General features: G+C 52.1%; 94 protein-coding genes and 2 rRNA genes (2 of these 96 cut by a window edge). 53 read left to right on the plus strand and 43 right to left on the minus strand.

What is annotated here, in order from left to right; translation table 11 throughout:
• The 3 genes in view from napA to DWB84_RS07320 are tightly spaced (at most 13 nt apart) and all read left to right on the plus strand, a layout consistent with a single transcriptional unit that may run on beyond the window.
• On the plus strand, positions 1 to 755 hold the end of the coding sequence (gene napA, locus DWB84_RS07310; protein ID WP_187409122.1) for a nitrate reductase catalytic subunit NapA. Its footprint begins 1750 nt before the window's first position; only the last 755 of its 2505 coding nucleotides appear in the window; the start codon falls outside the window, past its left edge; the stop codon is at positions 753 to 755.
• Between the two features lie 13 nt (positions 756 to 768).
• Complete coding sequence (locus tag DWB84_RS07315; RefSeq protein WP_187409123.1) at positions 769 to 1299, plus strand: nitrate reductase cytochrome c-type subunit; 531 nt, start codon at positions 769 to 771, stop codon at positions 1297 to 1299.
• Positions 1300 to 1302: 3 nt separating this feature from the next.
• Positions 1303 to 1950: a NapC/NirT family cytochrome c gene (locus tag DWB84_RS07320; RefSeq protein WP_187409124.1), complete on the plus strand. Its 648-nt coding sequence runs from the start codon at positions 1303 to 1305 to the stop codon at positions 1948 to 1950.
• A gap of 5 nt (positions 1951 to 1955) precedes the next feature.
• Here the strand turns inward: DWB84_RS07320 and DWB84_RS07325 are convergent, their stop codons facing one another.
• Positions 1956 to 2456, minus strand: a complete 501-nt coding sequence (locus DWB84_RS07325; RefSeq protein ID WP_187409125.1) for a hypothetical protein — start codon at positions 2454 to 2456, stop codon at positions 1956 to 1958.
• A gap of 220 nt (positions 2457 to 2676) precedes the next feature.
• Between DWB84_RS07325 and DWB84_RS07330 the strand changes: the two genes are divergently transcribed.
• The 3 genes from DWB84_RS07330 to DWB84_RS07340 all read left to right on the plus strand — a co-directional run bounded on the left by DWB84_RS07330 (position 2677) and on the right by DWB84_RS07340 (position 7781).
• Entirely contained in the window at positions 2677 to 4038 is a 1362-nt protein-coding gene (locus DWB84_RS07330) for an efflux RND transporter periplasmic adaptor subunit (protein WP_187409126.1), read from the plus strand.
• Positions 4038 to 5987: a MacB family efflux pump subunit gene (locus tag DWB84_RS07335; protein WP_187409127.1), complete on the plus strand. Its 1950-nt coding sequence runs from the start codon at positions 4038 to 4040 to the stop codon at positions 5985 to 5987. The genes DWB84_RS07330 and DWB84_RS07335 overlap by 1 nt, the downstream gene beginning before the upstream one ends.
• A 231-nt stretch (positions 5988 to 6218) precedes the next feature.
• On the plus strand, positions 6219 to 7781 hold the full coding sequence (locus tag DWB84_RS07340) for an efflux transporter outer membrane subunit (RefSeq protein ID WP_255428892.1): 1563 nt from the start codon (positions 6219 to 6221) through the stop codon (positions 7779 to 7781).
• A 76-nt stretch (positions 7782 to 7857) separates the two neighbouring features.
• On the opposite strand, the gene DWB84_RS07345 is transcribed toward DWB84_RS07340, so the two are convergent.
• The 6 genes from DWB84_RS07345 to DWB84_RS07370 all read right to left on the minus strand — a co-directional run bounded on the left by DWB84_RS07345 (position 7858) and on the right by DWB84_RS07370 (position 19004).
• Positions 7858 to 9057 (minus strand): hypothetical protein, encoded by a 1200-nt coding sequence (locus tag DWB84_RS07345; protein WP_187409609.1) that lies wholly within the window; start codon positions 9055 to 9057, stop codon positions 7858 to 7860.
• A gap of 197 nt (positions 9058 to 9254) precedes the next feature.
• On the minus strand, positions 9255 to 11513 hold the full coding sequence (locus DWB84_RS07350; RefSeq protein ID WP_187409610.1) for a hypothetical protein: 2259 nt from the start codon (positions 11511 to 11513) through the stop codon (positions 9255 to 9257).
• A gap of 548 nt (positions 11514 to 12061) precedes the next feature.
• Positions 12062 to 12526 (minus strand): hypothetical protein, encoded by a 465-nt coding sequence (locus DWB84_RS07355; protein WP_187409128.1) that lies wholly within the window; start codon positions 12524 to 12526, stop codon positions 12062 to 12064.
• 13 nt (positions 12527 to 12539) lie between these two features.
• A complete protein-coding gene (gene rnk, locus DWB84_RS07360; RefSeq protein ID WP_187409129.1) occupies positions 12540 to 12935 on the minus strand; it encodes a nucleoside diphosphate kinase regulator in 396 nt (131 codons plus the stop codon).
• Between the two features lie 426 nt (positions 12936 to 13361).
• Positions 13362 to 18341 carry a tetratricopeptide repeat protein gene (locus DWB84_RS07365; protein ID WP_187409130.1) on the minus strand — a complete coding sequence of 1660 codons (4980 nt, stop codon included), beginning with the start codon at positions 18339 to 18341 and terminating at the stop codon, positions 13362 to 13364.
• Between the two features lie 99 nt (positions 18342 to 18440).
• Complete coding sequence (locus DWB84_RS07370) at positions 18441 to 19004, minus strand: DJ-1 family glyoxalase III (protein ID WP_187409131.1); 564 nt, start codon at positions 19002 to 19004, stop codon at positions 18441 to 18443.
• Positions 19005 to 19108: 104 nt separating this feature from the next.
• Here DWB84_RS07370 and DWB84_RS07375 point away from each other — a divergent pair, with 104 nt between their 5' ends.
• From DWB84_RS07375 to DWB84_RS07415, 10 genes are all read left to right on the plus strand, one after another.
• On the plus strand, positions 19109 to 19708 hold the full coding sequence (locus DWB84_RS07375) for a glutathione peroxidase (protein ID WP_222868084.1): 600 nt from the start codon (positions 19109 to 19111) through the stop codon (positions 19706 to 19708).
• Between the two features lie 10 nt (positions 19709 to 19718).
• A complete protein-coding gene (locus DWB84_RS18985) occupies positions 19719 to 19853 on the plus strand; it encodes a hypothetical protein (RefSeq protein WP_255428893.1) in 135 nt (44 codons plus the stop codon).
• 42 nt (positions 19854 to 19895) lie between these two features.
• Complete coding sequence (locus DWB84_RS07380) at positions 19896 to 21338, plus strand: dihydrolipoyl dehydrogenase (RefSeq protein ID WP_187409132.1); 1443 nt, start codon at positions 19896 to 19898, stop codon at positions 21336 to 21338.
• Between the two features lie 4 nt (positions 21339 to 21342).
• Positions 21343 to 21687, plus strand: coding sequence for a hypothetical protein (locus tag DWB84_RS07385; protein ID WP_187409133.1), 345 nt, complete (start codon positions 21343 to 21345; stop codon positions 21685 to 21687).
• Positions 21688 to 21867: 180 nt separating this feature from the next.
• A complete protein-coding gene (locus DWB84_RS07390) occupies positions 21868 to 22314 on the plus strand; it encodes an SRPBCC family protein (protein WP_187409134.1) in 447 nt (148 codons plus the stop codon).
• 27 nt (positions 22315 to 22341) lie between these two features.
• Positions 22342 to 23289, plus strand: coding sequence for an ATP-binding cassette domain-containing protein (locus DWB84_RS07395; protein WP_187409135.1), 948 nt, complete (start codon positions 22342 to 22344; stop codon positions 23287 to 23289).
• Complete coding sequence (locus DWB84_RS07400) at positions 23286 to 24107, plus strand: ABC transporter permease (protein ID WP_187409136.1); 822 nt, start codon at positions 23286 to 23288, stop codon at positions 24105 to 24107. The genes DWB84_RS07395 and DWB84_RS07400 overlap by 4 nt, the downstream gene beginning before the upstream one ends.
• A gap of 224 nt (positions 24108 to 24331) precedes the next feature.
• A complete protein-coding gene (locus tag DWB84_RS07405) occupies positions 24332 to 25621 on the plus strand; it encodes a polysaccharide deacetylase family protein (protein WP_187409137.1) in 1290 nt (429 codons plus the stop codon).
• 161 nt (positions 25622 to 25782) lie between these two features.
• Complete coding sequence (locus DWB84_RS07410) at positions 25783 to 26877, plus strand: efflux RND transporter periplasmic adaptor subunit (RefSeq protein WP_187409138.1); 1095 nt, start codon at positions 25783 to 25785, stop codon at positions 26875 to 26877.
• Positions 26874 to 29960, plus strand: a complete 3087-nt coding sequence (locus DWB84_RS07415) for an efflux RND transporter permease subunit (RefSeq protein WP_187409139.1) — start codon at positions 26874 to 26876, stop codon at positions 29958 to 29960. Before DWB84_RS07410 ends, DWB84_RS07415 begins: the two co-directional genes overlap by 4 nt.
• 315 nt (positions 29961 to 30275) lie before the next feature.
• Here DWB84_RS07415 and DWB84_RS07420 read toward each other — a convergent pair whose 3' ends face one another.
• Positions 30276 to 30746 (minus strand): hypothetical protein, encoded by a 471-nt coding sequence (locus DWB84_RS07420; RefSeq protein ID WP_187409140.1) that lies wholly within the window; start codon positions 30744 to 30746, stop codon positions 30276 to 30278.
• Between DWB84_RS07420 and DWB84_RS07425 the strand changes: the two genes are divergently transcribed.
• The gene (locus tag DWB84_RS07425) at positions 30745 to 32532 is read left to right on the plus strand and encodes a hypothetical protein (protein ID WP_187409141.1); all 1788 of its coding nucleotides are present in this window, start codon (positions 30745 to 30747) and stop codon (positions 32530 to 32532) included. The genes DWB84_RS07420 and DWB84_RS07425 overlap by 2 nt on opposite strands.
• A gap of 127 nt (positions 32533 to 32659) precedes the next feature.
• Here the strand turns inward: DWB84_RS07425 and DWB84_RS07430 are convergent, their stop codons facing one another.
• Both DWB84_RS07430 and DWB84_RS07435 read right to left on the minus strand, forming a co-directional pair.
• A complete protein-coding gene (locus DWB84_RS07430; RefSeq protein ID WP_187409142.1) occupies positions 32660 to 33670 on the minus strand; it encodes a hypothetical protein in 1011 nt (336 codons plus the stop codon).
• Positions 33671 to 33766: 96 nt separating this feature from the next.
• Positions 33767 to 34990, minus strand: a complete 1224-nt coding sequence (locus DWB84_RS07435; protein ID WP_187409143.1) for a multidrug effflux MFS transporter — start codon at positions 34988 to 34990, stop codon at positions 33767 to 33769.
• A 61-nt stretch (positions 34991 to 35051) separates the two neighbouring features.
• On the opposite strand from DWB84_RS07435, the gene DWB84_RS18990 reads away from it, so the two are divergent.
• The gene (locus DWB84_RS18990; protein ID WP_255428894.1) at positions 35052 to 35174 is read left to right on the plus strand and encodes a hypothetical protein; all 123 of its coding nucleotides are present in this window, start codon (positions 35052 to 35054) and stop codon (positions 35172 to 35174) included.
• 29 nt (positions 35175 to 35203) lie between these two features.
• Here DWB84_RS18990 and DWB84_RS07440 read toward each other — a convergent pair whose 3' ends face one another.
• Both DWB84_RS07440 and DWB84_RS07445 read right to left on the minus strand, forming a co-directional pair.
• Positions 35204 to 35641 (minus strand): DoxX family protein, encoded by a 438-nt coding sequence (locus DWB84_RS07440; RefSeq protein WP_187409144.1) that lies wholly within the window; start codon positions 35639 to 35641, stop codon positions 35204 to 35206.
• 172 nt (positions 35642 to 35813) lie between these two features.
• Positions 35814 to 37073, minus strand: coding sequence for a DUF4382 domain-containing protein (locus DWB84_RS07445; protein WP_187409145.1), 1260 nt, complete (start codon positions 37071 to 37073; stop codon positions 35814 to 35816).
• Between the two features lie 266 nt (positions 37074 to 37339).
• Between DWB84_RS07445 and DWB84_RS07450 the strand changes: the two genes are divergently transcribed.
• Positions 37340 to 38179, plus strand: coding sequence for a DUF6502 family protein (locus DWB84_RS07450; RefSeq protein WP_187409146.1), 840 nt, complete (start codon positions 37340 to 37342; stop codon positions 38177 to 38179).
• Complete coding sequence (locus tag DWB84_RS07455) at positions 38179 to 39741, plus strand: DUF5666 domain-containing protein (protein ID WP_187409147.1); 1563 nt, start codon at positions 38179 to 38181, stop codon at positions 39739 to 39741. The genes DWB84_RS07450 and DWB84_RS07455 overlap by 1 nt, the downstream gene beginning before the upstream one ends.
• Positions 39742 to 39820: 79 nt before the next feature.
• Here the strand turns inward: DWB84_RS07455 and DWB84_RS07460 are convergent, their stop codons facing one another.
• Positions 39821 to 40726 carry an AraC family transcriptional regulator gene (locus DWB84_RS07460; protein ID WP_187409148.1) on the minus strand — a complete coding sequence of 302 codons (906 nt, stop codon included), beginning with the start codon at positions 40724 to 40726 and terminating at the stop codon, positions 39821 to 39823.
• A 187-nt stretch (positions 40727 to 40913) separates the two neighbouring features.
• Here DWB84_RS07460 and DWB84_RS07465 point away from each other — a divergent pair, with 187 nt between their 5' ends.
• Positions 40914 to 41678: an SDR family NAD(P)-dependent oxidoreductase gene (locus tag DWB84_RS07465; RefSeq protein WP_187409149.1), complete on the plus strand. Its 765-nt coding sequence runs from the start codon at positions 40914 to 40916 to the stop codon at positions 41676 to 41678.
• 83 nt (positions 41679 to 41761) lie between these two features.
• Here DWB84_RS07465 and DWB84_RS07470 read toward each other — a convergent pair whose 3' ends face one another.
• Complete coding sequence (locus DWB84_RS07470) at positions 41762 to 43660, minus strand: malectin (RefSeq protein WP_187409150.1); 1899 nt, start codon at positions 43658 to 43660, stop codon at positions 41762 to 41764.
• Positions 43661 to 44608: 948 nt separating this feature from the next.
• Here DWB84_RS07470 and DWB84_RS07475 point away from each other — a divergent pair.
• Positions 44609 to 46033: a tryptophan halogenase family protein gene (locus DWB84_RS07475; RefSeq protein ID WP_370589687.1), complete on the plus strand. Its 1425-nt coding sequence runs from the start codon at positions 44609 to 44611 to the stop codon at positions 46031 to 46033.
• Between the two features lie 54 nt (positions 46034 to 46087).
• Here the strand turns inward: DWB84_RS07475 and DWB84_RS07480 are convergent, their stop codons facing one another.
• Positions 46088 to 46837, minus strand: coding sequence for a hypothetical protein (locus DWB84_RS07480; protein WP_187409152.1), 750 nt, complete (start codon positions 46835 to 46837; stop codon positions 46088 to 46090).
• A gap of 712 nt (positions 46838 to 47549) precedes the next feature.
• Here DWB84_RS07480 and DWB84_RS07485 point away from each other — a divergent pair.
• The 4 genes from DWB84_RS07485 (at position 47550) to DWB84_RS07500 (ending at position 52376) form a co-directional block, all read left to right on the plus strand.
• On the plus strand, positions 47550 to 48755 hold the full coding sequence (locus tag DWB84_RS07485; RefSeq protein ID WP_187409153.1) for a glycosyltransferase family 4 protein: 1206 nt from the start codon (positions 47550 to 47552) through the stop codon (positions 48753 to 48755).
• 2 nt (positions 48756 to 48757) lie between these two features.
• Positions 48758 to 49936, plus strand: a complete 1179-nt coding sequence (locus DWB84_RS07490; RefSeq protein WP_187409154.1) for a glycosyltransferase family 2 protein — start codon at positions 48758 to 48760, stop codon at positions 49934 to 49936.
• A gap of 408 nt (positions 49937 to 50344) precedes the next feature.
• Complete coding sequence (locus tag DWB84_RS07495; protein ID WP_370589698.1) at positions 50345 to 50776, plus strand: AAC(3)-I family aminoglycoside N-acetyltransferase; 432 nt, start codon at positions 50345 to 50347, stop codon at positions 50774 to 50776.
• Positions 50777 to 51098: 322 nt separating this feature from the next.
• Entirely contained in the window at positions 51099 to 52376 is a 1278-nt protein-coding gene (locus DWB84_RS07500) for an O-acetylhomoserine aminocarboxypropyltransferase/cysteine synthase family protein (protein ID WP_187409156.1), read from the plus strand.
• 167 nt (positions 52377 to 52543) lie between these two features.
• On the opposite strand, the gene DWB84_RS07505 is transcribed toward DWB84_RS07500, so the two are convergent.
• The gene (locus tag DWB84_RS07505; protein WP_187409157.1) at positions 52544 to 53173 is read right to left on the minus strand and encodes a glutathione S-transferase family protein; all 630 of its coding nucleotides are present in this window, start codon (positions 53171 to 53173) and stop codon (positions 52544 to 52546) included.
• Positions 53174 to 53293: 120 nt separating this feature from the next.
• On the opposite strand from DWB84_RS07505, the gene DWB84_RS07510 reads away from it, so the two are divergent.
• Positions 53294 to 54256 (plus strand): YafY family protein, encoded by a 963-nt coding sequence (locus DWB84_RS07510; protein WP_187409158.1) that lies wholly within the window; start codon positions 53294 to 53296, stop codon positions 54254 to 54256.
• 41 nt (positions 54257 to 54297) lie between these two features.
• Positions 54298 to 54864 carry a hypothetical protein gene (locus DWB84_RS07515; RefSeq protein WP_187409159.1) on the plus strand — a complete coding sequence of 189 codons (567 nt, stop codon included), beginning with the start codon at positions 54298 to 54300 and terminating at the stop codon, positions 54862 to 54864.
• 20 nt (positions 54865 to 54884) lie between these two features.
• Here the strand turns inward: DWB84_RS07515 and DWB84_RS07520 are convergent, their stop codons facing one another.
• Entirely contained in the window at positions 54885 to 55538 is a 654-nt protein-coding gene (locus DWB84_RS07520; protein ID WP_187409160.1) for a hypothetical protein, read from the minus strand.
• Positions 55535 to 56083 (minus strand): hypothetical protein, encoded by a 549-nt coding sequence (locus tag DWB84_RS07525; protein ID WP_187409161.1) that lies wholly within the window; start codon positions 56081 to 56083, stop codon positions 55535 to 55537. The genes DWB84_RS07520 and DWB84_RS07525 overlap by 4 nt, the downstream gene beginning before the upstream one ends.
• Positions 56084 to 56406: 323 nt before the next feature.
• Between DWB84_RS07525 and DWB84_RS07530 the strand changes: the two genes are divergently transcribed.
• The gene (locus DWB84_RS07530; RefSeq protein ID WP_255428895.1) at positions 56407 to 57312 is read left to right on the plus strand and encodes a glycoside hydrolase family 16 protein; all 906 of its coding nucleotides are present in this window, start codon (positions 56407 to 56409) and stop codon (positions 57310 to 57312) included.
• A 187-nt stretch (positions 57313 to 57499) separates the two neighbouring features.
• Here the strand turns inward: DWB84_RS07530 and DWB84_RS07535 are convergent, their stop codons facing one another.
• The 5 genes from DWB84_RS07535 to manA form a co-directional block, all read right to left on the minus strand.
• Entirely contained in the window at positions 57500 to 57997 is a 498-nt protein-coding gene (locus DWB84_RS07535) for a hypothetical protein (protein ID WP_187409162.1), read from the minus strand.
• 653 nt (positions 57998 to 58650) lie between these two features.
• A complete protein-coding gene (locus DWB84_RS07540; RefSeq protein WP_187409163.1) occupies positions 58651 to 61026 on the minus strand; it encodes a beta-propeller domain-containing protein in 2376 nt (791 codons plus the stop codon).
• Between the two features lie 388 nt (positions 61027 to 61414).
• On the minus strand, positions 61415 to 61915 hold the full coding sequence (locus tag DWB84_RS07545) for a GNAT family N-acetyltransferase (RefSeq protein ID WP_187409164.1): 501 nt from the start codon (positions 61913 to 61915) through the stop codon (positions 61415 to 61417).
• 55 nt (positions 61916 to 61970) lie between these two features.
• Positions 61971 to 62450 (minus strand): N-acetyltransferase, encoded by a 480-nt coding sequence (locus DWB84_RS07550; RefSeq protein ID WP_187409165.1) that lies wholly within the window; start codon positions 62448 to 62450, stop codon positions 61971 to 61973.
• 27 nt (positions 62451 to 62477) lie between these two features.
• Positions 62478 to 63629 carry a mannose-6-phosphate isomerase, class I gene (gene manA, locus DWB84_RS07555; protein ID WP_187409166.1) on the minus strand — a complete coding sequence of 384 codons (1152 nt, stop codon included), beginning with the start codon at positions 63627 to 63629 and terminating at the stop codon, positions 62478 to 62480.
• Between the two features lie 211 nt (positions 63630 to 63840).
• Between manA and DWB84_RS07560 the strand changes: the two genes are divergently transcribed.
• The 5 genes from DWB84_RS07560 (at position 63841) to DWB84_RS07580 (ending at position 70465) form a co-directional block, all read left to right on the plus strand.
• Entirely contained in the window at positions 63841 to 64056 is a 216-nt protein-coding gene (locus DWB84_RS07560; protein ID WP_187409167.1) for a hypothetical protein, read from the plus strand.
• A 287-nt stretch (positions 64057 to 64343) separates the two neighbouring features.
• Positions 64344 to 66248 (plus strand): carbohydrate binding domain-containing protein, encoded by a 1905-nt coding sequence (locus tag DWB84_RS07565; RefSeq protein ID WP_187409168.1) that lies wholly within the window; start codon positions 64344 to 64346, stop codon positions 66246 to 66248.
• A 427-nt stretch (positions 66249 to 66675) separates the two neighbouring features.
• Positions 66676 to 66981 carry a hypothetical protein gene (locus DWB84_RS07570; RefSeq protein ID WP_187409169.1) on the plus strand — a complete coding sequence of 102 codons (306 nt, stop codon included), beginning with the start codon at positions 66676 to 66678 and terminating at the stop codon, positions 66979 to 66981.
• Entirely contained in the window at positions 66929 to 69076 is a 2148-nt protein-coding gene (locus DWB84_RS07575; RefSeq protein WP_187409170.1) for a DUF1592 domain-containing protein, read from the plus strand. The genes DWB84_RS07570 and DWB84_RS07575 overlap by 53 nt, the downstream gene beginning before the upstream one ends.
• A gap of 18 nt (positions 69077 to 69094) precedes the next feature.
• Entirely contained in the window at positions 69095 to 70465 is a 1371-nt protein-coding gene (locus DWB84_RS07580) for a DUF1552 domain-containing protein (RefSeq protein ID WP_187409171.1), read from the plus strand.
• A 64-nt stretch (positions 70466 to 70529) separates the two neighbouring features.
• Here DWB84_RS07580 and DWB84_RS07585 read toward each other — a convergent pair whose 3' ends face one another.
• The 12 genes from DWB84_RS07585 to DWB84_RS07640 all read right to left on the minus strand — a co-directional run bounded on the left by DWB84_RS07585 (position 70530) and on the right by DWB84_RS07640 (position 82904).
• On the minus strand, positions 70530 to 70877 hold the full coding sequence (locus DWB84_RS07585; RefSeq protein WP_187409172.1) for a nucleotide pyrophosphohydrolase: 348 nt from the start codon (positions 70875 to 70877) through the stop codon (positions 70530 to 70532).
• A 7-nt stretch (positions 70878 to 70884) separates the two neighbouring features.
• Positions 70885 to 71304 carry a hypothetical protein gene (locus tag DWB84_RS07590; protein WP_187409173.1) on the minus strand — a complete coding sequence of 140 codons (420 nt, stop codon included), beginning with the start codon at positions 71302 to 71304 and terminating at the stop codon, positions 70885 to 70887.
• Between the two features lie 7 nt (positions 71305 to 71311).
• Positions 71312 to 72613 carry a phosphoribosylamine--glycine ligase gene (purD, locus tag DWB84_RS07595; RefSeq protein WP_187409174.1) on the minus strand — a complete coding sequence of 434 codons (1302 nt, stop codon included), beginning with the start codon at positions 72611 to 72613 and terminating at the stop codon, positions 71312 to 71314.
• Between the two features lie 16 nt (positions 72614 to 72629).
• On the minus strand, positions 72630 to 74207 hold the full coding sequence (purH, locus tag DWB84_RS07600) for a bifunctional phosphoribosylaminoimidazolecarboxamide formyltransferase/IMP cyclohydrolase (RefSeq protein ID WP_187409175.1): 1578 nt from the start codon (positions 74205 to 74207) through the stop codon (positions 72630 to 72632).
• 226 nt (positions 74208 to 74433) lie between these two features.
• The gene (gene fis / locus DWB84_RS07605; RefSeq protein ID WP_187409176.1) at positions 74434 to 74742 is read right to left on the minus strand and encodes a DNA-binding transcriptional regulator Fis; all 309 of its coding nucleotides are present in this window, start codon (positions 74740 to 74742) and stop codon (positions 74434 to 74436) included.
• On the minus strand, positions 74739 to 75701 hold the full coding sequence (gene dusB, locus DWB84_RS07610; RefSeq protein ID WP_370589699.1) for a tRNA dihydrouridine synthase DusB: 963 nt from the start codon (positions 75699 to 75701) through the stop codon (positions 74739 to 74741). Before dusB ends, fis begins: the two co-directional genes overlap by 4 nt.
• Before the next feature lie 285 nt (positions 75702 to 75986).
• Positions 75987 to 77492 carry a DUF3426 domain-containing protein gene (locus tag DWB84_RS07615; RefSeq protein ID WP_187409178.1) on the minus strand — a complete coding sequence of 502 codons (1506 nt, stop codon included), beginning with the start codon at positions 77490 to 77492 and terminating at the stop codon, positions 75987 to 75989.
• 93 nt (positions 77493 to 77585) lie between these two features.
• The gene (gene prmA / locus DWB84_RS07620) at positions 77586 to 78452 is read right to left on the minus strand and encodes a 50S ribosomal protein L11 methyltransferase (protein ID WP_187409179.1); all 867 of its coding nucleotides are present in this window, start codon (positions 78450 to 78452) and stop codon (positions 77586 to 77588) included.
• A gap of 75 nt (positions 78453 to 78527) precedes the next feature.
• Positions 78528 to 79868, minus strand: a complete 1341-nt coding sequence (gene accC, locus DWB84_RS07625; protein WP_187409180.1) for an acetyl-CoA carboxylase biotin carboxylase subunit — start codon at positions 79866 to 79868, stop codon at positions 78528 to 78530.
• Between the two features lie 12 nt (positions 79869 to 79880).
• A complete protein-coding gene (gene accB / locus DWB84_RS07630) occupies positions 79881 to 80348 on the minus strand; it encodes an acetyl-CoA carboxylase biotin carboxyl carrier protein (RefSeq protein WP_187409181.1) in 468 nt (155 codons plus the stop codon).
• A gap of 30 nt (positions 80349 to 80378) precedes the next feature.
• Complete coding sequence (gene aroQ, locus DWB84_RS07635; protein ID WP_187409182.1) at positions 80379 to 80852, minus strand: type II 3-dehydroquinate dehydratase; 474 nt, start codon at positions 80850 to 80852, stop codon at positions 80379 to 80381.
• A 270-nt stretch (positions 80853 to 81122) separates the two neighbouring features.
• Positions 81123 to 82904 carry a protein-disulfide reductase DsbD gene (locus DWB84_RS07640; protein WP_187409183.1) on the minus strand — a complete coding sequence of 594 codons (1782 nt, stop codon included), beginning with the start codon at positions 82902 to 82904 and terminating at the stop codon, positions 81123 to 81125.
• A 246-nt stretch (positions 82905 to 83150) separates the two neighbouring features.
• Between DWB84_RS07640 and DWB84_RS07645 the strand changes: the two genes are divergently transcribed.
• The 3 genes from DWB84_RS07645 to DWB84_RS07655 are packed head-to-tail and all read left to right on the plus strand — an operon-like array spanning position 83151 to position 85456.
• Positions 83151 to 83900: an N-acetylglucosaminyltransferase gene (locus DWB84_RS07645; RefSeq protein ID WP_187409184.1), complete on the plus strand. Its 750-nt coding sequence runs from the start codon at positions 83151 to 83153 to the stop codon at positions 83898 to 83900.
• Positions 83901 to 83902: 2 nt separating this feature from the next.
• The gene (locus DWB84_RS07650; protein ID WP_187409185.1) at positions 83903 to 84346 is read left to right on the plus strand and encodes a copper chaperone PCu(A)C; all 444 of its coding nucleotides are present in this window, start codon (positions 83903 to 83905) and stop codon (positions 84344 to 84346) included.
• Between the two features lie 39 nt (positions 84347 to 84385).
• Positions 84386 to 85456, plus strand: coding sequence for a DUF2333 family protein (locus DWB84_RS07655; RefSeq protein WP_187409186.1), 1071 nt, complete (start codon positions 84386 to 84388; stop codon positions 85454 to 85456).
• A gap of 44 nt (positions 85457 to 85500) precedes the next feature.
• Here the strand turns inward: DWB84_RS07655 and DWB84_RS07660 are convergent, their stop codons facing one another.
• The gene (locus DWB84_RS07660) at positions 85501 to 86493 is read right to left on the minus strand and encodes an adenosine kinase (RefSeq protein WP_187409187.1); all 993 of its coding nucleotides are present in this window, start codon (positions 86491 to 86493) and stop codon (positions 85501 to 85503) included.
• Positions 86494 to 86713: 220 nt separating this feature from the next.
• Here DWB84_RS07660 and DWB84_RS07665 point away from each other — a divergent pair, with 220 nt between their 5' ends.
• From DWB84_RS07665 to DWB84_RS07680, 4 genes are all read left to right on the plus strand, one after another.
• Entirely contained in the window at positions 86714 to 89074 is a 2361-nt protein-coding gene (locus DWB84_RS07665; RefSeq protein WP_187409188.1) for a DUF1631 family protein, read from the plus strand.
• Positions 89061 to 89414, plus strand: coding sequence for a PilZ domain-containing protein (locus DWB84_RS07670; RefSeq protein ID WP_187409189.1), 354 nt, complete (start codon positions 89061 to 89063; stop codon positions 89412 to 89414). Before DWB84_RS07665 ends, DWB84_RS07670 begins: the two co-directional genes overlap by 14 nt.
• A gap of 170 nt (positions 89415 to 89584) precedes the next feature.
• Entirely contained in the window at positions 89585 to 90259 is a 675-nt protein-coding gene (locus DWB84_RS07675) for a glutathione S-transferase family protein (protein ID WP_187409190.1), read from the plus strand.
• Positions 90260 to 90268: 9 nt separating this feature from the next.
• Positions 90269 to 91246: a phospholipase A gene (locus tag DWB84_RS07680; protein ID WP_187409191.1), complete on the plus strand. Its 978-nt coding sequence runs from the start codon at positions 90269 to 90271 to the stop codon at positions 91244 to 91246.
• Positions 91247 to 91291: 45 nt separating this feature from the next.
• On the opposite strand, the gene hemL is transcribed toward DWB84_RS07680, so the two are convergent.
• From hemL to DWB84_RS07705, 5 genes are read right to left on the minus strand one after another with little or no spacing between them, the layout of a single operon-like run.
• On the minus strand, positions 91292 to 92563 hold the full coding sequence (gene hemL, locus DWB84_RS07685; protein WP_187409192.1) for a glutamate-1-semialdehyde 2,1-aminomutase: 1272 nt from the start codon (positions 92561 to 92563) through the stop codon (positions 91292 to 91294).
• Between the two features lie 3 nt (positions 92564 to 92566).
• Positions 92567 to 93244: a thiamine phosphate synthase gene (gene thiE / locus DWB84_RS07690; protein WP_187409193.1), complete on the minus strand. Its 678-nt coding sequence runs from the start codon at positions 93242 to 93244 to the stop codon at positions 92567 to 92569.
• Positions 93245 to 93264: 20 nt separating this feature from the next.
• Entirely contained in the window at positions 93265 to 94107 is an 843-nt protein-coding gene (locus DWB84_RS07695) for a bifunctional hydroxymethylpyrimidine kinase/phosphomethylpyrimidine kinase (RefSeq protein ID WP_187409194.1), read from the minus strand.
• Positions 94108 to 94130: 23 nt separating this feature from the next.
• Positions 94131 to 94562, minus strand: coding sequence for a CopD family protein (locus DWB84_RS07700; protein ID WP_187409195.1), 432 nt, complete (start codon positions 94560 to 94562; stop codon positions 94131 to 94133).
• 36 nt (positions 94563 to 94598) lie between these two features.
• Entirely contained in the window at positions 94599 to 96383 is a 1785-nt protein-coding gene (locus DWB84_RS07705; protein WP_187409196.1) for a chloride channel protein, read from the minus strand.
• Between the two features lie 148 nt (positions 96384 to 96531).
• On the opposite strand from DWB84_RS07705, the gene argC reads away from it, so the two are divergent.
• From argC to erpA, 4 genes are read left to right on the plus strand one after another with little or no spacing between them, the layout of a single operon-like run.
• On the plus strand, positions 96532 to 97569 hold the full coding sequence (argC, locus tag DWB84_RS07710) for an N-acetyl-gamma-glutamyl-phosphate reductase (protein WP_187409197.1): 1038 nt from the start codon (positions 96532 to 96534) through the stop codon (positions 97567 to 97569).
• Positions 97570 to 97616: 47 nt separating this feature from the next.
• Complete coding sequence (locus DWB84_RS07715) at positions 97617 to 98357, plus strand: DUF6776 family protein (RefSeq protein ID WP_187409198.1); 741 nt, start codon at positions 97617 to 97619, stop codon at positions 98355 to 98357.
• Between the two features lie 53 nt (positions 98358 to 98410).
• Entirely contained in the window at positions 98411 to 98776 is a 366-nt protein-coding gene (locus tag DWB84_RS07720; protein ID WP_187409199.1) for a polymer-forming cytoskeletal protein, read from the plus strand.
• Positions 98777 to 98829: 53 nt separating this feature from the next.
• On the plus strand, positions 98830 to 99183 hold the full coding sequence (gene erpA, locus DWB84_RS07725; RefSeq protein WP_187409200.1) for an iron-sulfur cluster insertion protein ErpA: 354 nt from the start codon (positions 98830 to 98832) through the stop codon (positions 99181 to 99183).
• A 14-nt stretch (positions 99184 to 99197) separates the two neighbouring features.
• Here erpA and DWB84_RS07730 read toward each other — a convergent pair whose 3' ends face one another.
• Positions 99198 to 100331 (minus strand): anhydro-N-acetylmuramic acid kinase, encoded by a 1134-nt coding sequence (locus tag DWB84_RS07730; protein WP_370589688.1) that lies wholly within the window; start codon positions 100329 to 100331, stop codon positions 99198 to 99200.
• A gap of 3 nt (positions 100332 to 100334) precedes the next feature.
• Positions 100335 to 101630, minus strand: a complete 1296-nt coding sequence (locus DWB84_RS07735; protein WP_370589689.1) for a peptidoglycan DD-metalloendopeptidase family protein — start codon at positions 101628 to 101630, stop codon at positions 100335 to 100337.
• Between the two features lie 268 nt (positions 101631 to 101898).
• On the opposite strand from DWB84_RS07735, the gene tyrS reads away from it, so the two are divergent.
• The 8 genes from tyrS to DWB84_RS07775 all read left to right on the plus strand — a co-directional run.
• A complete protein-coding gene (gene tyrS, locus DWB84_RS07740; RefSeq protein ID WP_187409203.1) occupies positions 101899 to 103212 on the plus strand; it encodes a tyrosine--tRNA ligase in 1314 nt (437 codons plus the stop codon).
• 295 nt (positions 103213 to 103507) lie between these two features.
• Complete coding sequence (locus DWB84_RS07745; protein WP_187409204.1) at positions 103508 to 106783, plus strand: TonB-dependent receptor; 3276 nt, start codon at positions 103508 to 103510, stop codon at positions 106781 to 106783.
• Positions 106784 to 106878: 95 nt separating this feature from the next.
• Complete coding sequence (locus DWB84_RS07750) at positions 106879 to 108429, plus strand: tryptophan halogenase family protein (protein WP_187409205.1); 1551 nt, start codon at positions 106879 to 106881, stop codon at positions 108427 to 108429.
• On the plus strand, positions 108426 to 109658 hold the full coding sequence (locus DWB84_RS07755) for a tryptophan 7-halogenase (protein ID WP_187409206.1): 1233 nt from the start codon (positions 108426 to 108428) through the stop codon (positions 109656 to 109658). Before DWB84_RS07750 ends, DWB84_RS07755 begins: the two co-directional genes overlap by 4 nt.
• A 10-nt stretch (positions 109659 to 109668) precedes the next feature.
• Positions 109669 to 111186 carry a tryptophan halogenase family protein gene (locus DWB84_RS07760; RefSeq protein ID WP_187409207.1) on the plus strand — a complete coding sequence of 506 codons (1518 nt, stop codon included), beginning with the start codon at positions 109669 to 109671 and terminating at the stop codon, positions 111184 to 111186.
• A 359-nt stretch (positions 111187 to 111545) separates the two neighbouring features.
• Positions 111546 to 113077: ribosomal RNA gene (locus tag DWB84_RS07765) — 16S ribosomal RNA — on the plus strand.
• 101 nt (positions 113078 to 113178) lie between these two features.
• On the plus strand, positions 113179 to 114099 hold the full coding sequence (locus DWB84_RS07770) for an aspartyl/asparaginyl beta-hydroxylase domain-containing protein (protein ID WP_187409208.1): 921 nt from the start codon (positions 113179 to 113181) through the stop codon (positions 114097 to 114099).
• Between the two features lie 497 nt (positions 114100 to 114596).
• Positions 114597 to 115343: ribosomal RNA gene (locus tag DWB84_RS07775) — 23S ribosomal RNA — on the plus strand; it runs 2132 nt beyond the window's last position.
• The 16S and 23S rRNA genes sit together here, the layout of an rRNA operon.

A 115343-nucleotide genomic window follows, 5' to 3' on the forward strand; every position in this document is an offset into this window, starting at 1 on the left:
AAAAAGCACCTGGCTATCGCGGTAAAACCCTGTATCAGGTGTTGTTCGCCAACGGTCAGGTGGATCAATTTCCTGTGTCGGATGTCGAGGCCAATTACCGCAACGATGAGGCGAAATCATTTGGTTTTTATTTACAAAAAGGATTGTTTGAAGAATATGCCAGCTTTGGTCGCGGCAAAGCGCACGATCTCGCGCCGTTCGACACTTATCATCGAGAGCGGGGTTTGCGTTGGCCGGTGGTGGATGGCAAAGAAACCCGCTGGCGTTTTCGCGAAGGTTATGACCCTTATGTGGAAAAAGGCAGTGGTGTGCAGTTTTATGGGTACCCGGATAAACGTGCACTGATTTTTGCCGTGCCTTATGAACCACCTGCGGAAGCGCCGGATGCGGAATATCCATTTTGGCTCAGCACCGGACGAGTGCTGGAGCACTGGCATACGGGTTCCATGACACAGCGTGTGCCGGAACTGAATGCCGCTGTATCGCAAGCGCTGATTTATATGAATTACGAAGACGCGCGCGAGCAAGGGTTTCGCCGCGGCAGTGAAGTTCGTGTAGTCAGTCGACGCGGTGAAATGATCGGCCGGGTGGAAACCCGCGGCCGGGTTAAACCACCGCGCGGGCTGGTTTACATTCCGTTCTTCGATGCCAATCGGCTGGTCAATAAATTGACCCTGGACGCGACGGATCCTATTTCATTGCAGACGGATTTCAAAAAATGTGCGGTCCGGCTTGAGCTGATCAAACTGGCGTAGGAGGCGAGCACTTATGAAACGAATCCTATTTTTGTTTTTATGGCTGCCTCTCGCTGCATTTGCTCAGGATAGTAGGGTTGGCGATAACGGAGTGCAGGATAACGGAGTACAAGATAGCGCAGCCCGCGAATTTCCCTTGGATGCCCCAGCGCTGGATGGCGTCAGACCCGGCGGCACTTTGAGCCGCGAATTTTCCCCGCCGCAAATTCCGCGGGAACTGGTGCAAGGCCGCCGTTCGCCGCGCAATTATCCCGAACAACCGCCCACCATTCCGCATTCCATTCGCGATTATCAGGTGGATAAAAATTTTAATCAGTGTTTGAGCTGTCACAGCCGAGGTCGCAGCCCGGAAACCGGCGCGCCTATGGTGAGTATTACGCATTTTCTGGACCGGGATAATCAAGCGCTCGCCGCAGTTTCACCACGCCGGTATTTTTGCCTGCAATGCCATGTGGAGCAGCATGATGTGCCGCGGGCAGTGGAAAACGATTTTCAGAGCATCGACACGGTTCTGCAAAAAAGTCTGGAAAGAAACGCGGAGTAAATTATGTGGCGAATGCTCGGCGAATATTGGCGCATCTTCAGACGGCCTTCGACTTATATCGGACTTGGCACCTTGAGCATGGGCGGATTTATCGCCGGCATTATTTTTTGGGGCGGGTTCAATACAGCGTTGGAATTCACCAATACAGAACAATTCTGCATTACCTGTCACGAGATGCATGACAACCCGTACCAGGAATTAAAGCCAACAATCCATTACACCAACCGCTCCGGTGTGCGCGCTGTTTGTTCCGATTGTCACGTGCCACACGACTGGACCTATAAAATTGCGCGCAAAATGGAAGCCTCAAAGGAAGTGTGGGGGTGGATCTTCGGCTCAATTAATACCCGCGATAAATTTGTAGCCAAACGCCGGCATCTGGCGGAACGGGAATGGCGGCGTTTGAAAGCAAACGATTCGCTGGAATGTCGCAATTGCCATAATTTCGAATATATGGATTTCACCTTGCAATCTCCCCGCGCGCGGGAAATGCATTCCACTTTATTGGCAAGCAGAGAAAAAACCTGCATCGACTGCCACAAAGGCATAGCCCACTATCTGCCGGATATGGGCGGTGTGCCCATGGGGCACGTGGAGTTTGAGGAGAGTGAGGATTTATTGGCCGTGGCAGCAGCCGTGGCCGGTAGTTGAGTTTATTAAGGAGACTTTGCCTGAGCTGCAAAATCAGCGCAGTTTTGCAGTAAGGTCTCGGAAATGGATTCTCGCTCAGGATGAAAATAGGTTTCAGAATAAACAATACATAATGTCTTATTTTCACGTTGTGCCTTATACGGCGTCAAAATCTTGCTATTTTTAAAATGTCCTTCGGTTTGGATGGATTGTAAGGCGGATTCGGCTGCTGGTGAATTTTCGTAGGTCAAAGCGATAAAGCCGATATGAAGTGGAGAATTCTCTTTATCCTTTAGAAATATCTTTACCTCTTCCCTTTTAATATCCGGATTGCCCGCCAGACTGAATTTTTCTTCCACCATCTTGCGATGATTAGCGCTATTTAACGGCGGGGCTACGACCTCAAAGCCGCTTGTATTGATATAGCGGCCTAAGTCCGTTGGGGAAGAATCGTCAGCAGAGCTGAGAGCGGTACAGGCAGTCAGTACAAAAATGCAGTTCAATCGCGCGGTTTTGATAAGAGTCATAGGTTATCCCTCACTCAGTCCGGGCTCGATGTCTATAGTCCCAGGTTGATTTTTGGCCATTTTCCCTCTCTGTTTACACAAATCCCTCTCTGTTTACACAAATCCATGGAACTTTACATTTCTTTTCTCACCCTGCGGGAATAAATATTTCCCCCCAGCCTCTATAATCTGCCCATTCCAAAAAATTTTTGTTGCCGTTCCGCTCTATTGAAGGTTTGTCATGAGATCAAGTTTCTCGAGTTTTTTTGCCCGCTATAAATGGCTGTTGTTGGCGCTGCTGGTGGTGGGGTTGATCGCAGTCTGGTTGTTCATGCGCGAGTCCGGCGGGCAGGCCCGCTTCTCCACAGCGACCGTCACACGCGGCACTATCGAAAACCTGGTAACGGCGACGGGCGTGCTGCAGCCGCGGGATTTCGTGGATGTGGGGGCGCAGGTATCCGGTCAGTTGAAGGTGCTGCATGTGGATGTGGGCAGCAAGGTTAATAAGGGCGATTTGCTCGCCGAGATAGATGCGACCGTTTATGCCGCCCGGGTGGAAGGAACCCGCGCGCAGTTGCGCAACCAGCAGGCGCAGCTCAAAGAGCGGGAAGCGCAGCTCAAGCTGGCCCGCATCAAATATCAACGCCAAGTGAATCTGCTCAAGGAAGACGCCACCACCGCGGAAGAGCTGCAATCTGCCGAAGCGCAATTGCAATCCGCTGAAGCGCAATTGGAATCCCTCAAAGCGCAATTGGGGCAAACCCAATCCAACTTGCAGGTGGAAGAAGCCAACCTGGAATATGCGCGCATTTACGCTCCTATGACCGGTACTGTTGTGTCCTTGACCTCACGCCAGGGCCAGACGCTGAATGCCAATCAGGTGGCGCCCACCGTGCTGCGTATCGCCGACCTCTCCACCATGACCGTCCAAGCGCAGGTTTCCGAGGCGGATATCAGCAAATTGCAGGTGGGCATGCAGGTTTACTTCACCACCTTTGGCGGCGGCGGTAAACGCTGGTACAGCACCCTGGATCGCGTCGAGCCTACGCCGACCGTTCTTAACAACGTGGTGCTCTATAACGCACTGTTCGATGTGCCCAACCCTGATGGCGTCTTGATGACTCAAATGACCACACAGGTGTTTTTTGTGGTGTCACAGGCGCGCAATGTTCTGCAGGTTCCAGTGGCGGCGCTTAATTTCCAGAAGGGCGGTGATGCCCCTGCCATAAAAGGTGAAGGCCCGGCTCCCAGAGCTGATAACACGGCTCCTGCAGGCGCCAACCCGGCGGCCGGTCCTGGCCCAGGACCAAGCGGTCCACGCCCGGAAGGTGCTGCTGAACGACGTCCACCAAACGGTGGTGGCGAGCGACGCCGGGAAACCTTGGATCCCAATACTCCGCGCAAAGCGACGGTCAGAGTGTTGGTTGGGCGTGACCAGATTGAAGAGCGCGAAGTCACCGTTGGTGTCAGCAACCGGGTGCGCGCGGAAGTATTGTCGGGCTTGAAGGAAGGCGAGCAGGTCATCCTCGGCGACGCCAGCAGCGCGCAAGCAGCTAACGCGAATCGACCCGGCTTCGGCGGCGGCATGAGGATGATGCGCTAATGTCATCTCCCACTGAACGCACGCCGTTGATCGAGTTGCATGGCATCACGCGGGTTTATCACAACGGGGAAGTGGCAACGCAGGTATTGCACGGTATCGATCTGAAGATCTACCCCGGCGAGTTTGTCGCCATCATGGGGGCTTCGGGTTCCGGTAAGTCCACCCTGATGAACATTATTGGCTGTCTGGATAGTCCGTCCGGCGGGCAATATCTGTTTGAAGGCCGGGATGTTGCCACCTTCGATCACGACGAACTGGCGCGCCTGCGCCGGGAATTTTTCGGCTTCGTCTTCCAGAGCTACAACCTGCTGCCGGGCATGAGCGCCGTGGCCAACGTGGAAATGCCGGCGACCTATTCCGACATGACCCACCAGGAGCGTCACGACCGCGCCGCGGGCCTGCTGGCGCGGCTCGGTTTGGGCGAGCGTCTGCATCACAAACCCAACCAGCTCTCCGGCGGTCAGCAGCAGCGGGTGTCCATTGCGCGCGCGCTGATGAACGGCGGCAAGATTATTCTCGCCGACGAACCTACAGGTGCACTCGACAGCCGCAGCGGCGTCGAGGTGATGAAACTGCTGAAGGATTTATCCGAGCAGGGTTACACCATTATTTTGATTACCCACGATGCGGAAGTGGCTGCACACGCAGATCGTTTGATCGAAGTTCGCGACGGGCGTGTAGTGGCGGATGCGGGGCCGAAATCCGAGCCTAAATCGCTGCAATCCATGGATAACGCTATCGCACACGGCGAGCCGTCATTAATTGATGAGATCGCCGCTGGTGGCAAAACTGCCATGCGCTCCCTGTTCGGCAATATTTTCCGCACGGTGTTAACGCTGCTCGGAATTGTGATCGGTGTAGCGTCGGTGATCACCATGTTGGCGATTGGCGATGGGGCTAAACAGGCGGTGGTGGAAAGCATCAGCGCCATGGGCAGTAATTTATTGTTGGTGCGCCCGGGCGGCCCCAATATGCGCGGTGGCCGCTGGGGCGTTTCGACTCTGGTGCCCGAGGACGTCAACGCTCTCAACGAATTGCCGAATTTAATTGCGGTGCCTGAATTAACCGGCAGTTACACCTTGCGCTACGACACGGAAGATCACAGCGCAGAAGTCAATGCGACTTCTTCCAATTTTATTTATGCGCGCCAGTGGGACGTGGCTCATGGAACCTTTTTTTCCGAAGAGGACGAGCGTACCTACGCGACTGTTGCGGTGCTCGGCAAAACCGTCGCCGATAAATTATTCAGTCGGCGGGATCCGCTCGGAGAGTATTTGATCATCAACAATATTTTGTTCCAGGTGATCGGCGTGATGAGCGAGCGCGGCGCATCGCCTATGGGGCAGGATCAGGACGATGTGGTGTTGGTGCCATTTACCACGGGGAGCTTGCGAATTTTTGGTCAGACATTTTTGCGCAATATCACGATTGCGGTTACTGATCCCGCGTTGATGGATGCAACTCAAGCCGCCGCACAGGAATTGTTGCTCGCGCGTCACGGCACGGAAGATTTTACGATCCGCAATATGGCATCGCTGATCGATACGGTTTCGCAAACGCAAAACACTATGACGATTTTGCTCGCATCAATTGCGGCAATTTCGCTACTGGTGGGTGGAATCGGTGTGATGAATATTATGTTGGTGAGTGTGACGGAGCGGACGCGGGAAATTGGTATTCGTATGGCGACGGGTGCGCGCCGGCGACATATTTTGCAGCAGTTTTTGATTGAGGCTCTGGTGGTGTCGGCGCTGGGCGGCATTATCGGGGTGGTTTTAGGTTTGTCGGCTACAGCATTGGTGGGTGTATTGGGTACGCCGGTTTCCTATTCGGTTATGCCAGTGGTATTGGCGTTTAGTTGTGCGTTTGCGACCGGATTGATTTTCGGATTTTTGCCAGCGCGCAAAGCAGCTGGATTGGATCCGGTGGCGGCATTGGCTTCGGAATGATTTTGGGCATGAGCTTCGTAACTGGGAGCGCACGAATCCGGAAGTCTTTTGGAAAACGCCGTAAACCCATCCCTGGGGGCTGCCCCGCGTCCGTCCGGGACGCGAGGCTTTCCAAAAGACTTCCGGCTCCGTGCTCGCTGCAAAATTTAAGATCACTACTTCTTTCCACAATAATGATTTGCTATTTCGGCATTCGCTCGCGCGAGCTTGTGTTCAAATGAGGTTTTAACGATGCAATTTTTATTTCTTTTGAATCTCGCTCGTAAATTGCAACGGCGGGTGCCGGCCGGTTTTCTGAAAGCCTCACACCTGCAGGGGGGTTACGCCGATTCCAGAAAGCCGCACGGTGCCCTGAGCACTCCGACGACCAAAACCTCGCACAATAAAAAATACGTTTTAACTCGCGGGTTGTTGGTTGCGTCGATAATGACGATGACTGCCTGTCATTCCATTCAAAGAGTGGAGCGGCCAGCATTCGATGTTCCCCAGGAAGTGCAAAACGCCGCTGCAGAAATTGTCCCAAGCGTAGAGATTGAAAAAGATTGGTGGGCGTCTTTTCAGTCGCCGCAATTAAATCAATTGATCGAATTAGCGCATCAGCAAAATCCTGATCTGCGCATTGCGGCTGAGCGTGTGCGGCAGGCGGAGTTGCAAATGCGTATTGCTGGCGCATCGCTTTTTCCCTCTTTTAATATCAGTGGCAGCACAGGCTCAGGACGCTCCCGTTTTGATGGAGGGGAGTGGCAAAAAAATGAATCCAGTCGTTTAGGTCTCGGCGCCAGTTACGAAGTGGATTTGTGGGGAAGGGTTTCTGCAGATATTAATGCAGCCAGAGCCAATTTTAATGCTAGCCAGTACGATCAGGTCGCGTCGGAATTAAGTATCAATGGTGCAGTTGCCAATGCGTGGTTTCAGTGGTTGGTGTTGCAGCAACGCATCGCTACCGCGCAGGAAAATCTGCGTATTGCCGAGCGCACTTCGCAAATTGTCGAGGCGCGGTATCGCAATGGTGTCGCTACCGCATCTGAAGTGTCGCGCCAGCGCACTAATTTGCTCAGTCAGCAGTCCTCTTTGATTCCGCTGCAACTGCAAGCGCGTCAGAGTCGCGCGGCACTGGCATTATTGGTGGGTGAATCGTCATTAAATTTTGTTCTGCATAATGAAAACGCAGAACAATTAATGAGCTTAAGTGTGCCGGAAATTTCCGCTGGTATTCCGGCGGATTTATTGACGCGACGCCCGGATCTGGCAAGTGCGGAAGCGCAATTACAAGCGTCCGATGCCAATGTCGCCGCTGCGCGTGCAGCCTTGTTGCCGAGTGTCCAGTTAACGGGTTCTGCCAGTCGCGGATCGCCATTTTTATTTTCGCTTGCGCAACCCACAGATACACTCAGTTGGAGTTTGAGTTTGGCGCAGACGCTATTTTCTGCTGGACGTATACGCAATCAGGTGGCATTGAGTGAATCTCAACGCGTGACCTTGGTTGAACGTTATCGCGCGAATATTTTGACTGCCGTGCAGGAAGTCAACGATGCACTCGACCGCCGCGCTGTCGCCGCAGAATTAGAACAGCGACAGATGGAAGTTCTGAAGGAAGCTGAACGCACTTTGCAATTGGTTGAAGCGCGTTACCGTGAAGGGCGGGACGATTTATTAAGTTTGCTTGATGCCCAACGCACTGTTTTCCAAGCCCGCGACCAACTCGCCCAACAGAGATTGGATCGATTGAGAGCTGCAGTGGATCTGTATTTGGCGCTTGGGGGTGGATGGAGTTTGAATGAATCCCTTGAATAAAGATTTACGAGTTTAAAGACAAAAAAATGCCGGCTGATTCTGCCGGCATTTTTATTTGCGGATTTCCTTTTTGTTATTACAAAGAACAGCGCGCCGGTTCCGCTTTGTACTGGCCACTTACCAATGAAGCCGTGCCGCCATCAACGACGTATACATCACCATTTTCATTAACCACGGTGATAGCCGCACGGTCACCACCGGCAGCGACGGCTTTGCCAACGTTTAAGGTGGTTGGGCCTGGATAGTATTGGGCGGAGCCATCTTTATTGATGAATACGCCTTTGCCGTACGCCATTTGAATAGCTTTGACATTCGGCGCGAAGTTGGCAGGAGTTACGCCCAGTTGATCCATATTGGCAGAGGGCAGGAAGCGGTTGTCGTAATAACTGAATTTACATTCGGCTCCACCGCTCTGTTTGATACCGCAAACGCCGTTTTGACCAGCAGCAATAAAGATCACAGGTTCAGAGAAGGGGAATTTCGATGGGGTGTTTTGTACGACGGTGCCCAAGCCGCCGCCGAAGTTGCCGCCATCGGACCAGCACCAGGCTTCACCTTGGCGGTTGAGTGCGCACACCAAGCCGTAACCAGCACTGAGCTGCATAACGTCGAAATCGGCGGGCAATGCAGGGCGGGTCAGATTGGTTTTGCCGCACAACACATCTTTTTTATTGCCGTTTTTCACCAGCACACACATGGGGTTTTTGCCGCCGGTGGAGGCAATCGCGCCGCTGTCGACAATCGGAGTGGAGGGAACATTGTTCATATTGCCGAAATAGGCTTTGCCGTCATCGGTCACTACTACCACGTTGTTGTCATCAACGGAGTTAATGTGAGTGACGTTGGTGATAGCTGTGCCGTTATTCCATTTCACCAGCGTTTGTGATTTCGGATTTCCGGATGGATTACACGCAGCCATGCCGCCTTGGACGCGATAACACGCACTCCAGCCACCATTGCCAATGGCTTCGTAATTCACCCCGCAGGGGAATTGATCGAAGTAGGAAGACAAAGAGCCGCCGCCAGAGCTGGACGATGAACTTGATGAGGACGAGCTGCTAGAAGAACTGCTGCTCGAACTTGAGCTGCTGGACGAAGATGAGCTGGAGGAGCTGGAAGAGCTGGAGCTGGACGACGAACTAGAAGATGAGGAGTTGGAACTGCTGGAAGAGCCAGTTCCGCCGCCACAGGCCGTCAGTATCAGCGCCAAAGATAAAGCAACGGTGCCGCTCAATTTGCTGGTGAGTTGATTGCGTTTGACCATGAGAGTACCCATTGGATGAATTGCCCGGGTGCAGACCCTTCGGGTTGTGGTTGTAATGTGTGCCGATGGTAGCAACCTTGTGGTCAAAAAGCGCTTAATGACAAATGAACTGTGAATTTGATCAATCTAAGGTTTGGCGCGGATCACGAAAGTTGGATTTGTTGCGGACAACGGCACCCGGAGGTGCCGTCGGATGGTGTTGGCGGAACTTAATTCGGGCAGCTCGACGTGCCTATACAGTCGCGGTCATTTTCCCGACCCCAGCCGACTTGCTGGTTTTGGCATATAGGGATCTGTGTTCCATACCAATTGCATTGTGCGGACGCGCCACCGGATGAGCTGCCGTTGACGATTCCATAAGGGCTGGGTTGATCACTGCAGGTGCTGGGCGCAACGCAATTCTGGCTGTTCTCCCAACTCCAACCGGAGGTGGCGACTTGGCAGAGAGGCGCAGGCGTTCCCCACCAGTTGCAGTACGCGCCGGACGTTGCGCCTGAGCTGGAAGAGCTGCTGGATGACGACGAGCTTGAACTGCTAGACGAACTGCTTGAGCTACTTGACGAGCTTGAGCCGCTCGAGGAAGAGGAGGATCCGGTGCTGACCGGAATAAAGTTCCAGGCTGAACTCCACCAGCTGATGACGCGATCATCTTCCGCCGCAGTGACCAGTTCCAAGTCGGTTTCGCTATTCTCCATGTGGATGGAGTGACCAGTGGCTTTATTGACCAGGTGGAATTCCTTATCGCGCCCATTCAAGTACCAGTCTGAGCGACCGTTGGTTTCCAGGGCTCCCAAATAAAGCGCGGGACCGGCGGGGTCTACAGACAGATATTGATCGGTTGAATCCGCTTTGCGCAGACGGAAGAAAAAATCTTCATTGGGCAGATCCACCCGTTCGACAGACCAGTGTAGAGATGCTGGCAATGTTGCACCACTGGGGCTGGTGCCGAGGTTTTGATCGAGATAACGACTGCTCCTGTATTTATTACGCAGCGCATAAACACCGTCGTCCAGCAATCGATGCAAGTTGCCAAAGCCGTCGCGGATGCTGTCAAACACGCCAGTGTGAGAGCAGTTCTGATTGCATTCGGAGGGAAACGCAGGCGGTGCACCTTGGTATAAGTTATTGGGTTCGGGAACCCGGCCTTGCATAAATTCCGCGTGGTAATGCGCCCAGCCGGATACCACTTGCGGCTTGCCTGCATCACGTCGCTCGTAGCCGTGCTGCTCGCCGCCATGAAGCCCATCTATACCATTCCAATGGAATAGCCTCTCTGCATTCCATTGCTCCACAACGTGTAGCAGCTCGTGAAAAGCCGCCTCGTGGGGCAACTCGCGCTCGCCGGTTTGCAGGCTGGTGTTGCGCGTCAATATCGGTGTGCCGGTGCTGTCGGCCACCGTTCTCTGCCTGGAATAAAAAGATTGCTGTACGAAGGTGTAGCCGTTCAGGGCGCCAGCGTAGGTGCCCAAGCCTTCGACGTGATAGAGCACCATCACCACATCGTATTGATCCTGCAGTCTGCGCAGATTTGCCTCGTGCACAAATCTCCCTGTGTCCACTGCCCAATCGACATGGCGGATTGCCGGTTCTGTTACCAACGGGTGCAGGCTGACATTCCAGCGGTGCAGCCCATAAGAAAACGGCCTGACGTAATCCCGATCTGTCGCGATCATCATGTTGTAGAAGCGCTCAATCAAGGATTCATCCAAAGCGAAGTTGCCGACAAATTGATTGTCCTTGTTGTACGCGATCGTATGTTTGACGGGGACTATGATGATGCTTAACTCATGCTGTATTGGCAGGGGAGAGGAGTTGGTCAGGTCTGTCACTGTGTCGCTGGTTAGCGAAATTGTCTGCTCAAAATAACGTCCGGAATAGGTAGAGTGTTCCAATTCGACGGCCACAACTGTGCCATTTTCTGGTTTGAACCCTGCAAAGTTCACCGGCTCCTCTGAAAACCCTCCAACCGCAATTCGATATTCACCCTGCGGCAATAAAAATGTTTTGTTGTCGGCGACGGTAAATCCGGTATAGGTGTTGTTGATATAAATGTAACCGGACTCGCCTTCATTCAATCCGTTATGAACAACTTGAATGCTGCGTTTCGGCAAAGCATTTTCAAGAGAGATGTTGTAAGTCTGGTCAAAAAACAAATCCCATTTGACGGTCTCGTCTTCGCCAGACCCTGCGTTGAATTGAACCTGAGAAATCTGCGCGTTACTGCCACAAGGAGAAAGATCCGTATGACAGCTGATAGAAAGCGGTGTATTTCCGTTTGCCGTTACCTGTATCGAAAATTCTGTTCTGTGAGCGGTGGGATTGAAGGCGCGTACGCGCAAAGCATTATTTCCCGCGCCAAACATATAGGAAATATCGAGCGTTTTTCCTTGGTCGGTAGATTTCAGCGGTAGAGGTGGATGGTCTCCGACGGACAGATAAATAGGATGTGCAATCTTATTGAGCGTCACGCTCACTTGACTCTGTGCGTGAGCGTTATAACCCGACAGCGTCAGCAGTAACCCCAAGATGAATAAAAAGGGTTGGTGTTGTGCGGGCTTTCCGCAGTTGGCGAGATAAAAAATGCCGCGTCTCCTGTTGTGGTGGAACACATCTGAGGGTTTCCGGTGCGCAAGAATAACTTCCTGATTTTTACAAATACAATCATTTTTGTTGGCAGGTTATATTTTTTTGTTTTTTGTTCACTAATGATGCATTCGTAACTTAAATTGCACTGAATTGGATTTTGCGGAGGAGTTGTTTCAGAAATTTTAAGGTGGAACAGTTTTATAACTGTTGATTCGGTGAAAATGGATTGCCCCATGATTGGGGGTGAAAAAAGGCGAAGCTGCGGGATTTATTTAAGAGAAGTGATGTGTTGAAAAGCGCTTATGATTGATTTTTGAAACCTATGCGGCGGGAATTGTTGCACCCGGATAATTAGGGTTGTAAGAGGTTTGGAATGATTGAATCAGCGTATTTTGCGTCCTTGCTATTTTGTCCTTGGTGGAATTGAAGGTTATCGACGTTTGCCTTTTCGCGAATTCGGTTTTTTTCCGGTTTTTTTCGCATTTACATAAGGTCGTGGCGCTTTGAAGTCGGCGTCAGGGGCTTTCGCGCTTGAGTTTGATGTGGGTGCGGGGGCCTGTGTGGGAGAGGCCGCAGGTTGAGGTGGGGCGTTATCGAGGACTGCTTGTGCAGCAGGAGCGTGAGACGCGGCGGGCTCGGGCGCCCGCGTAGTCTGAGCACGACAAATGCGTTGAGCTGGCTGAGGCGTCAGCGCACGCTGCAGCGCTTGGCAGAAATTGACGGCAACGTATTCTTCGAACTGATCCGCGGGATCAAAAACGCGGTCGTATTGTTCCGTCAGTGTGGCCAATTGGGCGAGCACCTGTTCAAGTGCATCTTCAGCGCGCGGATTTATCCCCGCTATGCTATCGCCCCGCATCAGCAGCTGATTCCAGAACACATTGTTGTGCGACATGCTTTTCTCCAGTTCAGGGTTGCTGAACGCTCAGAATCTCGATGTGTTTCTGCTTTCCGTTGGGCATAGGCCAGCGAATGCGGCCGCCTATACGCAGGCCTAATAGTGCTACGCCAACTGGTGACAGTATAGAAATTTTCTTTTCCGCCATATTGGCTTCGGCGGGAAATACCAAGGTCACAGTTGTATCCGTCTGGGCATCCAGATCGCGGAAAGTCACGGTGGAATACATGGAAACGGCGTCTTTGGGCAGTTCTTCTTCACCCACTATGTCCGCGCGTGACAGTTCTTCTTCTAGCGCTTCTGCAAGTTCCAACTCGCTGTCGCGCAGCAGGGGCATAAGGCGTTGGTAATCCTGTTTGCTGATGACGATGGAAACCGGCTCAGTATCTCGTTGGGCTAATGTCATAAATAAATCTCCAAAAATAGGAAAAGGTGCCAGTCGGCACCAGTCAATCGATTAAATACACAGTTGGAAAAGCGGACAGGCGGTTAGGAAGTGGTTCCTAACCGCCCATAGGAAGCAAGGCACAGCCGGAAGGGAGTTTCGGCGCGCCAGAATCAATAAATGTGTGAGAGTAGATGCTAATCATTCTCGAACCTTAGCACTTCGCGATCCCAGTTGCCAGTATGGCCCCCTGGGGTTTGTGATCACCGCAACCTTCTCTGAATGCGATGGACGGCAAAAATTCCCTGCAACTGCAAAGTTCTGCTCTGCTTGCAAAAAAGAAAAAGGGATTGCAGCAAATGCTTTCGTCGGGAATCGCGCCGGCCTACAACAAAAACGATTAACGGGTTATGGGCGGGTACAACAGTACCCGCGAGCAGACTGCTGTTAAAAATGATTCGCCAGCCGCCACAGCCAGAACCAGCGCCGGTAGAAGGGCATGGCTGGCAAGTGTGCGCGCAACTGTTTGCGGAAACGCTTTTGTGTGGCGCGCAGCACAGGTGAATCCTTGAGTTTTTGGAATACCACCTGACAATCGCGCAGCCGCGGCGAAAGTTGTGCAAACACCTGCACACAGTCGCCATTGCGCAACTCCGCCAAGGCTCGTGCAGCCAATAAGGGGTATTCGGTCAAAGGCGCCAAGTCGCGCTTGGACAGATGAGCGATAGTGCCGACATCTATGGGTTTTTTGGCCAGCATACAGTCCAGTACATGCCAGACCTGCAGATCCTCCCGGTACATGCCCTCGTTTTGCGCAAGCGCCCGGTCGACCAGCTGCGCCGCTTTCTCCCAGTTGTCGAAATGGCGGTTGCATAAAGAAGCAAAGTACAGCGCCCAGGGCTCCGCGTCCGGGCGGCCTTCCAGTTCCTTGAACAGCCATTTGGCTTCCTGGACGCGGCCGATGTTGTATTTCAGATACCCCACCAGTCCAAGATTAAAAGTGTCTTTGCGCCAATGTTTGCGCAAATGTTGTTGCAGACCGCGCGGAACATCTTTCTTTTGCGCGCTCAGGTGGCGCAGATAGGCTTCCAGGTAGCGCTGCTCAAAGTCTGTGTCGAACGACATGGTGCGCAGGGTGCGGACAAATTTTCTGGGCTTTAGGGTGTTCAGGCGGTGACGAGCCAGATAGAGCCCCGCTTGATCGGCCTGGGGAATCTGTTGCTCATAAAGCTCTTCCACGCTTTTGGCGGCATCCGCTTGCCAGCCGGCTTTATCCAGACTTTTCCACGCCGTTTCCAGCACATTGCCGCCTTTTGCGGTATCGCGCAGGATCTTGCCGAGTACGTCCAGGGCCAGGGTTTTGTCTCCCTGTCTCGCTGCCACTTGCAACCTGCGCAGGCCGACAAAGCTGTTATCGAGCTGGCGTTCCATCCTTTCCAAGGCGCTGTTTGCCGCCTCGTCATCGTCATTGGCCAGCGCGTGATCGATATAGGTCAGACCTATGTACTGGTCGGCGATGTTCAACTCGAACGCGTGCTTCAACAACTCGCCGATGCGCTTTTGGCTGCCGTCCACCGACTGCAGTTTTTCCGCGGCGAAACACAGAATTCCCGGGTCGTTGGGGTAGAGCCGGACGCAGTTTTCCACTGCCTGTTTTACCAGATCCGAGTCATTGGTCCTCTCACCCCAAATGGCCAGCAAGCGCCAGGCTTCATAGTGATTGCCGTTGATGCTGACCACTTTGCGCATCTGCTCGATGGCGCGGACATAGTTGTGCTGCTGCGCGTACAACCAGGCTTCCAGGGTTTGGATTTCCACCGGCGGGCTGCCATCCCAGCGCACTGGGCTTACCCAGGCAAAGGCATTGGCGAAATCGCCGTGCTGCGCGAGCACGGTTACAAGCTTTTCGCACAGGTCGATATGAAGTGGGCGACGCTCGAAATAGTCCCTAATAGCTGTGGTAATTTTCGCCGGATTAGGCTCGAGTTCGGCGTAGATTTGCAGCAGATCGACCCGGTTGGGGAATTGCTCCATCTGTTCCTTGAAACGGTCAAACACAGCGGCTTCCTGCCCGTCTTCCTTGCGCAGGCGGTGCAGAGTGGTCCAGGCCCAGTGATAGCCGGGATCGCGGCCGATCGCCAGCTCCAGCTGGGCAATCGCCTCGTCGCGCTCGCCAGTGCGCAGGTAGAGGTCAGCAAGGTAACCATAAGGCGTGGACGATAGAGGCGAGTGTTTAATGGCGTTCTTCTGCAGTTCAATCGCGCCAGCAAAATCGCCGCGCCGCTCCAGCAATTCGCACAGGCGATTGGATACGCGTACCCAGCCGGGGCTGAGTTCCAAGGTGTGATGCAAGGCAGCGATAGTGTCGTCGTCGCGATGAAGTGTGCGCAGGGTTTCGGCGCGTTCGAAGTGGATACGAGGCAGCAGGGGAAATTTCTCCACTGCTTTATCCAAGGTTGCCAGCGACTCCTCATTGGCGCCTTGGTCGCGCTGTGCAATTCCCAGGGCCACCCAGGATTGCCACAGGTCGGGGCGAGCGTCGACGGCAAAGTTCAGAAACTCCAGCAGCTTGTCCTGTTCTAGCCAGCGTGACGCCGCGGCGGCGAATTCCAGAATGCCGTCGCCGTAGCTGACCTGCGCCAGGAGTTCAGCGTGGATAAATTCGATATCGGCGCGCTGCTCCTGCGGGTCATGCGAGCTCGAGAGCAAACGGTTGAACGCGTAGCCGTAGTCGCAGGAGCGGCGGATGGCATTGCGAAATGCCTCGCGCGCTTCGCGCATCTGGCGATTGACCAGGAGGGCATCGCCCAGTGCGGCGTGGTTGGTGCAATCGGTTGAATCTATGGCGACGGCATCGCGCGCGGCGGCTATAGCTTCTTCTTTGCGATCCTGGCCCAACAGGGCGTAGGTCAAAGTGCGATAGCCCCAGGAGTCCTGGGGGTGCTGCGCGACGTATTCCCGTGCCACGGCTTCGTTGGCTTCCCGGTCACTTTCATCCAGCCATTGGTACTTCAAACGCAGCAGCATGGCGTTGCCAGGAAAACGCTCCAGTTGCCGGTCGACATGGGCAATGGCGAGGGGCAGGGCGCCATTTTCCGCATGGATACGCATGATGGCCTGATTGGCCTGACTGTTCAGCGGCTCGATTTGCAGCACCTGTTCATAGGCGGCCAGGGCTTCGTCTTTTTGTAATAAGTGCAGGGCAATTTCGGCGCGGATCTCATGCAGACGCACCGGTTTGCTTAAGTTCGCGGCGCGCTCCACCAATTCCTGAGCTTTTTGTGGACGGGCGGCATACAGCTGCTTTTGCGCGCAGAACAGCAAAAACTCACCGTCGTCAGGGCGTTCCTGCACGGCACGGTCTAGGACGGTGAGGGCTTCTTCGGTGCGGTCCAGGCTATCCAGCGCGTAGTACAAGGACGCAGCGGGTCCGCTGGACTGGCGACCAAACTTGTCGCGCCGCTGGCGCAGGAAGTTGAGGCCGGTTTCGGTTTCCTTCAGATAGCGGGCGGCGCGGAAGTAGCTGTCGGCATAAAAGTCGTAGGTATCTTCCAGACAGGTGGCAAAGCGGTAGAGCTGATAGGCCTCGCGATACTTGGATTGATCCCACAACATGCAGGCGTAGGCGAACAGGGTTTGGGTATGCGTTGGACGGCGGCGCAACAGCTGGCTGAGCAGACGCTCCACGCGCTCGCTCTGGCGCTGGTCGCGCCGAAGGCGATCCGCTAAGCGTGCCAGAATCAGAAAATGACAATCCGGCTGCGCCGCCAGGGATTCCAGATACGCCAGTGCCACGCTGCTCGACCCCAGCTCCAGCAGGCAATTGAGTTTGCTGAGTTGCAGGTTGATATCGTCCGGGAACAGCTGCAACAGCTGCTCGACGACCGCCAATAGGGCTTGATCATCCCGGTCGTAAAACGCCAGGGTGCGGCGGCATTCCAGCGCGAGGCGATGGCCTGGGGCGAGGGCTTCAGCTTGCAGCGCGGCTTGTTCCGCGAGATCGCGCCGATTGTCCTTGAGCGCCTTATTCATCGCATACAGTTGGTCGTAAAGCGCCGAGTTGGGCAGCTCGATTCCGTCCAGGCGCACACTTTCGAACTGTGGCAATAGCACCATGCAGCGCGGGCCGGTGGAGGCGTAATAGCGGTGGCTTTGTTCGATGAGCATTTCCTGCAGGCGCGGGAAGTAGGGGTCGCGCAGGAAATAGGTGCCCATGGCCAGATCGTAACCGACGATGATCTGCAGGTGGGCGCTGCCCGGTTCCACGGTGCCCAGCAGAACCGGAATATCCCGGTCGATCAGGGCGCGCAGCACCGGCAGGGTCAGGTCGAATTCCCGCGTCAGCCAGCCGTTTTCATCACCCCAGCGGCGTTCGTCAAAGGATTGGGTGCCGCCGTAGCAGATGGCTTCGATAATGGTTTCCTGGGGGACGGGGTTGCCCCAGTAGGTGGTAATAGCAGACATGCTTGCCGGTGCGCAGGTCATATTGCGCTGGCGCACGAAGGGCACATCCAGCACGCGGCGCTCACCTTCCTTGCGATTGCTGATCGACTGCGCCACCTGGTTATGGAAAAACTGTTTGGATTGCAGAAACGGCAGGGCTTTGTCGTATTCCTTCTGCGCGCAATAAAAATCCGCCCACATGGATTTCAGCTGGCTTTGCAAATCCCGGTCTTGCCAGGGCGGCAAGTCTTGCAGCTGTTGCAGGGTTTTTTCCGCCTCGGCGTAGCGCCGTTGCTCCATGTAAAAATCAAACAGCGCGCGGCCGATCCACCAGCTTTGCACCTGCGGCCAGACACCTTCGATCAGGGCGCTCGCGCCGGCGAGATCGTCGGCCAGTTGTAGTAAGCGCGCTTTGAACAGCAGGGCGGAGTGAAACTGCGGATGTTGCTCGATGACTTGGTCGATGGTGCCGCGAGCACCGGCATAGTCGTCCTGTGCCCGCTGGGTTTCTGCTTTGGCGAATTGGACCCAGCGGTCGCGCTCTTCTTCTGGAATGTTGGCGAGAATATCTTCCGCCGCGCCGAAATCGCGGTAGGCGTTGTAGACCTCAACTTTCTCCAGTTGCAGATACAGGCGCTCCTGGTCGTCCAGTTTGTCACTGGTTTCCAGTTGCTTGATCAAGCGCAGCGCTTGCAGCGGCCCTTTGCGGCGCAGGATCAGGGAGACGTAATAGGAGGCGAGGCGCGGTGTGTCCGGTTTGAGCCGCCACAGGCGGTAAATCAGACTGTCGCTGGCGCGTAACAGGCCCAAGTGACTCAAAATGCGGGAGGCGAGAATGCGCAGTTCCGGTAACACCCATTCGCTGGGATTGCCCAGTCTGGCAACGCCCAGGTCGTAGGCTTGGCGGTAGAGGCCAGCTTGATAAAGATCTTCTAGTTCGTTAGTGAGGGCGTCGAGACTGCTTTGATCGGCGGTTGTATCCATTGCTGCGCATACTCCAGAAATACAGCTTCCATTGGATGCGCCGAAGCGTGGCGCGCTGGTGGATTCATCCGCCAGATCGCCACAGTATAGACCGCCAAATCAGCCTTGGTAGACCATCCCTCGGGCCACCTCTGCCGCTCGTTCCTTACCGCACAGTACCTCCACCAGTAGCAGCGCAAACTCCATAGCGGTGCCCGGTCCCTGACTGGTGATTAATTTGCCGTCCTGCGCAACCCGCGCTTCGCTCACTTCCTCGATATATTCCGCGAGTTCTGCCTGGAAACTGGGATAGCAGGTGGCCTTGGCGGTGGGAATCAAATTGTGCCGACCCAAAACCACGGCCGGCGAAGCGCAAATGGCAGCGATCCAGCGATCGTTATGCAATTGATCGCGCAGCAGTCGCGCCAGCAATTCGGAATCGTGCAGGTGGACTGCACCAGGCATACCGCCGGGCAGGACGATCATGTCCCAAGTTTGGGATGCGCAGTTTTCCAGCAGTTCATCGGCCGTGAGGCGAACGCCTCGGGATGCTGTGACGTCCGTGCGTCCGGGCATCACCGATGCGACGCACACCTTAACCTTGGCGCGGCGCAAAACGTCGATGGCGATGACGGCTTCCATTTCTTCCGTGCCATCTGCGATGGGAATCAGAACATTGGCCATAAATATGCCTCTGAAAAGAAAAAGGGTGGCCAATTATCTTACGCCATGGACATCAGCTCCATCGCGTCTTGGCGAACAAACAAAAACGGCGGCGGGAGTTTCTTATGCATAACCAAAATCGCGAGGGTCAACGGGTTCCTAACGTTAGGTTTCGTGTATTGAAAGGGGACCGATGGACGCAAGTCACCTCGGACGAATTATTTAACGGCAAAACTGTTGTGTTATTCGCTTTGCCCGGTGCATTTACACCTACCTGCTCCTCCGCGCATTTGCCGCGCTACCGGGATCTGGCAGCGGAGTTTCGGCGCGCTGGTGTGGATTCGGTGATCTGCCTGTCGGTCAACGATCCCTATGTGATGGCTGTGTGGGCGACGGACCAGGGTGCGGACGATCTTCTGTTTATTCCCGACGGCAACGGCGAATTTACCGAAGGCATGGGTATGTTGGTGGATAGAGGTGAGCAGGGACTTGGCAAACGCTCTTGGCGTTATTCCATGCTGGTAAAAGATGGCGTTATCGAAAAAATGTTTATCGAGCGCGACGATCCTGACGATCCTTTTGAGGTCAGTGACGCCGACACCATGCTCGATTACATCAATCCAAAGGCAAAAAAACCGCGCCGCGTGACTTTGTTTACCAAACCGGGTTGCCCTCATTGCGCCCGCGCCAAAAAAGCTCTAAGTCAGGCAGGTTACCCCCATTGAAGAAATCGTTTTGGGCAAGTGCGGAGTGACCTATAGCTCACTGCAAGCGGTTACCGGACGCGGCACCACACCGCAAGTTTTTATCGATGGCCAACTGATTGGCTCCGCAGATCAGTTGCAGGAGTGGTTGGCCCAACGGGAGTAATCTCCGGTATCCTGCCTGCCTGTTCTTGCAGGGGAGGATTCCATGAAAACGCACAAAATCGATGTGGCTATTCTCGGCGCGGGCACGGCAGGACTTTCCGCATATCGCGCAGCGCTTGCGCAAACAGATAGCGTGTTAATTATCGACGGCGGGCCACTGGGAACCACCTGCGCCAGAGTGGGATGCATGCCAAGCAAATTGCTAATCGCCGCAGCGGAAGCGGCGCATCACAGTCGTCACAGTAAAATTTTTGGCGTCATCAATCCTGCAACACACATCGACGGCAAAGCGGTCATGGCGCGGGTGCAGCGCGAGCGCGATAGATTTGTCGGCTTTGTATTGGATTCCATCGACAAAATATCCGCTGGTCACAAAATCAGAGCTTACGGCGAATTTATCGACGATCACACCCTGCAACTGTCCAACGGCGATCGCGTTATCGCCAAAACCATCATTATAGCCACAGGTTCACGCCCTAAAACCCAGGCGCTGGTGCAGGCGGCGGGCAAGCGTTTATTGACCAGCGATACAATTTTTGAATTGCCTGACTTGCCCAAAAAATTGGCTGTGTTTGGTCCCGGCGTCGTCGGCCTGGAATTAGGGCAGGCATTCAGCCGTTTGGGGGTGGATGTCAAACTGTTTGGTGTCAGCGGCAATCTTGCTGGTTTACACGATCCGGATGTGCGCGAATACGCCTTAAAAACTCTTGCGGAAGAATTTTATATAGACGCAAAAGCGACTATCGAATGGCTGCGCGGCAACGATGATGGTGTAAGGATTCGTTTCGTCGATCGTTACGGCAAAACCGTGGAAGAAACCTTTGATTACGTTTTATCGGCAACAGGTCGTATGCCGAACGTTGAGCAATTGAATCTGCGCAATACCAGCGTGAAGTGCAATGACCAAGGTATTCCAGAATTTGATCCTTTCACTATGCAGTGCGGAAATTCCAATATTTTTATTGCCGGCGATGTCAACGCAGATCGACCTCTGCTGCACGAAGCCGCCGATGAAGGAAAAATCGCCGGTCACAACGCCGCCATTTATCCGGATTTGCGCGCTGGCTTGCGCCGTGCGCCTATTGCCGTGGTCTTCAGCGATCCGCAAATTGCCAGTGTTGGCTTGAATATCGCGCAAGTAAAACTGCGCTGTAACCAATGTTATGCCGTTGGCGAAGTCAGCTTTGAGGACCAAGGGCGCTCGCGTGTAATGGCGATGAATAAAGGATTGTTGAAAGTCTACGGCGAGCATGGCACAGGTTTATTTTTAGGTGCGGAAATGATCGGTCCACGCGCCGAACATATCGCTCATTTATTGAGTTGGGCCGTGCAGCAAAATATGACGGTGGCACATATGCTCGATATGCCGTTTTATCACCCCGTTGTCGAAGAAGGTGTGCGCACGGCCCTGCGGGATCTCAACGCTAAACTCAAAATCGGCCCGCAGGCGCCGAAAGATTGTATGGACACAGGACCAGGAGCTTAACAATATGTTCAAAAGAATTTCTGTTATTGGATTTTTGATATTGACAGCGGCGTGTTCGTCCAATCGCTCCGATTTTGACACGCTTTGCAAACAATTTACGCTGCTCGTCAATTCTGCAGAATACCCGAATTTAAGTTCAGAAGAGCGTGCAGAAAAATTGGATGCAATGCTTCTCGTTAATCTCAAAACGACCTCTAATGCCTATATAGCGTGGGATGCAATTCGCAATGCAACTCCCGTTGAACGCGCTGTTTTATATCATGAAGCAGCTCTGAGCACAGGAATCAACGCGTGGAATTGTCCTGCGATAATTGAACATGGGCATGAAGTGGGATCAGCGCACGATTAATCGCAGATTTTTGGAACGACAACGGAGTGTAATGATTTGTAACAGAGTCGTTCTCCGTAGTCCTAGGGGGTATATCCTGTGATCCCCGCTTACGCCGCGAAAATTTTTCGGGAGACTGTCGAATCCATAGAACAGCGATCGACTAAGGGATAAATTCAACGCAATTGAGAGGATATCGTCATGTCAAATACGGTTAAGTTACACCGCGTTTTTGTTTCCACTCCCGCTAAGATTTATCGCGCGTTCGTCGACCCCGCCGCGTTTACCCGCTGGTTGCCGCCCAGAGGTTTTATCGCCACCCTACACGAGCAGAATCCTGTGGTCGGCGGCGCCTGGCGCATGAGTTTCACCAATTTTTCGACGGGTAAAAGCGAATCATTTGGCGGCGTGTACAAAGAATTGGTGCCGGGCAAGCGGGTGAGTTATACCGCGACCTTTGACGATGCGGGTCTGCCGGGTGAAATGACAACGACGGTGGATATTCGCGAAGTATCCTGCGGAGTGGAAATCAACATTGTGCAGGATGGTATTCCAGACGTAATTCCGGTGGAGGCCTGCTATTTAGGGTGGCAAGAATCTCTGCAATTTCTGCAAGCCATAGTTGAACCTGAAATTCCGGATGAATAATCGATTTTGCCGAAAGCAAGGAAATTTATGAATTACGCAATTGAAACCAATGATTTGCGCAAAACTTTTGGTGATACCCATGCAGTGGATGGTATCAGCTTGAGCGTCGCCAAAGGCTCTGTGTTCGGTCTGTTGGGACCTAACGGCGCAGGCAAAACCACCACGGTGCGCCTGCTCGCCACCTTGCTGTCACCCAGCGGCGGCAGCGCCCGTGTATTGGGACATGACTTGGCGACGGAAGGCGCTGCCATTCGCAGCAAAGTGAGTTTGACCGGTCAGTTCGCTTCGGTCGATGAAGATCTGACCGGCTACGAAAATCTGATTCTGGTCTCGCGTCTATTGGGGCATAGCTGGCGCGACTCCAAACAAAGGGCAGGCGAATTACTTAACGCGTTTGATTTGGCAGAGGCGGCCGGGCGTCAAGTGCGCACCTATTCCGGCGGTATGCGCCGACGCCTCGATATTGCAGCCAGTTTGATTATCACACCGGAAATTTTGTTTCTGGATGAGCCGACCACCGGACTGGATCCGCGCAGTCGCAATCAGGTTTGGGATATGGTGCGCGATATAGCGGCGATCGGTACTACGGTGTTGTTGACCACGCAATATCTGGAAGAGGCTGATCAACTCGCCGATCGTTTAGCGGTGATTGATCACGGAAAATTAATTGCCGAAGGCACCAGTCGCGAATTAAAAGCGTCTGTTGGCAGCGGCACTTTAAAAATTCACCTGCAAGATCCATCGCAAAGACTTTCCGCGGAAGCTTTATTGCAATTGGTTGGCGCCAATCCTGCACAAGCCACTACGGAAGGATTGAGTATCCAAGTGCCCGATCCTGCAGAGGCGATGCGTATATTGCAAGCGTTGGAAAATGCGGGAATTGGTGTGGCGGAATTCTCTCTGGGATCGCCCAGTCTCGACGAAGTATTTTTTGCGCTTACAGGAAAATCACAAGAAAGCTCGGAGGCAATATGAACAGTCCGATCCAGAATCAACCAATAAATGGAATTTTGAGCCAGCACACCAAACCTAAACCATTAAATACGTTTTCCGCTGCAATGGCTTTGGGTTGGCGCGCGCTGTTAAAAATCAAGCATGTCCCTTTTCAGCTGTTTGATGTCACCGTATTTCCGCTGATGATGACTTTGATGTTCACCTATTTATTCGGCGGCGCATTGGCAGGTTCGCCGCAGGAATATATTCAATATTTGCTGCCGGGAATTTTGGTGCAGACGATTTTGTTTATTACGGTGTACACAGGTGTCGGTTTGAATACGGATATTAGTAAAGGTATTTATGACCGTTTCCGTTCCATGCCCATTTGGCCTTCTGCGCCGGTATTTGGCGCATTGTTGGGCGATGTGCTGCGTTATTCCATCGCAGCGATTATGGTGTTGGGGTTGGGTTTTATTCTCGGTTTTCGCCCGCAGGGAGGTTTGCTTGGCGTAATTTTAGCGGTTGTGCTGGTACAAATTTTTGCGTCGAGTCTGGCGTGGATTTGGATCATCGTTGGCATGTTGGTGAAATCGCCGGAATCGGTGATGACCACCAGCTTTTTATTTTTATTCCCGCTGACTTTTGCCAGTAATGTATTCGTCGACCCCGCGACTATGCCTGGATGGTTGCAAGCATTTGTCAGCGTCAATCCCGTTACTCAACTTGCCAATGCTTCTCGCGGCTTGATGCACGGCGCACCGGATATCAGCAGTATCGTGTGGGTATTGATTGCTACCGCAATCATTACAGCGATTTTTGCTCCGATTGCGTTACGTATGTATCACCGGGAGCGTTAATCAATCCTCTTTTTTTATTCCCCGCGCCGCTACATAAAAGGAATTTGCTGTAGCGGCCCACCTTATAGTCATAAATTCACGTCATTTTTTGCAATGATTTGCTCATTTCCCTGTACTAATTTGATCGAACGATAGGACTATGAAGCGCGCCACAGAAGTTTTTGCGGAACGAGGTATTTTCTGGACTGTTAGTCCGGATCAACAATAACAACATTGGTAATTATATGACAATTAACACCTCGGCCCGTTTGATCAGCGTGCTTGCAGCCGCATCACTGGTGCTCAGCGCGTGTGGTTCTCCATCTGGCGGTAGCTCCAGTTCTTCCAGTAGCTCTTCTAGCAGTTCAAGCTCAAGCAGTAGCTCCAGTTCGAGCAGCTCAAGTAGTAGTTCCTCGTCAAGCTCCAGCAGCTCATCTTCGAGCAGCTCCAGCTCTTCCAGCGGATCGCCAGTCAATCTGCCATTGGTAATTGCGATTGATTCAGGCGCAACCACTGGCGGTACCTACGAAGGAATCACCTTCCAAGCAGATAAATATTACGATGGCGGTTCAGTCAGCTCCACGCAGGATCCTATTGCGGGAACCACTGCAGATGCCATGTACCAGACCGAGCGTTATGGCACCTATAGTTACAAAATTCCTGTAACGACTGGCACCTTCACCATCAAGCTGTTTATGGCTGAGATCTTCAACACTGCAGCGGCAGCGCGTTCATTCCACGTGTCCGTTGAAGGTCAGAGAGTTCTGTCCAATGTGGATCTGTACACATTGGTGGGCCATGACGGTGCTTACGAATATGTAGTGGAAAACGTCCGCGTAACTGACGGTACCCTGGATATTGCCCTGCAGTCGGTTGTCGACAATGGCACTTTGTCAGGCTTGGCGATTTACTCTGCCGACGGCAAGTTGGATACCTCCAGACCAGAGCCTGAACCGTCCAACTGTAACGGTTATGTGGCCATCACCTATGACGACGGCCCGACTGGCAATACCAGCAACTGGGTCAACTCACTCAAGCAGAACGGTTTGACCCCGGTAACCTTCTTCGTGAACGGAGCCAATATCGGCAACAACGCTGCGGCCATCCGTCAAATGATGGAGGTGGGTGAGATCCAGAGCCACGCCTACGACCACGTAGATATGGGTAATTACAGCACCCAGCAAGTGACCGATCAGCTGAGCCGAAACAACCAGGCGATTCAAAACGCTGGTGCGCCTAAGCCGACTATCTTCCGTCCGCCATACGGCACGGTAACCAACAATGTTCGCTCTGCAGCAAGTGCCTTGGGTCTCTACACCATCACTTGGGATGTGGACTCGCAAGACTGGAACGGCGCGAGCGTTCAGAACATCGTTAATGCCGTTGCACGTATGCAGCCCGGTCAGGTGATTCTGATGCACCAGAATCAGAACAACTCTCTGCAAGCGATTCCGCAGATTGCGGCCAACCTGAAACAGCGCGGCCTGTGCCCCGGCAAGATCAGCCCGACCACAGGACGAGCAGTTGCTCCTTAAGGCCTTCTTATAAAGGCACACCCAAAACGGCAGGTTTAACCTGCCGTTTTTTTGACCCCCAGAGGGCGCACCTCGTTTTTTCTTTACATTTCCCCTGTTGTTGAAAATCCCGCTCCGTCGTAATGTTGCCCCCTTTGGTCAATCTCCCAAGGAACCGATTGATGTCTGCTTCTCAAAAGAAACTCTTGTCCTGGCCGCCATCTCCGCCGGTCATTGCTGTCGTTCTTTCATTGGTGTTGGTGATCTGGTTATTCGGAGGTGAAAAGCAGCGCGCGCGGGAAACGCCGCCTGGGGAGCAGGTAAAGACTGAGCAGCGTTTAGCCGAAGTGGAAGTGCACTGGTCGCAAGCCCAACCGGCAGAGCGCGAGCAGGTGGTGCAGGCGAGCATCACCGCGTGGCAGCTGGTAGATGTCAAAGCGCAGGTCGCCGGCCGGGTGGAGCAACTCCTCAAGCAGCAGGGTGATGTAGTCGCAGCGGGCGATGCCTTATTGCGTCTGTCCGATGAAGGGCGAACCCAGAAGTTGGCGCAGATGCGCGCGGATGTGCGTCTGCGGGAAAAGGAATTGGAAGGCGGTCGTACTCTGATTTCCGACAAGCTGATTTCTCAGACCGAGTTGGCCCGTTTGGAAAGTGAACTCGCCAGAGCCCAGGCAGAGCTCGCAGCCGCGGAGCTGGCGGTGGCCTACAACCAGCCCAAAGCGCCGTTTGGCGGTCGGGTGGATCGCCGTTATGTGGAAGTTGGTCAGTTGGTGCAGCCCGGCGAAGTTTTGATGACGGTGGTGGATGCCACCAAAGTCAAAGTGGCGGGTCAGGTTCCTCAATTGCAAATTGGTCAGATCCAGCCCGGCCAGAAGGCAACCGTCACTTTATTGGATGGGCGGGAAATGCATGGGGAGGTGCATTTCGTCAGCTTGGCTGCAGAGGCTGGGACGCGCAGTTTTTACGTTGAAGTCCACGCGCAGAATCCAGAGCTGTGGCGGGTAGCGGGCGCGAGTGCCACTTTGCGTATCCACCAGCCCGCGGTTAACGCTCATCGCGTTTCACCGGCGTTGCTCAGCCTCGGCGAAAGAGGCGAATTGGGAATCAACATAGTGAACGACGCCAACGTGGTGGAATTTCACCAGGTCCAGGTCATTGGTTTTGAAGGCGACGGCACGACCGTAACCGGATTGCCGGAGCGGGTGCGTCTGATCACACAGGGAGCGGGCTTTGTGCGCCCCGGAGACAAAGTGGAAACGCGTGAGGCCGCCGAATGAAAGCCATAATTGAAGCGGCCATCGACCGCGGCCGGGCGGTCACGACGCTGCTGATCTTTTTATTTATCGCCGGCCTGACCGCGTATAAGGTCATCCCGAAGGAGGCCAACCCGGACGTTGCCATTCCGATGATGTACGTCTCCATGACTCTGGACGGCATCAGCCCGGAGGACGCCGAACGCCTGCTGGTGCGTCCCATGGAGCACGAGCTGCGCTCACTCGAAGGTGTGAAAAAAATGACCGGCATTGCCAACGAGGGCCACGCCTCGGTGATGCTGGAATTCGATGCCGGATTTGACGCTGACAAGGCGCTGCAAGATGTGCGCGTCAAAGTGGACGATGCGCGCGCAAAGTTACCCAGTGAAGCCGATGAGCCTTCGGTGCACGAAATCAACGTAGCCCTGTTTCCGGTTTTGTCCGTCGGCCTGGCGGGCCCGGTTTCCGAAAACGAGCTGGTTTATATCGCCCGCCGCCTGCAGGAAAACATTGAAGGTATCGCCGAAGTGCTGGAAGTGGATATAGGCGGTGACCGCGAAGATCTGCTGGAAATTGTCGTGGACCCGCTCGCTCTGGAAACCTACGGCATCGATTATCTGCAACTGTTCAATCTCGTCTCCAACAACAACCGTCTGGTGGCAGCAGGTAGTTTGGATACCGGGGCAGGGCGCATGGCCATGAAGGTGCCGGGGGTGATCGAAAATCTCGACGACATCCTCAATATGCCTATCAAGGTCAGCGGCGATACCACCGTAGTGTTTCAGGACGTCGCCACCATCACCCGTAGCTTTAAAGATCCGGCCGGTTTTGCCCGTATCAACGGCAAGCCCGCGGTAGTGCTGGAAGTTAAAAAGCGCGCTGGTGCCAACATCATTACCACGATTGAAAAAACGCGTGCCGTTATCGAAGAGGCCAAGCAGTATTTCCCCGCAGGCATGGAGGTCCATTACATCATGGACCAGTCCACCGAAGTGGAAAATATGCTCTCGGACCTGTTGAACAACGTTCTGACCGCCGTGGCGCTGGTGATGATCATTATTGTTGCCAGCATGGGGATGCGCTCGGCGATTCTGGTCGGCATTACGATTCCCGGCTCATTTTTCGCCGGCATTTTAGTGATCTGGATGATCGGCTACACCATGAACATCATTGTGTTGTTCTCCCTGATTCTGGTTGCCGGTATGTTGGTGGACAGCGCTATTGTGATCACGGAAGCGGCCGACCGAAATCTGGCTGCAGGCTTACCGCCTAAACGTGCATGGGGAGAAGCTTCTTCCCGCATGGCATGGCCGGTGATTTCCTCCACCGCCACCACCCTCGCGGTGTTTGTGCCGCTATTATTTTGGCCGGGCATTGTCGGCCAATTTATGAAATATCTGCCGGCGACGGTCATTATTTGTTTGATTGCGTCCTTGTTTATGGCGCTGATTTTTTTGCCGGTGCTCGGATCGGTCACCCAGCGCAAAGCCGCGCCGCATGATGTGGAGCTGAGCGCGTTTGGCCGCTGGTATGCGGCGGTGTTGCAAAAATCCTTACGCCGCCCCGCCATTACATTTTGCATTGTGATAGCCGGAGTTATAGCCACCTATGTCGCTTACGCCCGCTTAAATCACGGCGTGGAATTTTTCCCTTCCATTGAACCGGAATCCGCGCAGGTATGGGTGCGTGCGCGCGGCGATTTATCCATTTATGAACGGGATAAATTATTGCAACGCGTTGAAAATCGCTTGCAGGGTTTACCGGAAGTAAAAGCGCTTTACGCCCGCTCTTTGGTCACGGCTGGCAATGAAATGCCGCCGGATGTTGTTGGCGTTTTGCAATTTCAATTTATCGATTGGCATGAGCGCCGCCCGGCGGTTTTGATTCTCGATGAAATGCGCGAGCTCACCAAAGATATTCCGGGTGTTTTATTGGAATTCCGCCAGCAGGAAAATGGCCCTTCCAGCGGCAAACCCATCGAATTGATTGTCACCAGTATGGACCCGGAAGATGCCGATCAAGCGGCGGATATTCTGATTGCGCAAATGCAGAAAATCGGCGGCTTTGTCGATATTGAAGACGACCGCAGTTTGCCGGGTGTGGAATGGCGAATCGAAGTTGATCGCGCGGAAGCGGCGCGTTTTGGCGCGGATGTTTTGACCGTCGGCAACGCAGTGCAAATGGTTAGTAACGGATTATTGCTGGCGAAATATCGCCCGCAGGACGCCAGTGACGAAGTGGATATCCGCGTACGTTTTCCGCAGAGCTGGCGCACCCTCGATCAGGTTGAGCGTTTGACGGTCAATACCGCACGCGGTCAGGTGCCGGTAACCAATTTCATTAAATTATCGCCAGCGCCCAAAACCAGCGTGATCAAACGTGTGGATGGCAATCGCGCGATTACCATCAAATCCGATCTCGCATCCGGCCAACAGGTTGCCGAGCGTTTGAAAGCTTTAATGGATAGCGCTCCAAAATTACCCGAAGGTGTGCAGATAAAAGCGGCGGGTGAAAGTGAAGATCAACAAGAAGCGGCGAATTTTCTGGTGAGCGCATTTATCACCGCGATTTTTTTAATGCTGATGATTTTGTTGTTCCAATTTAATAGTTGGTACGAAACGATGTTGATCATGTCGGCAATTGTGCTGTCGACGGCGGGCGTCTTGTTGGGATTATTAATTAACGGTCAGTCCTTCGGTATCGTAATGGTCGGTATGGGCATCATAGGTCTGGCGGGAATTGTGGTGAATAACAACATCATTTTGATCGACACCTACAACCAACTCCGCTCGCAACGCAATTCCGCGGTGGAAGCCGCATTCGAAACCGGCTGCCTGCGTCTGCGCCCGGTATTGCTCACCTCGATTACCACCGTTGTAGGTTTGATGCCCATGGTGCTGGCGGTGAATATCAATCTGCTCGAGCCCAGCCTCGGCTTTGGCGCACCCTCGACACAGTGGTGGACGCAATTATCCAGCGCCATCGCCGGTGGCTTGGCGATTGCGACAGTGCTTACCTTATTCTTTACGCCGTGCATGTTGGTGTTGGGAGAAAATGTGCGTGAACGGCTGAAGCGGCTTCGATCGAAAGAGCCTTTGGCTGATTAAATGCCCTCTCTGAACTAAAGGCGCTTTTTGAGCGCCTTTTTCTTTGCTCGCTCCCCTTATTAACTCTCCGAATATCCTTCCGATTGTAAGTCTGGTCGGGGTGGGAGTTTTATGCTGTGAATTTTTGGTATTTCTTCTAAAGCTTCCTATACTCATAAACGCAAACAGCGATACCGGCACTGGCGCCGGCCACGACTCGCCGAATCTTTGCCGTGCGGGATTTGGCACGTCAATTATTCGACGTTGATCTAGGTCCTGCATTCTGCCGCGGGTGGTGTCGTATGCTCTCAAAGAACATGGAGAATATTTGATGTTTCAAAAACTTATGGTGGCATTGTGCGTGAGTGCAATGTTGGCTGGTTGCAGCAGTTCAGATTCCGGTAGCCGGGAAGCGCCGGGTAAGGGTTCCAGTTCATCATCCAATTCGAGCAGTTCGTCTGGTTCAAATTCGTCATCCAGCTCCACCGGTGGCGGTGCTGTCTCCAGTAGCTCTTCTAGTGGTTCCAGTGGTTTAGTGGGCAGTTCCAGTTCTTCTTCGGGAGGCTCCAATAGCGCCAGCTCGTCTACCAGCTCCGCGTCGAGCGGCGTAGTGCCGGGCGACTCTTCCAGCAGCTCAAGCTCTTCTTCATCAAGTAGCAGTGCATCCTCAAGTTCCAGCTCTAGCTCAAGCGCATCGTCGACAAGTTCGAGTGGCGGTGAGTCGGGAATTGAAATCAGAGGTACAGTAACGGCACCGGCGGCCTCGGTAACACGATTTAAAGATTTCAGCTTGGTCCGGTTTGTCATGAAATTGTTTGTCGGTGATGTCACTGCGGCGATGACCGGTCTCGAACCCGTTGGAGGTGCAAAAGTAGAGCTAATTCGTCTTGATAGTGAAGGCAATCAAGACGGACCGGTGTTGGCATCTACGGTAACTTCCTCTACCGGACACTACACGCTTGTACTGCCAACGGGAGTAGATCTCGCCGGTAATTTAGTCGTGCGCATTACAGGTTCAGACGTTGGTGAGATGCGCGCACAAGTGGTGCAAGAGAAGGTGAATATCTCTCCTGTATCAGAATTTATTTTGCGTAAATTTATTGATGAAGGTACTGATCTTTTGATGCTGAAGCCGACGGCAGTGGTGAAATTGTCCGCTCATGTGGAAGAGTACGATCTAGCTGCCAGCGGCGATCTTTCTACGTTGTTTGAGCAGCTTGAGGCGTCCGTTGGAGAGTTTATTGAAAGTCAGATAGCGACGCTTGATATCCATGAGGTGGACTCGACCGTTCTCAATGGTGATTACCACAATATCTCTATGCAAATCGAAGTGCATGACTCCGATAACAATCCGTATGGAAGTTTCGGGGTTAAGATGGTGAATGTCGACCTTGCCTTCACTGGCGATCCAAATGGCTCAGTTGATATCGCTTATAAAAATAGACGGTCCGGTGAAGGCCTGCTAAGTGGTGGTAGCGATGATGCTTTTCTGAAATATACACTCAAAATTAGCAACGACACTGGATCGTTTCCTGCGCTTTTTTCCCATCCTAATGTTTTATTAATAGAGCGTGAATTTGAGGAAAATATTGAGGGCGAGTGGGGGTGGCGATGGCCTCCGGTAACTCATCGAGTACAAAAAGTTCGCGATCAAAATTTGTTCTTTCAGTTGCCTCAAGAAGCAGCTATACGCTATGCCACATTGGATACCAATGGCGATTCAATTAACGATGCTGTGAACCCTGACGCCCGTTCTGGTGATGAAATTGTTCGTGGTTTAGATGTCTTCTTTAAACGAGCAAAAAGTGGAATGGCGACGGAAGATTTGGATGGTGCTTTTGGTCGTGTCGCCATTAATATTTTGATGGAAAATGACGGCTATATAGAGATGGAAGTGAGTAATAACAAACTGGTTTTTGCTAACGGCATAATGAACTATGCACCAACCTATCGGAATCGCCTGAGTCGAGATATTAACGGGCGCCTTGAATATGATACGGAGCTTGGAATCAGCAGAGAGATGGAGATTGAGGTTATGGACGATGGTCAGCTTAAAATCGCGGGAAATCTTATCGATGGCTATCTCAACGAAGAGGCCAATTTTTCAGTCTTTGGTGAGGTTCTATCTGATGAGGCGTCAGGCCATGAGGAGGTGGAGCTTGGTCAAACGTACTTTATAAAATTACCGGAGAGTGCGCCGGATCTCACGAACAAGCGTTATCGTTTAATGTTTGTTACGACTGGTTTTGCCGGAACAGGTGTCAAGGTGAACAACTCTCGCTTTAATTCCTTTATAACCTGGAAAAACAATAAAGAGGGGGTGGCTGACTTGGAAATGAGTATCATCTCCAAAATAGAATTTTACTCCGACATAGTGCCCAGTACTCGTTCGGTTAAGTTGGACGCAAGAGCAGAAAGTGTGGAGGGAGATGCGACGCTTATCAGCATTGCCGATGCGGACGGAGAGCTTCGCCTGCGTGGCTATTGGAGTGAAACGGCCAGCTATGGAATCTTTACTGCTGGTTTTGTCCCGGAAGGACAAGAGTCGCCTGTTTCCTTAGGCTTGGCGTATTTAATTGAGGTTGAAAAATAACCTTGTTGACCAACAAAAATCAAAAACGCCCGCGCTTCGCGGGCGTTTCTTTTTCTGGGGGGAAGTTTCTTATAGCAAGCATGTCAAAAAAAACTAATTTTAAGAAAGCTCACCAAAAAATGATGAGCTATTTCTTCTCCACCTTCACCAAAATTCCCATGTGATCCGTATAAGCCGCAGCTTGCTTTGACGCAAACGACAATTGGGTGAAGTATTTCACTTTGATGGATTTAACGGTTGCGGAGTTGTAGACGGCGACGTCGAATTTTTTGGAGTTGACGGAGTTGGTGCCGGAGTGAAGAACGGGTTTTTTGGCCCATGTGTCGGTTGGCAGAATATGGCCGGAGGTGTGTCCGTCGAGGAAGGTTAGATCCAAACCTTTGCTGATAACGTCGGGGCTAAAACTTTCGCTGGACTGATTGGTGTCGCCCATAACGAGATCAATAACCCCTCCATGGGGAGCTTGCAGAACGGCATTTTTAATTTTTTTATAGAAGGTGATGGCTTGATCCCGTTTGGTTGCAAGGCTGTTCGGAACATGGACGAACACCACAATCACGCCTTTGCATTTTGCCGCGCACCAGCCTTCGCCTTCGGCAATAAATTTCACATGGCTGTCGGAGCCGGAGCTGTGCAGGCTGAAGCAGTTGCACGCTTTGGTGCGAATGGAGGATTTAACGCGCTTGCCGGCCGTTGCCGTAATGGAGCCCCAATCCGGATGGGTGGAATCCAATTCGCCAAAGACAATTAAATCGCACTGCGCATGCACGTCGCGATACGCCTGCTGATAAATCTGTAGCGCCTTGCCCTCCACCATGCTGAGGGTTCTGGATTTGGCTTCCTGAAAACCCTTATCCGTTTCATCATCCGCCGCATCGCGTTTGCGCTTTTTACTCGGTTTGTTTACATCCATGAAGGCCGCGTCTGCGACGGGCACCAATTGCGCAGGTCCCTGCAAAGCCACATGGGGTTCGATATCCGTATTGGCGGGATATTTCAGTGCGCCGCTCTTTTCTGGATAAAGTGCAGCCAAAGTTCTCTGCGCTTGGCGCAAATGCGCCTGAGATGTGCTGGCGGCCAAACCGTGTTCTGAGGCGGAGTTGGAGTTCAGCGACTGATATGCGATCACTGCAGTCATGGGATATTCCTCTTTTGTGTGCCCGGGCAGCATATAAGCCCGGAATTCCCCCGTCCACATGGACAGGGGGATATTGAGGAATAATCAATGAACCTGTTATGCGGCTTTAGGCGCAGAACAAGCGGAAGCGGGTTTTACCAGTAATGCGATGGTGAGTGCCAATAAACCCAGCAGCAGAAATCCACCCACCAGTGGCACCAGAGTTTGATTAAACAGCTGCCCGATCAAGGTTCCGGTGGAGATGGAAATCACCGACGAAATGGCGCCGATCAATGCGGAGGCGATGCCTGCGATATGGCCCATAGGTTCCATGGCGAGGGCGTTCAAATTACCGAACAGCAAACCAAAGCAAAAGAAAATCGTCGCGGCGTAGGTCAGGAATAGCCACAGCGGCACCGCAATAACAAATTGCGCCAGCAACAGCAGTGCCGAAGTCGAGCACAGACAGATGAGCGCGGTAATGCAAATGGAGCGAGGGCCGAAGCGGCGCACCAGGCGCGAATTGGACAGGGATGCCAGTCCGAGCGTAAAGGCTAGTGCGCCGAAATAAATCGCAAAGGCGTCGCCCACGGCGTAGATATTTTGAAAGATCTGCAAGCAGGAATTCAGATAACCAATCAAAGCGCCAAATACTAGGCCCGCGCAAATCATATAGCCCACAGTGGTGCGATTGGTGAGCACGGTGCGGGCGCCGTTTTTGATATTGGCGATGGAGAAGGGCACGCGGCGGGATGGCGGCAGGGTTTCCTTAAGGCGGAAAAGGCTCCACAACATAATGGAAAGACCGTAACAAAATAGCAGGCCAAAAATATATCGCCATGATCCCAGCATCAGCATAAATTGCCCGAGCGTGGGCGCTATAACCGGCACCATAATAAAAATCATCATCACCAGGGACATGATGCGAGCCATGGCATAGCCGCTGCAGCGATCGCGCACTATGGAAATGGTCGACACGTAGGGACCTGCGCCGGCAAAGCCTTGCACAAAGCGACCGATCAACATTTGCTCCAGACTGTTGGCAGTCCCGCAAATAACCGTGCCGATCAGGTACAACACAAAGCTCATGAGCAGCAGGCGTTTGCGCCCGAGCGCATCGGAGAGCGGACCACATAGCAATTGCCCAACCGCCTGCCCGCCAAACACGGCGCTGATAATAAGCTGCGCATGATTGGGATTGCTGATACTGAGATCCTGGCCTATGACCCCCAGGGCGGGCAGCATGGCGTCAATCGACAGTGCCACCACCGACATAATGGCGGCCATAAGCACAATAAATTCTTTACTGGGAAGGGAATCGGGTGGAGAAAGCTGACTCATAAAGGCGCCTAATAAACTGCAAGCAAAGACGATGTAGAGCGAATAGCTGGAGGACGCGGAAATGACCGGAAAGCTACAAGCGCTGATCTACAGCGATAACCCTTGTCGAACTGCAAAACATCAAATCGACAAAGGGCGGCCAGCCTATAAAACCGCCAAAAAGGATGCAACTGCTTTGTTATGAACGGCGTGAATTCCGGAAATATGAGTGGATTATTTTAGAAAAAATCTATCTACAGCAAATTTCCCTGCGCCGTGAGCAGCAAAATACAGCCCGCTAAAAACGAGGCATGCAGATGCAAACGAAGCGCGTATGCCACTTTGGGAGTCGACCATCACAATTGCCACTGCAAAATTGATGGCACAGATAATTCCGCCCCAGCGAATCAGTAATCCGAGAATAAACGACACGCCGACAAAAAATTGTGCCCATACCGAAAGGCGCGCCATAACCGGGGGATAGGGAAAACCAAAATGGCGAAGAAAATCCTCGAATTCCTTCATGTGAGCAGCGCTGGTGATATTGTCCAGTACGCCCCACACCAAAAAACTGCCGATCATAAGGCGAAGTAACAATAGTGTTGTGTTATCGAAACGGGCGAGTGGAGTTAGGAAAACGAGAGCAGTGCGGGAGGTATTGCGGCTGGCCATAGGATCCACCTTGGGGTTGTAGCGCGAGGGGATTTTATACCAGAGGTCGCAAGGAAAATTGTGGGATTGGCGCGGGCTTGAAAATGCGTGAAAGGCCGAAAAATCCCTCGCTCAAACAGCGAGCGAGGGTCGGCAATTGCCAGTCAGGTGAACACAGGCAATCCGTCGAGGTTTAAACTTCGACTTCTTCTACCGGAGTTTCTGGCTCTACCGGAGTCTCAGGTTCTACCGGAGTTTCTGGCTCCTCGGGAGTTTCAGGTTCTACCGGAGTTTCGGGCTCTTCAGGAGTTTCGCCTTCAACGGGTGGCACTGGTGGTTTTGGGCCTTTGCCAGGTGCTGGATGCCATTCCTGTTCGCCGGTTTCACACCATTTTTTGATATGTGGTGGGATTGGACGAGGTTTAACAGTTTCGCTTCCTTCAGCCACATCTGTTTCTTCGGTTACTTCTTCTTCAACCGGTTCTTCAGATCCGCCATTGGCAATCTCGTCACAGATGCTTTCATCCCATTCTTCATGCGGAGCATGGGGAGGGAAGGGATGCTCGTGTTCTTGGCGAGGTTCGATGGTGACGGGCTCGAGAACGGCGAAGGTCAGTTCGTTGACTTCATCCGGAACGTCAGAGGCGGCATCACAGGTGTAGGCTACGGTGTATTCACCGGCTTCCAGGAAGCCGACGTGATAGTGGTATTCACCGTGCGGAGCCAGTTTCACCAGCGCGCTTGCGACTGGATCAGATTCGCTGCCGTTGACGTCGGTTGGGATGGCATTCGCACCGGCGAAAACATACACAGCACCCAGGTCGACGGAAGGATCGGCACAGAGATCAGCGATCAACGCTGGATCCAGATCGCCATGCAGATGGCCCGCGTGATGGTTGTGAACCAGATGCAGATGTGGTTTCAGAATTACGTAGTCTTCAGCAGCTTTCAAAGACTTGCGCAAATCGAAATCGATGGTGAATTCCGCTGGCTCGTCTTCAACCAAGGTGAATTTTTTAGTGATGTGCAGGCCGTGGTCAGCTTTGCCTTCCAGTTCCAGCTCTTGGATGGTGCCGTCTTCGAATTCCACGTAGGAATCCAAAACGTCGTCTTTCACTGCGGTGATATGCAGATGAATGCCGTCGTATTCACCGGGTTCCAGCTCAAGACCGTTGATCAGGTCGGTAACTGCTCCTTCCTGCAGATCCAACAGGTTGATGCTGCGTGGCTCATCGAACTCAACCACTATGGCTTCAGCGCCTTTGGGTTTGATGGAAACACCAGTCAACTCAATCACAACAGCAGTGGCTGAGTCGACTGGGCCATCGGTAAGTGCCAGTGAGAATGGAACGGTGCTTGTGGTGGTAGAGGCATTCTCGTTACCACCGCAGCCGCTCAGCATCAGAGCAGGCACGGTGAGGATGCTCATTGCTAACGCTTTTTTCAAAAACATGGTCTTGTTTCTCCTAAAGGTTTTGGACCAGCCAAGGGTTGCCCAGCCAACTTTGTGTTGGGCTGGTCGACCTTCTTGGCCAGAGATTCCCACGTCGCCTTACCCCCGTATAACGACGTGGTTTTGACACTATAATCCCAAATTTCCCGGGAATAATTTCGACTGAGTCACAAAAGCATGTAGGTGGCGCCATTTTTTGACGTTTTTGTCCCATAATTGGCGCTGGTTCAAAGGGTTCATACATCCGCTGGCGGTATCACTGAGTTATGACGAGCTCTGCACATCAGGCGCTTTCGCGTGCGCTTTATAAGGTTTTGAGGCCGATGGTCCGGCTGTTGATGCGGCATGGAATGTCGTACCGGGCGTTTTCGGAAGTCGCGCGGAACGTATTTGTGGATGTGGCGGAAAAGGAGTTTTCGTTACCAGGACGCAAACCCAGTAATTCCCGCACGGCGGTTCTGACGGGAATCAATCGCAAGGACATCGCCAAACTAAAAAGCCGGCCACACCCTTTGTCCGAGCACAGCCAGGATGCCCCCAACCCGGCCGCGCGAGTCATTACAGCTTGGACAAACGACCCGCGTTTTCACGATGAGACGGGCAATCCCAAACCGCTGCTGGTGGAAGAGCAGCCGACACAAAGCGACAGCTTTACAACTCTGGTGAAGGATTATTCGAGCGATGTTCCGGTGCGGGCATTGATCGATGAGCTGTTGCGTATAAAAGCTGTTGCACGAGACGGCGATCATGTACAGCTACTGGTTAGCGCTTATATACCGATTGAAGACATGGCGGAAAACCTGCGCATTTTTGGTACTGCAGCAGCGGATCTGTTGAAAACCATGGACCACAACATCGGCCGTGAACCACCCGGCCCATTTCTGCAGCGCACCGTGTCATACAACATTTCAGCTGACGACCTAGAAACGATTCGCCAACGCTGCCGCGAAGAAGGGCAAGCGTTGTTGCTGCAAATCAACGAATGGCTGAGTGAATTCGAGCGCGAGAAATCGGATGCAGCCGGTCAACAAACTTTCCGTGTCGGCGTGGGGGTGTATTACCTCGAAGGCCCCAGCCCGGACGAAATCGGGGACAAGAAAATCTAATGAAAAACATAGCGCGATATTTTCTCGTTGGAGCGGTTTTGCTCAGTGGTTGTGATTCCAACAACCAGGATGAATATGCAGGCGGTATTGAAGGCACTGGCGATCGCGTCACTTTAGCGTCGGCCTATGGCACGGTTTCAGGTTTTGGCAGTGTCCACGTCAACGGTGTGCATTTCGATACAGATACTGCAGAAATCATTATTGCCGATGAAGTTGCCAGCGAAGATGAACTTGCGGTCGGCATGGTGGTGGAAGTCACCGGAGAAATTGCTGCCAATGGTAAAAAAGGTGTGGCAAAACGTGTCCGTGCTGAGCGTGTGTTACTCGGCGTGATCGAGTCCGTTGATGAAGTGGGGCGCGGTCGTAAAGCGCTGAAAATATTGGGGCAGAAGGTATATATCAACGAGGATGCAACCATTGTTGGAACCAACTTTGCGGATTTGACTGCAGGGCTTGGCGTTAGCGTCAGCGGTTTTGTCACCGATAACGGCTTGGCTGTTGCCACCTATCTGGAGCAGCGGGATATAGATATCGAAACGGCGAACCTGGAAGTGGAAGGCTATATCACTTCTATTGAACCCGAGGCGGAATTCTTTTTACTGAATGAATTGCGTGTAGCCTTCGCGGGTGCGGAGTTTGTCGGCGGTACTGAATCTGATCTCGCTGCCGGAAAACGTGTACGAGTAAAAGGTAAGTTGGATGTAGAGCAGCAAATCTTGACGGCTGCGCGCGTTAGCTTTGTAAAAGATCACGCAGCTGGTATTGATCACCGCGTCAGCGTGGAAGGTGTTATTCGCGAATTGCGCGCTGGCTCCTTCCGCATCAATACCACTTTGGTGGAATTACAAGGAGCGCGAATTGAAAATGGCTCGGCAAGTGATATCCGCGAAGGTGCGCAAGTGGTGGTATTTGGTCCGCTGGTGGAAAATAAAATCCGCGCCGAGCGCATTCGCATAAAACCGGTAAATAGCACGCGATTCAAAGGATTGGTGGAAAATATCGATCGTTCATCGCGCACATTTCAGGTGATCGATACCGATTTTCAGGTCACACAGTTTACGCAATACAAAGATGACTCCCAGGCAAAAGAGCGGCACTTTAATTTCTCCAGCTTGCGCGATGGAGAAGAGGTGGAAGTATTTGCGGTGAGTGTCGAAGGCGTTTGGCAAGTCACCCGTATTATTCGTCTCGATCAACCACTGATGGGCGCACGGGATATGTTGCGCGGCGAGATTTCCGATATAGATGAAGCCAATCGCAGTTTTCGTCTCGGGGATTTTTATATAGATGCAACCGAAATTCCGCCGCATGAGTGGAATGAAATTCTGGCGCGTGAAGGAACGCTGAATGTGGATGTCGACGGTTTTTATATAGACGACGCACAATTCCGCGCGACTCATGTGCATTTCCACCCCAAACCGCCGTGCAGCCCACATGTCTTTTATGACTGCGAGCAGAAACCGCCGGGCCCAAAAGGTGGTGAGGCAGTTCCGCCTATAGAGGCTGTCCCACCTGTGGAGCCTGTTCCAGGCGCTAAACCCTTTGGGGCACCTTCCCGTTAAGCGATTTAAACGACTGCGCTCTGCTGACTTTTGCGATCAGGTGCAATACACCTGATCGCTTTTTTTACGTGCGGTCGATTTATATCGCGCGCCAATTTTTATGCTGTTTTAACAAACTGACATCCCTTCCAGGCGGATTGCCAAACATACGCGTGTACTCGCGACTGAATTGCGACGGACTTTCGTAGCCGACTTGATAAGCACTGGTAGCCGCATCCAGATCTTCCGCCGCCATTAAATTTCTCGCCGCGAGCAGGCGCAGGGATTTTTGATATTGCAAAGGACTCAATCCCGTAATGGTTTTGAAATGGGCGTGAAAGGACGACACACTCATACCCGCAAGATCAGCCAAATGGGCAACGCTGAGCTGTTGATGAAATTGCTGTTTGATCCAATCGATAGCTTTGCTGATGCGATGGAGATGGCTGTCTTTAAAGGCGACTTGTGCAATCAACGGGCCCGAGTCACTGCACAACAAGCGGTAGAGAAGCTCCCTTTTACTCTGCTCTGCCAACACCGGAATATGTTCTGGTGTTGTGAGCAGGTCCGCCAGCCGCATTACCGCGTCTGCGGTCGGTTCATCAATTTCACCAACGAACAAACCTTTTCCAACTGCATTATCCAAGCGCCCGTTGCGATTGGTGAACGGCAATAACTCGGTAATCAGCGCCGCATTGATATCCATTTTTAACAGCATGTACGGAGCCGAGGTGGTGGCGCGCGTAATTTGACTTTGCAGCGGCAGGTCCACTGTGACAGTTAAAAATTGTCCTGCGGTGTAGGTAAAAACTTCTTCACCAACAAATACATGCTTCTGCCCCTGAGCCAGAATGCACAAGCTCGGGTTGTACACAACCGGCAGAGGTGTAGTGGTTGAACTCGCGCGAAAAATTTCCACACCGGGAATCGCAGAGGGCGTAATTCCCTCTTGTTTGGAGTTTTGTTCAAGCAGGCTGCCGAGCATTTGCAATTGGTCGGTATTCATAGTGCTGCTCCTGTCGCCTTATTTCCCCTCCACGATAAAACCCTCGCTCACAAAACACCAGCGCTAAAAACCTCAGCTGGAGGATTAGGCAAGCAACGGAGAGATGCAGGCATATCGGATCAAGGGGCAAAAAATTACAGTGGTCACACGCAAACAAGCTAAGTCAACACTTTAGAGGAGACAGTGTATGAGCCAGCAACCCAAAATTGCATTAATCACCGGTGGCAGTCGAGGTCTCGGCAAAAATATGGCATTAAAACTCGCAGCCAAAGGTCGCGATGTGATTTTTACCTACCACAGTAAACAAAACGAAGCCCAGACAACGGTGGAAGAAATCAACGCCTTGGGCCGAAAAGCGGTGGCGCTGCAATTGGATATTCGCCAGAGCAACCGTTTTGCGGAATTTGCCCAAACGGTGCGCGAGATATTGCAGCATCAGTGGAATGCAACGGGCTTTGATTATTTAATCAATAATGCCGGTAGTGGAATCGTTAAAACCTTCGAACAAACCACGGAAGAAGATTTCAACCGCATGGTGGATGAACATATAAAAGCGCCTTATTTTTTGACTCAGGCACTGCTGCCGCTGCTCAAAGATGAAGGGCGGGTATTAAATATTTCTTCCGGCCTTACCCGCATGGTGTTTCCTGGATATTCTGCCTACGCGATTATGAAAACTGCGGTGGAGGCTTTTACCTTATATCTTGCAAAAGAATTGGGTCCACGGCGTATTCGGGTCAATACCTTGGCGCCTGGCGCCATTGAAACGGATTTTGGTGGTGGCGCGGTGAGAGATAATCAAGATTTAAATCAGCGCATTGCCGCGATTACCGCGCTCGGACGAGTCGGTGTGCCAGACGATATAGGTGGTGCAGTTGCAGCGATTTTTGCAGATGACGCCGGCTGGATTAATGCACAAAGGATAGAAGTTTCCGGCGGTCAGGGATTGTAAGCCTCGAGGAAAATCAGCATGTTTTGAAAATAAAAAAGCCCATCGGATATTCTGATGGGCTTTTGCTTTTTTTATTGAAAGTTTTAGTTGCTGGCAGGAACGGTTAATTGGCCGCTCAAGTTGGGCACTGTCCAGTTCACGTAGGAGCTTACGTTCGGCTGGCTGCCGGAGGTGGCGAAACTGCCGGTAGTGGCGGATTCGTCGCCAGCCAGGAATTTACGCACGAAAGCTTCCGCCGGAGCACTGTACTGACTTCTCCAGGCGCAGTGATCCCCGCCCGCGCCTATGTAACCGATATTGCTGCCAAAGCCGAGGCCTTCATAAATCATTTGTCCAGCTTTGGTGGCTACCCACGCGGAATTGGGGTCGAGGTTGGCAATGCCGGGGTTATCGATAACCAACAATCCGCGCGGCGCGATCAGACCGATAATGGAGTGAGTGTCGATTGGCAGTTTATTTAACTGATGGCCGGAGGTGCTGTTGGAATTGGTAAAGGCTCCCAGAGAACCTGGATTCAGCCACCGCTCATAGCTCATGGCGTGATAAGGCTGCTCGCCGGAGGCGTCGATTCTCGGCACCAGACGCAAGGCGGGCACGCCGCCAATACCGGATTCAACCGGCATGGACAGCGCAATACGCGCGTCGAATGCGGAAGCGATAAAAGGCCCTTTGCCAAAGCGCGAGCAACCTGTGGCGCCGACTCTGCTGGCGTTAAAGCGCGAATCCTTCTCCAGTACGTCGATGATTCGGCTCACACCCCAACCCCATGCGGCCAACAAACCGGCGGAGTGATTGCTGCCGTAGAGGTCGTAGAATTTGCCGGCCTTAGGACCGCTGCCGCCGTTTTCTGCGCCGAGGTCATAAGGGTTATAGGTAATAGTGGCGACGTTGTAACGATTCAAAATCGTCTGCAACTGCGAGGGAATACCGTTGCCGAAGAAGCCGCCACCATAGCCGATCATCACCGGGAATGGCCCGCTGCCGCTGGGCGTATTGATGGTTGCGGTGAAGGAAATGGATTTGCCTTTATCCGATACATTAACGGTAAGTGTACTGCCGCTGATGGAGCCAGTGACGCTCTCGGGCGGCGTCGGTTTTTCACCGTAAATGTAGTTGTACGCCTGTTGCAGAATTTCCTGGCGACGGCACCACCACTGGCCCTTGTCGGTAATACGGGTACCGTCCAGTTTGGTGAATGGGTCGGGCAGATTGGGACTGTCGGGCAGAGATCCTGCGCCAGGCAAATTACCCACTGTGCAATCTGCACCCGGATTTTCCGCGGTTTTTGGAGCTGGTGGCGGTGGTGGAGGTTCAACCAATTTGCCATTGGCTGAGAATATCGCGATACCGGAAAGCGTCGGGTTTTCCATAATCGCGGAGACTTCAATCGTCAGTGCATCATCGGCAACGACTATATCTTTGAAAGTGCGATCGTACGCAGTGAATTTGCCGACTTCGCTATAAATATCGAGCGCAGAAATCACTTCGCGCCCTTCGATAGAAACATTAAAAAGGCGCGTATTAGCGGCATTCACATAAAGCTCTGCAAAACTCAGCCTAACGTCGTAAGTGCTGTTGGTTACTGGAATTTCATAAGAAAAAACGCCGTATTTTTCGGATTGATAAAGCGCATCACCTGTTGTCCCATCAATAGCATTGGTAACGGAATTTGGTGTGCCGCCGCGACCGAAGTGATCTTCTTCGTATTTAATGCCATCCACAGTAACCGCTGCAGTGCCTCCCACATTGATTGCATAAACCAACGGCAAGGTACCGGAGCCGCTGGAGCTGGACGATGAACTGCTCGAATTCGAAGAAGAGCTGCTGGATGAAGAGGAAGAAGAACTGCTACTGCTTGAGGATGAGCTGCTGGACGAGCTGCTAGATGATGAGCTGCTTGCTGAATTCGCGGGTGGTTCGCTTCCGCAAGCAACAAGACTGGCCATCAAAGCAGTCAAATAACATTTTTGGAGCGTTTTCACGGGTGTCACCTGGTAAGTTAATGTCGTTTTAGTTTTATTTGCGAGAGCGGGGCGTTGTCTGAAAGGCAAAATCTTGAGCAATCTGTATCAACATTTGTGCAGCACTAATCCACAACAGTGGACACAGAAAATCATGCGCGCAGTTAACCTTCTGCATTACCCTGCAGGGCCTTGGCCGTTGATTTCAATTGTCCTATTGGTATGCGTTGTATATTCGAAAAAACGGCCAAATTATTCGCCACGGCAGCATATCACCGGCGTTATTATCAAAATGTGGACGATCTAACAAATTGCCGTGGCATTAGGCTTGACGCAGCAGGTTCATTTAAAGAAATGAGAAGACCGACGTAGAATATATGTAGATATGGTAATTTTGAAAACAAAATAACGTTAAAAAAATATTAGTATATAGTTAATAAAAATGTATGTGGGTTGGATTTTTATATTTCTAGCAAATGTGGCGATCCGCAATGCATTGTCAAAATAAATCATATTTATTAGGTTGGTGGGGGGAGTTAAAAGCAATATTTGTTCAATGCTTATCGATTGCCATAGAAAGTAGTACTCATGCATGCAGCGCATTGAAAAAATAATTTTAATAAAGCTGAACCTTTTAATTTCTTGTTACGTACAAATCTGAATGCGTATCACGGATGGAGTAAGAACCGGTTGAGTCACCGATTCAGTCAATCTGGTCGCGCACGAGTAAAGCCCTTTGTGCAAGACGAGGGTCGATTGATTGTCGCTATGGTGGATTGGGAGCGTTTGCAGAATTATGCGATAGGCGTGAAGAGGGTTCAGACGGTAAAATTCCGGAGATCTGTAGACCATATTTTATACATGTAGAGATTCATACCATTACGACCAACATAACTGGGAGTGTCCATGTCTCGAGAAGTAAAAAAAGTAGTAATCGCAGGAGGGGGTACGTCAGGGTGGTGTACAGCAATGGCGTTGTCCAAACAGTTTGGCTCATTGCTTGACATTACGCTAATCGAATCAGAAGAAATCGGTACTGTCGGTGTTGGTGAAGCTACGTTCCCGACGATCTGTACATTCCATCAAATGCATGGAATTGATGAAAAAGAATTTCTGCAAGCAACCGGCGGCAGTATCAAGCTTGGTATTTCGTTCGAAAACTGGGCGCGCAAGGGCGACCGATATATCCACTCATTCGGCACAGTGGGCCAGTCCAATTGGATTGGTGATTTTTATAATTATTGGTACGCCGCCAAAGAATACGGTTACGAAGGGGCGTTGGAAGAATTCTGCTTTGAATTGCAGGCGGCCACGCACCATAAATTTGCCATTACCAAGAATCCGCGAATCAATTACGCCTATCATTTTGATGCGGGACGTTATGCGAGACTTTTGCGTAAACTCAGCGAAGAAAAAGGCGTAAAACGTATTGAAGGAAAAATCATCGAGGTAAAACAAAACGCAGACACAGGTTTTATTGAATCTGTGGTGATGGAGTCCGGTGCCCGCATTGACGGTGATTTTTTTGTGGATTGCACAGGTTTTATCGGTCTGCTGATCGAAAAAACCTTGCATGCAGGTTACGAACATTGGGGCCATTGGCTGCGTAACGACAGCGCGGTGGCGTTGCAAACCGAATTTTCCGGTGATATTCCTCCTTATACTCGCGCGATTGCCCACGACAGCGGTTGGCAGTGGAAAATTCCTTTGCAACATCGCCAGGGTACAGGCCACGTTTATTCAAGTGCTTATATATCCGACGAAGATGCGCGCAATACCCTGTTGCAGCATTTGGACGGCGATATTCGTGTTGAATTGCGTTTGTTGAAGTTCAAAACCGGACGACGCAAAAAAGCCTGGGTGAAAAACTGCGTTGCAATCGGCTTGGCGGGAGGGTTTGTTGAGCCTTTGGAATCCACCAGTATTCATTTAATACAGGCGGGTATCACGCGGCTGATACAGCTGTTTCCATTTGCCGGTTGTTGCGAAAGTCTGGCCAAGCATTACAACGAACTGTCCAGAGTCGAATACGAAAAAATCCGCGACTTCATCATAATGCACTACAAGGCCACCGAGCGGGACGACACGCCTTATTGGCGCGATTGCCGCGATATGGAGGTGCCGGACTCTCTGGCGGAACGAATGGAGTTATATAAAGAATCCGGCATTCTCTTTATGGGGGCGGGCGAGGTGTTCCGCACGGATTCCTGGTTGCAGGTATTACAAGGGCAGCGGATTTTCCCGCAGCGCTACCATCATTTTGGACATACGATGGACAAAGAGCAGCTTATGCAGGCCCTGAATAAACTCAAAGGCGATATTTCAACGCTGGTCAGCAAAATCCCATCGCACGGCGATTTCCTTAAAGCTTACTGCCCAATGCAGTGGGACTGATAAACCAAAGTGGACTGATAAAACGGATGCAAATCTGGGCATGGATGCTCTTTATCACCGCTCTCCAGATTTGGTTTTAGGCGCAAATTCGATATTGCCATCTTTTACCAGCCATACCCCTCTCTCCGTAATAACCGCAAAAGGAATGGTGTGCAGCAAGCTCAAATATGCGTGAGTTTCCGCAGGGTAGGCGCTGAGCACATGGCTGACGGTCAACATGTGAATTTCTGCTCCCTCCGGTACATCGCCTCCGATTTTATTGATGACCAGGCATGATTTGGATAAAGGTGTGGTCCTGGTAATCGTTGGTGTTGCCTTGGAGACGCTGACTTTGGTGTGACCGCCAATTTGTACAGCATGTGGATCCATGTTGGCAGCCAGAATAAAAACATCCCATTCCTCTTCATTTTCTCCTGGCACCACCACGGTATTGAAATGATGCGAGCAGGAATTGACACCGTTTTCCAACGCGGCAAGGCGTGCATTTAGCATGGAAATTTCAGTCTGACTCGGCTCCCGTTTCGGCTCAATCGATATCTCCGGAATTCCATTTTTATCGTAAATAACGTCCGCAATTATGCTGACCTGCTCAGGGTTTTTTTCATAAAACGATACCGTGTAATCCTCCTGATTCGGGTAGGCGACCCAGCCGACAAAATTTGGATAATTTCCCGGATAAATCCGTTCGAGCAGAAGATCCGAAGCCTCTGCAGTGCGAATGTCCCGCGCGAAGATTTCCTTACCAACTTCAGAGACGCGAGCCGCGGTAGCAGACTCCTCAGCGGTCAGTGGCACTGCAGACATGGGGACTGCGGAGTTCTTTTTTGCAATTGTGGCATTGCAGCCCATTAACATCAGAAGGGTTAAAAGGACGGCGGCTTTCATAGGGGGGGGCCTGAGTCGGTAAGAGCAGGGCCGGAATCATAACTGGTATGAAATAGTGAGGCGAGTGGAGAGGGCAGGGAATGGAACGGGAGGAACGGGATAGGGCAAAGGGCCGGCGATTAATGTTTCGCTCCGATTGGCTTATGCCGTGCTTGCGCCCCAGTAATAGAAACTATTTAAAAATCAAGCGGTTGTAAGAGTTTTTTGCCTTTATATCAACTGTCGTCAGCTGTTGATGGGATTCATGGTTATTTGGGTTTGGCGTTCACATGCCCATTAAGTCACAAATATTCTCGTTCTTATACATAACAAGCCTATCCGAGCGGGGCATTTATTGTGCTAAGCTTGGCGCGTAATATTGTGTTGCATTAAGTGGCAATAAGCCCCGTAGGCGTAAACGTAGGCACCCTCGACAGGCTCTTGTGAGCCCAAGAAGGAATCTGAAAATGGCATCGCATAAACGAGCGCAAACTCTAAAAGTTAACTAAGCGCGCAAAACAGCCGGCTATTCAACAGATACGTTTGACGTTAAAAGCTTGTTTGCTGGTGTGATGGTCGGGAATGGCCTATCCATCACTTCTAATAAAAACAACTAGCTTGTGCCAGAGTTTTAACGTTCATGAAGAATGATATGGAAAAAGTATCTGCAAAAGTTGCTTACCTGGTTAACCAGTATCCCAAAATAAGTCACACCTTTATCAGACGAGAAATTCTCGCTTTGGAAGCGCAGGGAACTTCTGTTGTCCGTATATCTGTCCGTGAAACCCAGGAACAGCTCAGCGATAGCATCGATCGCGAAGAAAAGAAAATTACCCATTACATTTTGGGACAGAGCAAAGTTAAAACAGCTTGGAATCTCATAAAGGCATTTTTGCTGTGTTTGCCCAAGTTGTTACCTGCGCTCAGGAGCACTGTTTTTCTTTGCAAACGATCATGCGCGCTTTTGCGGCCCATAATTTATTTATTTGAAGCCTGCTCCTTATATCAGTTTTGCAAGAAGCAAAATATCGGTCATATCCACGTCCATTTCGGAACCAATTCAACTACCGTTGCCATGCTCTGCCGAAAGTTGGGTGGACCTACCTATAGCATGACCATCCACGGCCCCGAGGAATTTGACTCCCCAAAGGCAATAGCATTGGACGAAAAAATTCGCCATGCAAAGTTTGTTGTTGCCATTTCTTCATATTGTCGAAGCCAGCTTTTCCGCTGGGCGCAATCGTCTGACTGGCCAAAAATCGCGGAAGTACATTGTGTTGTTAATACGGAGTTTCTTGTTTCGGACAATGAGTCAGCAATTGAGCCAAAACGCTTTTTGTCGGTTGGCCGTCTGTGTGAACAGAAAGGGCAGATGCTTTTATTGGCGGCGTTTCACAAGGTGTATCTGCGTCATCCCGATGCACAATTGCATTTAATCGGTGACGGCGAGTTCCGCGAGCCAATCGAAAAGTTCATTCAAGAACATGGTCTGCAAAACAATGTTTATCTGCATGGTTGGCGGGATTCCAATTATATCGCCGAGCAATTGGATAAATGTTCTGCCATGGTTTTGCCCAGTTTTGCCGAAGGTCTACCTGTGGTCATCATGGAGGCCTTTGCCAGATGTCGGCCTGTTATTTCTACCTACATCGCGGGTATTCCGGAGCTGGTTACACCGGATTGCGGCTGGTTGGTTCCTGCCGGCCATATTGAAAAACTTTCCGAAGCAATGGAGGAGGCGTTGAGCACGTCTCCCAGCCAGCTTTATGCAATGGGTAATCGCGGTCTTAATAAAATAAATCAAGCTCACAATCCGGCTATTGAAGCGAAAAAACTTTCATCTCTTTTTGGCGGTTGATCATGATGAATATTAGTGCTTCTGACATTTTGTTTATCTTTACGGTGCTCGCGCTTATTCCTTCCATAATCTTTATTGTGGAGCTGATTATAGGTGCGCGATCTCGGCCTGCAGATGAATATCCGAGCACGGGGCAGCGCTGTGCCATTTTGATGCCGGCTCATAACGAGGAGTTAGTAATAGAACGCGCGTTACAGTCCATCGAAAGTCAGCTAGCCCCGGGTGATCGCATCATTGTGATAGCGGACAATTGTGATGATGCGACAGCGGAAATCGCCCGCCGACATCAATGTGAGGTGCTGGTGCGGAACGATAAAGAAAACCGCGGTAAAGGATTTGCACTGGCTTATGGTTTAGAGCACTTGGCGCAAGATCCGCCTGATATGGTGATGATTTTGGATGCCGACTGCGAAGCAACTCCTGGCTCCATCAGTGCGCTTAAAGCGGCTTGCGCGTTCTTGAATCAGCCTGTGCAAGCCAATTATCAAATGCGTTCAGGTACATCCGGCAATGTCAGAAGCAATATCACAGAGTTCGCGGTTTACATAAAAAATCACGTTAGATTAGCGGGTCTGGACCAGCTGGGGGGCAGCGTGCCAATTACCGGATCCGGTTTTGCTGTGCCGTATCATTTATTGGAGAAAGTTGATCTGGCTTCTGGCGAAATTGTGGAAGATATGAAGCTCGGTATTGATCTCGCGCTCGGGGGCAATCGGGTTCGCTATGTACCAGATGCATTAATTACCAGTCCATTACCTACAAGTGAGGAAGCCGCAACGACTCAGCACAAACGCTGGGAACATGGTCATGTAAGCATGATCATCAAGTATTTCCCCGCGCTTATCCGCAATGCAATTGCCAAAAGGAGCTGGTCGTTACTGATGACCGCCTTGGATTTGGGTGTCCCGCCGTTCCTGGTTTTGACGGCTTTTAATATTTGTTTGTTTGGTGCCGTCGCTGTCCTCGACCTGTATTTTTGGGATTTCCGTTCATCGGCACTGATCCTGTCCATATTGGTATCCCAAACGATTGTATTATTGGTGGTCAACAGAACCGCTGATGAGGCGCGCCTTGAATCGTCTGATGTGATCAGCGGCATTCATTACCTGACCGGCAAAATGGAAATTTACAAATCGCTGCTGAAAAGAAAAAAATCCGGTTGGGTTAAGACAGGCAGATAAATTGGCGGAAACTGAACCCCAAGTAGTGCTTGGCAGCCGCTGAAAGAAAGCATGCGGCTGCTATTAATCCGGCTTGTTCAGTCAATCTAAAATTCTAGTGCCCCACTTGCATCTGGAGGCTATGTTTTATTTTTGGACAGTGAAGTACCTTCTTCCCCATGCGTTCCCATCCAGACGCTTTGATGTTCCGCTAACGTAAATGAGCCTTGGAGCTTCTCGCCTTTTCCCTTTTTGTCCGATCCAAATTCACTCTGCATTGCTTGCAATAAACTCTATACCGAACTCGCTGGTCAAACATTTTATACATTGAAGTAACCCTGCAGCTGGTAAGCTTCGCAGGGTACATTGCTTACGGCTTATTGGTGACTGACTATGTCGCAAAAACCAGATTGGCAGATTAGCACGCTGATGCGCGAGGATATCGAAATCTTGCGCGCCATGCTAAGGATGTTTGGTAAAGCGTTTGAGGATCTCGCCACCTACACTCAAGCGCAGCCGGATGACGCATATGTTGGCTCGCTATTAGCCAATAATTCCTTTATTGCTATTGCTGCTTTATCTGACACCAGAATTGTTGGTGGTCTTGCGGCCTATGTGCTGCCGAAGTTTGAGCAAGCCCGCTCGGAAATCTACATTTACGATTTAGCTGTCGATGCAGATTTTCGGCGGCAGGGAATCGCTACGGCCCTTATAGAGGAATTAAAACGAATTGCGCGTGCTAGAGGCGCCTACGTTATTTTTGTGCAGGCCGATTATGGCGATGACCCGGCAATTGCGCTCTATACCAAAATGGGCATCAGAGAAGAGGTTTTGCACTTCGATATTCACTCAAATGACTAAATCCCGGTGAGCAAACAATAAAAATAAATTTCTTGATTTGATGGCCGGTAAAACTGTCGCGCCTTATAAGAACCGCTGCGTAAAAATCAACAGCTTGTGCCTCTCGCCTGCCTGGACCAGTTAAAGGGTACGACCAGTCAGTCAAATTCAACGGCTTTTCGTCATAAAAATCGAAATGTTCACATTTCTTCGCCGCACCTGAGTGATCACTTCGCTCCACTTAGCAGGTATGATTTGGCGCTGTTGAACAATCGCGCCACTGGCAAGTCTATGGGCATCCAGATGATTGTTCGCCAACATCGTTTTTACAGAGGAATACACAATGAAATTAGAATCGCTTGCTCTGCATGAAGGTTACTCCTCAGAACCCACGACACGAGCGGCCGCTGTACCAATTTATCAGACCACTTCCTTTACCTTTGACGATACTCAACACGGCGCGGATTTGTTTGATTTAAAGGTGGCGGGCAATATCTATTCGCGCATTATGAACCCCACCAATGCGGTTCTCGAAGCGCGACTGGCAGCGATGGAGGGCGGTATTGGCGCGCTGACGGTATCCTCAGGCATGGCGGCGATCACTTATGCCATTCAATGTATTGCATCCACTGGCGACAACATCGTGAGCACCAGTCAGCTGTACGGTGGCACCTACAATTTGTTTGCTCACACTTTCCCACGCCAGGGCATAAGCGTGCGCATGGCCGACGCCGCGCAGTTCGATGCTATTGAAGCTTTGATCGACGATAAAACCCGCGCGATTTTTTGTGAATCCATCGGCAACCCTGCCGGCAATGTGGTGGACATCGCCCGCTTGGCGGAAATTGCCGAGCGCAATGGTGTGCCGCTGATTGTAGACAATACAGTTGCGACTCCCTATTTGTGCCGACCATTTGATTTGGGCGCGCATATTGTGGTGCATTCGCTGACCAAATATATCGGTGGCCACGGCACTACAATTGGCGGCGTGATTGTGGATTCCGGAAAATTCGACTGGGTGGCCAATAAAAAACGTTTCCCTATGCTCAATGAGCCAGATCCTTCCTATCACGACGTGGTTTACACAGAAGCGTTGGGCGCAGCTGCCTACATCGGTCGCTGCCGTGTTGTTCCTCTGCGAAATACCGGCTCGGCATTAGCGCCACACAGCGCATTTTTGATTATGCAAGGTTTGGAAACTCTCGGATTGCGCATCGAGCGCCACTGTGACAATGCCCTGGCGGTGGCGAACTATCTGCGTCAACATCCCAAAGTAAACTGGGTGAATTACGCAGCACTGCCGGACAGTCCTTATCATGCGAATTGCCAAAAAATCACTGGCGGTAAAGCCTCGGGAATTTTGAGCTTTGGCATTAAAGGCGGCAAAGAAGCAGGCGCACAATTTATTGATGCCTTAAAAATGATTTTGCGTCTGGTCAATATCGGCGATGCAAAATCCCTTGCGTGCCATCCTGCGACAACCACGCACCGTCAATTAAGCACAGAAGAATTGAAATCCGCAGGTGTTTCTGAAGACTTGGTGCGTTTGTCTGTCGGTATTGAACATATCGACGATATCATCGCTGATATTGCGCAGGCGCTGGAAAAAGTCACTGTGTAAATGGTTAAAAAAGGCTGCAGAAATGCAGCCTTTTTTTCAGGTGTAACCTGTCATAAATAAAATTGCCCCCGCACCTAAATCCTCTCCCGGAGGGAGACTTGGTTGTGCCAATGTCAGCGCGCGGACCATTACTCCCTTTCCCTTCGGGAGAGGGTAGGGTTGAGGGCTCAAGCTGTTTCCAGCTTTCCAATCAGCGCATTATCCAATTCTTCTGCACGTATATTGGCCGGCCTTGCTCCTATGCGGTCGACGTATTCGCGAAATGCAGGTCGCTCTTCGATAATTTTCTGCTGCATTTCCCAACCTAGATAACTCGCTGCCAATAGATCCGCTGCAGTGAAATGGTCGCCACAGAGATAAGATCTTTTTTGCAGCTCTTTTTCTAAAGTATTGACCGTGTCTTCAATGCGGCCGCAGCCCGCAGACACGGCTTTTTCGCCGTCTATATCCCAACCGAAGGATTTTGCCGTAGTTGCCATTTCGAGCGGTCCGGCAATAAAAAATATCCAGCGCAAATAAGAGCCTCGTTCCGGATTGTCTATTGGCGGTGCGAGTTTTTTCTCCGGGAAACGATCCGCAAGATAAGTGCAAATAGCGCCGACTTCCGTAATCACAACGCCTCGGTCTACCAAGGCGGGCACCTTGCCCATGGGGTTGAGCGCCAAATAATCCGGCGCCTTCATGCTTTTGCCAAATTCTTTAATAACAACTTCGTAATCCGCACCGACTTCTTCCAGCATCCAGCGCACGATGCGACCGCGCGACCAGGGGTGGGTATAAAACGTCATGGCTGCCATTTTCAGTCTCCTTCTAGGTGTTAGTTAACGAGCGAGATCAAAATAACGCTTATATAGGTCGAAAGCCGTCCTAGTTTGATGGCATTATTTCGCCCAACGTGCATCCTGTGAGAGAAAGCCATGACGGGTCCCGTTTCCCGCGTACTGACAGTGCTGGAGCTTCTGCAAAGTCACAAGCTGCTGAGCGGCGCTGAGCTTGCGGAAAAGCTCGGGGTCGATCGCCGCACTGTGCGGCGCTATATCACGGTGCTGGAAGATATGGGTGTGCCGGTGACCACCGAACAGGGCCGCTACGGCGGTTATATGCTGGTGCCGGGCTTTAAATTGCCGCCGATGATGTTTACCGATGAAGAAGTATTGGCTGTATCCCTCGGGCTGCTGGCGGCGCGTCAACTGGGATTGGCCGAAGCCGCTCCGGCCATAGAGAGCGTGCAGGCAAAACTTGAGCGGGTGATGCCGGATGGCCTGAAGCGGCGCGCTCGCGGGGTAAGCGAAACCACCAAGCTGATGCTCGCCCGCTCGGCGCCACCGCTCGACAACCGTTTGCTGATGACCTTGACTCAGGCAGTGCGGGAAGAACAGCGAATCAGCTTTACCTATCATCACCCCGACCGAGAACCTACGTGTCGCGAAGTCGATCCCTACGGTTTGCTCTTTCAGCTCGGTCGCTGGTATATGAGCGGCTACTGCCACCTGCGCGGCGACATGCGTTCATTTCGTTTGGACAGAATTTCCGGCGCGCAACTTATGCCGCAAAAATTCAAGCGTCCAGCGGATTTCGATATTGCCCATCATTTTATTCAAAGCCTGAATTCCATGGCGACCCATAGAGTGCTGGTGATTTTGCACACCGACACCGAAACAGCAGCAGGTGCGTTTACATTTTGCCCCGATGCACGAGCCTTATTCCGCCATCATGAACAAGGCGTATTGCTGGATACCAATGTGGATAATTTGGAGTGGTTTGCCAGTTGGTTGGCGCAATTGCCGTTTACTTTTACCATACTGGAGTCAGAAGAATTAAAAGACGTTTTGCGCGAGAAGGCGGGTAAATGGATTGAAGCTTGTGGAAGAAGCCATTAGATTACGACTGCCAAAATTAACCTAAGGATTGAATGTTTATTATGGGAATATTGTTTGCGGAAGGCGCTACCAGGAACCAAAAAATAGGAATCAGTATAGTTATTTGTGTTTCGTTGCTGGTGATTTTAGGGATATTTAATGGAACATTGGTAAACAATAGCGTCTTAAAAGTTGCCGCCATAGTTACCGCATTTTTATCGATTGTCTGCGTCCCTCTCACCATTCGCCCGGTATTGCACATGTATGCTCATGAATATGCCGGAAGGCCTATAAAACGGTGGCGGATGTATTTGGGCTTTACGCTTATGGTTCTGATATTTCTCTACATTGCAACAGCAAGAGGAATTCCAATTATCCTGAACTATATCTTGTCTTCTCCTGGCGAAATAATCGTAACCATCAGATCGAAAGACAGCGATTACAAAACAAAGCATTGCAGGGCGGGCGGTATTAATGTTGTGGAATTCAATTTGTTTCTGAATAGCGAAATATGCGGATTTCAGCGCGAGCATTGGGAGGTATTTAAACCGGGAGATCAGCTTACGCTGCTCGGGCGTAAGTCGCCATTTGGGTTTTCATATCAGCGTTATAGCTTGGATGTGCGTTAAGGCGGCATTAAAGCGTATTTTTATGATGCCACTCTCCGTGCATCGCTGCTCTTTCTATTCTTCCATTGCCCAAAGAGGCGGCGATGCGTCAGTTTTGAAATGGATACAACCCGCTCTTTAGTCCCTTCATATTCCCATTTAACGGGCGCACGCTTTAAATATTCAAGCCATTGCTCGGGATGAGGGCGGTTATGAAACCATGCGAAACCCGTATTTATAATGTCCGATTGCGTGGTTGGTGGCAGGTTTTCAATAAAGTGTAGGATCTCTGCGTCAAATTCGGGTTCATTATAGAAATAAAGTGATGCTAATGCTCCATAGCAAATAAAATTGGCGGCATGCTCATCATCAGATCCGCAAGAGCTTCGGATGGCCTGGAGTGTGGTTGTTAAGGTTTTATGCGACTTTATTGTTTTTAAATCATGTGCCGCCTTTTTGACTGTTTCGTAAGTTCGCAAACATTGGACATCTTTAGCTGATTTACAAGTTTGCAGTATTTTGATAGATGAAGGGTAGTTTAGGCCATGAAGTCCCAAATACAATGTTTCAAAAAGTTGAACTGGCCGGATTTGAATATCGGTCGTAGACGTGTTGTTGGAGCAGGCCGAAAAGGAGCCCAGGACTCCAGCTATGGATCCTAGCGCTACAGTCATTTTCATCAAGGTGCCTCTCATTTAAATATTCTCCAATTTGGATTTCCTTCAGAAGTTGGAGATTTCTCGATCCGCTCCATAACGTCAACGATATTAGATGGCCTGTTAACTACTCCAAAGTCGATCTTATTCGTTGCTCCTGCCGCAGGAACCCCAAAAACCTTATGCCAAAGCTCAGCAAAGTGGATGGTGTAACAACCATAGAATTTTGAGACAAAGTTAGAAGGTTTAACAAATTTCCGGGCAAGAGACTTGTTGTCTAGAATTTGCTCCAATGGAATAGTGTCTCTCTTAAAGGCGGCAGATCCGCAAGCTTCGTTATGTGTTAGTGAAAGCATGAGCTCATTCCCACTTGCGTGGCCGCTGTACCAAACTCTTGTTATTGAGGCATCGGGCATCGAGTCAAGATATCTCCAAAAGTCACCTGGAGTTCTCAAACCTTTATATGTGATTCCATTTTCAATGGCTAGGCTTTTAATTCTATGCATGTAGTTATGGCCGCCTCTCTGGATAACTTTATCTGCGGCGGCTTTTCTAATGCTGTGAAGGCCTATTTTGGGAACCAAGGTTTATGCATACACGATGAGTCTTTATGGAACCGCATAAGGTCCGGTGATCAAGTGATTCTGCACGGCCGAAAATCACCCCTGGGGTTTTTCAAACAGGCTTTTTTGATCGGTGGAAAAAAGGTGAGTGAGCTTCGACTGCAACCGATTTCGCGGAGATTTATCGCGGGGGCACACGCCTAATCGTTTGGATGTCTAGTTGTCATTCTGGAAATAAGTTCACAGAACTATAAGTCGAATCATGAAATCATAAGGCGGTTTCACTCGGGCTGACCTGACGCAGCGGCCCTTTGATTTTGACTACAACAACATCCGGGTACCTCATGAACAAGCCTTTCGTAAAAGGAGTGATGTTGGCTCCAACGCTAACTTTTGCTCTGTGCGCCTCACTTCTCGTTGGGTGTGGAGGGGGCAATTCTTCGTCTTCGTCCAACAGTTCAAGTTCTTCCAGTTCTAGCTCATCGAGTTCATCAAGCTCATCCAGTTCATCCAGCAGTTCGTCATCCAATGGTGGTGCAGATAATTTCGTTTTGTTGTTCCGCGACGATTTTAATTATCTGGATACATCGCGCTGGCAATTGATGGAGCACAGCTGGGGCGGCAATTTGGCGGTTTTTTCCCGGCAGTCGGTCAGCGTCAATAATGGGTTGATGACGTTGCAATTATTGCCCGCGCCGGATAACACCATTGTGGATGGCGAAAGAAAACGGTTTTATGGCGCTGAGGTGCGTTCGGTGCAAACCATCCGTTATGGTCGCGTAACCGCTCGCGCGAAATTCGCCAAAGGCTCTGCAGTGGTCTCTTCCTTGGTAACCATTTATACCCCGTGGCCGGCGGACAATTGGAACGAGCTGGATATTGAAATGCTCGGGAAAGATCCCAACCAAATTCAATACAACGCCATGATCTACGACGGCCCGCGCGTTCAAAATCCCACCCAGTCCGTCACGCCGACACAATTTCCAGCGCTTAAATCTCTCGGCTTTGATTCGTCCGCAGATTTTCATACCTACACCATCCAATGGACGCCGGCGTCCGCCGAATTTTATGTGGACGGCGAGCTGCAACATGTATGGACACAAAAAATCGACCTGATGAACCTGCCGCAAAATATTCTGCTGACCATCTGGGCATCCGACAGCGCCGCCTGGGCTGGTCCGGTAACGAATGAAACGGCGAATGCGAAAGTGGTTTATGATTGGGTTGAGGTTTACGAGTATCGGCCGTAGGTAAATTTAAAAAAACACCCGCGAGAAGCGGGTGTTTTTTTATTCCGATTTACTGAATTAATAGGCAGCAATCATTTATCGCTGCTTTCATAGTGTTCGCCATGCATTAACTTGTCCAATGCTTCGCACTCTGAAGATTTCTTGATCTTCCCCTGATGAAATGGACACTCTTTTGTTGGTAAGCGTCTCACTCTAGATCCGGTCGGCCAGTGGCTTCACATGCGTTCAATACGTTGCTCCTAAATTCCACCTTCTCCGCATCTGTATCTACCTGCACAATGCAAAATGGATAGGCAATGACGCCTGAGCCTCCGCAGCCTGGATGATTAGCTGTAAAATTGTCGTATTTCACAAGCAACTCATTGCCATCCAATCGTACTATATCGTTGATGACGACCCACTCATTATTCGTCCCGCGCTGTCCCCCGTAAACCATCACCAGCGGACCTTTTGAAAAATCGACTGAAGGCAGCTCTCTGGATGTCCCATAACCCATGCTCAACCATATCGCTTCGAATTCTTCACTGGTTTTGATCACCATATTGGCCGCCTCACTGTTTTGGGCGTTGGAAGAACTCTTGGGACATGCGATATCGGTAAAATGTACACTTTCTCCCTCTGCCTTAATTCCATCCTGTCCACCACATGAGGCAATAAATCCCAACCAGGCCGAAGCTAGAATCACACCGAATCCACCTCTCATAAATCCACTCCTCAGTTCCTGCTGATAAAGGTCGCCTCTCACTTTATCAAACGGTGAATTGCCATTCTGCCGCTTGATTCGCTTTTTGGGCCTCCGACACAGCATCAGTGATGATGTTGAAGCTGAGTGCCGCTACGGACGCGGCTTTGTATGAAGGTGAAATAACACCGATAGCTGGTCACTTATCTGCTTGCGGCCCCCTAGGCTTGAAAACGAAGGCTTCCCGAAAAATATTCAAAGAAGAGTTTTTGTGGGGGCAATCTGATTTTGGGTTGCGCCTTTTTTATAAGGATTGCTCTTCTTCCACATCGCTTACATTCCGCTGAAGGGGGATCGGGTGCGATGGAAATAACTTTGGAATTGTGGAAAAAACTGATCAAGGCCGAGGTGTTTATGTTGAACACTACCGTCAGACAGAGACGCGGCCTGATTTTGCGGATACATGGGATTTGATTATTGGTGCTCGGTGATTGATCCGTGCATTAATGGAATCAGAACGCATTTCCAAACTTCGACGTTGTTATATCGAAAGCTAAGCTGATGATTTTTTATGCGCCGCAGCAATTATTCGGAAGCCTTGTCTCAGGCACAAAAAAGCCGCCCGCAGGCGGCTTATCAATAACCAGCTAAATCAATCACTCCGACTTAAGAACCACCCGCAAATCTTGCGTAATCACATGGCAGATATCTCTGGGAACGATTATTCCGTTCAGGTTTTGCGCTTGGTAGCCGGGCATTTTGATCTGGATATCAAAAGTGCCGGGAGTTTCGTGGGCGCCGGAAAATAGGCAGGGTTTGCCATCGGATGGAGCTATCAGATCGTGATTGGGGATGGGGTCCAGAATAAATTCCTGTCTATCCCGAATAGCGGTAACGCTCGCCTTGCAGAAATCGACGTTTGGATCTGCGTTATCGCCATATACGGAGACTTTTAATGAGGGCAGGGCGGCGGTGTCGCAGGCCGGCGGGATCGGGGAAATGGGGCCTTTGACTGTATTTGGATGATCCCAATGCCCAGCCCAAAAGGCGTTGTTGTAAGTAAAAAACACCGCGTCATCGTGAAAAATAGCGCGATTTTTGCCGTGGCTGCCGGTGCGGTTACCATCCAGAACTAGCATGCCTACGTCTTTGAGTTCCGGCACGCCGTTATCCAGGCCATTAATTTCCAGGCGTTGGAAACCATCAGCAGGTGTCGCGCGGCCTATGTAACTTGTTAGAGGAAAAGCAATTCGTATTTGATCGGCACTGTGTTGCAGCAGGCTTAATGCGCGCAAATTATTTAGTGCTTCACTGTAGCTGCCGGTTTCGCCAAGGTTGAGCGTGTTGATCAGGCGCGGGGTATCGCCACTGACATCAAATAAATCCGCTTTAATTCCGTCTACGACCCCGGTGCTGGTGGCGCTGTGGCCGAGTGTAAACAGCAGCTTGTCGCCTATGGGGTGCAGATAGGTGGCAAAGCCCGGAATTTCCAATTCACCTAGGATTTTGGGGTGGTATGTCGAGCTTAGATCCAGCGCATACAGGGGATCGGTACGGCGGAAGGTGACTATATAAGCGCGGTCGGCGGTAAAGCGCACGGCGTAGATATCTTCTCCGGGTTTGCCGATCGGCTCGGGGGCGCTGTAGTTAGGCAGCTCCGCTGCAACATACAGGACGTTGGCCCGCTGGCGCAGGATCGACAATTTATGTTGTGGCCCATTCTCATCCCAAGAGCTTGTCACTATGCGGAAAGCATCCTCGTGCGCGTGCATGCGGAATACAGGATCGCTCGACCAGCCAAGGCTGCCAGGCACACTGCCGGTGGCTTGGTAACTGGGGCCAGTTTCGGCGAGAGAGAACTTGTGGATCACCGTGTGTTGCCCGCGAGCTCGACCGTCATAAACCGTGCCGGTGAGGTAGAGCGCATCCGGCGACATGGTCATGGATTCCACATTGCTGTTCACACAAGTACTACCCAACACACTTTGCCCGGCGAGGTCGATCGCCGTGATATACACCAGCGATCCCAGACCGTAGTTGTCTTTTAAACCTTCCTGTACCAGGCAGCGTGGGGATATCAGATATTCGCTGGCGCCGATGCGGTAGTGAGGCAGCAGTTTGCTGATATCTGTGTCGGCGAGAATTTCTTCGTTCTGATCGCGGATTCGACTGTCTCCGGCTTCAAAACGCAGATCGGGCAGCCAAGGGTCATAGCGGGTAATCAAATAAAGCGTGTTGCCGATTTTGCGGCTGTCGATCAGGCTGCCGTCGAGTTCGATTTCCCAATCCTGTTCCGGTGATTTGGGATCGGTCACGTCCACCAACTGCACGCGAACCTTGCTGTTGTGTTGCCGGGAGGGGGCGATAGCCGCAGCAGGGGCGATGGTTGCAGTTTGGGTGCTGGGCGGGCGCGCAATATCAATAACGGCTAGGTCGATAGGAAAACCGGGCAAAATTGGATAAACGCTTCCCCATTGATTGCGTATGGCGGCGACGTGGCTGGTGTGATCCTTTTGCTGGACGAGGTACAAAGAGTTGGCGTAGCTCCATTCATCATCAAACTGATAATTCCCGACGATTTCCACATCCGGTGTCACGGGATCGGTCGCAACTATTTGAAATCCGGGCGGGAGCGGTTGTGTGCCTCTAAAAGCATAAGGCGAGGTCGCAACAAACCAGAAGCTGCCGTCGTACTTGGCAGCGTCGGCCTCATCAACACCCTCGACATGTACGTTAGTTTCCGAAAAATTTCCGCGTCCACCTGCATTAACGGAATCACCTGTATTGGGCGCTGCAGCTCCGCCGCCGAAACCCCAACCGGATTTAAGTTGCAGGCGTATGCCGTTTTTCAGGTGCTGGCCGAGCTGTTCGCTACTGATGGCCACCAATGAGGAAGTGCTTTGCGGGGTGGTCTGGAGCTGGCTGTAGTCTACCGGCGGCTTCTCGTTCGAATGGTCGTCGTCTATTACCTTGTCTCCACCGCATGCAGCTAGTAAGGCAGCGCTGATGGCGAGGCTGATTTTGGTATGCATAGTAATCCCTCCCTCATATTATTAGCGATCTCAAAATACCCCGATGAGATCGTGAAAAGTTCAATAGTTTGCGCAAATAGGTGACTTTGCTGATTTTTCGCAAATTAATAAATGTTTATCGGCGAAAAGTGTGATACGAGTCGGCAAAAACCTGGATGAATAACACAAAAAGGTTTTTTCCTCACTCGTGTGGCGTGATGCTAAAAGGCAAAAACAGATTGAAACTGTTAGAAAATGTAAATCTGGAATTTGCTGCCTGTTTTATCGGTTCTGAAATAAACGCCGAAGACCGAAGAATATTAAAAGAAATAACGAACGCGATAATAAATTAGCTTGCGCAATATGGGCGGTTATATGGTCGGAAAAGGCAAAGCCGCCTTCCGACAGGTCAGGGGCTTTGTCTAATCAGAAGGACTTCGAGAAGACTGGTGGGCTTATGCACTTTGGTGTGTTGTGACAATAAAAACCCGTGTTTTTTATAAAACCGAATGGCTCGCGAATTTTTCTCTAGCGCCCAAACACCCACATTTTCCATTCCTCTCTCGCGCAGAAGGGAGAGCGCAAATCGCATTAGCTTGCCGCCCAGGCCGAAGCCGTAGTACTCGGGTAGCAGATAAATAATGGGTATCTCACCCCAGGTGGAAAATTCTGTTATAGGGTCGCGAAATTTGCTGACCTCAACTACGCCAATGGCCTCTCCGGACAGCCATAATAAATAAGCTTCAATGCCGGAATTTAAATTCTCTTTCCATCCTTGTTCGAGTCTCTGTACCGAAATATTGTCCAATAGTTCATCTGACATAATGCCGCGATAAGCCGTCTGCCAGGAGCGCGCCAAAATTCGTGCGATTGCCGCGCAGTCGTCCGCTTCGGCTCTGACAATTTCCATTTCGTACTCCTGTTCTTATTTTCTTTGCGCTGGGAATCTTCCTGTGATTGGTTTTTTAAAAATCAATCCTAAATAAATGCACTTCCGGATATTGCTCATCCGGGCCTGTATCCTTCCATCCATGTTTTAAATAAAACCGTATTGCGCGTTCGTTGCTGGGGGTAACTCGCAATGTGGCGGATGAATAGCCTCTGAGACATATAAAATCTGCTACATGCCGCTGTAGAAGGGCGCCGTAGCCCAAGCCGCGTTTGTCCGGGCGGAGATAGAAGAGGTTTACATGGGCCCATTCGTCGGTGTAGGCAAATTCCAGTTGGCCGATAATTTCCTCGCCGCACCATAAATGTAGTGCGCCTTCGGGAAAGCGTTCGACGTGTTTTTCAAGCCAGGATCTGTATTCGGCATAGTTCCAGCGTTTCCTCCACTCGTCATTTTCCGGAAAGCTAATGCGAAAAGAATCCTCGCGAAATTGCGCGCATATATCCATATGCCGAGCTAAATCGATCGGCTGAAATTGAATTAGATTAGGTTTCATCTTCACATCCCTGATTGAGGTCTTGGCCTAAGGCAGATTGCGCGCTTTAAATAGAATTGCGTCCTTTTGCAGATGCAGCGCGATTTTTTCTCCCGGCAGCAGCAGGGCGCTTTCACCCTTTTGAAGGTCGAGAGTCGCATTCAATGTCGCGCTGCCTTGGTAACAAAAAATAATTTCCGGAGCAGTGACATCCCATTCGATGACGGATTGACTCTGCGCGTTAAGCTCGGCTAACTCGAATTCGGTAAATGGTGTAATAAAGCGGCGTTCGCCGTTGGGCATTATTTCGGGATGAATGACGTAATCGTTTGGATTGCTTGGCTCTATAGTGCAAATGGAGAGCAATTCTGCAACATCGATATGTTTAGGTGTCAGGCCAGCACGCAGAACGTTATCCGAGTTCGCCATAAGCTCCACATTCTGACCTTCCAGATAAGCGTGCAGCAAACCATCGGGTTGATAAACGGCCATGCCGGGCTCTACTTTGATAAGGTTTAAAAAGTAGAGCGTGAGAATGCCATTTTCGACTGTGGGATTTTTTTCCAGCCAGCGCTGAATCCAGAATTCCGGTGTATTTTTATCGAGCGCTGATTTATCGCGCAGCTCTTGCGCCAATGTCTGTTGCATGGTTTGAGTCGCAGACGAAGAAAATTCCAGTGCATGAGCAAACGCTTGGGCCAATCCGTCTTTTAGCAGAATATCGCGCAGTGGTGCTAAATAGGATTTGTTTTCCAGTAATTCAGCGATTTGTGCGATCGGACGAAATCCGTGTAACAGCCAGAATTCGCTCAGTGCCACCATTAATTCCGGCTTATCGTTGGCGTCCTTGTAATTGCGGTTTTTCGCATCGAGCGCTATGCCGAGGGCATTTTCCCGTGCAAAACCCGCTTTGGCTTGTTCTTTGTTGGGGTGGACCTGAATCGACAGCATATCGCGCACGTCGAGAATCTTGAGCAGGAACTGCAGCGGCGGAGCCTGTTGTTCGCTGAGGAAGTCGCCGAGCGCGATCTCTCGACCACTGATGGAGGCGGGCGCGCAGGGGTGAGCTCCGAGCCAGTATTCGGCTTGCGGCCGCTGGGACGGATTGGTGTAGCCCAGCAGCTCCGGAAGAAAGTTCGTTCCTCCCCATTGATAAGCCTGAACCCGCCCCTGGATTTTGACTGCCTTGTGATTGGTCATATCTGTGATCCCGCACTGCATCAATTGTCCCGCCCTATGGTCCCGCCATTCGTTCTTATAAGAAGCTGAATAATAGCCGAGTTGACCATAGCTCCCAATGAGCATTCCAGCGGAAACACCACATTTGTTCTAAAACAAATTCCGCCAGCGCGACAGTTGATGTGCATCAAATCGCCAAACCGGTGGGCTTCTATAGTGAAGCTGACAGGGAATGATCAAAGAAATAGCCGCAGCAGATGGTAATAGGCAGAGGCAAACGTTAATCGGTGGAGGTGTTATGTATATCGACGGTGTTGTAGTCGCGGGCTTGGTGACAGTGATCGCCATGATAACCATGTTGGGTTGTGTGGGTTACTACGGCTATCGCCATATCCGCCAAGACATAGCGAGCAATCGCGCTGAAGATCGCGAAGAGAAGAAGGTTTAAGCAGAAGGCAGCAGCTTGGTCTTGATCATGTGTTGCCCCGCGCGCCACTTGGTGGCGCCGGAACGGAGTTTATCTGCGGGATTATTCATGTGACCTGGTTTGCACCTCGGTACAGGCTTGCGTCGCAGGTCTTAGTGCTCGCCTTTAACAAATAGAAAAATTAATTCAATTATTTGTAATTTTTAACTTTTCATAGCTTTCAAACTAATTGACCATAACCTGGCATTCGTACTCTGGAAAGGCCGGATTGCCGTCCGGCCTCAGAATTCCAATAAGAAAGGCCAGTTATGCGATTACCCCTGAACAGTTTCTACGTGGGCGTCCTGCTTGCGACGACCCTGTTGCTCGGAGCTTGCGGCGGATCGACTTCGACCTCCAGCTCAGCCAGTGGCGCGTCCAGTGCTTCTTCCAGCTCATCGAGCTCTTCTTCCTCCTCATCGAGTTCGTCGTCTTCGGGTGTTATTACACCTGTGCCGGGCAATTTATTGAGCAACGGTGATGTGAAAGCCGGCATAAGTCCGTGGGTAGCGCGCGGGGCAGCGCAGATTCAGCTGAACACCAGCGTCAAGCGCAGTGGCAATAACAGTATTTTGGTCACTAATCGCTCGGCGGCTTGGCATGGAGTGGCGTTTCCACTGCCGCAGCTGACGCCTGGCAACAGCTACGAATTTTACGTTTGGGTGCAATTGGCTGCGGGTGAGGGTCCCACCACTGCCAAGTTGACGATTCAATATACGGATGCGACGGGTGCGAGATATCCCAATGTCGCTTCGGCGCCAGTGACCAGCAGCGGCTGGACACAGCTGCATGGCACCTATGTTCACTCGCCCTCAGGTCCGGTAAACGATCTGCAGGTTTACGTGGAGTCCGATAGCGTCAGCGCCAGTTATTACGTTGATGATCTGGCGATGACGGGAGTCATAGTGCCGACAACTCCGCCTACAGGAGCGGATATTACCGTTGATACCAGCACCACCTACCAAGTCATCGACGGCTTTGGCGGCGCTATGCCCATGTGGGGGCAGTCCTCTTGGACTGCTGCCGAAACCCGTACCCTGGTGGGATTGGGTGAGGGTGAGCTCGGAATGTCGATTGTGCGCACGATTATCGATCCTGAGCGCAATCAATGGGGCGTCTATGCCGATGCCCTCGCGCTGGCGCAAGCCTATGGCGACAAAGTCCAAATCCTCGGCTCACCCTGGACGCCGCCAGCTGCCTGGAAAACCAATAACAGCCGCGTCAACGGCGGCAAGCTCAAAACCGAGTACTACGACGATTACGCCTATCATCTAAATGATTACGTGCAATATATGCGCGGGCGCGGCGTCACCATCAATGTCACCTCTCTGCAGAATGAGCCAGACTGGCATCCGGATTACGACTCCTGCGATTGGAGCGGCGACGAGTTCCGCATTTTCCTGCGCGATCATGGCGACAAGATTCAAAACACCAGCATCATGATCGGCGAGAGTTTGGGTTTTGCCCGGCGTCTCACTGACCCGTCACTCAATGATTCCGTAGCTGTAACCAAATTCGGTCATATCGGCGGCCATATATACGGCCAGGAAAATGGCCCCAATCTATCGGCCTATCCGCTCGCGGTACAAAAAGGCAAAAAAGTCTGGATGACCGAGTGGAATTTCCACGAAGCCGACGGCGCGAACGGCGGTGCCAATGGCTCAACCATCTGGCGCGACCCGCAAAACAAAGCCGTGTGGGATGAAACCCTCGATACCATTTTGCGCACCGTGCACCGCTCCATGGAGGCCAATTGGAATGCCTATATCTGGTGGTGGGCGCGCCGTTATTACTCCTTTATTGGTGACGAAACCAATGGCAAATGGCCAACGCCCAAAGGGCAGGTGCTCAAACGCGGCTGGGCATTTTCCCACTATTCCAAATTTGTCCGCCCTGGTTATGTCCGCGTTGGCACTGCGAAAAACAGCAAAACCAATGGTTTGGAAATAACCGCATACCAAGGTGATAACAAAATTGTGCTGGTGATTCTCAATCGTCAGACCAGTTCGGTTAACGGCACCATTATTGGGATTCCGCAGAAAATCAACAGCGCCGAGTTTTATTACACCTCGCAATATTCGGCGCGCGAAAGTCGTGCAATTTCTGTCGACGGCCAAAAGGCAACGCTGGATATAGGGCCGCGCAGTGTTTCAACGGTGGTGCTGGCTTATTAATGAAAAATAAAGGCGCGTCAGCCAGTGGGAATATTTTCACCAAATGCGGTGGCTCAAAATATTCAATGAGACGAGTAGAAAAATTTAGCAGCGAAAATTGAATTTTTTCTGCGAATTTTGCCCGGCAAACTGCGACAAAATTCCCACAGGTTAAATAACGTTAATTTACGATCAAATAGCATTCGGTATTCGATGCGCTGTAGCTGCATATATAAAAAATAATGATCTGACCGTCGATTCTAGAAGCGATTTCAGAAATATCTGCGTTTGGCTGATTTTAGAGGTGGCTTCTAATAAAGCGGATTTGTTGCGAGTGTCAGGTTGTACGCAACGACCATGGGGGTAGGTAAAACCGTCTCAAAATCGGATCTCGCTCCGATTTTGAGACGACTTCCAGGGATTACTCAATAACTTGCCGGGATAACATATGCGTACAAAAAAATTATTTATTCCCTTACTCTGCTGGGTAGCATCTCTCACCGGCTGCGGTGGCGGTGGCGAGGAAACTTCCAGCGGCTCATCATCGTCGAGCAGTTCAGCGAGCAGCGGTTCCGGCTCTCCGGTATCAAGTTTGGATAAATGGAATTTTATTCTGGGTATCAATGTGGGCGGAGGTTCGTACCGGGACACCAAAGGCTTGACCTTCGAAGCGGACCAATATTTTTGGCGGCACCGCCCAGGTGGTGGCGAATCAAATTGCCGGAACGCAACAGCAGGCGCTGTTTCAGTCTGAACGCTGGGGCGATTTGAATTACGAAATTCCTATTGGCTCGGGGCGCTATAAAGTCAAATTAAAATTCGTCGAGATGTTCTGGGATGCCGATAATTCACGCATTATCGATGTTGTCGTAGAAGGACAGACACTGGCGAAAAATCTGGATATTCATGCGCAAGCCGGCAAATTTTCCGCTTATGAGATTGAGTCGCCGGAAATTACTGTCAACGACGGTTCGCTTTCTATCAAAGTAACCGCGGGCAAAGACAACGGCACGCTTTCCGGTATCGAAATTTACGCCGACCGAGATAATGTGGTGGCGTTTTCCGACGGATCTGTCGCCAGCGGTGAAGGCATTTATAACGCCTCCTGTTCGCAGTGCCATGGCCCTTCCGGCGATGGCAATGGTATTTTTCCCTCGCTGATTAAATCCCAATGCAAAACCTGTGGCTCCGCAGCTGCGCTGATCAGCAAAATTTCCATGACCATGCCGGTCGCGGGAGATCGCTGCACCGGTGACTGCGCACGCAGTGTGGCTGGTTTTATTCTGTATGCCTTTAATGACGACGCGCCGGGCACCGCGGATTGCCAAGTGAAATCCTCTCCTGTGCGCCGTCTCACCCGCTTTGAATACAACAATACAGTGCTGCATTTGTTGGGTGATAACACGCGTCCCGGCAACGATTTGCCGAGTGAGGAAATCGGCAATGGTTTTGGCAACGATGCCAACTCCATGTCGGTATCCTCCTTCCTGGCAGAGCAATACAGCAAAGTGGCTGAGGGTATATCTGAACGCGTTATCAATAACCCATCCCAATGGCAGAGCTTGCATTCCTGTGTGCAGACAGTGCAGAGCAATAACCAACAATCCTGTGCGGATCAGATTATCGAGCGTTTATTGCCGCGCGCATTTCGCCGCGCCGTCAGTAGCACAGAGGTGCAAGCCTATAAAGATTTGCAGCGCAGCCTGATGCAAAACGGCAGCAATTTCAAAAAGTCCATAGCTGGTGTTATTGAAGCGATTTTGCAAGCGCCGGATTTTCTCTACCGCGTGGAAAAAGGTGTGATGGTCGATGGCCGTCTGAAACCAACGGATTATGAAATGGCGTCGCGCTTGTCTTATTTCTTCTGGGGGAGCATGCCGGATGACGAACTGCTGCAGGCGGCGGCAAATGGCCAGCTTTCTACGCCCGCACAAGTAAAAGCACAGGCGGAACGTATGCTCGCCGATGAACGCAGTCGCAATATGATCCGCTATTTCTTCGATGCATATTTGCCAATTTCCTCGCTGAACCATCTGGAGCGCGATCCTGTTGCTTATCCAAATTTTAATGCGCTGATTGGTTCGTTAATGCGCGAAGAAACCCAGACATTTTTGGAACATCATATTTTTGCCGGCCCGGGTGATTGGGCCTCCGCATTGACCGCGCCCTACACCTTTATGAATGAAACCCTCGCCAAGTTCTACGGTATCAGCGGTGTCTACGGCGATGAATTTCAAGAAGTGCCGATGGATACCAGTAAACGCCTGGGGGTGTTAACTCACGCGGGCATAATGGCGGGCACAACCCACTCCGGCCACACCAATCCAGTGGTGCGCGGCGCTTATGTGATGAAAAAATTATTGTGCGTCAATATTCCGCTGCCCACTGGCGATATTCTCGAACAAATCAAACCACCAGATCCGAGTTCCGGTTTGACCGGGCGCGATCGCTACAGCCAACACTCGAAAGACCCTGTGTGCAAAACCTGCCACGAAAAAATGGATCCCGTCGGTTTGGTATTCGAGAATTTCGACCCGGTTGGTCTCTTCCGCACGCACGAAAATAATGTATTGATCGATGCGAGCGGTGAACTTCCGGGAACCGGTATTCGCGTGAGCAACGCGGTGGAATTGGTACAGGCCATTGCCGACGATCCGCGCACTCATCAGTGTTTTGCCTATAACTGGGCGAATTTTGCCTATGGCAAAACCATAGGTGCGAGTGAGTCCTGCATTAAAGAAGAAGTGACGACCAGATTTGCAGAAAAAGGCTACGACATTCGCACTTTGCTTGTGGATCTGACCCAAACTGATGCGTTTCTGCATTTACCTTCTGATCACCGGCAATAACGAGTTCTGGGAGCTGCTATGAAAAAGAAACTCAACTTAACCCGTCGCTCGGTTTTACGTGGTGCAGGTACCATCGCTATTGCTCTGCCGTGGCTGGAAATCATGGCGCCCACCAGGGCTTATTCGCAGCAATACAATCTCGCCAAACGGTTTTTGACGGTGTACACCCCCGGCGGCACAGTGCGGGATAAATGGGCGAGTTCCGGATCGGAATTTAATTTTAATTTCGGTCCGATTTTGCAGCCGCTAAATTCATTGAAAAGCAAAATATTGATTCCCCACGGACTCGATATGAAAAGCGCCATAGGCGAACAGCATCAAGGCGGCATAATCGCGCTCTTGACCGGTACACCACAAAATGCGGCGCGCAATGATTATTCGGGTGGTCCTTCTCTCGATCAGGTTATTGCCAATCGCATCGGCGGCGATACACCGTTAAAAAGTTTGCAGGTTGCCATTCGCTGGGCCACGGGAAAGTCCCACGGTTTATTGCATCCCATTAATGCGCTGAATTTCGAAGATAACGGCCGTTTTAATCCCATTCCGCCGCGCCTGGATCCGCAACAAATCTGGAATGATTTATTCGGCCAACTGGATAATACGGATCCCGAAGCCTTGGCGTTGCTCACCCGCCGCAAATCGGTATTGGATTTTGTCGGCAAACGTTATCAAACCTTGGCGCAACAATTGGGCATGGCGGACCGTGCGCGTCTGGAACAACACCTGACCAAAATTCGTGAAATTGAAAACGCGTTGCAAAACGAAGTGGTCGTCGGTGGCGCCTGTGTTAAACCGACGCGGGTGGATACGTCGGATTACAATCCCAAATCCGGTCTTAATTCATCGGATACCGGTAGCATCAAGGACAACCGCACCGATGCTGCCATTCCCAAAGTCGGTAAGTTGATGATGGATATGATTGTGATGGCGATGGCTTGCGATATTACCCGCGTTGCGTCGCTGCAATGGACGGATACGGAAGCTAAACACACCTTCCCCTGGCTGAATTTGTCCGACCACCATCACTACTACCAACACGATGGCGGCTTCCGCCCGAATGAATGCCAAAAAATCTACACCTGGTACGCGGAGCAACACGCGTATCTGTTGCAGCGAATGGCAGAGGTGGATATGGGCGGGCACAGCTTACTCGATGAAAGTGTGGTTTTTATAGGTTCGGAAATATCGGATCCACCCACTCACGATAAGAAAAATATGCCGTTTCTGCTGGCGGGAAATGGTGGTGGATTGCGCACAGGCCGTATGCTGAATTTCAATGGCCGCAGCCACAACGATTTGCTGAGCGGAATTCTCAATTTATTTGGAGCCAGCGCCAATTCATTTGGCGATCCCAGATTTTCCACCGGCGCTATCACCAACCTCGCTTGAGGTTGGTGCGGTTTTTTTGCACCCATCTAAAAAATCAGCTGAGCGCAGGTATTTGGGATAGTTTTTAATATTCCGTATATTTGCGCGAACTCCCGCGCACTTTTTCGACGGGATATTTCTCTTCGTTCTTCTTGGTTTTCTGCTCAACCGCCTGGCCTATGTCAACCTTGAGACGGTCGGCTAGGCGGATCAGATAGAGTTGCACATCGGCGATTTCATCGGCAATGGCGGCGAGGCGTTCAGGCTCGGGATTGTGCGATTGCTCTTCCGTCTGCCATTGAAAATGCTCCAGCAGTTCCGCCACTTCCACCGATAACGCCATGGCGAGATTTTTGGGCGAATGAAACTGCGTCCACTCGCGCTTTTCAGCAAAGTCCCGTAGATAGTCCCGCCACTTATTTAAATCATTCATAAAGTTTTTACCGACGCTTCTTGCTCTTTGTGTCCGTTTTGCATTCCGGGTCGTCGTAGTTGCCGTAAGAGCCAAAGGCGATGGGCACGTCCGTATGACGTTGCGCAAGGCCAATCACTTCTGCGGCTTTTTCATTGCTGAGGCATTTGTGCGTCGCAACTGTCAATGCGGGTTGCTGATAGCCGGACAGGAATTTGTCCAACTCAGCGATATTCTTGAAGGCCACGCCGTTAACCTTGATGGTGTCTGGGCCGACCACGATATTGAAGAGGTCTTTTTTGATGGTGCCCGCGGTGGCGGGCTGGGTGACACTGGCGTCGCCGCGCAGACGAATCGACTGCGGCTCCGGTTTTACAGTTTTTTGGGCGCACCCCACCAGGAGGGCGCCGAGTAAAAAAGTGCAGGCGAACGACAGTGCTGTCGGCATAGGTCTCCTAATTGGCTTGCTCGCGATCAATGGCTCGGTAGGCTATATCGTTGCGCATATAGACACCGTCCCATTGAATGGTTCGCGCCAGGGCGTAGGCTTTTTGTTGCGCGTCGGTCACGCTGTTGCCCAAGGCGGTCGCGCACAGCACGCGGCCGCCATTGGTGACCACTTGGCCATCTTTGACCTTGGTGCCCGCGTGAAAGACCTTGCCGTCGAGTTCGCTGGAAAGCGCAGCGGCTTTATCCAGTCCACTGATCGGCGCGCCTTTGGCGTAGTCGCCGGGATAACCGCCGGCGGCCAGTACAACACCCACTGCGGGACGTGGATCCCATTCGGTTTTGCAGCGATCGAGGGTGCCGTCGAGGGCGGCGGCGCACAGGGTCACCAAATCCGATTGCAAGCGCATCATGATCGGTTGGGTTTCCGGATCGCCAAAGCGGCAGTTGTATTCAATCACCTTGGGTGCGCCGCTGGCGTCGATCATCAAGCCAGCGTAGAGGAAGCCGACGTAGGAATTGCCTTCCGCCGCCATGCCGCGAATGGTCGGCATAATCACTTCGTCCATTACGCGCTGGTAAACCGTGTCTGTCACAACAGGCGCTGGAGAGTAGGCGCCCATACCGCCGGTGTTGGGGCCGGTGTCGCCGTCGCCAACGCGCTTGTGATCCTGGCTGGTTGCCATGGGCAGAACGCTTTTGCCATCGGCGATCACGATAAAGCTGGCTTCTTCACCGCTGAGAAACTCTTCGATCACTACGCGGCAACCCGCGTCGCCAAAGGCGTTGCCGGACAGCATATCGCGCACGGCTTCTTCTGCCTGTTCCAGGGTTTCCGCGACTATCACGCCTTTACCTGCAGCGAGACCATCGGCTTTCACCACTATAGGCGCACCTTTCTCGCGCAGATAGGCGAGAGCTGGTTCGACTTCGGTGAAGTTCTGATAGGCCGCCGTGGGGATGTTATGGCGGGCGAGAAAATCTTTGGTAAAGGCTTTGGAGCCTTCCAGCTGCGCGGCGCCTTTGGTGGGGCCGAAGCAGGGCAGGCCGCGCTCTTGGAAGTAGTCGACTATACCTGCCACCAGCGGCGCTTCCGGGCCGACGATGGTCAAGGCAACGCCGTTATTGACGGCGAAATCGGCCAGGGCCGCAAAGTCCAGAACGTCGATATTGACGTTCTGCAGTTTGTCGTCCGTCGCGGTGCCGGCATTGCCGGGTGCGACAAACACAGTATTCACATCTGGATTTTGCGCCGCTTTCCAGGCCAGAGCATGTTCGCGTCCGCCGCTGCCGACGATCAGGATATTCATCGAAAAAACTCCTTTATCAGTGGCGGAAGTGACGCATACGGGTGAAGACCATCGCCATGCCGTGTTCGTCGGCAGCGGCAATCACTTCTTCGTCGCGCACAGAACCGCCGGGCTGAATGACCGCAGCGATGCCCACAGCAGCGGCATTGTCGATACCGTCGCGGAAAGGGAAGAAAGCATCAGAGGCCATAACGGAACCTTTGACTTTCAAGCCAGCGTGTTCGGCTTTGATGGCGGCGATACGGGCGGAGTTGACGCGGCTCATCTGGCCGGCGCCCACGCCTATGGTCTGACGACCGCTGGCGTACACGATCGCGTTGGATTTGACCATCTTTGCCACTTTCCAGGCGAACAACAGATCCTGCAGTTCTTCTTCGGTAGGCGCGCGTTTGGTGACCACTTCCAGATCGTCCAGAGTGACCATGCCCAGGTCGCGATCTTGCACCAGCAAGCCGCCAGTGACGCGTTTGTAATCCAGTCCGGGCAGGGATTTTTCGCCCCACTGGCCGCACTGCAACAGACGCACGTTTTTCTTTTCACTGACCACAGCGCTGGCTTCCGCGCTGACGCTGGGCGCAATGATCACTTCGACGAATTGTTTGTCGACAATCGCTTTAGCGGTGCGGGCGTCGAGTTCGCGGTTGAAGGCGATGATGCCGCCGAAGGCGGATTCGGGGTCAGTGGCGAAAGCTTTTTCGTAAGCGGCGAGGATGTCGTTTGCTTCCGCAACACCGCAAGGGTTGGCGTGTTTGACGATCACGCACGCAGGATTCTGGAACAACTTGACGGTTTCCAGCGCCGCGTCAGTGTCAGCCACGTTGTTGAAGGACAACTCTTTACCTTGTAGCTGTTGTGCAGAGGCAACACTGGCTTCATTCAAATTGGCTTCGCGATAGAACGCCGCTTTCTGATGCGGGTTCTCGCCGTAGCGCATTTCCTGCACTTTGATGAATTGTGTATTGAAGGTGCGCGGGAAATTCTCGGAGCCAGGAGCGACCAGGCGGCCAAAGTAATTGGCGATGGCACCGTCGTAGGCTGCAGTGTGTTCGTAAGCGGCGATGGCCAGGTCAAAGCGGGTAGCCAGGCTCAATTGGCCGTTGTTGGCTTGCAGCTCTTGCAGAATGGCCGGATAGCGCGCCGGGCTGACCACGATGGCCACGTGAGCATGGTTTTTCGCTGCCGCGCGCACCATGGTAGGTCCGCCGATATCGATGTTTTCAACAGCGTCTTCCAGCGAGCAGTCCGGCTTGGCCACGGTCTTTTCAAACGGGTACAGGTTCACCACAACCAGATCGATCGGCTGAATGCCGTGCTCCTGCATCACCGCATCATCTTGGCCGCGGCGCGCGAGAATGCCACCGTGTACTTTGGGATGCAGGGTTTTCACCCGTCCGTCCATCATTTCGGGAAAGCCGGTGTAATCGGCGATTTCTGTGGCAGGAATCTGGTTTTCCACCAGGAGTTTGTAGGTGCCGCCAGTGGAGAGCAGCTCAACACCCTGGGCCTGCAGAGCGCGGGCGAAGTCGACTATGCCAGTTTTATCGGAGACGCTGATGAGGGCGCGTTTTATGGAAACGAGATTGGGGCCGGTCATGGTATTTCCTGTTGGATCCGACGCGGCGAAAAACATATACGCCACGCAAAGCGGGTGCTGAGCGCGAATCGCGTCGGGGATATCAATCAAATAAAAAGGTTGGAATTGAAGCTCTTGGCTTCGTCGTGCGGAAAATCCCGCTTAGTGCGGGCGGCAGATACATGATCGCCGCCGCCGAGTGTTTCAGTAACCGTAAAACCTGTGGGTCACTGTAAAACTGTTTCGCTTACAGCAAACCGTATTGCTTGAGCTTCTTGCGCAGTGTTCCGCGGTTCAGGCCGAGCACTTGTGCGGCTTTGGTTTGGTTGTGGCGAGTGTACTTCATCACAACTTCCAGCAACGGAGTTTCGACTTCTGACATCACCATTTCGTATACGTCGGTGACATCCTGGCCTTCCAGGTGTTGGAAATAGTTGTTCACGGCAATTTCCACGCTGTCGCGCAAGGACGGCCGCTGGCTAGCGGTGTAGCCTTCACTGGTCTTGCCAGTCAGATCGACGGTCCGTTCGGAGATCAAGGTTTCTGCGGTGTTCATGCTGCTTGGTCCTCTAGTTGATTCAGCCGGTCGAACAGATGTCGGACGGCATTTCGTTGTTCTTCTGGAGTGTTAAGAGAATTGAAATTTTGACGCCACACTTCTGCCTCTGAGACTGTGGAAAAGTAACCGCGAAGCGGTTTTTCCAGATAAGAGGCCATATGTTTACGGGCGATGCGACAGCCCATAAATGCGCCATAACAGTCGTAAAGCCCATCGAGGTGGTCGTGAAGAACCGTCTCGATCTCGCACAGCGTCGGCGGGGGCAACACAGTGCCATCGGCCAAATAAGCGTTGATTTCGCGGAAAAGCCAGGGATTGCCCTGGGCGGCGCGACCTATCATAACGGCCTTGGCACCGGTATGCAGTAACACTGCGCGGGCTTTGTGAGGTGAATCTATGTCGCCATTGGCGATAACCGGAATGCTCAGATCTGCGGCGACGGCGGCAATGGTGTCGTACTCTGCGGAGCCATTGAAGCGGCAGGCGCGGGTGCGACCGTGAATGGTCAAGGCCACAATGCCGCTGTCTTCTGCGATCCGGCCGATAGTGCGGGCATTGCGATTGTCGCTGTCCCAGCCGGTGCGAATCTTGAGCGTTACGGGCACATCCACAGCATTGACTACCGCGGCCAGAATGTCCGCTACCAGAACCTCATCCCGCAAAAGCGCTGAGCCAGCCGCTTTGTTGCAAACCTTTTTGGCAGGGCAACCCATATTGATGTCGACGATTTGCGCACCGGCATCAACGCATGCGCGCGCGGCGTCAGCCATTTGCGCAGGTTCGCTGCCAGCAATTTGCATGGATCGGGGACCGGCGGTGTCGCCCCACAACAGACGGGTGCGGCTTTGACGGGTGTTCCACAGACGAGTATCGGCGCTGATCATTTCGTTGACCACCAGTCCGGCTCCCAAACGGGCGCACAGGGACCGAAACGGCAGGTCCGACACACCGGCCATTGGTGCCAGTACGGTCTGGCTGCCAATTTGATAGGGTCCGATTCGGAACAACTGCTTTCCCCCGAAAGGCGTTAGCGCCTAAGGTCGTTAGTGAGATCTGGCACAGTAGTCAACAGAGTCTGTGCTTCGGTTAATGCTGGTTTCACCAATGGTGGAGCCGGCCGGGAGGGCCGGAAAGGGGCGGTATCATAACGCTAAGAAATGGCTTTGGGAACGCACATTTTAATCAGATTGATCAAAAAATAGCTTGTTATCACAATCATCTAAGGCCGATTAAAAAATTTATTAATCAACGATGGATATGTGATAGCTGACAGCTTCTTTGCCGGGATCGGCGATTTCCAGCGCAATATGAATCGGCTGGCGGATGGGCATCTTATCGCGCCCCGCGAGTTCACCGCCGAGGTACTCGGCAGGCGTCAGCTTGCGCTTCGCAACAGGCTCGCTGCGCAAGTTGGTGAAGGTAAGTTCCAGACTGGGGAAGCTCTGCTCGAATGGCGCGTTGTTTTGCAGAATCACGTCCACTTGCAAAGCGTCCACTACAGTCGGATGGCTGCGCACCAACAGGTTGGATGTCTGGATCTGGGATCGGTCGACTAGCTCAGGCAATTGACAGCCGATATAGCGACACGCGATTCCATAAACGGCGCGATAGGGTTCGATGCGACTCAGGCGGTCGAATTCCAGCCAGGCCACTTGCGCCAACAGACATACCAAGGCGAGCAGGGCCAGTGCCGGCCATAACAGGCGTTTGCGCCACGCGCCCGGCTCTTGCCAGTTCACCTCCAAAGGCTCTGGCTCCAGGGCCGCTATAACCTCGTGCAGTGCAGGCGATTTCGGCTCCAGCTTGGGTCGGATGGGCTTGCGCTTGATAACAACCGTGGGTTCTTCTTCCACCGCTGCGGGGGCCTCCTCCTGATCTCCCTTAGCGATTTTTACGGGTGCGGATTCTGTTTCTGCTTCGTCCTGCTGTAACGAGATTTCGTCATCGCGTTCGGCAGTTTCAAATTGTTCAGGTTCTTGGGCTTGAGTTTCCCGTTCAGCCGAGTCGGTTGCAGGCTGGGATGAATGTGCAGGTGCCTCATCGGTTGCCAATAGAGAATCCAGTTCGTCGGCGAGTGAGCTGACCCGAGAACTGTCGGGCTCGGCCGGAACGGTTTCTTCCTGCGCTGGTGTGGGCGCCGTGGTGATCTTCTTCAACTTGATATTGAGGTCCGAGTCATCCTTGAGCAGCTCCAACGCCCAGGATTCATCGTCTTCTTCATCTATTACGTCGTCTGACTCAGACGAGACAGCCGCGGACCTTGGGATTCTTTCGTCTTCGGGTTCCGAAATCGGCCAGCGACGCACTAAGGTTTCTTCGCTTGCATCGTGGGTGCCGGCGAAATCCTCTTCGTCCTTATGAAGGGCTTCTTCATGTGAGGAAGAATAGGTGAAATCAGAATCGTTAAACCGGCCGCTATCTTCGGCGGTAAATCGATCTTCATCCTGGGAAGAACGATCTTGGTAAGGATTATCTTGTTGAGCCTCGGATTGTTGAGATCCGACGTGAGTTTCTGTTTCGGACGGTTGTTCCCAATGGGGCGAGGAGGTTTGAGGCGCTGGCGCTGTGGTTGTCTGCGCTGGCGCAGGATTGGCTCGCACAACCGGTTTGGTTTCCAGATGCTCGCGCGCGTTGAACACGCTGAGACACGAACCGCAGCGAACCATGCCCTTGGCAGACTTCAACAATGTGTCGGAGATGCGGAACGCGGTACCGCATTTCGGACAACGTGTGATCATGTCTGCCATTGAAGAAAATCCTTTATCGTCGAGGAAAAATTACGAGAAGTTTAATCGCAACCACTGTACAGGTAAAACCGCGCCGCTGGGGAAGGCTTGGGCTTAAGTCGCAATTCTTCTCCCGCTCATGCAAACCCATTCTTCCTTTTGTTGGATCGGGTCGAACTCAATCACATGCCGATATGCTTTTTGTACCGTTTCGGCTTGCGTGGCGAGCACGCCGGAAAGGCAGATCAAACCGCCGGGCTTGAGCAGACCTATCAGCGTCGGCGCCAGTTCTACCAATGGCCCGGCCAGAATATTGGCGAGCACCACATCGGCGGGTTCTTTGGGCGCTTTATTAGGGAAATACACCGGGAAACGCTCGCCGGCAATACCGTTGCGCTCCGCGTTGTCGCGACTGGCGAGCAGGGCTTGCGGATCTATATCCACGCCTACCGCTTTTTCCGCCCCCAGCAATAAAGTCGCAATTCCGAGAATGCCCGAGCCGCAGCCGTAATCCACCACCGACTTGCCTTGCAGTTGCTGTTGGCTCAGCCAGGCCAAACATAAAAAGGTGGTCGGGTGAGTACCGGTGCCGAAGGCGAGACCGGGATCGAGCAGAAGATTGACTGCAGAAGGATCCGGCGGCGTCAGCCAGCTAGGGCAGATCCACAGGTTATCGCCACACTTGATGGGGTGGTAATGCTGCATCCACTCCCGTTCCCAGTCCTTGTCTTCCACCACATGCCAGTGCGGACGTTCGAGGCGCAGGCGGCGCTCGATACGGCGGGTATCCACATCGGCTTCGAACAGTCCAGTAACACGGGTTTCCTGCCAGAGCGGGGTTTCCCCCAGCGCCGGTTCAAAAATTGGCTGGTCGGCGTTGTCTTGCAGAGTGACGGAAAGTGCGCCGGCGGCCAGCAGGGCATCTTCCAGAGCGGGAGCGTCTTCGCGGTTGCTATCGATTCGCAGTTCTAACCAAGGCATAGCAGCTCTAACCAGGGCGTCGCAGGAGGGCTTGAGTGGATTAGGAAGGGGCGCCGACCGGCGCCCCGGACCGAATCAGAGATTCAGCTTTTTCTCCAGATAATGGATGTTGACACCACCTTTGGCGAAGGCTGCGTCGCGGACCAGATCCTGTTGCAGAGGAATATTGGTCTTGATGCCGCCAACCACCATTTCATCCAAGGCAACACGCATACGGGCCAGTGCCGCTTCGCGGCTTTCCGCATGGGTAATCACTTTGGCGATCATGGAGTCGTAATAGGGTGGAACCGTATAGCCGTTGTACAGGTGCGAATCGACGCGCACGCCCAAACCGCCGGGCACATGGAAGTTGGTGACTTTCCCTGGGCTGGGCATAAAGGTTTTGGGGTCTTCGGCGTTGATACGGCACTCGAAGGCGTGACCGGTCACTTTGATGTCACTCTGCTTCAGGCTGAGTTTTTCGCCTGCGCAGACGCGGATCTGTTCTTTGATTAGATCGACGCCAGTGATCATTTCGGTTACCGGATGCTCCACCTGGATACGGGTGTTCATCTCGATGAAGTAGAAGCGGCCGTCTTCGTACAGGAATTCAAAAGTGCCGGCGCCGCGATAGCCGATATCGATACAGGCTTTAACGCAGGCTTTAAAAACCTCTTCCCGCGCTTGCGGGTCGATATGCGGAGCCGGGGCTTCTTCCAGCACTTTCTGGTGACGGCGTTGCAGCGAGCAGTCGCGATCATGCAGATGCACCGCATTGCCCTGGCCGTCAGACAGCACCTGCACCTCTACGTGGCGCGGGTTCTGGAGGAATTTCTCCATGTACACAGTATCGTCACCGAATGCCGCTTTGGCTTCGGATTTGGTGAGCTGGATGGAGTTCATCAGGGCCGATTCGGTGTGCACCACGCGCATACCGCGACCACCGCCGCCCGCAGCGGCTTTGATGATCACTGGAAAGCCGATCTTGTGGGCGATTTCCAGGCAGGCATCGCGATCGTTGGGCAGGGCGCCGCCGGAGCCGGGCACGGTAGGTACACCAGCCGCTTTCATGGCTTGAATGGCGGACACTTTATCGCCCATCAAACGGATCACTTCCGGATCGGGTCCAATAAAGGTGAAGCCGCTCTTCTGAATCTGCTCGGCAAAATCCGCGTTTTCCGCCAGAAAGCCGTAACCGGGGTGCACGGCGACGGAATCGGTGATTTCCATCGCGCTGATGATCGCCGGAATATTCAGATAGCTCTGAGATGACGGGTTGGGGCCGATACAAACGGACTCGTCCGCCAGGCGCACATGTTTCAGGTCGCGGTCAGCTTGTGAATAGACGGCGACGGTCTTGATGCCCATCTCTTTACACGCGCGCATGACCCGCAGGGCGATTTCGCCGCGGTTGGCGATGAGTACTTTTTCGAACATACCGAAACCCCGTTAGGAGATGGAGACGAGAGGTTGATCGAATTCCACGGGTTCGCCGTCGCCGACGTGGATGGCGCTGATGACACCGCTCTTGTCGGCCTGAATTTGGTTCATCATCTTCATGGCTTCGATGATGCAAACCACATCACCCGCTTTGACTTGGCTGCCGACTTCCACGAACGCGGCGGCGCCTGGGCTGGGTGAACGATAGAAGGTGCCGACCATGGGCGAGCGGATGACGTGGCCAGCGGGCGCTTGCGGAGCAGCTTCAGCTGGTGCAGCGGCTGGCGCGGCAGCGGCCGGAGCGGGTGCTGGGGCAGCCGGCGGAGCGACATAGGCAGGTGCTTGCGGTTGCACATAAACACCGCCGCTCGGTGTGCGGCTGATGCGGACGGAGCCTTCACCTTCCTTGATTTCCAATTCCGCTAAGTTGGATTCCTCCAACATTTCAATGAGTTTTTTAATTTTACGAATGTCCATCTGGGCCTCTCGCTAGGACTCTGGATCAAATTATTTAGATTGGGGTTGTTGGGTGTCGGTCGACGGCGGATTGAGGAAATTCAACGCCGCTTCCAGGGCCAACTGATAACCCTGTACCCCGAGGCCACAGATGACGCCGCGGGCTATATCCGACAAATATGAGTGATGGCGGAAGGGTTCCCGCGCAAAAACATTGGAGATGTGCACTTCGATAAACGGAATCGCAACTCCGGCGAGCGCATCCCGCAGTGCCACACTGGTATGGGTGAAGGCAGCGGGATTGATAATGATGAAGTTGACGCCTTCTTTGGCGGCGTCATGGATGCGCTCGATCAATTCGTATTCCGCATTGCTCTGCAAAGTCAGCAGGTGGTGACCGCGCGTGCGGCAAGTCTCCTGCAGAGCAAGGTTGATATCCGCCAGGGTCGTGGAGCCGTAAATATGCGGCTCGCGGGTGCCGAGCAGATTCAAATTAGGACCGTGTAACACCAGGATGGTGGCCATAAGTTCTCGGAATAATTGAAGTCTTGGATCAGGACTGGCAGGCGCTATGAGCCTCAGCGAACCGACAAATCCGGTTCAAAGAGCCTCCATGGCTGCTGGATTGAAGGGGCATGCGAAAAAGGCTACCCCTGATCTGGGCAGCGATTGTGCCTAAGTTGGAATTATGTGTCCATGAAAAAGCATTAATTTCCTGAGAGTTCGCCTAAAAGTTGCGCATAATCGACTGATTTCGAGACGGTGCCGCGCACCTTTTAGCGAAACCACCCAGCTTCAAGGATTGCTGGCGACGGCACTGCCTGCGGCGCGTTTAATCGCTTCTATGACCAAATCCTGGGTCAGAATCTGCGGCAAAATCTCAGCCGGTTTGTTCATGTCAGCAGGGTATAGCAGATAAAGCGGCACTCCGCTGCGATTGTATTTGGCAAGGGCGGCGCTGATGGTGGGGTCCTGGTTGGTCCAATCAGCTTTCAATAAGGCGACCTTGTGCTGGGCTACAGCCGCTTTAAAGCCCTCGCGGGAGAGTGCCACGGCTTCGTTGGCTTTGCAGGTGATACACCAATCTGCGGTAAAGTTGACCAGGACGGGTTGGCCGTTGAGACGCAGTTCCTCTACCAGTTCTGCGGAGAAGGGTTGCCAGCCGTCGGTGTTAGAGCGGAAGTCCGCTCCTATCCAAGCAATGGAACCCGCCACCAGAACGGCTGCGAGACCGGTGCTTTTGACCACCCAGCGCCAGCTAGGATGTTCAGGCAGGTTCTGCCAAAGCCAAATCGCCAGCACTATCGCGATAGCGCCTATCAGCAGGAAAAACACGCCGGTCATGCCGACCTGGCGGCCGAATACAAACAGCAGCCAGGCGGCTGCAATGTACATGGGGAAAGCCAGGAATTGTTTGAATTTCTCCATCCAGGGGCCGGGGCGCGGTAGCGCACTGGCCAGGCGCGGGCTGTAGCTGAGCAACAAAAACGGCAGCGCCATGCCGAATCCGAGCGCGACAAAGATCGACAGCGATACCAGCGGCGGTTGCGTCAGGGCAAAGCCCAATGCCGTGGCCATCAGAGGGCCGGTGCAGGGGCTGGCAACCAGAGCGGCGAGCACGCCAGTGAAAAAAGAGCCGCGCAAACCGTCTTGCGTAGTGAGGCCCTGGCCGATGCCCATCAGACTGGTGCCGAAATACACCATGCCGGACAAGCTCAAGCCCATCACCAGAAACAAATACGCCATAAAGGCGACGAAGGTGGGCGACTGCAATTGGAAGCCCCAACCCGACTGCTCGCCCGCGGTTTTCGCCGCGATAATAACCACTGCAGCGAGCACAAAAGATCCGACCACGCCCAAGGTATAGGCCCAGCCGTGCAGATGGTGGCTGTGCGCACTACCGCTGGACGATGCAAAACTCAGTGCTTTGAGGGACAGTACCGGGAACACACAAGGCATCAGGTTGAGGATCATGCCGCCCACGAGTGCCAGAAACAGTGCCGCGCCGTACGAGGGATTAGCGCTAAAAAGCCCTGAATCGCTACCACCGGCACCTGCGCCAGAACTAGGGGCGGCAGATGAGCCTGCAGCTGCAGGGGCGGTTTCAATGGCAGTGCCAAATTTGCGATTGATCTGGAAGGTTTGTGAGCGCGGGGCATAACACAGACCGGCGTCGGCACAGCCTTGTGAGCGGACATTCAGTAAAAATTCAGTGGGCAGACCTGCCAGTGGAACCGTAATGCGGGTGCTGTCATAAAAAACCGGCACTTCTTTTTCTTCATACTCGTCGTACTTCTGCTGTCCTTCCTCCAACTGGGCATTCACCGCCTGAGTGTTGTCGCCGACTTTGGCGCTGACGCGGAATTTTTCGCGGTAGAGGTAGTAGCCTTTGGCGATGGTCCAGTCGATAAAGAGCTGTTCGTCTTCGACTGTGATATTGACCTTATAGGCTTCCTCAACCGGCAGAAACCCGCCGTTATTGGAACCGAGCGGCCCTAAATCGAGACCGGCGGCGCGCGCGCCGGAAAAGCCTATGACCAACGACAAAAAAGTGCAAAGGTGAAGCAGTGTGCGCATAGATATCCCGTAGTCGAATGCGTAGACAGCAACGGCATTATAAACAGCAATGTTGGAGGAAGCCTGAAGCGGCTGAGCAATCCTGGCTTTGCTATCGGATTTCTGACGTTTCGCTACCAAAGGAGTTCCGGCGATCCGCGCAATCCAAGGCAAAAGCTTGCGTTGGGTCCCAGTTCTTCCTTCTTCCACCGCAAATCCTTACACTGCGCCGCGTGACTTACTTTGCCCTGCCACGGATATCAGCCCATGCGGTACGTGCGAGCTCCTCTTACATTGCCATCTCTGATTGCGGTCGCCGGATTGTTGCTGGCATGTGGCGGTGTCGGCCCGATCAAGCCTGATCCCCAGCCCGAGCCGCCGGTTGTCCCATCACCTCAGGCAGAAGGGCCGCCAAAATCCGCGAAACAAAAGACCATTGAACGATTGTTGGCCGAGGCGGATGCGGCCCTCAAAAAGGATCGCATGACCCAACCGGCTCACGACAACGCCTACGACCGATTCCGCGCAGTGCAAATGCTCGATCCGGGCAACAAACAGGCTCAGGCGGGGTTGAACAGTATTCTTCTAGCCTATGCGGACCGGATTCAGCGCGGCTTGAGCGCCGGTCTGATTTCCGCTGCCGCGGCGGAATTAAAAGTGGCAAAGGCCGCGTTCCCCAACGCCGAACTGCTGGCGACTTATGAGGCGGAGATCAAAAAACGCACGCCTGCGCCGCAAAAATCCGACTCCGGCGTAAAAAAAGAAGAGGGGCGAGGCAAAGTGGTTTTGCCGGCCCAGGCTCTGGCGCAGAAGTCCGAAGAAGCCAAACAGTTGTTGATCGAGATTGCCCAGCGCGTGCAGCAGTCGGATGAAGCGGTGATGATCTATGCCCGTTCCGACGCAGAAGGGCGCTGGATCTATAAAACCATGAAGGATTCCGTGGGCGAGTATCGCATTCGCGGTGATATCCGCATCTCCCGTGAACCCGCTATCGAGTTTCTATCCCCTTTGGAGTAACCATGCTGCCAGCTTTCGCTCGTTTCGTTTGTTTATGTGCGGCTTTGTTGTTGGCGCTCACCGCCTGCCAGAAAAAAACGGAACCCGGGTTGCGCGCCAGCAACGCGCATATGTGGGCCATAGCGCCGGGTCAGACGACTGCGGCGGTCTATCTGCGCCTGGAAAATTCCGCTGCGCGCGAGCGCACGATTCAGTTGGTAAGCACCCCGATTGCAGGGCGGGCAGAGGTCCATCGGCATATTCATGAAGACGGTGTAATGAAGATGAGACCCGTCGCTCATGCTCGGGTTGCCGCTGGCGCTGTGCTGGCGTTTGAGCCTGCGGGGTACCATATTATGTTAATGGACGTTGCGGATGCGCCTCCGGTGGGCGGTTCGTTTCCCCTGACGCTGGAATTTGATGGCGCAGAGAAGCTGGTTGTCGATGTCGAAGTTCGCTCACGCTGACCAGGTGGGTGGAGTCATGAACGCAGAAGGAGACCGTTAATGTTCACGCGGATTCGCCAGCGCTGGCAGAGTGCCAGTCAGTCTTTGATCCAAGAGGGCAAAGAGATAGGTGCAGATCTGACCGAAGGTCGCACTTGGCTTAAAGTCGCCTTTTGGGTTGTTCTGGCGTACTTTTTGGTGATGATCGCGCTCAGTGTTCACTGGAGTTCCGAGCCGGAGATGCGCCCCATTGCCGGCACTGAGATCGCCGCCGATGGCACCGAAAAACCCTATACCACGGGTGTTGCAACCACTTCTGCCATTATCGAAGTTGCCACCATGCTGCTGGATAAACCCGGCGGTTACCTCACCAACGATATAGCGCCTCCCGGTGTATGGCTGGACAATATTCCCGCTTGGGAATACGGCGTGTTGGTGCAAGTGCGCGATCTGGCGCGGGTGATGCGCGAGTCTTACAGCCGGTCCCAGTCGCAATCAGTGGAAGATCCCGCCCTGAAAGACGCCGAGGCCCAGTTCAATTTCAATCGCAACAGCTGGGTTCTTCCCTCCACCGAAGATGAATACCGCCGCGGCATCGCCTATCTGGAGGACTATCGCCGCCGGCTGGTTGACGATAACGAACAAAACGCCCAGTTTTATGCCCGCGCCGACAACCTGCGCTTTTGGCTGGGGACCGTCGAAACCCGTCTGGGCAGCTTGTCGCAGAAGTTGAGCGCGAGCGTTGGCCAGCGCCGTCTCAACACCGACTTGGCCGGTGACAAAGGTGCCCGCCAATCCACCGCCACGCCGCGGGAATACGAACTCAAAACTCCCTGGAGTGAAATCGATGACGTGTTTTACGAAGCGCGGGGCGCGGCCTGGGCTCTGGTGCATTTTCTGCGCGCGGCGGAAAAAGACTTTGCCGATGTGCTCGCCGATAAAAATGCGCGCGTGAGTTTTGAGCAGATCATTCGTGAGCTGGAGGGAACGCAAGAGCCGCTGCGTTCGCCCGTGATCCTGAACGGCAGCGGTTTTGGGGTGCTGGCCAACCACTCCCTGGTGATGGCGAACTATATTTCGCGCGCCAACGCGGCCTTGATCGATCTGCGCGAGTTGCTGTCACGGGGGTGATAGCAACTGCGCCTTCTGCATCTCATCCGCTGACAGCGGTTCTCTCAGTCTACTAATAGAGGTTTATGTTGTTCGGGTCGCAAACGCGGGCCGAACTGGCTGACCACCGCCGCAGCTGCACGGGTTGCAAACCGGCCTGTCGTTTCATAATCCCATCCACCGCGGGTAATGCCGTAGAGAAACGCACCCGCAAACATATCCCCTGCACCATTGGTATCCACCGCGGCAACCTGCGGAGCGGGTACTTGGCTGTAACGATTTCCGTCAAAAACCAGAGCGCCTTCTGCACCCAAAGTAATCGCAAAGGTGCGGGCAATGCCCTGCAGCTTCGCAGCCGCCTCTTCCAGATTATTCGTGCGAGTAAAGGTCAGGGCCTCGGCCTTATTGCAAAACAACAAATCGACTTGGTCACCGACCATGGTGTGAAGATCGTCGTAAAAGTATTCGACTATGGCGGGATCGGACAGGCTGACGGCCACTTTTACGCCGGCGGCCTTGGCCAGTTCACGCAGGCGAATAGCGGCGGGGCGGCCGGTGGGGGAGGTGACTAAATAACCTTCAATATAGACATATTTCGACGCTTTTAACGCATTTTCGTCTATATCGTCGCTTGACAGGGTAGCGCTGATGCCGAGGAAGGTGTTCATGGTGCGTTCGGCGTCTGGCGTAATCATCACTAGGCATTTGCCAGTGATGCCCGCCGCAGTTCCATTGGCAGCAGAAAACTTGACGCCTGCACTGGCCAGATCATTCAAATAGAACTTGCCGTTCTCATCGTCCGCCACTTTGCAGGAATAAAACGTCTGCGCGCCGAAATACTGCGCGGCGATGATGCTGTTTGCCGCCGAGCCACCACTGGCGCGCGAGGCGTGGCACATATGGCCTTCCAGATGCTGCAAAAGTTCTTGTTGGCGCGCTTCGTCGACCAGAGTCATGACGCCTTTTTCAACGCCGAAGCGCGTCAGGTCGTCATCGCTGACCGTGATTTCGGTATCCACCAGGGCGGCGCCAAGGCCATAGATATCGTAAGCAGGCAATTTGTATCTCCTCTGATCAAAGCCTAAGATTGAAAAAATATGTGCACCGTTGCGCCGCTCTGTGGGTTGAACGACAGTTTGGCGCGGTCGGTTATGCAATCTTGCATAGTTTTTGCGTAGTGGTTGCTTTTTAAGTGCCGTTTAGTGGCGGCAGCGCCCGTTGAATCTTCGCAATGTGGCTGCCAGGGTGATCCCTGACAGACCGAACGGAACACAGTGTATGTCACGACTAATAAGAACTGATTCTTCCACGCGCAAGCCTGAGAGCGAGTCTGTCGCATCCATCCCTTTGACGACCGAGACCATCGTCACCCACTTGAAAAAGTGCCAGGGCATTGCGAGCGAGCACGCCAAAGTAGCCTTTCAAATCTATCTGCGCAATCTCGACGAAGCCTTCAACCAGGAAATGGACCGCGCCAGGTCCAACCAGGAAGTGTCGGAAATCACCGGCATCCAGCGATTGTTCCGGCGCAACCAGCAGGAACTTGAACGCTACTATGTCGGCTATATCGCGGAAGGCTTCGTAAAGTTCAAAAAGAAGGAATTGCACACCGAGCTGCAGAACTTAACCGGCAGTGGCGAGCTGTCATTAGTGGATAACGACGCGCTCGAAGAAACCATTACGCTCTCCACCATAGTGCAAAAGGTGGATGTTCTCTACGCCGAACCTATCTGGGCACTCAATCAACGCTTTGCCATTCTCAATGGCGGTGAGCAGGTTACCGAAGCCAGCAATCCGGCAGCGCCTATACAGTTGTGTGAGTCATTGCGTCGCGCGCTGCGTTTGATCCCTTTGACTGCCAAAACGAAAGCTGTGGCCTACAAGGTCTACGAGCAGCGCTTGTCGGAATTGGCCAAGAACGTCATTGAAGACATCAACGACTATCTGAAACAAGCGGGTGTGCTGCCCAACTTGCGCTACACGCCGCCCAAGGTCGCGCCGGTCAATCCACTCGGCGCTGGAGCGCAGATCCCCGGCCAGGCAGCTGCGGCCGCACCTGCCCAGCCGTTGTTTTCCGGCTCTATCGGGCCGGTTCCGATTCCGGATCCCAATCAGCCCACCGAGCAATACCAAAGCGCCTTGCTGCACGCGATCCGCAGTTTGCAGGTCAGTATGCGAGGCGGAGTCAGCGCTGCAGCGCCGTCCGAAGGCATTCGCATCGCCACGCAGGACAGCCCGTTTGCCGCATTCGTGCCGGGCAGCGGCCCTATAGGCCCTGGTGTTGTGATCACGGCGGATCAGTTGATGAGCGCCCTGCAGACGTTGCAGGGCTCCGCTGCCGGCGTGGTCGGCTCTCCGCTCGACGCGGGTCCCTTGCCACCGATGGATTTCACCCAGGTGTTGACCGCTCTGGCGCAACAGTTCCAGCAGTCCAAGACGACCCGCGACAGCAAGGTCTCTCCGGCCGATATGCATACCATCGACCTGGTGGGCATGGTGTTCGAGTACATGCTGAAAGACGAAAACCTGCCGGATTCCGTTAAGGCGCTGCTCAGCTATATGCACACGCCTTTCCTCAAACTCGCCTTTATTGACCCCGGTTTCTTCGAACAGCCGGAGCACCCGGCGCGCATGCTGCTGAATAGTCTGGCCGAAGCCGGTACCCGCTGGGTTGGCAATGACGGCACTGTGCAGCACGACATGTATAACAAGATCAAAGATGTCGTCGATCGTGTATTGCGCGACTTTAAAAACGACGTGCGCGTAATCGCCGAACTGTTGCTGGAGTTCAACAACTACACCAAGAGCATCATTCGTCGGCAGGAGCTGATGGAAAAACGCGCGGCGGAAAAAGCTCAGGGCGAAGAGCGTTTGCGCGAAGTGAAGTTGCGAGTCAACGAAGAGATCCGCAAGCGCACCGATGACAAAGAGTTGCCATCGGCAGTACTACTGTTTGCGCTGCAGCCCTGGTCCGATTATCTGTCGTTCGTTCTACTGCGTTATGGCGAGAAGTCCGACAAATGGGCCAATGCCCTGGCAGTGGTGGATGATCTCTTATGGATCATAGAGCCGCAGACCGACCCGGCCGGGGTGACCCGGCAAGCAGAACTGGCCCCGGCTTTGTTGCGCGATATAGAAACCGGTTTTGAAACCATTGGCTACGATCAGGCCAAGGGCAAAAAGCTGCTGGAAGCGATTTCCTCCCTGATCGAAATGGCGCAGCAGAGCAAACGCGCGGAGCCGGCACCGGCACCAATGCGCGACAAACTCGAGAAGATCGCAGCGGTGAAAGCCGGACAGGCGGAAGAAGTTGCCGATATTTCCAAGGAAGAAGCAAAGATCGTCGAAAACCTGAAACTGATCGAATTCGGCACCTGGTTCGAGTTCGAAGGTGGCAGGCGTTTGAAGATTGCCTGGTATAACGCTCGCACGTCCCACTACATGTTGGTGGACCAAATGGGCAAGAAAGTCGCCATGATGTCCGGGCTGGAGATCGCCCGGGAAATGATAGCGAAACGGGCTAAAATTATAGCTGGAAGCTCTAAACCATTTTTTGAACGGGCGTTGGAGAACATTTTCCAGAAGTTGAACGCTCAAGCCGAAGCCCAATCTGGAGACGTAGAACGTGAACTTAAGTAATCGCAGCAGTGGTAGCAGTGAAAAACGCAGTCAAGTTCGTATTCCTGTAGACGATGAAATATGCGTGCGGGATACAGTGTCAGGGAGCGAACTCGGCACCTTGGCGAATGTTCATGAAGAAGGCTTTATGGTGATCAGCGACGGTGGTTTGAAAGAGGATTATCTCTACCAGGTCGCTTTCGAAGTCAGTTCAGGTGAATCCATACCTCTCGGCGCTGAATGTTTGTGGATCAGCGAGACAGGTACTGGTGATCAGGTTTGGGCTGGTTTCCAGATCATGGATATGTCCGATGAAGCGCGCCAGCAAATGCGGACTTTGATCGCCCAATACCAAGATTAAGGTTTAGAAAATCCAGAAAGACTTCAGGGTTGGCGTGGTTTTTCCGGTCAACCCGATATCTATTCATTATTTACTCACCAGAAACCTATCCTCCAGAACATTTTGCGGTTGCCCCTTCTTATAAGTCTGCTTTAATACGGGCCCACTCATCGCACGCTGGCGGATTTCCCATGTATCTCCTTCATATCGCGAACAAAAATTATTCCTCCTGGTCGCTGCGCCCCTGGTTATTGTTGCGGCAATTGGGCATTGCCTTTACCGAGCAACTGCATCTATTTCCCAGTGATGCCAGCTGGCGAAACTTTTCCCCCAGCGGCAAGGTGCCTTGCCTGCATCACGCCGGGCGAAGGATTTGGGATTCGCTGGCGATCGCCGATTATGTGGCGGAGGATTGCCCGGAAGCATGGCCTGCGGATCGCACTGCCCGCGCCTGGGCGCGCAGTGCTGCGGCGGAAATGCACTCCGGTTTTCAGGCTCTGCGCAGCCAGTGCACCATGAACTGCGGAGTAAGAGTCAGAATGCGCGAGATCAACGGCGCATTGGCGAAAGATATTGCGCGCATCGACGAGCTTTGGAGTGAAGGCATTAAGCGTTTTGGTGGGCCATTCCTGGCTGGCTCGGCGTTTACGGCGGTGGATGCTTTTTATGCGCCGGTCGCTTTCCGGGTGCAAACCTATGGTCTGCCCTTGTCAGAGTCCGCCGCAGAATACTGTCGCCATCTGCTCCAATTGCCCGGTATGCAGGAGTGGTATGAAGCCGCTTTGCAGGAGACCCCGGAGCCAGAACACGAGGCCGATATGCTCGCCGCAGGAGAACTGATTGCCGATTTTCGCAAGCAGGTCTGAGGTCGACAGATGAAAATGTTCAGTTTAAGCGGAATCTTGTCGCTGGCTCTGATCGTTGCACCGATCGCCGCCGAAGAGGTGGTGACAGATCAGCCACCCGAGGCGCCCGGTGTTCCCAACCCGGAAGTGGCGCATGAGCAAGTCGTGCAAGAAAGGGTTTTGACGGAGGAGGAAAAAAGAAATCTGGTGCTTGAGCGCTTCCAGGAGGAGCGCCGTTTACAAGGCAGCAGTTTTGCCATTACACCGCACTCGATCAATTACATATTGCCTCTCACCCATACGAGTCACCCCAACGAAAAACCGTTTGAGGAAACAGGGCAGGAGCTGCAGCATACGGAAGTGGAGTTTCAGGTCAGTTTTAAAGTCGCGCTGAACGAAAAGCCTTTATTTAATGACAATGGCTTTTTGTACTTTGCCTATACCGCCCGCTCCTTCTGGCAGGCATACAACACCAGCGAGTCCAGCCCGTTTCGCGACACCAATCATGAACCTGAAGTGTTTCTCTCCTTCACCACGCCTTTTCGTGCATTGGGGGCGGAAGTGCCGGTGGTGAGTATTGGTCTGTCACATCAGAGCAACGGCCGTTCGGATATTCAGTCGCGCAGTTGGAACCGCTTGTACCTGCGGACAACCTTGGAATATGAAAAGTACTATTTCAGCATCAAACCCTGGTGGCGCATTCCTGAGCGGCGAAAAAGAAGTCCGGACGATGCCGCCGGGGATGACAACCCGGATATTCATCACTACCTGGGTTATTTCGAATTACGCGGTTTTCGCCGCTACGGTGACAACGAGCTGAGCCTGATGCTGCGCAACAACCTGAACGATCGCAATAAAGGCGCCATCGAAATCGGCTACAGCTATCCCTTCGCCAAAACCAAACGCGGTTACGTGCAGCTATTTCACGGATATGGCGAATCTCTGTTGGATTACAACCATAAAACCACACGGATTGGCATAGGGTTTATGTTGAATAACTGGCTCTAAGCGCGGGAAAGAGCAGGGGCTGGATGACCCCTGCTGGATTGGAGATTAGAGGGTTTTAAACACCGAGCGGGCGGCGGCGAGGGTAAAGTCGATATCGTCGTCCGTATGCGCTGCCGACATAAACGCGGCTTCGTAAGATGCTGGAGCCAGGTTGACACCGGCCTGCAGCATGCCGTGGAAGAAGCGGTTGAAGCGCGCCGTATCACAGGCCATTACTTGGCGGAAATTGCTGACGGAATCCGCATCGGTAAAAAATCCTCCCCACATAGTGCCCACGTGGTTGGTGGTAAACGGAATACCCGTCTCTTTGGCGATTGCCAACAAGCCGTTCACCAATTTGGTGGTTTTGTCGAACAGCGGTTCGTAAAAACCCGGAGCCTGGATTTTTTTCACCGTCGCCAAGCCCGCCGCCATAGCCACCGGATTCCCGGACAGAGTTCCCGCTTGATACACAGGGCCGAGCGGGGCGATTTTGCTCATTACATCTTTGCGCCCGCCGAACGCGCCTACGGGCATACCGCCGCCAATCACTTTCCCCAGAGTCGTCAGGTCAGGAGTGATCTTGTAATAGCCTTGCGCACCGGCAATGCCGAGGCGGAATCCGGTCATCACCTCATCGAAAATCAACAGTGCGCCGCTCTGGTCGCACACTTCGCGCAGGGTTTCCAGGAAGCCGGGGGCTGGCGGAATGCAGTTCATATTGCCCGCAACTGGCTCCACTATTACACAAGCGATCTGGTCGCCCAAAGCGCGGAAGGTCTCGCGTACCTGCTCGGAGTCGTTGTAGTTCAGAGTGAGAGTATGTTCTGCGAGGCTGGCAGGCACGCCAGGAGAGCTGGGAACGCCGAGGGTCAAAGCGCCGGAACCAGCTTTAACCAGCAACGAGTCGGAGTGACCGTGATAGCAGCCTTCGAACTTGATGATCTTGTCGCGACCGGTAAAACCGCGTGCAAGGCGAATGGCACTCATGGTGGCTTCGGTGCCGGAGCTGACAAATCGCACGAGTTCAATGCTGGGAATCAGACGCACGATTTCGCGGGCTAATTCAGTTTCGATTTCGGTCGGCGCGCCGAAGCTGAGGCCGGAACGGGCTTTAGCTATCACCGCTTCCAGGACATCGTCATCCGCATGGCCGAGAATCATCGGCCCCCAGGACAGCACGTAATCCACATAGCGCTTGCCATCGCTGTCGTACAAGTAAGCGCCTTTGGCGCGCTCGATAAAAATCGGTTCTCCGCCCACCGCCTTAAACGCGCGAACGGGTGAATTGACCCCGCCAGGAATGACGGCTTGGGCTTCTGCAAAAAGTTTGTTCATAGGTTATTGAGTGTCGTTGGATGAATTAAATGCGGATTGCCGAAAAGTGTTTAGCAGTTGTTCCGCCGCCGCGCGCACGTCAGGAGCGCCGAACAGGCTGTGACATACCGCCAGGGTAGTGGCGCCCGCTTGAACCAAAGGCGCCATATTATCCTGGCGAATGCCGCCGATGGCGATGATGGGCAGCTCGATTTCCGCAGCCGCTTGACGCAGTACCTCTATATCCGCCGCGCCAGCGAGTGGTTTGGTATTGGAGGAGAAGAACCGGCCAAAGGCAACATAGCGGGCACCTTCCGCCTGGGCGAGGCGCGCCAGCTCCAGGCTGGAATGGCAGGTGACGCCAATAATGGCTTCTGCGCCCAGGCGAGCACGTGCTTCTATGACCGAACCATCTGCTTGACCCAGATGCACGCCGTGAGCGCCGCTCTCCAGCGCTATATCCCAACGGTCGTTGATGATGCAGCGGGCGTCGTACGCATTACAGAGCATTACCAATTCTCTGGCTGACTCCAGCAGCGTTTGACTGTCAGCTGTTTTATCGCGCAGTTGAATTGTCTTAATGCCCGCTGACAGAGCCTGTTCAACGGCTTTGAACAATTGTTCTCCGGGCAACAAAAAAGGATCCGTGATCCCGTAAATAGGTCCGAGGTCGTGATCGGACCGCAATAGATTCGACTGCATGTTACTTCTTACATCAAAAATTAATGAGTAGCGTTCGCCGGCGGGGCGGCGGAGCAGGGCGAGGTTTCGAGATTTTTATCCGCCCAATACAGCCGGTGCAGAATTGGATTGCCAAACCCCAGCTGGCGCGCTGCGGTTAATGCCTGCCAAGTAAAAGTCTGCGCTTTTTCCACTGCAGCCTGAACGGGGCAATCGTGCGCTCTTAAAGACGCAATCGCTGCTGACAGAGTGCTGGTAGCCCCGTGGCAAGTCGGCGGGCTGTGCTCCCATTCGTATCGTTTGATCAGGCCGGTGTTGTCATACAACGCGGTAGTCGCGCGATTTTCTTTGAGCAATGCCTGGGTTAACAACAACTGACGGCAGCCTTTGCTGGTCAGCGCTTGCGCGGTGGCGTCGATGGTATCGCTCTCTTTGACGAGGACATGCGCTTCGTTGAGCGAGATTACCGCCACCTCGGCAAGCGGCAATAAAAGTGCGGCGAGCGCCGCCGGCAGATCGGCCTGTTCTACGGAATCGCGATCCCACAGGCAAAAGGCGGGCTGCACAATCAATGGGAGATGCGGGTAATCCTGCAGGATGGAGTGGATGGCCTCGACTATGGCGACTGATCCGGCAAAGCCCACTTTTACGGCTTTGACTGGCAAATCTTCCAGAACAGAGCGGGCCTGTTCGATCACTAGGGTGGTGTCGACTGCCACGGCTTCCGTATCTTCGGGGGTGGCGGTGGCGCACAGGGCAGTGGCAATGGGAGCACAATGGCAACCCATGCTGGCGGTGGTTTCTATATCAGCCTGGAGCCCGCCGCCTCCGGATGGATCAAGAGCGGAAAAACACAACACAACGGGAGGGTTAGGATTATTCATGTCATGCTCTCCTCGATCAGTTGCTAAGTCGGCAGCTTCATCACCACCAAAAACACAATGGCAATCAGGAAGAAAACCGGAATCTCATTAAAAACACGGAAGAACTTATGGCTCGGTACAGGCAGATCGCGAGCGAATTTTTTAACGTAGGCACCACACATATGATGATAGCCAATCAGGCCTATCACCAAGCCGATCTTGATCCAGAACCAAGTGCTCGACCCGTAATAGGACCAATAAAAATGGGCACTCCAGGCGCCGAAGAGCACGGTGGCCAGCATCGCAGGTGTGCCGATGCCGCGATATAGCTTGCGCTCCATAATTTTGAACCGCTCCCGTCCCTCTTTATCCTCCGCCATCGCGTGATAGACAAACAGGCGAGGGAGGTAAAACAACATCGCGAACCAACACACGACTGCGACTATGTGAAGTGACTTGGCGATGAGTGGAAGCATATTCGACCCTGATGCAGAAGATTGTTATGAAGACGACTAAATTCGGTAAAAGTTTTTAATTGCATCTTCCGTGACTATTCCCCGGATAGATGCGCTTAACGGGTTATGAAAATGTGCCACGTAAAGTGCCTCGCCGCGCGAGGTGCGAATCGCTTCGAGCGCATCCCACAGGCTGGCGGTTTCGTGGATCGGCGAGAGTAGCAGACGGCGAGCGGGAATGGCCAGTAAATCAATTGGTTGAGTAAGGCTCAGTACTTCAACCGGAGCATCGTTTAAATAAGTGGCGAGATCGGCTGCGCGCATGGCGATCTTATCGCTGTGCTGATCATCTCCCGCATCCAGAATGATCCATTCAGGAAGCCCCGCCAGCGCGTTTTTCGCTTGATCGTAGTCCAGCTGGCGTTGCAGATAGACCAGCCGGTTATCCAGCACATTGGCGATCCCGGTCTTTTTCAGCACGTTCAGAGTCGGATTGAAATCCAGGCTGCGACCGGTGGAGCGCAGCTGCTCGGTAAATACGCCCTGGAATCCAAATACATAACGGGTTGTAATGCAGGAGACCACGATCACCAGCATCGACGGGAAAATCAGATGAGGGTTGTAGCTCAGTTCCAGCACCGCCACGAGCGCTGCCATAGGGGCGTTGAGCGCTGCGGCCATCATGCCCACCATGCCGATAGCGACATAAAAACCGGGACCTGCGGTAGGGGTGGGATAAATCGCCCCGGCGATCAGACCCAAAGCGCCGCCGATACAGGCGCCTATCACCAGAGTTGGGCCTATGATGCCGCCGGGCACACCGAGGCCGATGACAGCCGCGCTGGCCACCAGCTTGGTCAGCCCCACAAGCAACAACAGTTTGAGCGTTAGTTCGCCCGCCAAAGCCGAGTTAATAGTGTCGTACCCCAGCCCCATGATTTCTGGTACCCGCCAGGTCAATACGCCGGTCAAAACGGTGGCAAGTGACAGGCGAAGCGCTATAGGCCAGTGCTGAAAGCGCACCAAATAGACGTGAATTGCAATAAAGGCGGCCGCAGCACAGGCGATAACCAAACCGGACAGCAGCATAAAAGGCAGTTCCAGCAAAGTTTGCATACGGCTCTCCTGATCCATTTCCACCAAAGGTGCTGTGCCTAAGGCGAGCTGACAGATGGCAGCTCCGCTGAAAGAAGCAAGCAGCACTGGCACAAAGCCGACCGCGGTGTACTCCATCAAAATGATCTCCATAGCGAAGATCACTCCGGCGAGAGGCGTATTAAAGGAAGCGGAGATGGCTGCGGCCACACCACAGCCAATCAAGGTATAGCGGCTGTTATTAGGCAGCCTCAGCCAGCGCGCCCAGCGACTGGCGACGCCCGCGCCCAAATGAACCGCCGGACCCTCCCGGCCAACCGACTGGCCGCCGACAACACTGATTACGCCGCCGAGAAATTGCACCAGCCAGTTAGTGGTGGGCAGATGTCCCTGAAAATTGTAGAGCCGGTCCAATACATGGCCGACACTGACCTGGCGGTGGCGCCGATCGACTAGAGTTAATAACAGTAGTAGGGCAATGGCGCCAGCGCTGAGAAACAGCCAACGTTGCTCGACGGACAGAGCTTCAAAACTTTCCGGTCCGGCGGGGAGGAGAAATCTAAGGGGAATTTCGATGCTCAGGCGAAAAAGGACGATGACTCCGCCGGTTGCCACACCCACCAATAAGCCGAGCAAGGCCAGTTGTGGCAGGGCGTCGACGTAGGAAAGTGAATAGCGAAATTGGTGAAAGGCGCGTTTGAGGCGTTGGTAGGGAGAGAATCGAGGGGAATTTGACGTTTCTGTCATAAATACCGAACGCGCCTGTTGGCTAACTTCAGTTTTGTAGGAAACGCCATTACCATACGTCCCCTTGATTCGCCATTCTACACGCAGGTGGCTTGATTCGCCTGGGCAAAACTCGCCCATGCATTAACAACGAAAGACGAGGTGACGAGTGATTCGGGTTGGTATCGTAGGGGGCACTGGCTACACAGGTGCGGAATTATTGCGATTGCTGGCGCGGCATCCAGACGCTCGTGTACAGGTAATCACCTCGCGCGGTGAAGATGGCAAAAAGGCCGGCGATCTATTCCCCAACTTGCGCGGCTACTGCGACCTTTCTTTTACCGCGCCGGATCCCGCTCAGTTGTTGGAGTGCGATGTCATCTTTTTCGCCACCCCACACGGTGTGGCGCAATCCATGGTGCCGGAGTTGCTGAAAGGCGGCGCTCGCGTCATCGACCTCTCTGCGGATTTCCGTATTCGCGACACTGCTTTGTGGGAAAAATGGTACAACCAGCCCCACCAAGCACCGGATCTGGTCGAGCAAGCGGTTTACGGTTTGCCAGAAGTGAATCGCGAGAAAATCCGCGACGCGCAATTGGTGGCTTGCCCCGGCTGTTATCCCACCTCTGTTCAGCTCGGTTTCCTGCCGCTGCTCGAACATAACCTGGTCGATCCCACCCGCTTGATTGCGAACTCTGCCTCCGGCGTCAGCGGTGCTGGCCGTCAGGCGAAAGTCGACATGTTGTTCGCCGAAATTACTGACAGTTTTAAAGCTTACGGGGTAAAAGGCCATCGCCATTTGCCGGAGATCGAGCAAGGCTTGCGCGACATTCAGCAAGGCCGCGGTGAACCCGCCCGTTTGACCTTTGTGCCTCATCTATTGCCGATCGGTCGCGGCATTCATTCAACTTTGTACGCAACTTTGCTGCGAGACGACGTTGATCTGCAAAAACTCTATGAAGATCGCTACCGAGACGAGCCCTTCGTGGACGTTCTTCCTGCGGGAGCCTTGCCGGAAACCCGTTCCGTGCGCGGCACCAACTTGTGCCGTATCGCCGTTGTAAGACCGCAAAACCGCGACACTGTAGTCGTGCTAGTCGCCGAGGACAACCTCACCAAAGGCGCATCCGGACAGGCGATTCAGTGCATGAACATTATGTTTGGTTTCGCTGAAACGGCTGGTTTGGATATCCCCGCGTTCTTATGATGAGGCGAGGGGACCTGTAATGGATTGGCATTGTCAGTGGAAATCTCATGACTGTTGTTAAAGGAAGCAAAGAGTATCAATGGGCTGTGGTAAAGGTCCGCCCTTATGCCCGATTGTGGCAGGCGGTCATTCTTGCAACTCTGGTGCTGGTTGCGGTTATCGGGGCTTATTTCATAGGCCAGCACGGTGTGCAAAATGGCTATAGCCGTGCGCAACGCGATCTCGCTGCTGTACGCGCGCAGCTCGAAGAAGTGCGCAAAACGGAGCAGCAGTTAAGACAACAACAGGAAAACGCCAAACTCGGCGCCGAAGTTGATCGCAAGTCTTTAGAGGATGTACGCCAGGAAGTTATCGAATTAAAGGCTACGGTAGCGGCCTTGGAAGAGGAAAATCAGTTTTATCGCAATTTGATGGCTCCGGAAGGGGATAAGCGCGGGCTGCGATTTGGTCCAGTTGAAATTGCGCAGACGGACCGCACAAGAACCTACCGCTACAAAGTGATTGTTCAACATGTGGCGACGCAACAGGATGTCATAACGGGAACACTCAGCTTTAATGTAGTAGGTCGCCAGGACGGTGTAGTGAAAGTGTTACCACTCAAAGAGCTTTCCTCCAGCGTCGACACTACTAACATCAAGTTACGCTTCAAATACTTTCAAAATATCGAAGGTGAGCTGGTGTTGCCGGAAGGCTTTGAGCCGGAGCGTGTCGAACTTGAAGCGCGCACTGCGGGCAGCAATTCCACCGTTATTGAAAAACGCTTCGCCTGGCTGGCGCAAAATGCCTAAATGGGCAATCGACCTGAAGGGCAATCTGATTTTGATCTAGGAGTCATTTTTTTATGGGGTCTAACCACCATACCCTGATATCCAAGGGCACTCGTATCGTCGGTGAAGTGCATTTCAGCGGCGAACTCAATGTGCAAGGCCAAGTGGTCGGCAATATCATCGCCGATGGCAATTCAGAGCTTGAAATCGCCCAGTCAGGCCAGATTGAAGGACAAATCCATGTTCCTAAGGTTATAGTGAGAGGTCTCGTGCAGGGGGATATCCGCTGCTCCAAGCACTTGGAGCTTGGTGCCACTGCCGTAGTAAATGGCAATGTGTTTTACACTTTGATCGAAATGGTCAAAGGTTCACAGGTTAATGGCAGCTTGGTCTATGTAAGCGAGACTGAGCCGAAGAAAAAGGCCAGCGCCGCGACCTAATGCGGTATCTGTTCATAAGCAGCACTGAAAGAGCTGTGGTTTAACGAGGCGATATGTCAGTAGCGCAGTTTTATACACCAACCCCGATTCAGATCAGCCCCAACGCGGTCGCCAAGGTGCGTTCGTTGTTGGAGGAAGAGGGCAACCCGGATCTGAAATTGCGGGTGTACGTTACCGGTGGCGGTTGTTCCGGCTTTCAGTACGGTTTTTCGTTTGACGAAGAGTTGGCGGAAGACGATACAACTATCGAGAAAGACGGCATCACCGTCGTCATAGATCCTATGAGCTACCCCTATCTGGTTGGCTCGAAACTCGATTATCAAGAAGGGCTGCAGGGTTCCAAATTTACCGTAGAGAACCCCAATGCCAGCAGCACCTGCGGCTGCGGTTCGTCCTTCTCCATCTGAGGCCTGGCCGCGGCTTAAACGCCGCGCAGCCCGCGCCAGTTTTTCCCCGGATAAATTCCCCCCAAGATCACATCCTCAGCTGCGCCGGTCACGCTTGCCAGATTACCTGGAGCACCTTGTAAGGTGCGCATAGCCAGCCATGCAAATGCCGCAGCTTCAACGTCATCAGGCGAAATTCCCAGAGCAGCTGTGGTATCCAGCGCGAAGCTGGGAAGAAGTTGCTGCAACCGGCTCAACAGAGCCTTATTCCGCGCGCCGCCGCCGCAAACAAAAATTTCACCTTTTGTGGTTTCTTTTCTGATGTGCTCTGCAATGGAAATGGCGGTCAGCTCCAGGAGCGTGGCTTGGATATCTTCCGGTTTATTGGAGGGATGGCTATGAAGTATCTGATCCAACCAATTCGGATGAAATTCTTCTCTTCCGGTGCTTTTCGGCGAGGGGAGCGTGAAATAGGGATGGGCGAGTAGCTTAGTGAGAAGTCGATGATCAACCTTGCCGGATGCCGCCCAGGCGCCTTGATCATCAAAAGGACGACCGAGATTTCTTTGTATCCAGGCATCCATCAGCCCATTGCCGGGACCTGTGTCATATCCCCGGACCGCTCCGCACTGCTCGGGCAGCAAAGTGATATTAGCTATGCCCCCGATATTCAAAATAACTCGATAGCGTTCCGCGGCTGAGAAAACCGCTTTGTGAAACGCCGGGACTAAAGGCGCACCCTGTCCACCAACTGCCATATCGCGCCGGCGAAAGTCGGCTACTGTCGTTATGCCAGTGACTTCAGCGATCACATTCGGATCAGCGATTTGCAGGGTAAAGGCTCGACCTGTTTCAGGGCGGGGGCGGTGACGGATTGTCTGGCCGTGGCTGCCAATTGCAGTTATTCCATCAGCAGATATTTGCGCATTCTGCAGCAGTTGCTGAACCGCAGTGGCAAAACATTCCGCGATCTCACGATCCAGAGACCCGAAGCGATCGATTTCGTTTTGTCCGGGGTGATACAGGTCGGTAATGCGCGAGCGCAACGAATCGGGTAGGGGCAATTTATGGGACAGAACCGATCGGCAATGTCGGTCAGTAATATCCACCAGCACCGCATCTACGGCGTCGGCGCTGGTTCCTGACATAAGCCCTATATAAAAAGGCACGGATTAAAGCTTTTTAGAGTCGCTGTCTAAGCTGGCGACGTTAGTGACCTGATTGAGCTGGACGATCAGAGGCTGCGTTTGCGCATAAAAACGCTCTAGCTCATTACTGGGGACAGACACAGATTTGGGCAACTGCTGCACAATCGTGCGCGGGTCCCGATGGACGCCGTTCAGCAGGAATTCGTAGTGCAAGTGCGGTGCGGTCGAGTAGCCGGTAGATCCGACAACACCAATCACTTGCCCCTGGCGAACTCGCTCACCCGCTTTTACGTTGCGTTTATGCAGGTGCAGATATTTGGTCTGGATATCGGCGCCGTGTTGGATAACCACGTAATTGCCATTGGCTTCTGTGTAGCCGGAGGTAATGACTTTGCCATCACCAGAAGCCCATACCGGCGTGCCGCGATCTGCAGCGTAATCGGTGCCGCGATGGGGGCGAACCGTTTTGGTGATGGGATGCAGGCGGCGAGGATTGAAGTTGGAACTGATGCGGCGAAAATCCACCGGCGCACGCAAAAAGGCTTTGCGCATGGCTTTGCCAGTTGGAGAGTAATATTGCACTTCACCTTCGCGGTTCACGTAGCGCACCGCTTGGTAAGCGGTGCCTTGGTTGACGAATTCCGCTGCCAAAATAGCGCCTGTGCCCAAACGCTCACCCTCAAAAAATTTCTCTTCGTACAGAATTCTGAAGCTATCGCCCTTGCGTATATCCAGGGCAAAGTCGATATCCCAACCGAAAATCCCCGCAAAAGACATGATGAGATCTTCGTTCAAACCAGCATCCAATCCCGCTTTATAAAGAGAAGATTGAATAATTCCAGTGCGCACAGCGACTTTGATTTCGGGTTTTTTCTCGATTTTGGTGTATTCGTAACCGCCGGTTTGTTGCGCGGTAAAGACTTCGCTGTTGAGCGCGTCAAAATGGCGTGTCAGGGAAATGAGTTTTTTATCTTCACCGAAGGTAAAAACCAGCCGATGCCCAGGATAAAGCTTGGCTAAACGCTTGCCTTCGCTGCGCGAATTAACCAACTCATACATATCTTTATCAGAGAGGCCGGCGCGCTGGAATAAAGTGGACAGGCTATCTCCGCTTTTGACAACCAACTCCTCTTGGCGAGTTTTCGGCGCATCAGTTTCCAATTCCGCCCATGATAAAGGCGCTTCGAGCGGTTCGGAAAAGGATTCGGAGGAGAAGGATTGTTCGAGATCAGGAAGAGCGAGGGAATACCTTTGCGAAGTGTTTTTATCCGCAGGCATGGTCGTCATAGCGACCAGGGCCGACACCAAGGCGCCGGCCACAACCAGATGCATTTTGGGAAAAAACGAGAGGGCACCCGTTTCACTTGGGACTGGTTTAGGGGTGACTTCGATAGGTTCCATCGGACATAAGGAATAAATAAAGATAATTAAACTTATTGTTTATAACAGAAAAATGGCGGTTTATCATCCCGCGACCAAAGATTGGCGAAAATAAATTCCCCAACGCAGCTTGTGTTTACGGATCGTTTCGGTATCTTTGCCGGTTTTTTCATTCAGTCGCATTACTACCTAAGTCGGGGCGAAATTTATGTCAGTGGATACCCAATTGCTTCACGACCTGCAGGCCAGAGGGCTTATCGCCCAAATGACCGGCGATCAGCAACTCTTCGAGCATTTGAATTCACCCCGCACCCTGTATTGTGGTTTCGATCCGACAGCCGATAGTCTGCATATCGGCAGTTTAGTTCCGTTGCTTATGTTGCGACGTTTCCAATTGGCCGGTCATAAACCCATTGCTTTGGTTGGCGGAGCAACCGGTCTGATTGGTGACCCCAGCTTTAAAGCGCAAGAGCGCAAACTCAACACGCCCGATATAGTCGCCGGTTGGGTTGAAAAGCTGAAGGCCCAGGTATCCCAATTTGTCGAGTTTGGTGATCAGGAGAATTCCGCTCAGGTGGTTAACAACCTGGATTGGGTTGGTCAGATCAATGTTTTGGATTTTTTGCGCGATATCGGCAAGCACTTTTCCGTTAACAACATGATCAACAAGGAATCGGTAAAGCAGCGCCTGGAGCGGGAAGGTGCGGGTATTTCCTTTACTGAATTCACCTACATGCTGCTGCAGTCATACGACTTCGCTGAACTCTATCACCACCACGGCTGTACGCTGCAGATCGGCGGTTCCGACCAATGGGGCAATATTACCGGCGGCACCGATTTGACTCGCCGCTTGTACGGAGGGCAGGTTTTTGGCTTGACCATGCCGCTGGTCACCAAAGCCGATGGCACCAAGTTCGGCAAAACCGAATCGGGCACTATTTGGCTCGATGCGTCTAAAACGTCTCCTTATGCGTTTTACCAGTTTTGGCTCAATACGGCGGACGCCGATGTTTATAAGTTTCTGCGTTACTTCACTTTCCTCAGTGTTGAGCAGATCGCACAAATCGAAGCGGACGATAAAGCGTCTGGTACCAAGCCCGGAGCGCAGCGAATCCTGGCAGAGGAGGTGACCAAACTGGTACACGGGGAGGCTGGCTTAACTGCAGCAAAACGCATCACCGAAGCTTTGTTCTCCGGAAATCTGGAGTCTCTATCCGAGAGCGATCTGGAGCAGCTCAAGCAGGACGGTGTTCCTTACACCAAACTGTCTCGAGCGGATTTTGCCGAGCGCACCCTGACACAAATATTGGTGGATGCAGGTATGGCCTCGTCCGGCAAACAAATAAAAGACGCTCTGGCGCGCGGTGCGGTGCAGATTAATCAGGTGGTAATCGCGCAAGAGGAAAATACCAATCCGGAAGGATGTTTTGCTGTTGAGCGTGCTCGATATTCCCGTTTTTATCTGACCAAGATGGGTAAAAAGACCTACCATCTCTTCGAAATCAATCAAACGAACGATTGATACTTTCAATGACAAAAAACAGCAATTGATGTCATGGTTGACTCGTTTTTAGACTATTGGGTTGTTTTTTGATCTTTTAATAACTTTTAATTCTCAAACAAGGATATTTTGATCGGTTGGAAATGAGATAGGGCAGCCAGCGGATGGCAGCTTCATAGCAATTACCCGCAAGTACCTCACATATCGGTTGTAGTGCGTTTGACCGTATCTAGGCTTTAACCTATCCTAGCCCGCCTTAAAAACCATAAACCACAAAACCAATAACTAAATACGTCCACTCGTTCTGGGGATTCCTATGACTACCTTCGAGTATCAAAACACTCGGGCGAAACACGCCTTTAAAAAATCCACTCTCGCTGTATGTGTCGCTGCTCTGATGGCAGGACAGGCTTATGGTCAATCCGCCGAAGAGCCCGTGGCTCTGGAAGAAGTTGTGATTTACGGAGTGAAACGCAGCTTGGAAAGTGCTCAGGATCTTAAGCGAGATTCTTCAATCGTTCAGGACGTTGTTACTGCAAGTGATATAGGCGCGCTGCCGGATAAATCCGTTGTTGAGGCGCTGCAGCGGGTCCCTGGTGTTGCGATTGAACGTTTCGAGGCGTCCAATGACCCCGACCACTTTTCGGTTGAAGGTGGAAACGTAACTGTTCGTGGTCTGAACCGCGTGCGCGGTGAAATCAACGGTCGTGATGGTTTCTCTGCGTCAGGTGATGGCGGTCTGAACTACTCCGACATTCCGCCCGAAATGGTTGGTGCAGTTATCGTTAAAAAGTCTCAGTCTGCCAGCAATATCGAAGGCGGTATTTCCGGCACGATTAATATCCAAACCCGCAAACCTTTCGACTCAGAAGGGTTGATTTTGGGTGGATCGGTTAAGGCGAGTTATGCGGACCTGATCGATGAGGTCAAACCCAGCGCATCCGCTATCGTCGGCAATGTTTGGGACACTAATGCAGGTAAATTCGGTGCATTATTGAGCGTTGCCTATTCCGACTTCAGCTCTCGCGGTGACGGCGTGGGTGTGTTCAACTACAAGCCGGTAACCAACGCGGGTTCAAATCCGGATGGCGCCAAGTTGTTTGCTCCTCTTGGCGGTTCTGCTCGCCAACAAGAGAATAACCGCGAGCGTTTGGGTATTGCCGGGTCTTTGCAATGGGCCAACCCCGCGGATACCGTACAGGCAACCTTGGAGTTTATTCGCTCTGATTCAACTTTGACTTGGACCGAGCACTTCCTGGAATTCCCTGCTGAGCCTTTCTCGAACGATGCTGGTTCTGCCAACCTGAATATTGTTGATGGGACCTACAACTGCTTGCCCGGCAACCAGCCCTGCTTGTTCACATCTGGAAAAATTTTGGGCGGTAATGGCTCAGACGGCGAATCCGATCGTGCTTTCCGCGGTAACCCGTTCTATGTCGCGGGCGTGCGTACTCGTGAGGACGAGCGCGTTGTGGACGACCTCAGCTTCAATTTGAAGTACACACCAAACGACAACCTGACGTTGACCGGTGATTTTCAATACGCTCGCGCGACAAACAAAATCGCGGATTTCACCGTTCACGGTCGTATGAATTCGACCGACGCTTATTTGGATTTGCGTAACCCAGAGAAGCCGGTTTTTGAAATTCTGGATAATGACAACGGCGCCTCAGTTACTGAAGCGCAAAGCTACTTTATGCGTTCGGCGATGGATCACGTTTCTGATAGCGAAGGTGATGAGACCGCAATCAAGCTGGATGCACAGTACAAGTTCGACCAGGGGTTGATCACTGGTATCGAAGCGGGTGTACGCTTCTCCAATCGCACCATCGACTTTAAAGAATCCCTTTATAACTGGGGCTCCTTGGCCGAAACATGGATGGGAACTGCGCCGATCAAATTTAACGAATATGCAGAGGCAGGGCTGATTGAAGAATTTACCTTCAAAGACCACTTGAATGGTTCTGCCCTGAATACCAACAACACCTTCTACTTCCCGTCAAAAGCGCTGTTAAGCGATACCGAAGGCTTTTATAACAAGGCCGTCGAAAACGGCATCCTGAACCCTGAAGGTACTTGGAAGCCTTTGCATCGTCGATCTACGGCGATGGAAGGTTCTTCTTTCCGTCCCGCTGAGCTTTCCACTGTTGAAGAAGATCGTTCATCTATCTATCTGCAGTTGAACTTCGGCAGCGAAGATACGGCAATTCGTTTCTCCGGTGACATTGGTATCCGTTATGTCAACTGGCAGTTGGCTGCTACAGGTGCGAACGTATTTGGTGCAGCTGATGAAATCTTCAGCGGTGAAACCAATGACTTTATCAATGGATTTGCCTGGACCGACTATTGGATCGATAGAACCGAGGACTGGCAGGCTCCGGTCAGCCCAACCTTAGAGTTCTACACCAACCGTTATTTTGACGCTTATGTCCAGGAAGCCACCAACGCTGGTGCGGCTGATCCAGAAGCTGTAGCCCGTGAGCGTATTGAACAGCAAGTGGAACAGGTGAAGTTGAACAAACAAGCTGTTTTGGCCGAAATCACTGGATATCTTGATCAACTGGATGGCCCTGTTTACACAGTTAAAGGCGATACCTTCAAGCGAGCATTGCCCAGCTTTAACGTAAAATTGGAGCTGACGGAAGACTTTATCGTTCGTTTTGCGGCGTCTGAATCGATCTTCCTGCCCACATTGAACAATGTGCGCAATACCCGCCTCATTACTCCAAATATTGAAGTCAATCGCTTTAAAGATTTGGAGACTGGTGAAGAATTGTCGCGAATCGAGTCAGTGGAGTTGAAAGGTTGGGTCGCAAATGGTGGTGGTAACCCGCTCCTGCAGCCTGAGCTGTCAACCAACTATGACCTGACCTTGGAATGGTACTTCGATGATCTGGGTTCATTCACGACCTCGCTCTTCCACAAGCGAATTCGTGATTACTTCAGACAATCCAGTGTTATCGAAGAGCTGACCAATACCGCAGGTCAAACTGAGAGCGTAGTTGTGACCAGTACGCAAAACGCGGGCACAGCCAAAGTTAAGGGTGTTGAATTTGCCTATACCGGAACTTTTGGTTTTATCACTGAGGCTTTGGATGACTTCGGTATTCAAGCCAGCTATACCTACATTGATGGTTCTTCCAATGACTACGGTTCCGTACTTTACGGCGGCGACCCGAATAACAAGTACGCTCAGCAGTACACCTTCAACAATATTCGCGATCTGCCGTTAGAAGGTTTGTCGCAGGACAACTACAATGTGGTGTTGTTCTTTGATAATGGAACCATCGAGACGCGTTTTGCTTATAACTGGCGTTCGTCTTACCTGTTGAACTCTCGCGACGTGATTGCTTATGCACCGGTATACGGTGAAGCAACCGGTCAGTTGGATGCATCCTTCTCTTATAGGATCAACGACAACGTTAAGATCGGTTTTGAGGCGAACAACCTGTTGAATGAGGTGACGAGAACCTCCATTCAAAACGAGATCAATCCAGGAAGTGAATCGGGTGTTCAGGAGACTTTAAGATCTCCGCGATCTTACTTTGTTAATGACCGTCGATTCGCACTGTCACTTCACGTGAATTTCTAAGTCTTTTCACGTGACTGACTAACAGCGTTACGACGCGTTAAAACGCTACAAAGGCATAGTCTCGACTATGCCTTTTTTTTGTCAGAGATATACGCATGATTCAAAAGCTGGTGATAGTGGGCGGTGGAACAGCGGGCTGGATGACAGCGGCAGCTTTCTGCCACTTATTTCAGGACAGCCCTTTGCAAATAACGCTGGTGGAGTCCGATGCCATTGGCACAGTGGGAGTTGGCGAGGCGACGATTCCGCATCTGCGTTATTTCAATGAAAGGCTCGGTATCAATGAGCATGAGTTTATGCGAGCCACTAATGCCACATTTAAATTGGGCATTATGTTTTCTGATTGGCGCAAGCCAGGTCATAGCTACATTCACCCGTTTGGCGAATTTGGCTTCGCCACCAGTCACGGACCTTTCTATCATTACTGGTCACGAGCTCATCAATTGGGCCTGGAATTGGCGGCGGATGAATTTTCCATTGCCACCCATATGGCGCGCCTGGGGAGATTTACCTATCCGTCACAAAATGACAGCGAATTGTTGTCGACGTTTTCCTACGCGTTTCATATAGATGCTGCGCGCTACGCCGTGTTCTTACGGCAATATTGTGAGAAGACTTTTCGCAATTTTTCTCGTCAGGAAGGAAAAATAGAACATGTCCTGCAAGACTCGAGCAGCGGTGATATCACCGGCATAAAGCTGGATAGTGGTCTTGCAATCGATGGCGATTTTTTTATCGACTGCAGCGGCTTTAGCTCTCTACTCCTGAACAAGACCTTGGGCGCAAAGCCTCTGGACATGTCGGAATATCTGCCTTGCAATAGCGCGATTGCGGTTCCGACGGACGAAACCTATCCTGATGTTCCCTTCAGCCGCGCAACTGCCCACGCCGCAGGATGGCAATGGCGAATTCCTCTGCGCCACAGGACGGGCAATGGCTGCGTTTATTCGACGAATTTTATGAGTGATAGTGAGGCGGAGGAGCTATTTCATAAAAATCTCGCCGGGAACAAATTGGCGGATTTAAATCTTATCCGCTTTAGTGCGCGCAGAATGGATGCCTCATGGAAAAATAATTGTGTGGCCATAGGTTTGAGCAGTGGCTTTCTCGAACCGCTGGAATCGACCAGTATCCATTTGATCCAGGTCGCCATTATGAAACTGACCGAATTACTGCCGAACGGCAAAGATTGGCGGGTTGAGCGGGACGAGTTTAACCGGCAAATGACCGACGAATATGAAAAAATCCGCGATTTCCTGGTGCTTCACTATCATGTGACAGAGCGAGAGGACTCTGAATTCTGGCGATATATCAAAAATATGCCATTGCCCAGCTCGCTTGAGCAGAGGATGAATTTAATTCAAGAGGCGGGAATTATTGATACCTATCAACACGGCCTTTTTCTCGAATCCAGTTGGGCTTATGTGTATTTTTGCCAGGGCGGGCAATCCAATGCTTCGCATCATCGAACCCATCATCTGAGTGATCAGGAGCTTTTGGAGCATCTGCGGAAATTTCACGCGGAAATAGCAAAAACTGCACAAAGCATCGGTAAGCAGTCAGATATGCTCAATCGAATTTACGGTGGTGGCGAGGTCGAAAAATGGCCTCAGTCTGCCATGAGTTTGTATGGGGTATTTTCATGAACTCCACCCGCATCACAATCGCAATTGTTGGCAGCGGCTTGTCTTTGACATTGTCAGCTGCCTACTTAGCGGAAAAATTGCAGTATCTGAAGCCTATCATTCTCGCCGTGCAATTACCTGAAGATGAGAGTGATGAGGATTTCTCCTTTAGCTTTCCGCCTTTTTCGGAACCTATCAGCCCCATCCTGCGCCAGCAGCTAGCTGAATCGAGTTTGCGCAAAATCGATCTATATACGCCGAGCAGTCCAGCAGGATTGGGTTTTAATTTCTCCACATACGGCGTGGTGAGCGCTGGGGTGAGTTTTCCCCAGGCATATCAGATTTGCGTGCAAAATGTTGCCGATTTTCCCAAATACGACCGTTTTCTTGAGGAGAAGGCACCGGGAATCATCTATAACCGCAAATCCGTGGCGGATGATTATCGTCGTTTGGCGGTCAAAAAAGATGTTGTGCTTATCCCTTGTAAAAGCGTGCAGGTGATAAAAGACGAGGGGAAAATTATTTCTCTGGAGACATCGGATGGTCAGAGGGTCACAGCGGATTACTTTATCGACTGCTCCGCCAAAGGCAAATTGATGTCCTGCGTACAGGAGCGAGTGCGTGTTTCTGATGAAATAATGCCTTCCTGGTCGGTCGCACGAAAACGTATTTCCGGCGTCAGCTCCGCTATTTCATGCACATTCAAATTTGCATCATCGCAAATGATCTCCACGATCAATTACGGCCATACCAGCTATGAAAAAACGGCGGATTTTAATGGGGGTGAGGCAAACGCAGAGTATTTCCAATTTCCATGGTTAGGTAACTGCATAGCTGTTGGGCGTGGCTTCGCCGAGATCCCGGAATTTCTGATTGATTTAAACCGGATATTGGAAAAGCAGCTGATGGTGCTGTCCTGGTTGATTGGGGTGAATTCTCAAACAGTCTATAGCGAGCGCCACTTCAATACGCTCTCCAATCGCTATCTTGATGAAGCGGTAGATGCGGTCAATCTTATGTTGTGCGGTGTTGGATTCGCGCGGGAACTGACGCCTAGCAACCAGCGCCGTATTGCGCTCTTTCAGTCTTCGGCCGGTACTGTCAAGGAAAACAACGTTTTTATTAGTGAAAACAGTTGGACGGGGTTGTTCCATGCGGCTGGCTATAAACCGACTAATACCAATGCGTTTGCTGCATCGACAAGCGTCAATCAAATAGTTGGTCGAACAAAATCTCTTATTTCTCGATAGGCATGCGGTAATGCAAACATCATCAGCAGACAAAACTCCTGCGGGAAAAGTTCCTACTATTGCTATTGTTGGCGGCGGTACTGCGGGCTGGATGGCCGCCGCTGCACTTTCCAAGGCTCTTCCTAAAGAGCATTACTCCATATTGCTGATTGAATCGTCGGAAATTGGAACAGTGGGGGTTGGTGAAGCGACCATTCCGCCGATACTGACGTTTAATAAACTCCTAGGTATTGATACAAAAGAATTGCTAAAGGAAACCAAAGGGACCTTTAAACTCGGAATCGAATTTATCAACTGGGCCAATCAAGGGGATAGCTATTACCATCCATTTGGAACCTATGGACCGGATTCTTATGGCATGCCTTTTCATCAGCTATGGCGCATGGCTTATTCGCAAGGATTGGCCAAAAGGCTGGAGGCATACTCCATCAACGCGCAAATGGCTATGCAAAAGAAGTTTAGCGAGCCCAAAAACATCCCCAACTCTCCTTTGGCGAGTATCAATTACGCATTTCATTTTGATGCGTCTCTCTATGCGCAATTTTTGCGAGGCTACAGTGAACTGCGCGGTGTTCGTCGGATTGAAGCCAAAATAGCATCCGCTTCTACCGATAGCGACACCGGCAATATTTCGACATTGCATCTGGAAGATCACGAAGATATTCAGGCAGATTTTTTTATTGACTGTTCTGGGTTTAAAGGGATTTTAATCGAGCAGACATTAAAAACTGGCTACGAAGATTGGAGTAAATACCTGCCGTGTAACAGCGCTAAGGCTGTCGCAAGTGAAAAACAGCCTGTTCCTGCATCCCATACCAAAGCGATTGCACATGGGTTTGGTTGGCAGTGGCGAATCCCTCTGCAGCACAGAACTGGCAACGGTTTTGTCTATAGCAATGCTTTTTGTTCTGATCAAACGGCTGAAGACATATTGCTTAGCAATTTGGAAACCAAAGTGCTGGGAGAGGCCAAGCAGCTGCGCTTTACCTCGGGTAAGCGAAAAAAAATATGGAATAAAAACTGTCTCAGTCTTGGCTTGGCAAGCGGATTTTTAGAGCCTCTGGAATCCACAAGCATCCACCTTGTTCAGTCTGCCTTATCCAAATTCTTAGGCATTTTTCCTCATTTTGAGCAATGCGAGGTGGAAAGAAATCGTTTCAATCAAATGATGGATCAAGAAATCAGCTCCATCCGCGACTTTATTATTTTGCATTACAAGGCGACTAACCGAGAAGACACGGAATTTTGGCGATATTGCAAAAATATGGAAATCCCAGAGTCTTTGCAGCAAAAAATTGATTTGTATCGTTCAAGCGGGTATTTGTTTCGCGACGGTGCTGAGCTGTTTTCCGAAAATAGCTGGCTTTCGGTTATGGAAGGACAGGGAATTTATCCCGAAAGACAAAGTCCGTTTTGTAAGACTGTATCAGTCGAGCAAGCTGCAGCTGCGTTAAGGCAAGTAGAAGAAGTGGTGGCTGCGTGTGTTAAGGCCACCCAGGGGCATGACAAATATATAGCGGCTATCTGAGCAATAAGTGCTCAACTCCAAACGAAGTGGATCGATCCGTTTGTTTGGTTGATTTTTAGGCGGAATAGGATTTTTCGCTGCGAATAAAAAAATCTTTTAAAAACTGCTTGCGCTGCTCTTTGATCTACGTATAATGCGCGTCCTCAGCAGCGGTCACGGACCAAAGCGAAAAGCTCCGCAAGCCGGAGTGAGCTTTTTAACAATTAAATCAAGCAAAGCGTGTGGGCTCTTGTGGTTGAGTGAATTAAGAGATATTCAAACCCAAGAGACCATCAATTCAGCTTAGTAATAACGCGAATAGGTAGTCAAACGTGGTTTGAGCCAAGTTTAGAGTGATCGAGAGATTGCTCATATGATTTAAACTGAAGAGTTTGATCATGGCTCAGATTGAACGCTGGCGGCAGGCCTAACACATGCAAGTCGAGCGCGAAAGGGTTTCGGCCTGAGTAGAGCGGCGAACGGGTGAGTAACGCGTGGGAATCTGCCTGGTAATGGGGGATAACGTTCCGAAAGGGGCGCTAATACCGCATACGCCCTAAGGGGGAAAGTGGGGGATCTTCGGACCTCACGTTATCAGATGAGCCCGCGTCGGATTAGCTAGTAGGTAGGGTAAAGGCCTACCTAGGCGACGATCCGTAACTGGTCTGAGAGGATGATCAGTCACACTGGAACTGAGACACGGTCCAGACTCCTACGGGAGGCAGCAGTGGGGAATATTGGACAATGGGGGCAACCCTGATCCAGCCATGCCGCGTGTGTGAAGAAGGCCCTCGGGTTGTAAAGCACTTTAAGTTGGGAGGAAGGCTTTAAGGTTAATACCCTTGAAGATTGACGTTACCAACAGAATAAGCACCGGCTAACTCCGTGCCAGCAGCCGCGGTAATACGGAGGGTGCAAGCGTTAATCGGAATTACTGGGCGTAAAGCGCGCGTAGGCGGCCATTTAAGCTAGATGTGAAAGCCCAGGGCTTAACCTTGGAATTGCATTTAGAACTGGATGGCTAGAGTATGGGAGAGGAGTGTGGAATTTCCGGTGTAGCGGTGAAATGCGTAGAGATCGGAAGGAACACCAGTGGCGAAGGCGACACTCTGGCCCAATACTGACGCTGAGGTGCGAAAGCGTGGGGATCAAACAGGATTAGATACCCTGGTAGTCCACGCCGTAAACGATGTCGACTAGCCGTTGGCCTCCTTGAGGGGTTAGTGGCGCAGCTAACGCGATAAGTCGACCGCCTGGGGAGTACGGCCGCAAGGTTAAAACTCAAATGAATTGACGGGGGCCCGCACAAGCGGTGGAGCATGTGGTTTAATTCGACGCAACGCGAAGAACCTTACCTACTCTTGACATCCAGATAACCCTGCAGAGATGCGGGGGTGCCTTCGGGAAATCTGAGACAGGTGCTGCATGGCTGTCGTCAGCTCGTGTCGTGAGATGTTGGGTTAAGTCCCGTAACGAGCGCAACCCTTGTCCTTAGTTGCCATCATTCAGTTGGGAACTCTAAGGAGACTGCCGGTGACAAACCGGAGGAAGGTGGGGACGACGTCAAGTCATCATGGCCCTTACGAGTAGGGCTACACACGTGCTACAATGGGGAGTACAGAGGGAAGCGAGGCCGCGAGGTGGAGCAAATCCCAGAAAACTCTTCGTAGTCCGGATTGGAGTCTGCAACTCGACTCCATGAAGTCGGAATCGCTAGTAATCGCAAATCAGCATGTTGCGGTGAATACGTTCCCGGGCCTTGTACACACCGCCCGTCACACCATGGGAGTGGGTTGCACCAGAAGTAGCTAGTCTAACCGCAAGGGGGACGGTTACCACGGTGTGATTCATGACTGGGGTGAAGTCGTAACAAGGTAGCCCTAGGGGAACCTGGGGCTGGATCACCTCCTTAAACGAAATCACCTGCCACAAGATCCCACACGCATTGCTTGATTTATTGTTTCCTCTGTCGAAGAATCCCTCTTTTCATCACGTTTACGCAAGATTCTCTATATGCAAGCCTATGTTCCTTCTGCTGGGGCTATTGCGTTCCTTGTATTCGTTGTAAGTGGGCTTTATGTGCACTTCAGGGGAAAAGTGCGGCATCGTCCTTTGCGTCAGTTGTCCGATCATTCGACATTTATGGCGCCCGTCAATTGCTTGATTTATCTCTTTTCAAAGCTGCCGGCGCGGCCATTCCATCCTGTTGCGACATTTCCTGAATTAAGTCTTCTTGCGGAAAATTGGGAAAAAATTAGAGATGAAGCGCTTGCGCTTGATGAGCGTAAACAGATTGTTGCGACAGTAGGGCATGAAGACGCGGGTTTTAACTCATTTTTTAGAACGGGTTGGCGGCGGTTTTATTTGAAGTGGTACGGGAATGATCTGGTGTCAGCCCGCAAACTTTGTCCGTACACATTTTCTCTGCTTGATCAGATCCCGTCTGTCAAAGCTGCGATGTTTGCTTCCCTGCCTCCGGGTGCAAAACTGGTTGCGCATCGCGACCCTTATGCGGGTTCCATGCGTTATCACTTGGGGCTTGCAGTTCCGGAAGATCCGCGTTGTGCAATTTATGTGGATGGGGAGAAATATTTCTGGCGGAACGGTGAGGGTGTCATTTTTGATGAGACCTACATTCACTACGCCGAAAATGCGACGGATCAGCGAAGAATTGTATTGTTTTGCGATGTGCGGCGCCCGCTGTGGTTTGCTCCCGTGCGTTGGGTGGAAGCTCTTTTTGCGCGAGTAGTTATGGGGGCTGCCGTTTCTCGTAATACGGAAGAAGACAGAATAGGTTTTATTAATAAATTGTTTTCTCGTCTCTACAAAGTCAGAGAGGTGGGGAAGGCAATTAAGCGTAGAAGTCGTTTTGTTTATTACACGCTTAAATATTTAATTCTCGGTTCTTTGTTGTATTGGATCTTTTTTAGCTGATTTGTGATGCGGGGTGGGGTTTGTCTCCGCAATTTTGGCCAAAGAATGCTCGGTTTAGGCGAACAAATGAGCAATAAAAAGAAATTTAAAAAATATTTTTAACAAGGCGTTGACTCGGAAAATTTAATCAGTATTATACGCCACCTCAGCGACGCACGCTGACTCAGAGAAAGCTTAAAAGCCTAATATATAGAAGCTAAGTTTTTAAGCGGTCAGAAAAGTAAGTCTTTGATTTATGCAAGGGTTTAGTTTTCTGAGTAAGGCTCAGAGAGATCTTTAACAAAGTGGAAAATAAAGTTGTAACATTGCAAATTAACGAGATGAGTGTGTCTTGAGCATGCTTATCCGGCGATTGTGATCATGTTGCATTTCTGTTGGGTTGACGGTTGTTGAGTTGGCTGAGATATCAGCTAATGAGACGATTGTGAATCTGACGGAGAACAGTTATCGAAATAAAGTAAGTCGTCAAGCAATACCATTAGTCACTTGTGTTATATGGTCAAGTGAATAAGCGCACATGGTGGATGCCTTGGCAGCTGGAGGCGATGAAAGACGTAGGAGCCTGCGATAAGGCTAGGGGAGCTGGCAAACGAGCATTGATCCTGGCATTTCTGAATGGGGAAACCCACTCAGGGTAACCTGAGTATCCTGTACTGAATTCATAGGTACAGGAGGCGAACGAGGGGAACTGAAACATCTAAGTACCCTTAGGAAAAGAAATCAACCGAGATTCCCTCAGTAGCGGCGAGCGAAAGGGGAAGAGCCGATGAATTATTGGTTAGTGGAACAGTCTGGAAAGTCTGGCGATAGAGGGTGATAGCCCCGTACACGAAAACCATTAGTTCACATATTAAGTAGGTCGGGACACGTGTTATCTTGACTGAAGATGGGGGGACCATCCTCCAAGGCTAAATACTCCCAGCTGACCGATAGTGAACCAGTACCGTGAGGGAAAGGCGAAAAGAACCCCTGAGAGGGGAGTGAAATAGACCCTGAAACCGTGTGCGTACAAGCAGTAGGAGCCTCTTAATGGGGTGACTGCGTACCTTTTGTATAATGGGTCAGCGACTTACTGTCAGTGGCGAGGTTAACCGTATAGGGGAGCCGTAGAGAAATCGAGTCTGAATAGGGCGATAGTCGCTGGCAGTAGACCCGAAACCGAGCGATCTATCCATGAGCAGGTTGAAGGTGCCGTAACAGGCACTGGAGGACCGAACCGTAATCTGTTGAAAAAGATTCGGATG

The organism is Saccharophagus sp. K07 (genome assembly GCF_014336955.1).
Taxonomy (GTDB): Bacteria; Pseudomonadota; Gammaproteobacteria; order Pseudomonadales; family Cellvibrionaceae; genus UBA5868.

Bases quoted from the DNA above. Each gene is read 5' to 3' on its own strand.
- DWB84_RS07315 (WP_187409123.1), top strand. From the start codon at position 769: ATGAAACGAATCCTATTTTTGTTTTTATGGCTGCCTCTCGCTGCATTT.
- DWB84_RS07320 (WP_187409124.1), top strand. From the start codon at position 1,303: ATGTGGCGAATGCTCGGCGAATATTGGCGCATCTTCAGACGGCCTTCG.
- DWB84_RS07325 (WP_187409125.1), bottom strand. From the start codon at position 2,456: ATGACTCTTATCAAAACCGCGCGATTGAACTGCATTTTTGTACTGACT.
- DWB84_RS07330 (WP_187409126.1), top strand. From the start codon at position 2,677: ATGAGATCAAGTTTCTCGAGTTTTTTTGCCCGCTATAAATGGCTGTTG.
- DWB84_RS07335 (WP_187409127.1), top strand. From the start codon at position 4,038: ATGTCATCTCCCACTGAACGCACGCCGTTGATCGAGTTGCATGGCATC.
- DWB84_RS07340 (WP_255428892.1), top strand. From the start codon at position 6,219: ATGCAATTTTTATTTCTTTTGAATCTCGCTCGTAAATTGCAACGGCGG.
- DWB84_RS07345 (WP_187409609.1), bottom strand. From the start codon at position 9,057: ATGGGTACTCTCATGGTCAAACGCAATCAACTCACCAGCAAATTGAGC.
- DWB84_RS07355 (WP_187409128.1), bottom strand. From the start codon at position 12,526: ATGTCGCACAACAATGTGTTCTGGAATCAGCTGCTGATGCGGGGCGAT.
- rnk (WP_187409129.1), bottom strand. From the start codon at position 12,935: ATGACATTAGCCCAACGAGATACTGAGCCGGTTTCCATCGTCATCAGC.
- DWB84_RS07365 (WP_187409130.1), bottom strand. From the start codon at position 18,341: ATGGATACAACCGCCGATCAAAGCAGTCTCGACGCCCTCACTAACGAA.
- DWB84_RS07370 (WP_187409131.1), bottom strand. From the start codon at position 19,004: ATGGCCAATGTTCTGATTCCCATCGCAGATGGCACGGAAGAAATGGAA.
- DWB84_RS07375 (WP_222868084.1), top strand. From the start codon at position 19,109: ATGCATAACCAAAATCGCGAGGGTCAACGGGTTCCTAACGTTAGGTTT.
- DWB84_RS07380 (WP_187409132.1), top strand. From the start codon at position 19,896: ATGAAAACGCACAAAATCGATGTGGCTATTCTCGGCGCGGGCACGGCA.
- DWB84_RS07385 (WP_187409133.1), top strand. From the start codon at position 21,343: ATGTTCAAAAGAATTTCTGTTATTGGATTTTTGATATTGACAGCGGCG.
- DWB84_RS07390 (WP_187409134.1), top strand. From the start codon at position 21,868: ATGTCAAATACGGTTAAGTTACACCGCGTTTTTGTTTCCACTCCCGCT.
- DWB84_RS07395 (WP_187409135.1), top strand. From the start codon at position 22,342: ATGAATTACGCAATTGAAACCAATGATTTGCGCAAAACTTTTGGTGAT.
- DWB84_RS07400 (WP_187409136.1), top strand. From the start codon at position 23,286: ATGAACAGTCCGATCCAGAATCAACCAATAAATGGAATTTTGAGCCAG.
- DWB84_RS07405 (WP_187409137.1), top strand. From the start codon at position 24,332: ATGACAATTAACACCTCGGCCCGTTTGATCAGCGTGCTTGCAGCCGCA.
- DWB84_RS07410 (WP_187409138.1), top strand. From the start codon at position 25,783: ATGTCTGCTTCTCAAAAGAAACTCTTGTCCTGGCCGCCATCTCCGCCG.
- DWB84_RS07415 (WP_187409139.1), top strand. From the start codon at position 26,874: ATGAAAGCCATAATTGAAGCGGCCATCGACCGCGGCCGGGCGGTCACG.
- DWB84_RS07425 (WP_187409141.1), top strand. From the start codon at position 30,745: ATGAAATTGTTTGTCGGTGATGTCACTGCGGCGATGACCGGTCTCGAA.
- DWB84_RS07420 (WP_187409140.1), bottom strand. From the start codon at position 30,746: ATGACAAACCGGACCAAGCTGAAATCTTTAAATCGTGTTACCGAGGCC.
- DWB84_RS07430 (WP_187409142.1), bottom strand. From the start codon at position 33,670: ATGACTGCAGTGATCGCATATCAGTCGCTGAACTCCAACTCCGCCTCA.
- DWB84_RS07435 (WP_187409143.1), bottom strand. From the start codon at position 34,990: ATGAGTCAGCTTTCTCCACCCGATTCCCTTCCCAGTAAAGAATTTATT.
- DWB84_RS18990 (WP_255428894.1), top strand. From the start codon at position 35,052: ATGACCGGAAAGCTACAAGCGCTGATCTACAGCGATAACCCTTGTCGA.
- DWB84_RS07440 (WP_187409144.1), bottom strand. From the start codon at position 35,641: ATGGCCAGCCGCAATACCTCCCGCACTGCTCTCGTTTTCCTAACTCCA.
- DWB84_RS07445 (WP_187409145.1), bottom strand. From the start codon at position 37,073: ATGTTTTTGAAAAAAGCGTTAGCAATGAGCATCCTCACCGTGCCTGCT.
- DWB84_RS07450 (WP_187409146.1), top strand. From the start codon at position 37,340: ATGACGAGCTCTGCACATCAGGCGCTTTCGCGTGCGCTTTATAAGGTT.
- DWB84_RS07455 (WP_187409147.1), top strand. From the start codon at position 38,179: ATGAAAAACATAGCGCGATATTTTCTCGTTGGAGCGGTTTTGCTCAGT.
- DWB84_RS07460 (WP_187409148.1), bottom strand. From the start codon at position 40,726: ATGAATACCGACCAATTGCAAATGCTCGGCAGCCTGCTTGAACAAAAC.
- DWB84_RS07465 (WP_187409149.1), top strand. From the start codon at position 40,914: ATGAGCCAGCAACCCAAAATTGCATTAATCACCGGTGGCAGTCGAGGT.
- DWB84_RS07475 (WP_370589687.1), top strand. From the start codon at position 44,609: ATGGCGTTGTCCAAACAGTTTGGCTCATTGCTTGACATTACGCTAATC.
- DWB84_RS07480 (WP_187409152.1), bottom strand. From the start codon at position 46,837: ATGTCTGCAGTGCCACTGACCGCTGAGGAGTCTGCTACCGCGGCTCGC.
- DWB84_RS07485 (WP_187409153.1), top strand. From the start codon at position 47,550: ATGGAAAAAGTATCTGCAAAAGTTGCTTACCTGGTTAACCAGTATCCC.
- DWB84_RS07490 (WP_187409154.1), top strand. From the start codon at position 48,758: ATGATGAATATTAGTGCTTCTGACATTTTGTTTATCTTTACGGTGCTC.
- DWB84_RS07495 (WP_370589698.1), top strand. From the start codon at position 50,345: ATGCGCGAGGATATCGAAATCTTGCGCGCCATGCTAAGGATGTTTGGT.
- DWB84_RS07500 (WP_187409156.1), top strand. From the start codon at position 51,099: ATGAAATTAGAATCGCTTGCTCTGCATGAAGGTTACTCCTCAGAACCC.
- DWB84_RS07505 (WP_187409157.1), bottom strand. From the start codon at position 53,173: ATGGCAGCCATGACGTTTTATACCCACCCCTGGTCGCGCGGTCGCATC.
- DWB84_RS07510 (WP_187409158.1), top strand. From the start codon at position 53,294: ATGACGGGTCCCGTTTCCCGCGTACTGACAGTGCTGGAGCTTCTGCAA.
- DWB84_RS07515 (WP_187409159.1), top strand. From the start codon at position 54,298: ATGGGAATATTGTTTGCGGAAGGCGCTACCAGGAACCAAAAAATAGGA.
- DWB84_RS07520 (WP_187409160.1), bottom strand. From the start codon at position 55,538: ATGAGAGGCACCTTGATGAAAATGACTGTAGCGCTAGGATCCATAGCT.
- DWB84_RS07530 (WP_255428895.1), top strand. From the start codon at position 56,407: ATGAACAAGCCTTTCGTAAAAGGAGTGATGTTGGCTCCAACGCTAACT.
- DWB84_RS07540 (WP_187409163.1), bottom strand. From the start codon at position 61,026: ATGCATACCAAAATCAGCCTCGCCATCAGCGCTGCCTTACTAGCTGCA.
- DWB84_RS07545 (WP_187409164.1), bottom strand. From the start codon at position 61,915: ATGGAAATTGTCAGAGCCGAAGCGGACGACTGCGCGGCAATCGCACGA.
- DWB84_RS07550 (WP_187409165.1), bottom strand. From the start codon at position 62,450: ATGAAACCTAATCTAATTCAATTTCAGCCGATCGATTTAGCTCGGCAT.
- manA (WP_187409166.1), bottom strand. From the start codon at position 63,629: ATGACCAATCACAAGGCAGTCAAAATCCAGGGGCGGGTTCAGGCTTAT.
- DWB84_RS07560 (WP_187409167.1), top strand. From the start codon at position 63,841: ATGATCAAAGAAATAGCCGCAGCAGATGGTAATAGGCAGAGGCAAACG.
- DWB84_RS07565 (WP_187409168.1), top strand. From the start codon at position 64,344: ATGCGATTACCCCTGAACAGTTTCTACGTGGGCGTCCTGCTTGCGACG.
- DWB84_RS07570 (WP_187409169.1), top strand. From the start codon at position 66,676: ATGCGTACAAAAAAATTATTTATTCCCTTACTCTGCTGGGTAGCATCT.
- DWB84_RS07580 (WP_187409171.1), top strand. From the start codon at position 69,095: ATGAAAAAGAAACTCAACTTAACCCGTCGCTCGGTTTTACGTGGTGCA.
- DWB84_RS07585 (WP_187409172.1), bottom strand. From the start codon at position 70,877: ATGAATGATTTAAATAAGTGGCGGGACTATCTACGGGACTTTGCTGAA.
- DWB84_RS07590 (WP_187409173.1), bottom strand. From the start codon at position 71,304: ATGCCGACAGCACTGTCGTTCGCCTGCACTTTTTTACTCGGCGCCCTC.
- purD (WP_187409174.1), bottom strand. From the start codon at position 72,613: ATGAATATCCTGATCGTCGGCAGCGGCGGACGCGAACATGCTCTGGCC.
- purH (WP_187409175.1), bottom strand. From the start codon at position 74,207: ATGACCGGCCCCAATCTCGTTTCCATAAAACGCGCCCTCATCAGCGTC.
- fis (WP_187409176.1), bottom strand. From the start codon at position 74,742: ATGAACACCGCAGAAACCTTGATCTCCGAACGGACCGTCGATCTGACT.
- dusB (WP_370589699.1), bottom strand. From the start codon at position 75,701: ATGGCCGGTGTGTCGGACCTGCCGTTTCGGTCCCTGTGCGCCCGTTTG.
- DWB84_RS07615 (WP_187409178.1), bottom strand. From the start codon at position 77,492: ATGGCAGACATGATCACACGTTGTCCGAAATGCGGTACCGCGTTCCGC.
- prmA (WP_187409179.1), bottom strand. From the start codon at position 78,452: ATGCCTTGGTTAGAACTGCGAATCGATAGCAACCGCGAAGACGCTCCC.
- accC (WP_187409180.1), bottom strand. From the start codon at position 79,868: ATGTTCGAAAAAGTACTCATCGCCAACCGCGGCGAAATCGCCCTGCGG.
- accB (WP_187409181.1), bottom strand. From the start codon at position 80,348: ATGGACATTCGTAAAATTAAAAAACTCATTGAAATGTTGGAGGAATCC.
- aroQ (WP_187409182.1), bottom strand. From the start codon at position 80,852: ATGGCCACCATCCTGGTGTTACACGGTCCTAATTTGAATCTGCTCGGC.
- DWB84_RS07640 (WP_187409183.1), bottom strand. From the start codon at position 82,904: ATGCGCACACTGCTTCACCTTTGCACTTTTTTGTCGTTGGTCATAGGC.
- DWB84_RS07645 (WP_187409184.1), top strand. From the start codon at position 83,151: ATGCGGTACGTGCGAGCTCCTCTTACATTGCCATCTCTGATTGCGGTC.
- DWB84_RS07650 (WP_187409185.1), top strand. From the start codon at position 83,903: ATGCTGCCAGCTTTCGCTCGTTTCGTTTGTTTATGTGCGGCTTTGTTG.
- DWB84_RS07655 (WP_187409186.1), top strand. From the start codon at position 84,386: ATGTTCACGCGGATTCGCCAGCGCTGGCAGAGTGCCAGTCAGTCTTTG.
- DWB84_RS07665 (WP_187409188.1), top strand. From the start codon at position 86,714: ATGTCACGACTAATAAGAACTGATTCTTCCACGCGCAAGCCTGAGAGC.
- DWB84_RS07675 (WP_187409190.1), top strand. From the start codon at position 89,585: ATGTATCTCCTTCATATCGCGAACAAAAATTATTCCTCCTGGTCGCTG.
- DWB84_RS07680 (WP_187409191.1), top strand. From the start codon at position 90,269: ATGAAAATGTTCAGTTTAAGCGGAATCTTGTCGCTGGCTCTGATCGTT.
- hemL (WP_187409192.1), bottom strand. From the start codon at position 92,563: ATGAACAAACTTTTTGCAGAAGCCCAAGCCGTCATTCCTGGCGGGGTC.
- thiE (WP_187409193.1), bottom strand. From the start codon at position 93,244: ATGCAGTCGAATCTATTGCGGTCCGATCACGACCTCGGACCTATTTAC.
- DWB84_RS07695 (WP_187409194.1), bottom strand. From the start codon at position 94,107: ATGAATAATCCTAACCCTCCCGTTGTGTTGTGTTTTTCCGCTCTTGAT.
- DWB84_RS07700 (WP_187409195.1), bottom strand. From the start codon at position 94,562: ATGCTTCCACTCATCGCCAAGTCACTTCACATAGTCGCAGTCGTGTGT.
- DWB84_RS07705 (WP_187409196.1), bottom strand. From the start codon at position 96,383: ATGACAGAAACGTCAAATTCCCCTCGATTCTCTCCCTACCAACGCCTC.
- DWB84_RS07715 (WP_187409198.1), top strand. From the start codon at position 97,617: ATGACTGTTGTTAAAGGAAGCAAAGAGTATCAATGGGCTGTGGTAAAG.
- DWB84_RS07720 (WP_187409199.1), top strand. From the start codon at position 98,411: ATGGGGTCTAACCACCATACCCTGATATCCAAGGGCACTCGTATCGTC.
- erpA (WP_187409200.1), top strand. From the start codon at position 98,830: ATGTCAGTAGCGCAGTTTTATACACCAACCCCGATTCAGATCAGCCCC.
- tyrS (WP_187409203.1), top strand. From the start codon at position 101,899: ATGTCAGTGGATACCCAATTGCTTCACGACCTGCAGGCCAGAGGGCTT.
- DWB84_RS07745 (WP_187409204.1), top strand. From the start codon at position 103,508: ATGACTACCTTCGAGTATCAAAACACTCGGGCGAAACACGCCTTTAAA.
- DWB84_RS07750 (WP_187409205.1), top strand. From the start codon at position 106,879: ATGATTCAAAAGCTGGTGATAGTGGGCGGTGGAACAGCGGGCTGGATG.
- DWB84_RS07755 (WP_187409206.1), top strand. From the start codon at position 108,426: ATGAACTCCACCCGCATCACAATCGCAATTGTTGGCAGCGGCTTGTCT.
- DWB84_RS07760 (WP_187409207.1), top strand. From the start codon at position 109,669: ATGCAAACATCATCAGCAGACAAAACTCCTGCGGGAAAAGTTCCTACT.
- DWB84_RS07770 (WP_187409208.1), top strand. From the start codon at position 113,179: ATGCAAGCCTATGTTCCTTCTGCTGGGGCTATTGCGTTCCTTGTATTC.